Annotated in this window: 92 protein-coding genes, 3 tRNA genes and 7 pseudogenes (2 of these 102 cut by a window edge); 33 read left to right on the top strand and 69 right to left on the bottom strand. The window is 49.4% G+C overall.

Going from position 1 to position 115,343, the window contains the following annotated elements:
* The 6 genes from IT774_RS06745 to IT774_RS06720 form a co-directional block, all read right to left on the bottom strand.
* Positions 1-767, bottom strand: partial view of a hypothetical protein gene (locus IT774_RS06745; RefSeq protein ID WP_195811896.1) — the start only. 1,135 nt of this gene lie to the left of the window's left edge; only the first 767 of its 1,902 coding nucleotides appear in the window; it begins with the start codon at positions 765-767; the stop codon falls past the left edge of the window.
* A 127-nt stretch (positions 768-894) separates the two neighbouring features.
* Positions 895-1,296, bottom strand: coding sequence for a hypothetical protein (locus IT774_RS06740; protein WP_195811895.1), 402 nt, complete (start codon positions 1,294-1,296; stop codon positions 895-897).
* Positions 1,297-2,006: 710 nt separating this feature from the next.
* Positions 2,007-2,846: a mechanosensitive ion channel family protein gene (locus tag IT774_RS06735; protein ID WP_195812227.1), complete on the bottom strand. Its 840-nt coding sequence runs from the start codon at positions 2,844-2,846 to the stop codon at positions 2,007-2,009.
* A 734-nt stretch (positions 2,847-3,580) separates the two neighbouring features.
* Positions 3,581-4,222 (bottom strand): NAD(P)H-dependent oxidoreductase, encoded by a 642-nt coding sequence (locus IT774_RS06730; protein WP_195811894.1) that lies wholly within the window; start codon positions 4,220-4,222, stop codon positions 3,581-3,583.
* Positions 4,223-4,348: 126 nt separating this feature from the next.
* Complete coding sequence (locus IT774_RS06725) at positions 4,349-5,323, bottom strand: PIN domain-containing protein (protein ID WP_195811893.1); 975 nt, start codon at positions 5,321-5,323, stop codon at positions 4,349-4,351.
* Positions 5,324-5,446: 123 nt separating this feature from the next.
* Positions 5,447-5,668 carry a hypothetical protein gene (locus IT774_RS06720; protein ID WP_195811892.1) on the bottom strand — a complete coding sequence of 74 codons (222 nt, stop codon included), beginning with the start codon at positions 5,666-5,668 and terminating at the stop codon, positions 5,447-5,449.
* A 559-nt stretch (positions 5,669-6,227) separates the two neighbouring features.
* Between IT774_RS06720 and IT774_RS06715 the strand changes: the two genes are divergently transcribed.
* Both IT774_RS06715 and IT774_RS06710 read left to right on the top strand, forming a co-directional pair.
* On the top strand, positions 6,228-8,645 hold the full coding sequence (locus IT774_RS06715) for a TIM-barrel domain-containing protein (protein WP_195811891.1): 2,418 nt from the start codon (positions 6,228-6,230) through the stop codon (positions 8,643-8,645).
* A 165-nt stretch (positions 8,646-8,810) separates the two neighbouring features.
* Positions 8,811-9,593, top strand: a complete 783-nt coding sequence (locus tag IT774_RS06710; RefSeq protein WP_195811890.1) for a carboxylesterase family protein — start codon at positions 8,811-8,813, stop codon at positions 9,591-9,593.
* Positions 9,594-10,094: 501 nt separating this feature from the next.
* Here the strand turns inward: IT774_RS06710 and IT774_RS06705 are convergent.
* Entirely contained in the window at positions 10,095-10,982 is an 888-nt protein-coding gene (locus IT774_RS06705; protein WP_195811889.1) for a LysR substrate-binding domain-containing protein, read from the bottom strand.
* Between the two features lie 165 nt (positions 10,983-11,147).
* Between IT774_RS06705 and IT774_RS06700 the strand changes: the two genes are divergently transcribed.
* On the top strand, positions 11,148-12,320 hold the full coding sequence (locus IT774_RS06700) for an MFS transporter (protein WP_195811888.1): 1,173 nt from the start codon (positions 11,148-11,150) through the stop codon (positions 12,318-12,320).
* A 182-nt stretch (positions 12,321-12,502) separates the two neighbouring features.
* On the opposite strand, the gene IT774_RS06695 is transcribed toward IT774_RS06700, so the two are convergent.
* Complete coding sequence (locus IT774_RS06695) at positions 12,503-13,183, bottom strand: MipA/OmpV family protein (protein ID WP_232365147.1); 681 nt, start codon at positions 13,181-13,183, stop codon at positions 12,503-12,505.
* A gap of 468 nt (positions 13,184-13,651) precedes the next feature.
* Here IT774_RS06695 and IT774_RS06690 point away from each other — a divergent pair, with 468 nt between their 5' ends.
* The gene (locus IT774_RS06690) at positions 13,652-14,230 is read left to right on the top strand and encodes an exopolysaccharide biosynthesis protein (protein ID WP_195811887.1); all 579 of its coding nucleotides are present in this window, start codon (positions 13,652-13,654) and stop codon (positions 14,228-14,230) included.
* A 14-nt stretch (positions 14,231-14,244) separates the two neighbouring features.
* Here the strand turns inward: IT774_RS06690 and IT774_RS06685 are convergent, their stop codons facing one another.
* Together IT774_RS06685 and IT774_RS06680 are read right to left on the bottom strand one after the other, a co-directional pair.
* Positions 14,245-14,544, bottom strand: a complete 300-nt coding sequence (locus IT774_RS06685; RefSeq protein WP_195811886.1) for a hypothetical protein — start codon at positions 14,542-14,544, stop codon at positions 14,245-14,247.
* A 21-nt stretch (positions 14,545-14,565) separates the two neighbouring features.
* On the bottom strand, positions 14,566-15,150 hold the full coding sequence (locus IT774_RS06680) for a nucleotidyltransferase family protein (RefSeq protein WP_195811885.1): 585 nt from the start codon (positions 15,148-15,150) through the stop codon (positions 14,566-14,568).
* 104 nt (positions 15,151-15,254) lie between these two features.
* Here IT774_RS06680 and IT774_RS06675 point away from each other — a divergent pair, with 104 nt between their 5' ends.
* Positions 15,255-16,013 carry a DNA/RNA non-specific endonuclease gene (locus IT774_RS06675; RefSeq protein WP_195811884.1) on the top strand — a complete coding sequence of 253 codons (759 nt, stop codon included), beginning with the start codon at positions 15,255-15,257 and terminating at the stop codon, positions 16,011-16,013.
* Between the two features lie 10 nt (positions 16,014-16,023).
* Here IT774_RS06675 and IT774_RS06670 read toward each other — a convergent pair whose 3' ends face one another.
* Positions 16,024-16,491, bottom strand: coding sequence for an EVE domain-containing protein (locus IT774_RS06670; protein ID WP_195812226.1), 468 nt, complete (start codon positions 16,489-16,491; stop codon positions 16,024-16,026).
* Between the two features lie 155 nt (positions 16,492-16,646).
* On the opposite strand from IT774_RS06670, the gene IT774_RS06665 reads away from it, so the two are divergent.
* The gene (locus IT774_RS06665) at positions 16,647-18,827 is read left to right on the top strand and encodes a YgiQ family radical SAM protein (protein WP_195811883.1); all 2,181 of its coding nucleotides are present in this window, start codon (positions 16,647-16,649) and stop codon (positions 18,825-18,827) included.
* 97 nt (positions 18,828-18,924) lie between these two features.
* Here IT774_RS06665 and IT774_RS06660 read toward each other — a convergent pair whose 3' ends face one another.
* From IT774_RS06660 to IT774_RS17370, 3 genes are all read right to left on the bottom strand, one after another.
* Positions 18,925-19,317 (bottom strand): DUF1294 domain-containing protein, encoded by a 393-nt coding sequence (locus IT774_RS06660; RefSeq protein WP_195811882.1) that lies wholly within the window; start codon positions 19,315-19,317, stop codon positions 18,925-18,927.
* A gap of 302 nt (positions 19,318-19,619) precedes the next feature.
* Complete coding sequence (locus tag IT774_RS17375) at positions 19,620-20,057, bottom strand: LysR substrate-binding domain-containing protein (protein ID WP_232365146.1); 438 nt, start codon at positions 20,055-20,057, stop codon at positions 19,620-19,622.
* Positions 20,058-20,086: 29 nt separating this feature from the next.
* Complete coding sequence (locus IT774_RS17370) at positions 20,087-20,365, bottom strand: helix-turn-helix domain-containing protein (protein ID WP_232365145.1); 279 nt, start codon at positions 20,363-20,365, stop codon at positions 20,087-20,089.
* Positions 20,366-20,469: 104 nt separating this feature from the next.
* Here IT774_RS17370 and IT774_RS06650 point away from each other — a divergent pair, with 104 nt between their 5' ends.
* Positions 20,470-21,444, top strand: a complete 975-nt coding sequence (locus IT774_RS06650) for an aldo/keto reductase (protein ID WP_195811881.1) — start codon at positions 20,470-20,472, stop codon at positions 21,442-21,444.
* Between the two features lie 157 nt (positions 21,445-21,601).
* Here IT774_RS06650 and IT774_RS06645 read toward each other — a convergent pair whose 3' ends face one another.
* The 7 genes and pseudogenes from IT774_RS06645 to ahpC all read right to left on the bottom strand — a co-directional run bounded on the left by IT774_RS06645 (position 21,602) and on the right by ahpC (position 30,134).
* Complete coding sequence (locus IT774_RS06645) at positions 21,602-21,817, bottom strand: hypothetical protein (RefSeq protein ID WP_195811880.1); 216 nt, start codon at positions 21,815-21,817, stop codon at positions 21,602-21,604.
* Positions 21,818-22,041: 224 nt separating this feature from the next.
* Positions 22,042-22,830, bottom strand: a complete 789-nt coding sequence (locus IT774_RS06640) for a hypothetical protein (protein WP_332308885.1) — start codon at positions 22,828-22,830, stop codon at positions 22,042-22,044.
* Positions 22,831-23,046: 216 nt separating this feature from the next.
* Positions 23,047-26,042 (bottom strand): annotated as a pseudogene (locus IT774_RS06635) (efflux RND transporter permease subunit).
* Positions 26,043-26,089: 47 nt separating this feature from the next.
* Complete coding sequence (locus IT774_RS06630; RefSeq protein ID WP_195811879.1) at positions 26,090-27,190, bottom strand: efflux RND transporter periplasmic adaptor subunit; 1,101 nt, start codon at positions 27,188-27,190, stop codon at positions 26,090-26,092.
* Entirely contained in the window at positions 27,180-27,743 is a 564-nt protein-coding gene (locus IT774_RS06625; RefSeq protein WP_195811878.1) for a TetR/AcrR family transcriptional regulator, read from the bottom strand. Before IT774_RS06625 ends, IT774_RS06630 begins: the two co-directional genes overlap by 11 nt.
* 170 nt (positions 27,744-27,913) lie before the next feature.
* The gene (gene ahpF / locus IT774_RS06620; RefSeq protein WP_195811877.1) at positions 27,914-29,494 is read right to left on the bottom strand and encodes an alkyl hydroperoxide reductase subunit F; all 1,581 of its coding nucleotides are present in this window, start codon (positions 29,492-29,494) and stop codon (positions 27,914-27,916) included.
* An 82-nt stretch (positions 29,495-29,576) separates the two neighbouring features.
* Positions 29,577-30,134 carry an alkyl hydroperoxide reductase subunit C gene (ahpC, locus tag IT774_RS06615; protein ID WP_456300156.1) on the bottom strand — a complete coding sequence of 186 codons (558 nt, stop codon included), beginning with the start codon at positions 30,132-30,134 and terminating at the stop codon, positions 29,577-29,579.
* A 283-nt stretch (positions 30,135-30,417) separates the two neighbouring features.
* Here ahpC and IT774_RS06610 point away from each other — a divergent pair, with 283 nt between their 5' ends.
* Positions 30,418-31,791 carry a DUF2252 family protein gene (locus tag IT774_RS06610; protein ID WP_195811875.1) on the top strand — a complete coding sequence of 458 codons (1,374 nt, stop codon included), beginning with the start codon at positions 30,418-30,420 and terminating at the stop codon, positions 31,789-31,791.
* Here IT774_RS06610 and IT774_RS06605 read toward each other — a convergent pair.
* Together IT774_RS06605 and IT774_RS06600 are read right to left on the bottom strand one after the other, a co-directional pair.
* Positions 31,731-33,437, bottom strand: coding sequence for a response regulator (locus IT774_RS06605; protein WP_195811874.1), 1,707 nt, complete (start codon positions 33,435-33,437; stop codon positions 31,731-31,733). The genes IT774_RS06610 and IT774_RS06605 overlap by 61 nt on opposite strands.
* A 141-nt stretch (positions 33,438-33,578) precedes the next feature.
* Positions 33,579-34,433, bottom strand: a complete 855-nt coding sequence (locus IT774_RS06600) for a GGDEF domain-containing response regulator (RefSeq protein ID WP_195811873.1) — start codon at positions 34,431-34,433, stop codon at positions 33,579-33,581.
* Positions 34,434-34,677: 244 nt separating this feature from the next.
* Between IT774_RS06600 and IT774_RS06595 the strand changes: the two genes are divergently transcribed.
* Positions 34,678-37,944: an ATP-binding protein gene (locus IT774_RS06595; protein ID WP_195811872.1), complete on the top strand. Its 3,267-nt coding sequence runs from the start codon at positions 34,678-34,680 to the stop codon at positions 37,942-37,944.
* A gap of 6 nt (positions 37,945-37,950) precedes the next feature.
* Here IT774_RS06595 and IT774_RS06590 read toward each other — a convergent pair whose 3' ends face one another.
* On the bottom strand, positions 37,951-38,616 hold the full coding sequence (locus IT774_RS06590) for a 2OG-Fe(II) oxygenase (protein WP_195811871.1): 666 nt from the start codon (positions 38,614-38,616) through the stop codon (positions 37,951-37,953).
* 201 nt (positions 38,617-38,817) lie between these two features.
* Between IT774_RS06590 and IT774_RS06585 the strand changes: the two genes are divergently transcribed.
* The 3 genes from IT774_RS06585 to IT774_RS06575 all read left to right on the top strand — a co-directional run bounded on the left by IT774_RS06585 (position 38,818) and on the right by IT774_RS06575 (position 42,660).
* Positions 38,818-40,374, top strand: coding sequence for a bifunctional GNAT family N-acetyltransferase/carbon-nitrogen hydrolase family protein (locus IT774_RS06585; RefSeq protein WP_195811870.1), 1,557 nt, complete (start codon positions 38,818-38,820; stop codon positions 40,372-40,374).
* Positions 40,375-40,668: 294 nt separating this feature from the next.
* Complete coding sequence (locus IT774_RS06580; protein WP_195811869.1) at positions 40,669-41,463, top strand: coiled-coil domain-containing protein; 795 nt, start codon at positions 40,669-40,671, stop codon at positions 41,461-41,463.
* Positions 41,464-41,754: 291 nt separating this feature from the next.
* Positions 41,755-42,660 carry a cation diffusion facilitator family transporter gene (locus IT774_RS06575; protein WP_195811868.1) on the top strand — a complete coding sequence of 302 codons (906 nt, stop codon included), beginning with the start codon at positions 41,755-41,757 and terminating at the stop codon, positions 42,658-42,660.
* 241 nt (positions 42,661-42,901) lie between these two features.
* On the opposite strand, the gene IT774_RS06570 is transcribed toward IT774_RS06575, so the two are convergent.
* The 14 genes and pseudogenes from IT774_RS06570 to IT774_RS06505 form a co-directional block, all read right to left on the bottom strand.
* Positions 42,902-43,054: a hypothetical protein gene (locus IT774_RS06570; RefSeq protein ID WP_195811867.1), complete on the bottom strand. Its 153-nt coding sequence runs from the start codon at positions 43,052-43,054 to the stop codon at positions 42,902-42,904.
* A gap of 1,433 nt (positions 43,055-44,487) precedes the next feature.
* Positions 44,488-44,688, bottom strand: coding sequence for a YceK/YidQ family lipoprotein (locus IT774_RS06565; protein ID WP_269749800.1), 201 nt, complete (start codon positions 44,686-44,688; stop codon positions 44,488-44,490).
* A gap of 256 nt (positions 44,689-44,944) precedes the next feature.
* The gene (gene rpsO / locus IT774_RS06560; RefSeq protein WP_195811865.1) at positions 44,945-45,214 is read right to left on the bottom strand and encodes a 30S ribosomal protein S15; all 270 of its coding nucleotides are present in this window, start codon (positions 45,212-45,214) and stop codon (positions 44,945-44,947) included.
* A 124-nt stretch (positions 45,215-45,338) separates the two neighbouring features.
* Complete coding sequence (gene truB, locus IT774_RS06555; RefSeq protein ID WP_195811864.1) at positions 45,339-46,316, bottom strand: tRNA pseudouridine(55) synthase TruB; 978 nt, start codon at positions 46,314-46,316, stop codon at positions 45,339-45,341.
* Positions 46,317-46,712: a 30S ribosome-binding factor RbfA gene (gene rbfA / locus IT774_RS06550; protein ID WP_195811863.1), complete on the bottom strand. Its 396-nt coding sequence runs from the start codon at positions 46,710-46,712 to the stop codon at positions 46,317-46,319.
* Positions 46,713-46,791: 79 nt separating this feature from the next.
* Positions 46,792-49,397 (bottom strand): annotated as a pseudogene (infB, locus tag IT774_RS06545) (translation initiation factor IF-2).
* A 24-nt stretch (positions 49,398-49,421) separates the two neighbouring features.
* On the bottom strand, positions 49,422-50,915 hold the full coding sequence (gene nusA, locus IT774_RS06540) for a transcription termination factor NusA (protein WP_195811862.1): 1,494 nt from the start codon (positions 50,913-50,915) through the stop codon (positions 49,422-49,424).
* Positions 50,916-50,961: 46 nt separating this feature from the next.
* Positions 50,962-51,420: a ribosome maturation factor RimP gene (rimP, locus tag IT774_RS06535; RefSeq protein WP_195811861.1), complete on the bottom strand. Its 459-nt coding sequence runs from the start codon at positions 51,418-51,420 to the stop codon at positions 50,962-50,964.
* Between the two features lie 297 nt (positions 51,421-51,717).
* Positions 51,718-52,710 (bottom strand): response regulator, encoded by a 993-nt coding sequence (locus tag IT774_RS06530; protein WP_195811860.1) that lies wholly within the window; start codon positions 52,708-52,710, stop codon positions 51,718-51,720.
* A complete protein-coding gene (locus tag IT774_RS06525) occupies positions 52,704-56,054 on the bottom strand; it encodes an MHYT domain-containing protein (RefSeq protein ID WP_195811859.1) in 3,351 nt (1,116 codons plus the stop codon). The genes IT774_RS06530 and IT774_RS06525 overlap by 7 nt, the downstream gene beginning before the upstream one ends.
* A 283-nt stretch (positions 56,055-56,337) precedes the next feature.
* Positions 56,338-56,414: transfer RNA gene (locus tag IT774_RS06520), tRNA-Met, on the bottom strand.
* Between the two features lie 31 nt (positions 56,415-56,445).
* A tRNA-Met gene (locus IT774_RS06515) sits at positions 56,446-56,522 on the bottom strand.
* 73 nt (positions 56,523-56,595) lie between these two features.
* Positions 56,596-56,672: transfer RNA gene (locus IT774_RS06510), tRNA-Met, on the bottom strand.
* A 179-nt stretch (positions 56,673-56,851) separates the two neighbouring features.
* Positions 56,852-57,145, bottom strand: coding sequence for a 4a-hydroxytetrahydrobiopterin dehydratase (locus tag IT774_RS06505; RefSeq protein ID WP_408641211.1), 294 nt, complete (start codon positions 57,143-57,145; stop codon positions 56,852-56,854).
* 335 nt (positions 57,146-57,480) lie between these two features.
* Here IT774_RS06505 and IT774_RS06500 point away from each other — a divergent pair, with 335 nt between their 5' ends.
* From IT774_RS06500 to IT774_RS06485, 4 genes are all read left to right on the top strand, one after another.
* The gene (locus tag IT774_RS06500) at positions 57,481-58,467 is read left to right on the top strand and encodes a mechanosensitive ion channel family protein (protein ID WP_195811857.1); all 987 of its coding nucleotides are present in this window, start codon (positions 57,481-57,483) and stop codon (positions 58,465-58,467) included.
* Positions 58,468-58,491: 24 nt separating this feature from the next.
* A complete protein-coding gene (locus tag IT774_RS06495) occupies positions 58,492-58,659 on the top strand; it encodes an entericidin A/B family lipoprotein (RefSeq protein WP_195811856.1) in 168 nt (55 codons plus the stop codon).
* 259 nt (positions 58,660-58,918) lie between these two features.
* Positions 58,919-59,839, top strand: coding sequence for a LysR family transcriptional regulator (locus IT774_RS06490; protein ID WP_195812225.1), 921 nt, complete (start codon positions 58,919-58,921; stop codon positions 59,837-59,839).
* 1,010 nt (positions 59,840-60,849) lie between these two features.
* Positions 60,850-61,245 (top strand): DUF3718 domain-containing protein, encoded by a 396-nt coding sequence (locus tag IT774_RS06485; RefSeq protein ID WP_195811855.1) that lies wholly within the window; start codon positions 60,850-60,852, stop codon positions 61,243-61,245.
* A 160-nt stretch (positions 61,246-61,405) separates the two neighbouring features.
* On the opposite strand, the gene IT774_RS06480 is transcribed toward IT774_RS06485, so the two are convergent.
* Both IT774_RS06480 and IT774_RS06475 read right to left on the bottom strand, forming a co-directional pair.
* Complete coding sequence (locus IT774_RS06480) at positions 61,406-62,896, bottom strand: S41 family peptidase (RefSeq protein ID WP_195811854.1); 1,491 nt, start codon at positions 62,894-62,896, stop codon at positions 61,406-61,408.
* Positions 62,897-63,087: 191 nt separating this feature from the next.
* The gene (locus IT774_RS06475; protein WP_195811853.1) at positions 63,088-64,881 is read right to left on the bottom strand and encodes an acyl-CoA dehydrogenase C-terminal domain-containing protein; all 1,794 of its coding nucleotides are present in this window, start codon (positions 64,879-64,881) and stop codon (positions 63,088-63,090) included.
* 253 nt (positions 64,882-65,134) lie between these two features.
* On the opposite strand from IT774_RS06475, the gene IT774_RS06470 reads away from it, so the two are divergent.
* A complete protein-coding gene (locus tag IT774_RS06470; RefSeq protein WP_195811852.1) occupies positions 65,135-65,902 on the top strand; it encodes an SDR family NAD(P)-dependent oxidoreductase in 768 nt (255 codons plus the stop codon).
* A gap of 112 nt (positions 65,903-66,014) precedes the next feature.
* On the opposite strand, the gene IT774_RS06465 is transcribed toward IT774_RS06470, so the two are convergent.
* The 12 genes and pseudogenes from IT774_RS06465 to moaB all read right to left on the bottom strand — a co-directional run bounded on the left by IT774_RS06465 (position 66,015) and on the right by moaB (position 75,179).
* Positions 66,015-66,989 (bottom strand): NADPH:quinone oxidoreductase family protein, encoded by a 975-nt coding sequence (locus tag IT774_RS06465; protein ID WP_195812224.1) that lies wholly within the window; start codon positions 66,987-66,989, stop codon positions 66,015-66,017.
* 10 nt (positions 66,990-66,999) lie between these two features.
* A pseudogene (locus IT774_RS06460) lies at positions 67,000-68,048 on the bottom strand (phosphotransferase family protein).
* A gap of 3 nt (positions 68,049-68,051) precedes the next feature.
* Positions 68,052-69,272, bottom strand: a complete 1,221-nt coding sequence (locus tag IT774_RS06455; protein ID WP_195811851.1) for an acyl-CoA dehydrogenase family protein — start codon at positions 69,270-69,272, stop codon at positions 68,052-68,054.
* 14 nt (positions 69,273-69,286) lie between these two features.
* The gene (locus IT774_RS06450) at positions 69,287-69,955 is read right to left on the bottom strand and encodes a histidine phosphatase family protein (RefSeq protein WP_195811850.1); all 669 of its coding nucleotides are present in this window, start codon (positions 69,953-69,955) and stop codon (positions 69,287-69,289) included.
* Positions 69,956-70,978: 1,023 nt separating this feature from the next.
* Complete coding sequence (locus IT774_RS17720; RefSeq protein WP_269749799.1) at positions 70,979-71,359, bottom strand: TOBE domain-containing protein; 381 nt, start codon at positions 71,357-71,359, stop codon at positions 70,979-70,981.
* 219 nt (positions 71,360-71,578) lie between these two features.
* Positions 71,579-71,893 (bottom strand): annotated as a pseudogene (locus IT774_RS17715) (ATP-binding cassette domain-containing protein); the annotation flags it as partial.
* Between the two features lie 100 nt (positions 71,894-71,993).
* Positions 71,994-72,674, bottom strand: coding sequence for a molybdate ABC transporter permease subunit (gene modB, locus IT774_RS06440; protein WP_195812223.1), 681 nt, complete (start codon positions 72,672-72,674; stop codon positions 71,994-71,996).
* Positions 72,671-73,405 carry a molybdate ABC transporter substrate-binding protein gene (gene modA, locus IT774_RS06435; RefSeq protein ID WP_195811848.1) on the bottom strand — a complete coding sequence of 245 codons (735 nt, stop codon included), beginning with the start codon at positions 73,403-73,405 and terminating at the stop codon, positions 72,671-72,673. The genes modB and modA overlap by 4 nt, the downstream gene beginning before the upstream one ends.
* Positions 73,406-73,473: 68 nt before the next feature.
* A complete protein-coding gene (locus IT774_RS06430) occupies positions 73,474-73,944 on the bottom strand; it encodes a molybdenum cofactor biosynthesis protein MoaE (RefSeq protein WP_195811847.1) in 471 nt (156 codons plus the stop codon).
* 1 nt (position 73,945) lies between these two features.
* The gene (locus tag IT774_RS06425) at positions 73,946-74,191 is read right to left on the bottom strand and encodes a MoaD/ThiS family protein (RefSeq protein WP_195811846.1); all 246 of its coding nucleotides are present in this window, start codon (positions 74,189-74,191) and stop codon (positions 73,946-73,948) included.
* Positions 74,188-74,670 carry a cyclic pyranopterin monophosphate synthase MoaC gene (moaC, locus tag IT774_RS06420; protein WP_195811845.1) on the bottom strand — a complete coding sequence of 161 codons (483 nt, stop codon included), beginning with the start codon at positions 74,668-74,670 and terminating at the stop codon, positions 74,188-74,190. Before moaC ends, IT774_RS06425 begins: the two co-directional genes overlap by 4 nt.
* Positions 74,670-75,179 (bottom strand): molybdenum cofactor biosynthesis protein B, encoded by a 510-nt coding sequence (gene moaB / locus IT774_RS06415; protein ID WP_195811844.1) that lies wholly within the window; start codon positions 75,177-75,179, stop codon positions 74,670-74,672. The genes moaC and moaB overlap by 1 nt, the downstream gene beginning before the upstream one ends.
* 104 nt (positions 75,180-75,283) lie before the next feature.
* On the opposite strand from moaB, the gene moeB reads away from it, so the two are divergent.
* Positions 75,284-76,039, top strand: a complete 756-nt coding sequence (gene moeB / locus IT774_RS06410) for a molybdopterin-synthase adenylyltransferase MoeB (protein ID WP_195811843.1) — start codon at positions 75,284-75,286, stop codon at positions 76,037-76,039.
* 80 nt (positions 76,040-76,119) lie between these two features.
* Positions 76,120-77,249 (top strand): annotated as a pseudogene (locus tag IT774_RS06405) (peptidase M14).
* A 39-nt stretch (positions 77,250-77,288) separates the two neighbouring features.
* Here the strand turns inward: IT774_RS06405 and IT774_RS17365 are convergent.
* The 7 genes and pseudogenes from IT774_RS17365 to recC all read right to left on the bottom strand — a co-directional run bounded on the left by IT774_RS17365 (position 77,289) and on the right by recC (position 88,455).
* Positions 77,289-79,672: pseudogene (locus tag IT774_RS17365) on the bottom strand (zinc-dependent metalloprotease).
* Between the two features lie 135 nt (positions 79,673-79,807).
* Positions 79,808-80,248, bottom strand: coding sequence for an ATP-dependent DNA helicase (locus IT774_RS06395; RefSeq protein ID WP_195811842.1), 441 nt, complete (start codon positions 80,246-80,248; stop codon positions 79,808-79,810).
* The gene (recD, locus tag IT774_RS06390; RefSeq protein WP_195811841.1) at positions 80,224-81,687 is read right to left on the bottom strand and encodes an exodeoxyribonuclease V subunit alpha; all 1,464 of its coding nucleotides are present in this window, start codon (positions 81,685-81,687) and stop codon (positions 80,224-80,226) included. The genes IT774_RS06395 and recD overlap by 25 nt, the downstream gene beginning before the upstream one ends.
* Positions 81,688-83,697, bottom strand: a complete 2,010-nt coding sequence (locus IT774_RS06385) for a 3'-5' exonuclease (protein WP_195811840.1) — start codon at positions 83,695-83,697, stop codon at positions 81,688-81,690. It lies immediately after the preceding gene.
* A gap of 287 nt (positions 83,698-83,984) precedes the next feature.
* Positions 83,985-84,194: pseudogene (locus tag IT774_RS17705) on the bottom strand (UvrD-helicase domain-containing protein); the annotation flags it as partial.
* Positions 84,194-85,270 (bottom strand): UvrD-helicase domain-containing protein, encoded by a 1,077-nt coding sequence (locus tag IT774_RS06380; RefSeq protein WP_195811839.1) that lies wholly within the window; start codon positions 85,268-85,270, stop codon positions 84,194-84,196. The gene IT774_RS06380 and the pseudogene IT774_RS17705, both read right to left, overlap by 1 nt.
* Positions 85,267-88,455, bottom strand: coding sequence for an exodeoxyribonuclease V subunit gamma (gene recC, locus IT774_RS06375; RefSeq protein ID WP_232365144.1), 3,189 nt, complete (start codon positions 88,453-88,455; stop codon positions 85,267-85,269). Before recC ends, IT774_RS06380 begins: the two co-directional genes overlap by 4 nt.
* Positions 88,456-88,749: 294 nt before the next feature.
* Here recC and IT774_RS06370 point away from each other — a divergent pair, with 294 nt between their 5' ends.
* Positions 88,750-89,403 carry a dUTP diphosphatase gene (locus tag IT774_RS06370; RefSeq protein WP_195811837.1) on the top strand — a complete coding sequence of 218 codons (654 nt, stop codon included), beginning with the start codon at positions 88,750-88,752 and terminating at the stop codon, positions 89,401-89,403.
* A gap of 472 nt (positions 89,404-89,875) precedes the next feature.
* Complete coding sequence (locus tag IT774_RS06365; protein WP_195811836.1) at positions 89,876-90,343, top strand: CreA family protein; 468 nt, start codon at positions 89,876-89,878, stop codon at positions 90,341-90,343.
* Here IT774_RS06365 and IT774_RS06360 read toward each other — a convergent pair.
* Together IT774_RS06360 and IT774_RS06355 are read right to left on the bottom strand one after the other, a co-directional pair.
* Positions 90,323-91,168 carry a transposase gene (locus IT774_RS06360; protein WP_408641202.1) on the bottom strand — a complete coding sequence of 282 codons (846 nt, stop codon included), beginning with the start codon at positions 91,166-91,168 and terminating at the stop codon, positions 90,323-90,325. The two genes, IT774_RS06365 and IT774_RS06360, sit on opposite strands and share 21 nt — an antisense overlap.
* Before the next feature lie 657 nt (positions 91,169-91,825).
* Complete coding sequence (locus tag IT774_RS06355; protein WP_195811834.1) at positions 91,826-93,496, bottom strand: AMP-binding protein; 1,671 nt, start codon at positions 93,494-93,496, stop codon at positions 91,826-91,828.
* Positions 93,497-94,205: 709 nt separating this feature from the next.
* Between IT774_RS06355 and IT774_RS06350 the strand changes: the two genes are divergently transcribed.
* Together IT774_RS06350 and IT774_RS06345 are read left to right on the top strand one after the other, a co-directional pair.
* A complete protein-coding gene (locus IT774_RS06350) occupies positions 94,206-94,664 on the top strand; it encodes a (2Fe-2S)-binding protein (RefSeq protein WP_195811833.1) in 459 nt (152 codons plus the stop codon).
* On the top strand, positions 94,661-96,907 hold the full coding sequence (locus IT774_RS06345; protein WP_195811832.1) for a xanthine dehydrogenase family protein molybdopterin-binding subunit: 2,247 nt from the start codon (positions 94,661-94,663) through the stop codon (positions 96,905-96,907). Before IT774_RS06350 ends, IT774_RS06345 begins: the two co-directional genes overlap by 4 nt.
* On the opposite strand, the gene IT774_RS06340 is transcribed toward IT774_RS06345, so the two are convergent.
* The 6 genes from IT774_RS06340 to IT774_RS06315 form a co-directional block, all read right to left on the bottom strand.
* Positions 96,894-101,186 carry an EAL domain-containing protein gene (locus tag IT774_RS06340; RefSeq protein WP_195811831.1) on the bottom strand — a complete coding sequence of 1,431 codons (4,293 nt, stop codon included), beginning with the start codon at positions 101,184-101,186 and terminating at the stop codon, positions 96,894-96,896. The genes IT774_RS06345 and IT774_RS06340 overlap by 14 nt on opposite strands.
* A 303-nt stretch (positions 101,187-101,489) precedes the next feature.
* Complete coding sequence (locus IT774_RS06335) at positions 101,490-102,803, bottom strand: ribonuclease J (protein WP_195811830.1); 1,314 nt, start codon at positions 102,801-102,803, stop codon at positions 101,490-101,492.
* A 940-nt stretch (positions 102,804-103,743) separates the two neighbouring features.
* On the bottom strand, positions 103,744-103,980 hold the full coding sequence (locus tag IT774_RS06330; protein ID WP_195811829.1) for a DUF2789 family protein: 237 nt from the start codon (positions 103,978-103,980) through the stop codon (positions 103,744-103,746).
* Between the two features lie 136 nt (positions 103,981-104,116).
* Positions 104,117-104,473, bottom strand: coding sequence for a DUF2750 domain-containing protein (locus IT774_RS06325; protein WP_195811828.1), 357 nt, complete (start codon positions 104,471-104,473; stop codon positions 104,117-104,119).
* 167 nt (positions 104,474-104,640) lie between these two features.
* Positions 104,641-105,474: a LysR family transcriptional regulator gene (locus IT774_RS06320; RefSeq protein WP_195811827.1), complete on the bottom strand. Its 834-nt coding sequence runs from the start codon at positions 105,472-105,474 to the stop codon at positions 104,641-104,643.
* 115 nt (positions 105,475-105,589) lie between these two features.
* The gene (locus IT774_RS06315; RefSeq protein WP_195811826.1) at positions 105,590-105,754 is read right to left on the bottom strand and encodes a hypothetical protein; all 165 of its coding nucleotides are present in this window, start codon (positions 105,752-105,754) and stop codon (positions 105,590-105,592) included.
* Positions 105,755-106,009: 255 nt separating this feature from the next.
* Between IT774_RS06315 and maoP the strand changes: the two genes are divergently transcribed.
* The 3 genes from maoP to IT774_RS06300 all read left to right on the top strand — a co-directional run bounded on the left by maoP (position 106,010) and on the right by IT774_RS06300 (position 108,641).
* Entirely contained in the window at positions 106,010-106,366 is a 357-nt protein-coding gene (maoP, locus tag IT774_RS06310) for a DUF413 domain-containing protein (protein WP_195811825.1), read from the top strand.
* 223 nt (positions 106,367-106,589) lie between these two features.
* Entirely contained in the window at positions 106,590-107,318 is a 729-nt protein-coding gene (locus IT774_RS06305) for a PRC-barrel domain containing protein (protein WP_195811824.1), read from the top strand.
* Positions 107,319-107,324: 6 nt separating this feature from the next.
* Positions 107,325-108,641: a class II fumarate hydratase gene (locus tag IT774_RS06300; protein ID WP_195811823.1), complete on the top strand. Its 1,317-nt coding sequence runs from the start codon at positions 107,325-107,327 to the stop codon at positions 108,639-108,641.
* On the opposite strand, the gene IT774_RS06295 is transcribed toward IT774_RS06300, so the two are convergent.
* Positions 108,638-108,967, bottom strand: a complete 330-nt coding sequence (locus tag IT774_RS06295) for an ArsR/SmtB family transcription factor (protein WP_195811822.1) — start codon at positions 108,965-108,967, stop codon at positions 108,638-108,640. The genes IT774_RS06300 and IT774_RS06295 overlap by 4 nt on opposite strands.
* A 183-nt stretch (positions 108,968-109,150) precedes the next feature.
* Here IT774_RS06295 and IT774_RS06290 point away from each other — a divergent pair, with 183 nt between their 5' ends.
* The 4 genes from IT774_RS06290 (at position 109,151) to IT774_RS06275 (ending at position 112,634) form a co-directional block, all read left to right on the top strand.
* A complete protein-coding gene (locus IT774_RS06290; RefSeq protein ID WP_195811821.1) occupies positions 109,151-109,507 on the top strand; it encodes a rhodanese-like domain-containing protein in 357 nt (118 codons plus the stop codon).
* An 83-nt stretch (positions 109,508-109,590) separates the two neighbouring features.
* Positions 109,591-110,511 carry a LysR family transcriptional regulator gene (locus IT774_RS06285; RefSeq protein ID WP_195811820.1) on the top strand — a complete coding sequence of 307 codons (921 nt, stop codon included), beginning with the start codon at positions 109,591-109,593 and terminating at the stop codon, positions 110,509-110,511.
* Positions 110,512-110,739: 228 nt separating this feature from the next.
* Positions 110,740-111,807 carry a GGDEF domain-containing protein gene (locus IT774_RS06280; protein WP_195811819.1) on the top strand — a complete coding sequence of 356 codons (1,068 nt, stop codon included), beginning with the start codon at positions 110,740-110,742 and terminating at the stop codon, positions 111,805-111,807.
* Entirely contained in the window at positions 111,753-112,634 is an 882-nt protein-coding gene (locus IT774_RS06275; RefSeq protein ID WP_195811818.1) for a putative bifunctional diguanylate cyclase/phosphodiesterase, read from the top strand. Before IT774_RS06280 ends, IT774_RS06275 begins: the two co-directional genes overlap by 55 nt.
* Here the strand turns inward: IT774_RS06275 and IT774_RS06270 are convergent.
* On the bottom strand, positions 112,597-113,202 hold the full coding sequence (locus tag IT774_RS06270; protein WP_195811817.1) for an exopolysaccharide biosynthesis protein: 606 nt from the start codon (positions 113,200-113,202) through the stop codon (positions 112,597-112,599). The genes IT774_RS06275 and IT774_RS06270 overlap by 38 nt on opposite strands.
* Positions 113,203-113,423: 221 nt before the next feature.
* On the opposite strand from IT774_RS06270, the gene IT774_RS06265 reads away from it, so the two are divergent.
* The 3 genes in view from IT774_RS06265 to IT774_RS06255 are tightly spaced (at most 14 nt apart) and all read left to right on the top strand, a layout consistent with a single transcriptional unit that may run on beyond the window.
* Entirely contained in the window at positions 113,424-114,761 is a 1,338-nt protein-coding gene (locus IT774_RS06265; protein WP_195811816.1) for a sigma-54-dependent transcriptional regulator, read from the top strand.
* 14 nt (positions 114,762-114,775) lie between these two features.
* Positions 114,776-115,003, top strand: coding sequence for a histidine kinase dimerization/phospho-acceptor domain-containing protein (locus tag IT774_RS06260; protein WP_195811815.1), 228 nt, complete (start codon positions 114,776-114,778; stop codon positions 115,001-115,003).
* A gap of 4 nt (positions 115,004-115,007) precedes the next feature.
* A protein-coding gene (locus tag IT774_RS06255) for a sensor histidine kinase (RefSeq protein WP_195811814.1) crosses the window boundary here: on the top strand, positions 115,008-115,343 show its start. It continues 1,179 nt past the right edge of the window; 336 of the gene's 1,515 nt are visible here — the first part of the coding sequence; its start codon is at positions 115,008-115,010; the stop codon falls past the right edge of the window.

Below are 115,343 nucleotides of genomic sequence, written 5' to 3'. Positions count from 1 at the left end.
TTTCCTTCTGCTACGATAGGGCTTTTATAATTATCTGAACTTGAATTAGGAACTAATGTCATTGAATAACGAAATAACACATCATCACTTGAGTTAGACAAAATTGCCGAACCAACAGAGTCTAAAACAGTTAAAACTTCGCTAGCTGGCGGATACAATTTTTGACCAGCAGATGAAAGAGATTTCAACATTGCTTTTTGTTGGTCAGATGGATCATCTAACTCAATGATTGTTATCTGAATAACTAAAGGGCCACCTTCGTACTTTATTGGCCCGTAAACTGGAAGATAAGAAAAGTTGAGGTATTGAAGTGCTTTAACACCGTTAGAGTAGAAAATGACACGCCCATTTTTGTCACTAGATGGCCCAAAGGACATAGAGCACCCAGCTTTACCTTGCTCACAAACGTTAGCAATTATTACGATCTCTGCGTTAGATCCTCTATTTCCAAAAAACTCTGAAGTATTTTTCCATTCGAACGCAGCTCCGTTAAATGCTTGCATTAGGTGGACTGAAATAGTGTCGCCAGTTTCTATTTGTGGCGCATCTGTGTATTTCCTGAATAGAGTTTCGTAACACTCTCGGGTTACCCCTGCGCGAACTAATTCAGACTGGTTGTAAAGTTCCTTATTACAAGTAGCTAAATTTCTCGCATCTAGTCCACTGTTCGCAATAGTTCTTACGTAATCGACTTCACCTTCTTCTATTATCTGACATCCTGATAGTAGTGTGAAAAAAATTAAAACTGAAGCTATTAACTTAATCATCCCTGCCTCCTTCCCTGAGAGTTTTGTGTAATATCTTTACGAAAACAAAATCTGGTTATTTTTTATACTACCAAATTAAATTAAAGTAAAGTTTGATAGAAACTAGAAAAGGGCTGCAACGCAGCCCTTAAAGTAAGTCGATCTGATCACTCCATTCATCAATGGCTTCCACCGAAAAATAACGTTTTTTCGATACGCCGAAAACGTTTTCAAACTCGAAATCATCCACTTCATTGGAGTTGATGAACTCGGAAATTTGTAGCTCAAAGAACAGAAACAACAAACATCGTTCTGAAGGAGTAAAGTATTTCTTTCTCAGTTCATCAGGAAGCTGCTGTACTAGCCCATCTGATAATACAAAGCCGTTAGTATTAAACTTCTCATCTTTGTGTTCATAGATATAGTCGAGTGTCTCTGGATTAAAATGCCAGCAAACTCGAAACTTATCAGGCCATTCCGTTCTCGTAGCGCGTTTGAATTGATGAATAAATGTGATTTGCAGATCACGTTTTGGTGTCTTTTTAGTCATAGTTAAGTCCAATTAGTAAACCTCATAACTAACTAGGTTTACGTATGGAGAATTATGGTAATGTAGCTACTAGAACAGATAAGGGGCTTAAACATGGATTGGAAATTCTTCGCAGTGTTCTTTGGATTGTATTTGGCATATGAATTATGCAGAGTGCTTTACGAATGTTGGAGAGATAAAATGACTTTTAGGCAATGGTGGAACGCGCCGTTGAAAAAAGAGAAGCCAACCAATTTTGAAGCATAAGGCCTAAGCCTAGCAGAAATCAAAAAACACAAATACTGCACAGACTTCCCTACAGGCCAATAAAATAGCGACTAAGACGCGGGTTCAAATCCCGCCAGCTCCACCACACAAAACAACCCTGTGCCGAAAGGCATGGGGTTTTTTTATGTGATGAATTTATGGTTTGAAGCCGCATGCGGGTTCACAAATTGTCAGAAACAATTTGTATCGCCGTCAGGTGCCCGTAGGGGCAGCGCCAGGGAGGGCGCTAAAACAATCCCGTCCTACGATATTTATGATTCAAAGAAATGCACTTTTCTTTCTGAACTGCCAAACATAGTCGAGAACAGTTACATATCATCCGTAACCATAGTGGGATTTTGGACTGACTGCCGATGGTAAACAGTGACTGTCCTATGTGCGCTGATAAGCCAATTTAAAGTAGTAGCGGAGATAGCTTACAAAGCTATCTCCGCATGGGGAGACTAATCGTCATTCGTTTTATAGATATGCACATCTCGTTGCGGATAAGGAATGCTAATTCCTTCTTCATCAAAAGCTTTTTTTACCTTTTCCTGCATATCCCAGTAGTAAGGCCACAAATCATCAGTGGCCACCCAGGGGCGAAACATCAGATCGACTGAGTTGTCGCCTAACCCACCCACACAGATCCTAGGTGCAGGGTCGGACAATGAGCGCTCATCCTCTTCAAACAGACGCTGCAACACCTCCTTTGCTTTGTCGATATCGTCATCATAGCCTATACCAAACGTCATGTCGCAGCGGCGCTTATCGTATACGCTGACGTTAGTCAACGTGGCATTAGACAGACTACCGTTGGGGATGACAATACGCTTATTGTCGAAGGTGTTAACTACGGTATAAAGAATTTGTATCTCTTCCACGGAACCCAAGTGACCTTCTGCTTCAATGGTGTCACCTACTTTGAATGGTTTGAAAATCAGTATTAGCACACCGCCAGCAAAATTTGCCAGGCTGCCTTGCAACGCCAAACCGATGGCCAAACCAGCTGCACCAACTACGGCGATAAATGAGGTTGTTTCAATACCGATCATAGAGGCGACAGAAATAAACAACATTAATTTTAAAACGACACTAATAAGCCCGCATAGAAACTTATTTAAAGTGGGGTCCTTTCTTCCAAGCCGGTGGTCTAATAAACTCACAAAGCGATTCACCAACCACAGACCCACCACCAAAGTAAGAATAGCCAATAACAATTTGGGGGTATAAGTCATCACCAGTGATATGGCTTTTTCGGTCAATTCCGATAAATCGATATTAGTTCCGAAGAAATTTTCCATAAGTACCTCTTTCATTGATTAATCTTATTGGTTACGTTGAAGAAAAATGTTAGATCGTATTGATTCTACCGGAGTGGAAGTGGACCATTTACCCCACCAAATAACGCTTGTTACAGTATGCAGCTGCTGGCTTTTGTGCTTCTGATTGACGACAAACTGAGACTCAATTGAAAAGGTCCGCTATACGGACACCACAGTCTCTCGAATTTTATATCACTCAGCTATAGAACATATAAAGTCAACTAGATATCAATCCAGTAAAGTGGTGCCTGGCCTTCTCCGTAATTCAGCCACACCACAATAGTGAACAGGACAGTCACTTGTCATCCGCAAGTAAAGTTCGATTCTAACTAACTTGCGAGGTAAAAAGTAGCTGTCCAATGTATGCTTGGTTAGGACTCACTTGGTAAAGAACTTATTCAGAACCTCGCCAGATGAAACATCTAACTCGACTTCGAAGCCAGAAAAATTACCCAACTTAAGTGGCGTCTCCCCGAGAAATTGACGTAGACATCTTTGCCGGCATTACCAATATCCTCCGCTCGCCAAACGAGCTCACCACCTTGACCGTAGGCAAACACGTTACGTGCAGGTGTGCCCTGCGGAAACGCCATATAGTCATAAATAACAACGATTTTGCCGTCGATTAACCGAGCTTCCAGCACTGGATGGTAAGCATAAAGCTCGCCGCCCGGATAAATAACTTAGTTTTTTTGTCCCTGTTAATGCACTTGTTAGGTATTCGACAGCTCTAAACTATCCGCAAGAACTTTTTCAAGCAAATGCTTATGATAACTTGCAAGTATTTGCTGTCGTTCCTCGTTAGTTTTTTGTTGTACACCATGAGCTATAAAAGCGGGCAAAATTTCCCAGCCCATGAAGCCAAATATATCTTGATACAACCCATCAATTTTAGTTTGATAATAAGCTAATTCTTCTTTTGAATTAGCGCCGCCCGTTGTGATTGAATACATAACTTTTTTAGGCTTTAGTTTTGCATCTTTGCCATAAGCAAAGCCTGAAGATAAAACCCTATCTACCCAGCCTTTCAGCATGCTCGGAAACGACCACCACCATAAAGGGAACTGAAAAATTAATAAATCAGATGAAAGCAATTTGTTTTGTTCATCAGCGATAGTTTTAATAAATGTATTATTAGCTAATGCAAACCGTTGGGCTCTGGCTAATTGAAAATATTCATCGCTTGGGAATGACGTTGTATCGTCTTTGCCAGCAACAGGATTAAAGTTTTGCTCGTATAAATCTGAAACGTTTACTTTGAATTTTTCTTTTCTGAATGTATCTAGAGCGACCTTATGTAACGCTAAATTAAAAGAGTGCTGCTCTGGATGAGCTACAACAAGATGAACTTCCAATGTACTTCCTTAGAATACCTAACGCTTCAATAACGGGCGCAGGCACGTAGGGCATAATGGCGAAGCCGCCCTACGTGTATGCGTCCCAGCGAACGAAGTGAGTGCGTTAATTGACTTGTTAAGCACCTAATCCTCTCCGTTAGTCTCACACTGGATTATCTCCGCTTGAAGTTTTTCAACTAATTCATCTTCAATGTCATGACCATGATTATTTAGAAGTGATTTGTAAAAAGAAAAAACATCATCATCACAGAAAATCCAGTTTATCTGGCTATTTGAAAGACCAACCTGCGCAAGTTCGTTAGACTGTGACTTGTTGAATTCAGCATACTTTTGAAGTTTAGCTATTGCAGAGTGAGTTGAGGCAAAATTACTGCTATTAACCAGCTCATTTATAGCAAGCTCTTTTTCAAGTTCAGCAGCCAACTTGATATCAGGATAGTGCTCTTTAAAAAATTGGGAAAGTCTTCTGTAGAATCTAACATCTGACTTGTTGTTAGAAGTCCATTCATCTATTAGAAAGTCTTTGAGAGCATTTTCATCCAATACCGAATAATAGTCCTTATCATCAGCAACTAGATGTAAGTCTTCGCCCATAGGAATGTGAAGCAATAGGCTTTCCCAATTTATAGCATCACCTAGAGAACCATCCTTACCGGGAGGGTTCCCAACTTCCATTCTGAGCTTTGCCTTCAAAATCAGTTCAGCATCAGGGTTTATCAGTGATGCTTTTTCAAATAACTCAGATATTTTCTCATCAGCTTTTAAGCTTCTCTCGGCTATATCATCAGTAACTTTTTTTATAAGAGAGGATAATTTCTTTTCATACTGCTTTTGGTGCTCTCTAATCTCTTCGTACTCAGGATAATCCTTACAAATTTGAGGGAATTGAGGTTTCTTTTGCTGTTCCTTTAGCTTTTTTAAAGCGTCAGCTATTTTATTTTCTCTGTTACGTTGAAATTCATCCTTTACTTGGTTCGGAAGCCACAGTTTTATGTCCCCTTTACCAAGTAATACAGCTAACTTATGTATTTCCTCTAAGTCATCATTTGAAAGGTGGTAAAAAGAAAGAAATACGTTGGTGTCAATAAATAGATTCAAATGATACTCCTACCTGTCCATGGTGCTTAACTTTAAGCTTTGGGGCGCAGGCACGGGGCTAAAATCGCGAAGCGGACCCGTGTTTGCGTCCCAGCGAACGAAGAGAGCGACAATAGCGTATTGTTAGGTTTGTTGCTCATTAGATTCTTTGAATTGTCGTTTTAGAAACTTAAGGCTAGCATTGAGCTCTTTTACTTCTAGTCGAGACTCCCTTGCTATATCCCGCATTTCTTTGACCCGTTTAGATATCAGAAAAATAAAAACGGGGACCAAAATCCATAAGATGATAAGAGCAAGGTAAAATGCAGCACCTATTGCCCCAAAACCTCCGAAAGCACCTTCCATAGTTTAACCTCGTTTGAAAACCTAACAACTTATTATGTAGACTTCACAGTAACACGCAGTCTGTTGTATACGCTCTATCTACACATCCTTGATTAATATCAGTAGCTTAACGCCAAACACTCATCATTTTCCATTAAATATATTGGGGGTTACTGAGATTTCTTCGTAATAACGCGGCTTTAGAGCTATCTACTTCCATTAAATCAATAGGTTAGTTATTTCAGGTGCCAAATTGCGTCGTTACTAAGACTTCTCAGTAATACAATCTCAATTCAGCAGCCAATAAGACCGTCATTTGTTACATGGGTAGTGGACAGGACAGTCACTTGTCACCCGGTGCTCCTCGATGCCAGTACCCAGCAACCGGTGCATGTGTTTTGCCGGGGACGGCACATGGTTGAAAACAGTCAGGCGATGGTGTGTGGCCGATTTGAGTAAACCAACACAGGTGGTTTTGATGAATACGTATGCAAATGCAGCGTTAGACTTTTTTAATAGATTGTTAACCGCTATCTTGCTCGATGAACTATTACCTGTTTGATATTAAGAGCCTGATGTCATGACCCTTTTTCGCGCCTTTATCACCGGCAGACCTGCGTTTGCTGGTAGCTTGTTGTTACTTATTTGTTCCTTTGCACAAGCCGCTGAACTGGTTCGCCACCAGCGGCTGGATAACGGCGTTGTGCTGCATCGCGATGATGGCGTGACGGTCACTGTATCAGCGCTCACTACTGGCAGTGTTGAAGTGCTCTACCGTCCGGCTGATGAACAGCCTCTGCCTTCGCTGGCAGTGCCCGATAAAAACCGCCCGGAGCACGCAAAGATAGAAATTAGCCAGGCTGCTGACGGCCTGAATATTCTTCTGCCCGGCATCAGTGTTGAGGTACAGGCGCAGCCGTTCAAACTGACGTTTGCGCAGGATGGCCGCGCCCTGATAGAAGAAGCTGCTGGCGGCTTTTTTTATCAGACGGTGCGCGGCGTGCAATTTGCCCTAACCGCGGATGAAAAACTGTACGGCGGTGGCCAGCGGGTGCTGGGCATGGATCGTCGCGGCAGCCGCATGCCGCTGTATAACCGCGCCTCTTACGGTTACTCAGAGGGTCCGGTAGACCAGATGTATTTTGGCCTGCCAGCAGTGATGTCTTCACGTAACTATGCCATTTTATTTGATAATGCCGCTTCCGGTCATTTGGATATGGGCCATACCTCGCCCAACCGGTTGCAGTTTGATGCGGTAGGCGGCCGCTTAAGTTATATTGTGGTGGCTGCCCCTGCCCTGCCACAGCTGGTGCAGCAAGTGGTAAGCCTGACCGGACGCCAGCCGCTGCCGCCGCGCTGGGCGCTGGGCAATTTTGCTTCACGCTTTGGGTATCGCACCGAGCAGGAAACCCGTGATGTAGTCGCCATGTTCAATAAGCAAGGGATCCCGCTGGATGCCGTGGTGCTGGATTTGTATTGGTTCGGTCCGGATATTCAGGGCCACATGGGTAACCTTGACTGGGACAAAAACGCCTTCCCTACCCCACAAGCCATGATTCGGGATTTTGCCGAACAAGACATTCACACTGTGGTGATCACCGAGCCCTTTGTTTTAACCTCTTCGTCACAATATCAAAGTGCCAAAACAAATCAGGCACTGGCGAAAGGTCTGGACGGCAACCCACACACTTTTGATTTTTATTTTGGTAACACCGGACTGGTGGATGTGTTTAACGACAAGGGCCGCGACTGGTTCTGGCATTACTACCGGCGCTTGCTGGATCAGGGCATCGCGGGCTGGTGGGGCGATTTGGGTGAGCCAGAAGTGCACCCGTACGACGCCCTGCATTCCTGGGATGGCACTACTGTAACCGCCGATGAAATACACAATGGGTTTGGTCATCAGTGGGCCAAAATGGTGTATGAGCGTACACTGCACGCACAGCCAGAGCAGCGTCCGTTTGTACTGATGCGCTCTGGCTTTCTGGGTAGCCAGCGCTATGGCATGATGCCTTGGACCGGGGATGTGTCGCGCACCTGGGGTGGCTTTAAAGCCCAGGTGGAACTGGCCCTGCAGATGAGTGTGTTTGGCCTGGCCTATACCCACTCAGATCTGGGCGGCTTTGCCGGCGGCGACACCTTTAATGCCCAGCTTTATACCCGCTGGCTGCAAGCCGGTACCTTCTTCCCGGTATACCGCCCGCACGCCCACGAAGGCATCCCGCCGGAGCCGGTATTTCATGATGATCCGACCAAACAAATTGTCAGCCGCTTTATCCAGCTGCGTTATGACATGTTGCCGTACAATTACTCACTCAGCTACACCAACAGCCTCACCGGCATGCCCTTGATGCGGCCCATGTCTTTTGCCAACAGTGCACGATTTTTTGAAGAAGGCGACCAGTTTTTGTGGGGCGATGCCTTTTTGGTGAAGCCGATAACAGCGCCAGATCTGAAACACACCACCGTGGCTCTGCCAGCCGGCACCTGGTTTGATTTTTTCAGCGGTAAAAAATACCACAGTAAAAGCGGCAGCAATGTAGAACATGCTCTGACACTGGAGACCATGCCGGTGTACGTCAAAGCCGGGAGCTTCGTACCCATGCAGCCTGGCCTGATGCGCACAGCGGATTACAGCGCTGAACATCTGGCAGTGCACTACTGGGCCGACGCTTCAGTCAGCCAGGCTGCATACCGAATGTATGAAGACCAGGGCCAGTCCCCACAATCTCTGGCTGAAAAGGCCTACCTTACGCTGGATTTCAGCGCGACACATAACCCCGACAAACTACGCCTGAACGTTTCGCCCAAAGGCAGTTATGCCGGTTTGCCCGACCAGCGCAAGCTCACCTGGAAAATCCATGGCTTGACTGAAAAACCAACACAGATAAGGCAGTTGGCTGACAAAAAATGGCACTGGGAGGCCAAAACCGGGGTGCTGACCGTGACTCAGTTAATCAGCCATGCTACTGACAGCTCGCTGCATATTGAGCTGTAATTGCCCTCCGGGGTAATCGTTCAAGCAAAAATTTTTCAACGGCTTTTAGTTAAGATTTAAGCTAGTGTTTTGCTATTGCGTGCTTTTTCATAAAGGTAGATGCGCTCTGGCGTCATCGCTCTAATAATGCCAAGGTGTCCTTAGCTAATTTTTACAGGGGTTAATATGCGCATTTTGGTCATGACTGTTCTATGGATGGCGGTAGCGTCAGTGTTTGCTGCCACACCGGTTCAATCCACTTTTTTGGCGCGGAGTTTTGATGGCCCGTCAGGTGAGCTCAAATACCGGTTGTTGCTGCCTGAAAATTTTGACCCTATGCAAAAATATCCGCTCGTGTTGTTTTTGCACGGAGCCGGTGAACGCGGGGATGACAATAAAGCTCAGCTTACCCACGGGGCTGAACTGTTTTTAGCAAAACGCCAACAGTTTCCAGCGGTAGTGTTGTTCCCCCAGGCGCCCGAAAATGATTATTGGGCGGTGGTGGAAGCCGGCCGCAGTTCATTACCATTTAGCTTTTCTTTTCCGTATACCAGCAGCAATAATGTGCCGCCGACAAACGCGATGAATAATGTCATGGCGCTGACCAGTCACATGATGAGCAAACCGTTTATTTATACCGACAGAATGTATGGCATCGGTCTGTCGATGGGCGGCATGGGTACGCTGGAGTTACTGGCCAGACAGCCAGACTGGTTTAGCGCGGCCATTGCCATTTGTCCGGGCGCCAACCCGGCAATCAGCGAGCAGTACTCGTCTGACCTGGCACTGCGTATTTACCATGGGGCTGAGGATCAAATTGTGGTACCGGAATTATCAGAGCAGGTAGCCGAAAAAGCCAAAAACCATATCGCCCTACTCGAACGAAAAGTCTATCCCGGTACCGACCATAATTCCTGGGACAAGGCATTTGCAGAACCCGATTTTTTGGCCTGGCTAATGGCGCAGTGATGCTTTTGGTTATCAGGTTAGCGTTGGCTAAATAACAAGGCGTTGTTTAGCGTGGATCAGCCAAACGACGACTGCAACAAAGATCCCCCATAGCTAGCAAAGCTGAAAGAGAACATGTAACCCACACCAGCGCTATTAAAGCATCGTTAGGCCAAGGCGCCTTCGGCCATACTGCGGGGGGTAAATTAAGTATAGCGCCGGGGTTTTATTCGGCTCTTACATGTCAGCAAAAGACGCAAAGCTTTTTTATAAAGCTTTTGAAAACAAATAGCTTTGCGCGTGTGCCCACATTTATAGCGTCACCTGGGCTTTTTCTGAATTGCAGAAAGCGATACCTTGCTCACATAGTCAAAGATTGCTAACTCACCAGCCAATAGTGGCACCCATGCCCGTCCCGGGTGTCTTCTTTGAATGCAGGCGGTGATTGCCTGCAACTTAAGTAGTCACCCGAACCCCTGCTGTGGTTAACCAACTTATGACAGTAGCCACGGGCGTTGGTTATTACAGGGTTAACCTGGGCTGGATAAAATCAAGAAACGCCGAAATCCGGGAAGAGACGGCACTGTTTTTATAATACACCGCCTGTACGGCCTCACGTCGGTTTGGGGACATAATTTCATCGGCAAATATCGGCACCAGCGCTCCGGTAGCAATATCTTTGTGCACCATAAAGTTAGACAGCAATGCTATGCCTTGTCCGGCCAGACAAAATTGTCTGACGGTTTCGCCGCTTGAGGCAGACAACGAGTAGTTCAATGACACCTCCCGGGTCAGTGGCCATTTATTCAGGACTGGCGCGTCACTAAACCCAATTAGCTTATGCTCAGCCAGGGTGCTGACATCGCCCTGAATCGGGTGATGTTCAAGGTAATCAGGGCTGGCAACAATATGCAGTCTGCTGGTACCCAGGCGGCGGGCATGCAGGTTTGAATCACTCAAATCGCCGATACGTATCGCCACATCTGTTTTGTGTTCCAACAGGTTGATAATACTGTCATGGCTGGTTACCTCCAGCCTGATGGCAGGATAAGCCTGACTGAACTGTCCGATTAACGGGGCAAGCTGATGAAAAACAAACGGGCTTGCCGCGTCCACCCGCAGCTTTCCGGCAGGGGCATGCGTTAATAACCGCAGGGCTTCTTCGCCCTGCTCAAGCCGGATCAGACCGTCTCTTGCGAATTGCAAAAACAGGCTACCTTCTTCGGTCAGTTCAAGTCTGCGAGTGGTTCTGGTTAGCAGGGTCACATGCAGTGTTTTTTCTAAACGGGTAACCGCTCTGCTGATTTTAGCCACCTGCTGATCAAGCAAGTTAGCGGTGCTGGAAAAGCTTCCGGCATCCACCACGGTGACAAACGCTTCCAGATCTTCGGTTTTGGCATTTACCGGCATCACACGCTCTATTATTGCAGATTCAACAAATGTATTTTGTCATTAATGCTGTTTTTTGCAAGTAAGAAGCACGCAATACTTCCCGGCACTTAATCACCATTTACGCTGTTAGTGTCCGCCTACAACTAAACCGGGCACTACCTCCAACTATTGAGGATGAAAATAATGCCGATTGCCCTATTTGCATTAACCCTGAGTGCGTTTGCCATTGGCACCACTGAGTTTGTTATTGTGGGTCTGGTACCCACTATCGCCGCCGATCTTGGTGTGTCATTACCCAGTGCCGGCTTACTGGTAAGCTTGTATGCTGTGGGTGTGGCCATTGGTGCGCCGGTATTAACCGCGCTCACCGGTCGCTGGAACCGTAAGCATGTTTTGCTTAGCCTGATGGCGTTGTTTGTGGCCGGAAATTTACTGGCCTGGCAGGCTCCAGGTTATGAAAGCCTGATTATAGCCCGCGTTCTGACCGGGCTTGCTCACGGGGTGTTCTTTTCGATAGGCTCTACTATTGCTACCGGACTGGTGGCCAGAGAAAAAGAAGCCAGCGCCATCGCCATTATGTTTACCGGGCTCACCGTGGCGCTTGTTACCGGCGTCCCCCTAGGGACCTGGATTGGCCAAAATTTTGGATGGCGGGCCACGTTTTTGGTGGTGTCCTGCCTGGGAACCCTGGCGTTAATTGGCAGCGCTTTATTAGTGCCCAATAACCTGAAGCAGAGCAAAGCGGCAAGTCTGAATGAGCAGATTAAGGTTTTGGTACAGCCTCGTTTGCTGCTGGTTTATATAATGACCATCCTGGGTTACGGCGGAACGTTTACTGCTTTTACCTACCTGGCCCCGATTTTACAGGAAGAAACCGGTTTTGCCCCCTCGGCCATAAGTCTGATTATGCTGGTCTACGGCGTATCTGTAGCGGTGGGAAATATCTATGGCGGCAAACTGGCTGACAAAAAAGGCCCGGTTCGCGCCCTTAGCTTGATATTTGTGGGTCTTAGCATCATTCTTTTAGCTCTTACATTTACTATGGAAAGTAAGATTGCTGCTGTGATTACGGTGCTGGTATGGGGTGCGTTTGCCTTCGGTAGCGTGCCCGGCTTACAGGTATATATTGTGCAGCTGGCAGAAAAATTTGCCCCCAATGCTGTAGATGTAGCCTCGGGTCTTAATATTGCAGCCTTCAACATTGGTATTGCCTTAGGATCTATTATCGGCGGGACAATTGTAGAGGATTTACAGCTTGCAGATACGGCCTGGATTGGGGCGCTGATCACGTTAGCAGCTTTGATAGCCACCCGTTACAGCGGCCACCTGGACAAGCATTCGCTGGCCACATCTTAATACGGGTAAGTATTTGTTTGACCCAACATCATACTAAACCGAAATAAGCGTTCGCAGAACACTCACTGGCGCGCAAAGGATGTGTGCGCCTGTCTTACTTAAATCACCTGTTTAATCTAATTGGGTGAGCGCCTCACAGCAAAAGGGCCGTCTCAGGCAATAAAGCCTATCGTTTTGTCGGTTCAAAATACGTATATAAATCCTACCCCTACTTCTGCTTCATAGTTTTTGCGGGCAATGGGGCTATCCTGTATTTCACTACCGTAATGTTCGTAGACTATTTCGCCAAAAAACTGCCAGTTTTGATTGATATAATTACGATAATTATAATTAAAACCAACTGAGCGAAATCCCCCACTCAGCTGAATTTCAACAAGCCCCGATGCCGCCGCCTGGGCTGCGTCTATGCCAAAATCGTGGTTAGCATAATCACTGTCATGAAACACCACAGCAATCGCAATTTCAGACCCCGTGCCGTTACGCTGCTTGCCAAAACGATACCCCATCCCGAATAGGCCTAAATTGCCGTCTTCGCCGGTTATAATGCGTGCATCCAGCCAATAGCGCCAATCATCGTTGAAGGCGCGACGTACCTGCAGCACAACTTCAAACCCCTCCTCAGCATCGCCCAAACCGTTCAGGTGAGCCTCATCGGAGTCACTTTCTTCACGGCCCTCATCAAAAGCCAGCGCCGCATCGAATAGCCAGTTAGCAGAACGCAGTCCACGCCACCCTAAAGCTTCTCCGGCCCAATAAAATATATCGTTGCCACGACGCCATTGCACCGCACCCGCAGGGTCAACTTCAACGCCAAATTCATCGGCCCCTTCGTAGGCCGCTTCGTATTCAACCCCCAGACCCAATCCAGCGGCCCACCCATCATTACCTTATGTGAAGTCAGCAACCGAAGGCAGGGGTACTAAAGTCGAGCCGGTGTTTTGCGCCCAGACCGGCGTCATTAAGAAAAAGGGGATGCACAACGCCAGAAGTAAGCTTTTCATAAGGTTTCGCTGGTAGTAGATAAATAAAAGCGCCACCTTAAAGCCTAGTAAAGATGTCTGAAAAAACACTTTTTATTCCGGTGACTATACGGATTTGCCCAAGACCTTCGCGTAACCCGCGATGCCTGCCCCCCTGAGCCGGGTATCACCCGAGGTCCATGTGCTATCCTTCCCTGTACTCAAAGAATTTAGGCTGTCGATGGCAGCTTGCTACACCATCGTCTTTTCGTGGGTATCCCCAAAGTAAAGCTGCTGCTATTCATCAAAAAGAACCATTTACCAGTGTCAAATGTATTTAAGGAATAGATTCAACAGGCAGGCTATTTGAATATGACAAGCAGTACTATCATGGACTTGCTGGATAAGCTGGTCGAAGACACTCAGGAAACGGTTACCGTAGAAGATGTGGTATCGTCCTTTGAGGAGCGTGGCTTCGGGCCATTATTACTGATTCCGTCGCTGCTGGTGATTTTGCCTACCGGGGCGATCCCGGGCGTGCCCTCTATCTGTGGTATCACCTTATTTATGGTATGTATTCAATTAGCAGCAGGACGCGATCATCCCTGGTTGCCTAAAGCATTACGAGAGCGCTCCATTTCCCATGATAAACTTGAAAAGGCGACCGAAAAATCACGGCCGTATATTTGCAAAATCGAAAACTTATTTACCTCACGCTTTACGGTAATATCCAATAAAGCCATGCGCACCTTTATCGCCGCTCTTAGTGCAATTGTCGCGCTGAGTATGATCCCGCTGGAGGTAATGCCTTTTGCTGCGTCTTTGCCTGCCTTGGCCTTAACCCTAACGGCGGTGGGGATCACATACCGTGATGGTGTAGTCATTGCCATTGGTTTGTTATTGCAAGCGTCAACCGGTATCTTGCTGTACCAGGTAATGGGGATGCTATAACAGCATAATCTGAGTTAACGACGCCGCTTTATGGCCGGTTCCTCAAAATAACGTTCGGGGTCGTTTTCTTTCATTTTGGCAAAGTACGCCTGGCGACTGTGACGCTGTGCCCGGGTTTGCCCGAAAACCTGCTGGTGCAAGGCCTCGACCATGTCGCGTATCTGACTGTCGCTGACCGCTTGTAACGCCACCCCCGCCTGCAAAAAGCCGTCTACCGTAGCTTTATCTGCAGCACTGGCTCTGCCCTCTTTCTGCAGACGATACAGTTTTAAAACCCGCTGCTCGCACAGCGCTAAAAACTCATTGGATTTCACCGTAATCCCTCACCGTATGACTTATTGTATGTCCAGCTTTGGCCATCGCTGATGCCAGCCCTTGGCTTCAATACGCTGTTTATAGACTACCGTATCATCAAATGCCGGATTTTGTCGTACCCGTCCGGCCCAGTTGTCGGCCAACCCCAGTGGTGCGCTAATACAGTAGGTTTGGTCAGGCGCTTGTCGTATCCCCACACAGGTGGCGGTTTCTACCCAGAAACTTAATGCTTCAGTAGTCGTACAATACGGAGCATGCTGCTTATGCACATGCATTCTGGCCTGATTTCGAACCTGCCAAACCACCCCAGGCATCAGATGCCTAAGCCGGGCCTCGTATTTTTGTTCAGCTTCTTTAGTGATATCCGCACGGTGATGATAGACCACATCCACATCGTTCAAAGGGCTGGGCGAAGTGAAGCCATGGATATCATCCCAAATTAAATTCCGTAAAAAACCGGCACCAATAAAGTAATCAGGCAGATTCAGCAGCGCCACCGTTTGCAAACAGGCCCGATGAAATTCACTTTGCGCCACAAGCCGCGCGGTTCTTGTTACCTGGTCCATGCCCACCGCCTGGTTCAAACAGTAATGTCGCCTACCCATGTTTTTTTATCCTGATCCTGGCCTGTCATATGACTGTCACTTTTAACCTGTACTTTCGGTCAGGTAATGCTTACATTAACCAACTGAAAACCAAGGAATGTTTTATGAGATATAGTTTGTTTTTTCTGCTGTTCTGGCTATCTTTTAATGCTGTCGCAGCTAATTGCCTGCATGGGTGTCCAAGCGGTATTAATGGTACCCAGGTTACCCGCTCTGTTTATACCCTGCATAATAACAATTCAACCAAATTTGCCAACTGGGTGGCTTATCATGTAACGCCCTCCACCATAGATGGTCCCAGTCGCAGCCGGTACTGGAAAGCGGATCCTGCGTTGCCCGAAACCGCCACCCTGGAGCCTGACGATTATAAAGATGCCCACGCCCTGCTGGGCACCGACAGAGGCCACCAGGTGCCGCTGGCCTCCTTCAGCAATAGTTCTGATTGGCGGGAGCTGAATTACCTGTCTAATATCACTCCGCAAGACTCCGACCTGAATCAGGGTCCCTGGGTCCGATTAGAAAGCAAGGTCAGAGAATTGGTGCGCACCGGCCAACCGGTCTATGTGGTCACCGGGCCGTTATTTGAAAGCTACTTTGGCACCCTGCCCCAAGCCGATGAAGAGCATATTATCCCCAGTGGCTTTTTTAAAGTAGTGATGACTGAGCAAAACGGCTGGATTGAAGCCTCCGCGTTTGTGTTGGAGCAAAGCGCCTCACGAAGTGATAACTTTTGTGCAGCTGAAGTGGCGATTGATCAGGTTGAACAGCGCAGTGGTCTGAACATCATGCCCGCTTTACCTGCCTATAAAGAGCCATCAGTGGAAGGCCAGATAGGCGGACTGACCACAGAACTGGGCTGCTGATAAGCCTGTATCAGGTGGCTTTGGCCGCCTGATACAGCTGTCGCCATTCGTTGTCGGGCACCGGCATAATCGAAAGTCGCTGGCCTTTTTTCACCACCCCGGTTTCAGTGATCTGCGCCATGGCTTTTATGTCTTTTAATGACAGAACCTGCGCGAAGGCTTCTTCAAATTGCACATCAACCCGATACCACCGCGGGTTTTCCGGGGTCGCTCTGGGATCATAATAAGCGCTCTCGGGATCAAACTGGGTCGCATCCGGATACCCTGCTTTCACGACTACGGCCACCCCGGCAATGCCAACATTTTTGCAGCTTGAGTGATAAATAAAAACCTTATCGCCTGTCTCAACCGCATCACGTAAAAAGTTGCGGGCCTGATAATTTCGTACCCCGTCCCAGGGTTCGGTCTGGTCAGGACGCTTGCGTAAATCATCAATGCCAAACACATCGGGTTCGGTTTTAAATAGCCAGTAAGCCATACGGTTCCCAAAATATTCATCTAAAGCATCAGCATAGCACAGCCCAATGGCGTGGTGGGTCAGCCAAACCGGTTGCATTAAACTTTTCCCGCCAATAGCGTGAAACTTATAAAGTGGTGCTATAATACGCGCCGTTTTATTTTTAGTTGTTGATTATGCAAGCCACTATCAAGGCTGAACGCAGCCTGTTCTCTTATCCCAAATATTGGGCCCACTGCTACGGTACCGCACCGTTTTTACCCACCACCCGTGCTGAGATGGATGAGCTGGGCTGGGACAGCTGCGATGTCATTCTGGTAACCGGCGATGCGTATGTTGATCACCCCAGTTTTGGCATGGCCGTGCTGGGACGGGTGCTCGAAGCCCATGGCTTTCGGGTGGGCATTATTGCCCAGCCCGACTGGACCAGCAAAGAAGCATTTATGCAGCTAGGCCAGCCAAATCTGTATTTTGGGGTGACGGCCGGCAATATGGACTCGATGATCAACCGCTATACCGCTGACAAAAAGCTGCGCCATGATGATGCCTATACGCCGGGCAATGTGGGTGGTAAGCGTCCCGATCGCGCCGTGACCGTATATTCTCAGCGCTGTCGTGAAGCCTTTAAAGGGGTTCCGGTCATCATCGGTGGTATTGAAGCCAGCTTACGCCGGATTGCCCATTATGATTACTGGTCAGAAAAAGTACGCCGCTCGGTGTTATTCGATGCCAAAGCCGACATGCTGATGTTTGGAAATGCCGAACGGCCGCTGATTGAGCTGACCCATCGGTTAGCCGCCGGTGAAAACATTGCCGACATTACCGATTTACGCGGTACTGCCATCATTGTCAAACAGCCCTTGCCCGGCTGGCAGGGGGTAGACTCTACCTCATTGGACAAACCCGGCAAAATTGATCCCATACCCAGTCCCTATCAGGAAATTCCTGACTGCGATAAGGCCGACACCAATAAAGACGCCGGCGCGGATAAAGCCCAGCCGATTGTGATTCAACCACCGGAGCGTCGCAAGCCCTGGGAAAATGTCTACGTTAAAATGCCGGCCTTTGAAACCGTGCGCGACAATAAGACCCTGTATGCCCATACGTCGCGTATTTTGCATCAGGAGGTCAACCCGGGCTGCGCACGGGCATTATTGCAACGTCACGGCGACCGTCATATCTGGATAAATCCACCGGCGATGCCACTGGAAACCGAAGAGATGGATGCGGTGTTTGACTTACCGTATCAGCGGGTCCCTCACCCCAGCTATGGCGATGCTAAGATACCCGCCTACGATATGATTCGCTTTAGCATTAACATTATGCGTGGTTGTTATGGCGGCTGTACCTTTTGTTCGATTACCGAACACGAAGGCCGGATCATTCAAAGTCGTTCTGAAGACTCGATTATTCGCGAAATTGAAACCATTCGTGACTCGGTGCCCGGTTTCACCGGGGTAATATCGGATTTGGGCGGGCCTACCGCCAACATGTACCGTTTACGCTGTAAAAGCGCCAAAGCTGAGGCTACGTGTCGGCGACCGTCGTGTGTGTACCCGAGCATTTGTGCGCACATGGACACCAATCATGCGCCGACCATCAGCCTGTACAAACGGGCCCGTACCTTACCTGGTATCAAAAAAGTACTGATTGCCTCGGGGGTGCGTTACGACCTTGCGGTAGAAGATCCGGAATACGTGAAAGAACTGGCGCTGCATCATACCGGTGGCTACTTAAAAATAGCCCCCGAGCATACCGAAGACGGGCCGTTGTCAAAGATGATGAAGCCCGGTATGAGTTCGTATTATCGCTTCAAGGAGCTGTTTGATAAATACTCGGCCGAGGCCGGTAAGAAGCAATACCTGATCCCCTATTTTATTGCCTCGCATCCGGGTACCACCGACGAAGATATGCTGGAATTGGCGATTTGGTTGAAAGAAAACCGCTTTAAGCTGGATCAGGTACAAAACTTTTACCCGTCGCCCATGGCCACCGCCACCACCATGTACCATACCGAGGTCAATAGCCTGCGTAAGGTCAAAAAAGACAGTGAGCATGTGCCGTCTGCAAAAGGCGAAATTCATCGCCGGTTGCACAAAGCCATGTTGCGTTACCATGATCCGAAAAACTTTGCGCAGATTCGCAAAGCTCTGATTGCTATGGACCGCGAAGATCTGATTGGTCGCGGATCGCAGCATCTGGTTCCGCCAGAGTCTAAGGAAGAAAAACGTCAGCAGGCAGCCCGACCCAAGCGCGGTGAACGGGCGTTAACTAAGCATACTGGTCTGCCGCCTAAAGGCTTTAAACATAAGCGGAAGCCGGTGGTTAAGGGCAAACCAGGAACCCGCCAGGGTTAGGGTTGGTTTGCACCGGGGCGTATCATCCTCTGCCCCGGTGCTTCATTTATCGCACTTAATTTCATATTACTGCTACTGCTGATATTCCGTAGCGAGCTTAAAGCGCGAATAGCGTGGTGCTGAACAGCAGATAACTGATGAGCGCAATATTAGCCCCGCAGGTAAACACAAATACCACCCGAAAGGTACGTTTCTGGGTTTTGTGTCTGAATACCTGCTGAGCAACACAGGCGCCCGGCCAGCCGCCTAACAATGCCATCATATGCAGGGTAAGCTCGGGCACCCGCCATTTCTCGCCTATCGAGGCGCGTTTGTCACGCCAGTACCAGATAAACGTGATCAGGCTCATTACGCTGTACAGCAAGGCCACTAGCGTCAATCCCGGATCCCACTGAGCTCCCACCCACAAAGCCGCCACAAACAGTAACGCGACCACCGTAAAGCCGGTTAGCGAACGTCGTCGGGCGGGTGTTGATTTTGTATTAGCCATTGTCTCAATCCTGTTGTTTGGTTGTTTCTTGTATAAGCGCTGTATTAGGTTCAAACCACATTGTGCGTTGTTACCTGAGAGTAAGCACCGCGACCATTGACCCGGCCTCTGCTTGCGTCCGTCTGACAATGAGGTAACCAAAGCCTGAAGTTAATCCGTTTTACGGCTAAAGCACGCTTAGGTGTCAAAATAGGCCCGCACAAACCGGCTGAAATGCTGTAGTTTTTGTGACGGGTACACCAACTGCGGATAAAACAGCACCAGGTTATTGGTGCGCTGGCTATACGGCGTTAGCACCTCGGTTAAGCGGCCCGCGGCGATATCTTTTTGTACATAATAACTGGCAATACGAATAATCCCTCGCCTTCCAGCGCCTGTTGACGAAGTAAATGGTTTTCATTGGTAATAAGACTCCCGGTAACGGCAATGCTGTCGTCGCCAAGCGGCCAGGTACGCAGGTGCTGGGTCAGCAGACAGTTGTGCTGCAATAACTCTGTAGCCGTTACTGGCGTGCCGTGGTTGGCAAGATAATCGGGGGCCGCCACCAATACATGCCGGTAGGTAAAAAGCGTATGCACCACCATGTCTTGCGGCGGTGTATTGGTGGCCCTGAAGGCCAGGTCAATATTTTGCTGGTGTAGATTAAAAGTGGTGTAACTGCAGTTTATGTCGAAGATCATGCCCGGATGCTGCTGGCGAAATGCCTTACACAGCCCGAACAAATACCTTTCTGCAAACATTTTTGGCGCGGTTATTTTTAAAGTTCCGCTTAACGCAGTATGCTGCTCGCCCACGCTGCGCTCAAGCTGAAATACCTGATTGCGGATCGCCAGGCCCTGTTCAAGCGCACGCTCGCCTTCGGGGTCAGCCGCACACTACGGGTGGTGCGCAGCAATAGCGGGCATTGCAGTTCGTTTTCCAGTGTCTTGATTTGCTCTGACAAATAGCCTTTCGAGATCCCTAAGGCCTGCGCCGCCCGGGTATAATTAAGTTGTTGCGCCAGCTCTACAAACAACATGAGCCGTTCCATTCGTTTATGTTCTAGCATAACCGCCCGCTGTTTTTTTAGGTGAACAAAGAATTCGCCTACAGCTTATTTTGTTTATTATAAAAAACAATATTATGTTGGTTTTTGTTGTTACGGAGTTGGTTATGTCATCATCATTGGCCTTGCAGCAGCACCTGCCAAAGGTTAGCCGAATTGCTTACGGGTGCATGGGTCTGGGCGGCGGCTGGAATAACAATCCGGTAAGCCAGCAGGATATTACCCAGGCACGTGAAATTATCGATACCGCGCTGGAAGCTGGCATTACCTTGTTTGACCATGCAGATATTTACACATTTGCCAAAGCCGAGGAGGCGTTTGGGCAGGTACTGAAACACACCCCGTCGCTGCGTGAGCAAATGTACCTGCAATCAAAGTGCGGCATTCGTTTTGAAGATGAGCATGGCGCCGGTCGTTACGACTTTTCCCAGCAGTGGATACAACACTCGGTAGAGCAGAGTCTGCAACGACTGCACTGTGAACAGTTAGATGTGCTGCTATTACACCGCCCCGACCCACTCATGCAGTTAGATGAGCTGGCTGAGACCGTCAATGGCTTACACCAACAAGGCAAAATTGCGCAGCTGGGGGTGTCGAATATGAACACGGCGCAAATTGCGTTTTTGCAAAGTGCGTTGTCGATGCCGATTGTGGCCAATCAGATAGAAATGAGTCTGGCGAAAACCGACTGGCTGGATGACGGTATCGCAGTGAATACTCCGGCCTCTGCCAACGCCGGCTTTAATACCGGGCTACTTGAATATTGTCAGTTGCACAACATTCAGCTGCAGGCCTGGGGCTGCCTGGCTCAGGGTGCATTTTCTGATGCCGGGCTTAATTCTGAGCAGCAGAATATACGCCAGACAACGGAGTATGTTATGCAACTCGCCAGCGACTACGAGGTATCAGCCGAAGCGATTGTGCTGGCCTTCTTGTTGCGCCACCCCGCTGCTATTCAGCCGGTAATCGGTACCACCAATATCGAACGCATCAGAGACTGCGTACAGGCCACCCACCTTACCCTGACCCGGGAACAGTGGTATAATCTGTATGTGTTGTCACGGGGAGAAGCACTGCCCTGAAAACACCGGCAGCACGGTTACCTGCGGCGTCCGGCAGCTATGTTTTTTGCAACTATAATGCGGCTATGGCCGTTTGCCATCAGTTACTTTTACCCTCTGTTACAAACCTCAGACTGGCATAACAGTCTGAGGCTGCTTCAAAGATCCTGGGTATGAATTAAGGACGGGTGGGCGTTTCGTCTATCAGCTTGGCAATTTCCGGATTGTCGCTGGTATTGGCAAGATCGATAAGATAGCTTTTTTGCAGCTCACCCAGCATTTCAGTGGCCAGATACTGTTTTACCCGATCGGTCTCGCCATTGGCAATGGCCGACTCCAGCCCTTTCATGCCGGCAATACTACGATCGCCCTGTTTTTCATTGTCATTCACCATAGTCGCTCCTGTTTTCAAAACCTGAAAGATTAGTTTGGTTGTGTCTCTATTGTTTCGTCTAATCTTTCTATTTGGTTTACCCGGCGGGTCAAATTTGTCGATAACACCGTTCTTAGCACGGCTGTGCGTAGCCGCCACACACAAAAAAAGGTGCATTGAAATCAATACACCTTTTTCATTTACATCACCCCTTAAGGGTGTGGGAAGCGCGTTAGCGGGCAGGCTTATTTGCCATCGTCGCGCTTAAACAAATCGCCTAATTTATCAGACGCTTTATCCATCAGTTTTTGTTTTTCTTCGTCCAGCTTTTCCCGGGCACGCTCTTTTTCAGCATCGATTTTTTCCATGGCGCGCGCTTTTTCTGCTTCAATTTTTTCAGCAACTTTTGCTTTTACGCGTTCACGGGCTTCGGTTTTGGCTTGCTTAATCACATTATCAAGCATGGCCTTCATGACCGCGGCGCCTACCTGATCGGCAGGAAGACCATCTGGCTTACCGATTGGGCCGGCATTAAAAGTCGGCAAGGTGACCTCGTAGGACTTCTTATCAATCTCTAGCTGGGCCGTTTGTAACTGCTCAAAGTTAAGACGAAGTCTGGTGTCGCTTACCGTTACATTTTCAACGATAACCCGGGGCATGTTTTGCTCTGATTCGCTTTGCTCTGGATCCTGGGATTGTTCAGGTAAATTTGCTTCGATGTTATCTTTTAATACCAGCAGGTTGCTGTCACCTGAGGCATTAACTTCATAAAGAATATCCGGTGCCGAGATGCTTATAGTTTGAATCACATAAGGCTCAGACGTGGCACCACCTAAATCCAGTGACATCTCACCCAGGGCAATGGCATTATCGTCCGAGAACGTCTCAGGGTTTTGGATATTAGTGCCAACAATGGATAAGCGGCCCTCGCTGTAGGCCAGATCAACATTTTCCACGGTGACCGGTGTACCAAGATAACGGGTACCCTGCTTTTCAATCTGGGTATGAATGAAATTGCCTGCTTCACTCAGCATATACCAGATCCCCCAATAATAAGCAGCACCACTATCAATAAAATGGTTAAGACCTTTTTCATTTTCATTCCTTTTTTGTTGGTTCAGTCTTCTCAAATACCACATTAACTCTATTAAGATCAAAATGGTAGCAGGCTGTTTAAATTATCGCCACCGTCTTTATCATAGTACCAACAAAACCGGCGCAAAGCGGCTTTGTTGGGTAATTTTCAGCGCCTACCTGGTGTGCATATCTTTTTCGCTGAAAAACAACGAATACAATACCGGCACCGCGACCAGAGTCAGTAAGGTGGCGAAGGTTAATCCCCCCATAATCGTGACCGCCATACTGGCAAAAAAAGCATCCCACAATAGTGGCAGCATGCCCAGTACGGTAGTCAGTACCGCCAGCATTACCGGCCGGACCCGGCTGATGCTGGCGCCGGTAATAGCCTGATGCAGATTATCGGCACTTTGGCGACGCAGATCCGCTTCATCCACCAATACAATGGCATTTTTAATCAGCATCCCAGACAGACTCAACAGCCCCAATAAGGCCGTAAAGCTGAACGGCAGGCCGGTGATAAGTAACCCCGCGGTAACCCCGCAAATACACATGGGCACAATAATCCAGATAAGCGCCGCCTGTCGTAACGCATTAAACAGCAAAATGGTGATCAGAATCATGGCCAGAAAGCTGATGGGCAGCTTGGTTGCCAGGCTGGCCTGAGCATTTCGCGAGCTTTCAAACTCGCCGCCCCATTCCAGCTGATAGCCTTGTGGCAGTGCTATATTTTCCACTGCCTCAACAATGGTCGCCCGGGCGGTGGCGGCGGTGACATTGCCCCGGGGCTCAGCCTGTACGGTTAGCGTGCGAACCCGGTTACGCCGGTGAATAAGGCCGTTTTCTGATTGCAGTTCAAAGTCTTTTACCACCTGGGTTACGGGAATAAAGCTTTGTTCTGACTCGCTGTATATCAAACGATCTTCAAGCCACGACATACTTCGGCGCTCTTCGGCCGGGGCCGGATCACCACCGGTATCTGGCGGTCTTCTTCGCGGTACACCCCAACCTGGTTACCGACACTGGCAAACTCCAGCGCATCGGCAATCTGGGTACGGGACAAACCGGCAATACGGGCCTTTTCATCATCAATAACCGGTTTGACGACCAGTTCGCGCTGCCGCCAGTTCTGGCGAATATCGGTGACCAATGACGACTGCGACATCAGTCGCGAGGCTTCGGCGCCCAGCTTGCGCAATACTTCAGGATCATTACCCATAAAGCGTGCTTCGATTTTTGCCCCTTCTGCCGGCCCAAAGAATATCCGTTTCGAATAGATTTGCGCCTGGGGATGTTCTCTATTAATGGTGTTTTGAATGTAGTCCACCACTGCCGGTATCTGTTCACGCTGTGCGGTACGCACAATAAACTGGCCATAAGCCGGATTCGGCAGTTTAGGGGCATAGGTCAGCATAAACCGGCTGCCGCCCATGCCGATAACACTGGTGACTTTCACCACCTCTTCACGCTGCAGTATTTTCTTTTCTATCTCAATCATATCTGCTTCTGTAGCGCGTATATCGCTGCCTTGAGGCAAATAGTAATTCACATAAAAAATTGGGGTATTAGAGGGCGGGAAAAAGGATTGCTTCACCTGCCCAAAACCCACTACACACAAGGCAGTAGTGGCAAACAGAATCACCAGCGTCAGGCGGCGGTGTTTTAACGCCGCGCCCAATAAGCCTTGGTACATTCTGAAACCGCGGCCCTGGTAGATATCTTCGTGCTGAGGGTTAGCTTCGGTTTTGAATAAGTAATGGCCCAGTAACGGCGTGACTGTTACTGCCAGTACCCAGCTCAGCAGCAAGGAGATAAGAATAACGGCAAACAGCGAAAACATGAAATCGCCGGTGGTATCCTGCGACAAACCGATGCCGGCAAATGCCAGAATGCCGATAATGGTGGCTGCCAGTAACGGGAACTGGGTTTGCTGCGCTGCTTCCTCTGCTGCCTCTACCGAGCCTTTGCCTTTTTGCATATTCAATAGCATGGACTCGGCAATCACAATAGCATTATCGACCAGCATGCCCATCGCGATGATTAGCGCTCCCAGCGAGATCCGTTCCATCTGGATAGAAAAAATCCACATGAACAAAACGGTCCCCAGCACGGTTAGCAGCAAGGTTCCGCCGACCACCACGCCGACCCGCCAGCCCATCACCAGCAGCAGCACCGCGACCACAATACTGACCGAAGCCGCCAGGTTTACCAGAAAGTCGCTGATGGCTTCATCGACCACTTTATGCTGTTCGTAAATGGGATTTATCGCCACCCCCAGCGGCAGTTTCTCACGCAACATATCCAGATGCGTTTCGACTTTGGTACCGATATCTACAATATTTAAATCGCTGCGTCCGGCGATAGCCAGGGTAAAGGCCGACTGGCCGTTATGACGGGCAAGCTGACGCGGCGTTTCGGTTTCTGTGCGGTACACATCGGCAATATCACCAATGTTGAGCTGCTCCGTGGTACCGGGCACCCCAAAGCTCAGGTTGCGTATCGTCGCAGCGGAGTCGTCACCGGCTGGCACCACCAACCGAATCCGCCGATCTTCTACCCGTACACTACCCGCATCGGCAATGGCGCTTTCAGTTTGAAACACACTGGCGATCTGTTGCATGGATATCCCCAGGCTCGCCAGTTTTTGCTGACTCACCTCGACATAAATGGTTTCTTCGGGGACCCCGGCCAGTTGCGCCCGGGTCACGCCCGGCACGGTCAGTACCTCGCGACGAAGTTGTGAGGCCAGCTCGCGTTTTTGCCGGTTTGAAAATCCCTCAGCGGTCACCGCATAATACATTCCGTAAACATCGCCAAAGTCATCGTTAACAATGGGGGCGCCGGCGCCCCGAGGTAATGAACGCTGGGCAGCATCAACTTTACGGCGCAGTTCATCCCAGGCCTGAGGCAGGTTATCGCCGCTAAAATCGTCCCGCAGTTCTACAGTCACCTGTGACTGTCCCGGGAGGGAGCGCGAGGTAATATCCCCCAGTTGCGATAACTGTTGCACTGATGACTCGATGGGTTCGGTAACTTCCAGCTCCACCTCTTTGGCCGTAGCGCCCGGGTAATAGGTAGTCACAATGGCGGTTTTAATCGCGAAGGCCGGGTCTTCAAGCTTGCCAATCTGAATAATGGCGTTAATGCCGCCCACCAGAAAGATCACCATCAATAGCCAGATAGTGAGCTGATTTTTTATTGAGTAGGTGGCAATTCTCATAACACTGGCTGCTCACTATCGAATGGACGCACCTTCATATCATTTTGCAGTTCACGAATTCCTGCGGCCACAATCACCTGTCCGGCCTCCACGCCACTGATAATCTGTGCGTTTTCATCGCGAATGATACCCAACTCCACCGGCTGGTAGGTCACTGTGTCAGAGGCGGTGTTATACACCCACACGGCGAACTCATTGGAGCCCGAGGTATCGATGGCGCTCATGGGCACCCACCAGCCTGAATGGCTGGCGTTGCTTCGGTCAATTTCGATACGGGCGGTAAGCACCATGCCAGGTAGCAGCTCAACACCGTCCAGGCGCGGCAATTTAAACGTGACCTGATAGGTTTGGGTGGCGCTGTTCACCTCGGTTTTATGCTCCAGATAGCTCAGCTCAACCGGCTCACCGGCTTTATTGAGAATTTTTTCACCCTGCTTGTTTTCCAGAAACACCTGATAATGGGGTGCTTCTTCCACCGCCAGACGCATCAGCTGTTCCGGGATATTCACATGCACCCGCAGATAGTTAATATTTTGCACCCGCAGTACCGGCTGGTTCGGCTGTACATACGAGAATTTTTCTACCAGCCGGTTGGTGATCAGCGCATCGAACGGCGCATGCAGCTCGGTGTATTCCACATTCAGCTGGGCATTTTCCACCGCCAGTTCGGCATTGTCATAGCTGGTTTGCAGTGAATCAAACTCTGACTCACTGATGTAGTTATCCTGTTTTAACTGTTTGGCCCGCTCAAAATCAGATTTGGCTTTACGCATACTCGACTGAGCCTGGCGCAGCGCCAGTTCATAGTCTTTCGGATCCAACGCCGCCAGTAACTTACCTTCAGGGATGACCACCCCCTGTCGATCGGCCAGTTTATTGATACGACCGGCTACCTGAAACGACATATCCACCGTGCTCAGAGCATCCACCCGGGCCACAAAATGTCTGACTGTTGGCTGCACATCTTTGCCCACCTCGTACAGCTGCACCAATGGAGCCGGCTTTGCTGTTACTTCTTCGTTCTGCCCTGAACAACCAGTGAGAACCAGCAGACTGGTCAGCAGCAGTACAAATGTTTGTGAATAATTAATTTTCACCGGTGTTTTCTCCTAATGATTCAGCCATGCTGATCAATTTGTTGCGTATGTTTTGGCGTTGGTTTTCACTAAAAGGGCTGACCGACAATAATTCCTGAAAGCTTAGTCCATCTATGGCAAGCCAAAGCAGCAGACTATCGAAGTAACGCTCAGGATCCTGTTGCAGCTCCTGCTCAAAGTCAGCCAGATGTTGTTTAAAATTATTTAGCAGTGCAGGGTTCTCGGTGGCCGCCACCAGCAAGATGCGAGCGTAATCCAGGTTCACATGATCATGTACCTGTTCCCGGGTGCGCAGCATGCGGGTGATGGGCAACAACGCGCTATGCTCTTTGCATATTGAGTCTTCGTAGCCTTTGGCGGTCTCCATCAGATTATCCAGCAGCGCCTCCAGCAGCATTTCTTTGTTTTTGAAATGATGCATAACACCGCCTTTGCTCATCCCGCACTTTGCAGCAACTTTGTCCAGGGTGAGGGTTTTCGGGCCCTGGTTAATAGCAATAGCGATAGCAGCATCAACAATACGCTGCCGTGATGAAACCTTGTTCTGCGACATAGTCTACCCGATAACAAACCAACTGGTCGGTTTTTATATTATACAAAAAAATTCCAGTGGTGATGATAAAAATTGCCCCTTATTACCCATGCCGCCCCAAATTGGATGATTTCAGACATAAAAAAACCGGTCATAAGACCGGTTTTCTCAATATTATAGTGGAGCAGCCATTAAGCGGCTTCAACTTCTTCATCGGTTTCGTGGGTTAGCAGATATTCAAAGGCTGCCAGTGAGGCTTTTGCCCCTTCCCCCATCGACACCACGATTTGCTTATAAGGCACGGTCGTGACATCCCCTGCGGCATAAATGCCCGGTTCAGAGGTATTGCACTTCTCGTCAATGTCTACTTCACCATGTTTGGTCAGCTCGATGACCCCTTCCAGGAACTGGCTGTTAGGCACCAGGCCAATCTGCACAAAGACACCCGCTAACTCAAGCGTATGCACCTGCTCGGTGGCCCGATCCTGGTATTCGATAGCGCTGACCTTACCGTTATCAGCTACAATCTGACGGGTCGCCGCATTACGAATAATATTAATATTATCGCGCTTTTGCGCCTGATTAACCAACACCTGGTCAGCCTTCAATTCAGGCATAAACTCGAATACGGTGACCGATTTTACAATGCCGGCTAAATCCAGTGCTGCTTCAATACCTGAGTTGCCACCACCGATCACCGCCACATCTTTACCTTTAAAGAATGGCCCGTCGCAATGCGGACAATAGGCAACGCCGTTACCTACGTTTTCACGTTCACCGGGTACTCCCAGCTCTCTCCAGCGGGCACCCGTGGCCACGATGACAGAGCGGGTCGCGATTTGCTCGCCCGACGATAGGTTGATGGTTTTCACATGACCTTTATCAATGCTATCGACCCGCACGTGCTCTTTAAGGGTAATATCGTAATCTTTCATGTGTTCCATAAGATTACCCACCAGCTCAGGGCCAGTCGTTTTGGACACTGAAATAAGGTTTTCAATCCCCATGGTATCTTTAACCTGGCCACCAAAGCGGTCTGCAATCAGAGTTACATTCAGGCCTTTACGGGCACTGTAAATTGCCGCACTTACGCCAGCCGGACCACCGCCAATCACGGTCACATCCTGTAGCGGCAAAGACTGACCTTTGTTAGCTTCAGTAAGCGACGGATCGCGTTCAATCAGTTTTTCGATTAACGTACCGGCTTCAACTTTGCCGTTGGCGAACAGCTCACCGTTCAGGTATACCGACGGCACACCCTGGATATCGCGTTCGGCCACCAGATTTGGATACAAACCACCATCAATCATTTCAGTCTTGATGTGCGGGTTGATCAGCGCGAACTGGTTCAATGCCTGGACCACGTCCGGACAGTTATGACAGCTCAAGCTGATAAATACTTCAAAGTTCAGGTCTTCTTTAACCCCTTTGATAATGCTTTGCAGACTATCGTCTACTTTTAGTGCTGTGCCTGAGGCATGCAGCATGGCCAGTACCAATGAGTTAAACTCATGCCCGGCGGGAATTCCTGAAAAACGAATTCCGGTATCTTCGCCATCAGCTTCAATTAAGAAACTCAGGGCGCTGCGTAAAACACCTGCAGTGTCACGCTGTTCAAATTGAATGTTGTCACTCACCCCAGCGATATCAGACAGAAACGTCACGAGTTCGTCACGCTTGCTGTGTTCGCCAGTCTGGAGCACGAACGTTACTTCTTTTTGCATGGATTCAGCATAGCCTTTCAGGGCTTGCAAAATTTCTTTGGTCAACACGTCGAATCTGCCTCTTTCGTTGATTGGGTGAAAAAAGCGGGCCGTAGCCCGCCTTTTAATCGATAGCTAAACTACCAAGGATTTAGATTTTGCCAACCAGGTCTAATGAAGGTGCCAGTGTTTCTTCACCTTCTTTCCATTTCGCTGGGCAAACTTCACCTGGGTGAGAAGCAACATACTGTGCTGCTTTAACTTTGCGTACCAGGTCGTCGGCGTCACGGCCAATACCTTCAGAGGTAATTTCCATTGCCTGCACGATACCTTCTGGGTCAACTACAAATGTTGCACGGTCAGCCAGACCCATGTTTTCACGCATGCAATCGAAGTTGCGGGTGATTTCGCCAGTTGGGTCGCCGATCATCGCAAACTTAATTTTGTTAATGGTGTCTGACGACTGGTGCCATGCAGCGTGAGTAAAGTGAGTATCGGTAGATACAGAGAAAACCTCTACACCACGAGACTGCAGCTCTTCGTACTTATCAGCAACATCGCCAAGCTCAGTTGGGCATACAAAAGTAAAGTCTGCTGGATAGAATACAAATACAGACCACTTGCCTTTGATGTCTTCGCTGCTAACTTCTACAAATTCACCATCTTTAAACGCGTTTGCTTTAAATGGTTTAATAGCAGTATTAATCAATGCCATGTTTAATCTCCTTGAGAGTTAATTTAGTTTGTGAGCTTTTACGCAAAAGAGTAAAAAGTCACAAAGTGTACGAATTAATGAAATTGTCGGTTTGCTTTAATCCGCGCCCCGTTCGACTGGTTATAAGAATAGCGAACGACGAATCACAATGATAATTGGTAATGTTGAACAATTAAATCAGTTTTTGCGATTAAAAAAATTTTTTGCTGCGGATTTATTGAATAAGCAAGCCTGCCAAATTTTATCTCAAGTTGCAAGACTAAGGAATAAATCATCCATGAACACAACGTGTGAGAACGCCACCGCCGACCCCAGAGAAAGTTTTGTGGCCCAGCAAATTAACAGGATTGACGGCTGTCCTCCTGACCCGCTGCTGGGTAAGCACGCAAAAATGGCCGACAACCCCTTTGCCTTTTACCGCGGTACGGCGCAGCTCTTTTATGCCGATTTAAATGCTGGCTATCAGCGCCTGCCCGACTGTCTGACATCGCTACCTTTAACCTGTGTAATTGGCGATTGCCATTTATCAAACTTTGGTTTTATTACTGAAGAAGGGTCTCATGGCGATACCGTAATTTTCGCCCCCAATGATTTTGATGATGCCTGTGTAGGCTTTGCCGGCTGGGACATTATGCGGTTTTTAAGCTCCCTGGTGCTGGCCGGTCGCTACGCACAAGGCATCAAGGCAGGCCGTTTTTTGCATGATAAAACCGGTACTACCAAGCCCGTGGTCAGCGACGAAGATATTACCGAGGCTATGCAAGGCTTTGTGCAACAGTATGTGGCCTCTTGCCAGCAACTGTTCGAAGATCCCTTAAAAATTAATACCGCCATCGAAAGTATCGGCCCGGGGACCCGCCTTACCAAACATTATGACAAAGCCTGTCGACGGGCGGCGGGCGGCCGTGAATTCACCAGCAAAAGCGCGCTGGCCAAGGCGATTTATATGAGCGAAGAGGGTTTGCGCTTTCTGTGTAAAACCGAAAAATTTACGCCGCTGGCCAGCCATTATTATCAGGAACTGGAAACCGCGTTTGCCCCGTATATGGATGATGAAATTCTTGATATTGTGCAGCGCAATAACGCCGGTACCGGCTCGGTAAATATGGATCGCTATTACTTTTTGGTGGGGCCGCCCAAACCACATACCCCTTCCAGCTTTTCCCGCTGTCATATTGTTGAGGTAAAACAGCAGCGAGAAGCCGCACCGTTGGCGTATTTTGAACAGTTGTCACCGGTAAACCGCCTGAACCCGGCGCACCTGACCGCCCGCTGTCAGCGTAAAATGCAGCGTAAACCGGACTTGTTACTCGATGAGGTATACTGGCAAAAACAGCACTACCTTATTCGCTCACGTCATCATGCCCGGGTGGGCATTGATCCTGAAGATGTAACCATTGGCAATAAAAGTGTCAAAGGCGGCTTTAGCGATTATGCTCAGTGGTGTGGCCAGGCATTGGCACTGGCGCATGCCCGGGGCGACCGCCGCTCTACCAGATTCGAACAGGCGGTACTTGAACATGTTAGTGGTCAGCAGGATATCCTGGTCCCCAGCGCCTGGGAGTATGCGGCGCAGGTTACCCGTGATTATCAGGCGTTTGTCAGAGCATTAAGCGCACCCGCCGCTAAGCCTTCAGCGTCATCGAGCTGATGTTCAAGCGCCGCGGTATCCACCTGTAATAGCGCAAAGTATTCATCCCGCTTTTCTACCTGACTGGCGGGAAGATGCTCTTGCCATAGTAACCGGCTGGCCCGGTCCAGCGCTTGCGTCTGGGCGTCATTTAAAGGCTCTTTTTTTCGCAACTGTACCAACACTTTCAACAGGCTAAAGGCAATCTGTCGATTTTCAGGAGACAGGGTCAGGGCCTGTTGCAGATTGTTAAAAGCTGGCAGCATACGATTTTCTTTGTAATTCACCGCTGCCATCTCTTTAAGCTCTTTGGTGGTAAAACTGATTTCCCGGCGCTCAATTTCTTCCTGCTTAAGATATTCATCAACCACCTGACTGGAAAAAGTATCCCCTTCAATTTTTGCACGTAATTTATCGAGCAGCGCCAAACAGTGTTCTTTCATGCCCAGCTCGTGAAAGGCTTTCATTTTATCCAGGTTATCTTCCATCGACTCGCCGACCAGCTCCGGCTTTTTTTGTTTCATGATGGCTTCTGCACCCTGTTTATTTTTTTGCAGACACAACATGCGGGCGCGGATCACGGATAACGGCGCTTCCAGCTGACTTTCCAAAGTGGCATTACGGCCTAACCGTTCAAGCTCCTGGTCTACTTTTAGCAACCACTTGTCTGCTTCTGGCTGACTAAGACCACAGGCCAAATCCAGCGTCGCCCTGATGACATTTAACGTCAGCTCCGGTGAATCATGAATAGAATTACGGGCATAACGGGCCATATTCTGCACCGCGCTAAGCTGACCAGTTTTATCATGATTGAGGCGGGCCAAATCCCATAACCGTTTGTTGCGTTCGATATTACGGGGCGCCAGCAAACTGGCTTGCTTTACGTGTTCGTAAGCCTGTTCATACTGTTCTTTTTCCAGGTGATACTGCGCCAGCAGGTCCAGCGTCTGAAACTGAGTATCGCGCCGGCCAAGCAAATCTTCAATAAGTGGCTCCGCGGTCTCCAGATTGTTTTGTTTTAACAGCGCCTTAACCAGCCCGACATGCATCCAGGGGTGATCAGACTGTTTAAGCAAATTGAGATAATACGCTTCAGCTTCACTATACTCGCGCAGCTGCATCAAACACTCACCGATTATCCGCCGCAACCGCGGGTGAAATTCCAACACGTTGGGATCGTTGAGCTGTCGTTGCGCATAATAAATTGCGGTAGAGTAATCGTGATGATGCAGGCAATGCAGTAGCTTATGCAGTTTGCTACGAATGGCGATGAGGTGAATCAGACGATCTTCGATATGCTTCCGGTTTAAAGGCTTAACCCAAAAGTCGTCAGGCTGCATTTCCATTATGCAATTCACCAGCTCCGGACTGGTTTCTGCGCTTAAAAAAATCACTGTGGTTTGTTCGGATATGAACTGGTGGTGTTTCAGCTCTTCGAACAGATGAAAGCCGTCTTTATCATGACTGATATTGAATGCGATAAGCACAAAGTCGTAAACCGACTTTTCGCATAACCGTAAGGCATGGTATGCATTTAAAGCATTACTGATCCGGGTTATCCCTACTTCCTTGAAGGCTGACGATACCTGATCGTGAACCAAGCCCTGATTATCAATAATTAATACGCTAAGCTCGTTGACTGGCTTTGGCGGAGGAAATTTTTCCATTAAAAACACTTCACTGTGAGATTATATTACAGGCCAATTCAATACCGGCGGGCGTTCAGGTGCAACACAACAAGCTGAATTTTTGCTGGGCTGCAACCAATGTTGCCACGGTAAAAAGTGAAAGCCAAGCGGCAGCGCAGGCTAACCCTGGTCTTCTGGCCATATACTACATGCGTACCGGTTTCGCCCGTTGCGTTTCGCCCGATACAAGGCGGCATCCGCGCAATCCACCAGAATACGTTCATCTGGCATGTAATCGGTAATTTGACTAAATGCTGTAGTGACGATGCCGATACTGACGGTTAAATAGTTATGCTGCGACGCATAATCATGCACATAGCGTTGTTTGTTGAATATTTCCAGAATCTGGGTGGCAACGGCTTGTGCCCCGCTTTGATCGGTACCGGTTAAGATAATACCAAACTCTTCGCCTCCCAGTCGGCTTACCAAATCGGTCGCGCGGCGCACGCAAGCTTCAAGGTTGCGGGCCACATGAACCAGACAGTCATCCCCTTTGCCGTGGCCATAGCCGTCGTTATATGCTTTGAAATCATCAATATCGATAATCAGCAATGACAGGCAGGCTTGCTCACGATGACAATGATCAATTTCTGAGAGCATGGTTTCATCAAACCGCCGACGGTTCGCCAACCCCGTGAGCGGGTCGGTGGCCGCTAAGGATTCAAGCTGCAAGGTTTGTTGATACAAACGGGTATGCGTTTGGACTCTGGCCTTTAAAATTGCTTCTTCAATGGGTTTGGTTATGTAATCTACCGCCCCCAGTTCAAACCCTTCGGTTTGCTGATTGACGGTATCCTGCGCGGTGACAAATATAATGGGGATCGGCTGGGTGTGGTCATTTTGTTTTAATTGTCGACAGACATCAAAGCCGCTGAGACCCGGCATCACCACATCCAGCAATATCAGTTCAGGACTGAGTGCCTGTGCCTGTTCCAACCCTTGTTGCCCGGTGGTACTGACAAATACATCATACATGGGGATAAAGCTTCAGCGACCCGCTGAACCGACATCACATCATCATCAATAATTAATACTTTCGCTCTGGCCCGAGACGACATATAGCATCCTACTAATATTAGACTAAAGTATGCACAATCCTGATTTTCGATCTATTCTTGATACAAACAAGTTCATTGCAGATTGCCCGCTATGGCGTCATTTGCTATACCCCCACCTCGACTACAATCGATGCCTGGCCATCTGAGCAACAGGAGCACCAATGAGTGAGGCACTGGTTTCAATAGATTTTCTCGTAGTGCTGACGTACTTTAGTATTTCCTTGCTAATTAATTACTTACGCAATCAGGTTGATGCGAAGCAACACCAGTTTATCCTACTTATTGCTATTATTGTGGTAACGGCTGCAGGTCTGGAACGCCTGAATCAGGTAACCAACGAATGGCTGCTTCCCGAGTCTATTATTTTGTTGACACTGGTATCCTGTGCTATCGCAGCGGCGTATACCGTGTATACAGTTTATAGATGCAAACCGGCCATGACGCAATCTTCAACACCTATTTTTGATCCGTCAGTAGCTTACCGTGCGCCGGACCTCCCTCTTGACCGGGGCGCCATACCGCTGTCTTCTGGTTCAGCTGACAGTCTGCTTTATCAGACCTTACCGGTCTGGCTAATCGCCTATAGCGAAGAAAAGTTTACCTCCTGCTGGCAGAGCACACCCACCACCAGACTATTCGCTGATTATCCCGACTGGTACTGGATTAATCCGGCTGACCAGGCCCTGGTGTTTCAGACCACCCTGCACCACTTTTTGCAACAATGCGCACAAAGTACCAAAACTGAGCATGTTTTCACTCTGTCCGCCGCGGTAACCATCTCGGTGCGTCGGGTATCAGGCCATCACTTGTTGCTGCACTTTCATAGCGTGACACTTACGCCGCAAAGTGGGCCATGCGATATTGAATATGGTGCATTAAAACAGGCATTTAATGCTTCTATAGCCGGCGTATTTGTTTTTGACGCAGTGCACCAGCAGCCTTTTTTTATTAATGACCGGTTCGAAAAAATTACCGGTTACAGCAATCTTTCAGCGATGCAAAAGGGACCGTTGGCATTATGGCGCCTGGTGCACAAAGAAGACCGTAAAAAAGTAATGCGCCACTTCCGGCTTTTGATGCTGCACCCTGGCAGCGAGATTACTCACAGCCCGATTCAATTCAGATTTTTTCACGCAAAACAAAAATGGGTTTGGCTAATGGGGCAGTATTCGATTCTTAGCTTTACCCCGGAACAAACTATACAGCACATCATGGGAAGTCACCTGGATATTACTCATCTGCACCGCTTGCAGAATAACCTGGTACGGGCCAAAGAAGAGGCCGAACAGGCTAATCAAACCAAAACCGAATTTCTGGCCAATATGAGTCACGAGATCAGAACGCCTATGAATGCCGTTCTGGCGCTTACCGACATGGTATTGCAGATGGAGCTGGGCACCACACAACGAGAATATTTGTCAAAAGTGCAGCAGTCTTCACAATCGCTTCTGGGCATTTTGAACGATATTCTGGACTATTCAAAACTGGAGGCGGGAAAACTTAGGATCACCTTTGAAACCTTCGATCTTTATACTCTGCTGTCTGAGGTTCTGCACCTTTTTAGCGTCAGTGCCGGCGAAAAAAAACTGCAGCTACTTTGCGATCTTAAGCCAGACTGTCCACGATGGGTAGTCAGTGATGCCATGCGCATAAAGCAAATCATTTCCAACCTTGTAGGCAATGCCATCAAGTTTACCGAATCCGGAAGCGTATGCCTGCAGGTGCATTGTCAAAAAGAGCAACAAGGCCAAAGTTTGCAATTTAAGGTTATCGATACCGGCATCGGTATGGAGAAAGAGCAGCTAGCTACCTTATTTGCTGCGTTTTCCCAGGCAGATAACTCTATTTGCCGGCGCTATGGTGGCAGCGGACTAGGATTATCTATTTCCAGAAAACTTGCGGAACTGTTAAATGGACAGTTAAACAGCATCAGCACGCCGGCTTCTGGCAGCCGGTTTTGCTTTTCATTGCCATTACGCCTACCCGAGCATTCTGTGCCCCCCAGCGGAGTCAGTAAATTACAAACCGGCATTGTGACCAAGGCGTCTTCCTATGGTCGTACCTATCATTATTGCGAAATGCTGAACACAGAAATTGTGTTTCAGCAAAGCCTGAGCGATTTTTTCCACGCTAAAGCACCTGAATGTGACATATTGCTTGTCGATCTAAGTAGCTCTACGCCTGCCGAACAACGCACTATCATGCACCAGTTGCTCACCCACGGCTCGGTAATGTCCATTCGCTCGGGCCTGGTGTTAATTGGCTCGTCTGAATATGCGCATAGCACTGCCACCGACATTATTTTAAACCAGCCTTCCGTATGGGTGTTCCCTCCTTATCTGCCCAGCGACCTAGAATCTGCCATGGTGTCGCTGGTTTCAAAACTCGGTGCGCAGCGACAAATAGATCCCCCTCAGGAACAAGTCCAATTCGCCGGATGCCGGGCGTTGGTGGTGGAAGACAACCTCACCAACCAATATGTGGCACAGCAATTACTTAGCCATCTTGGCTTTACGGTAAAACTGGCGAGCAATGGTGAGCAGGCACTTAGCTGCGTGGAAGAACAGACCTTTGATGTAATTTTTATGGACTTGCAAATGCCCGGCATGGATGGCTATTCAACTACATTGGCCATGAAGCAACGTCCGGCACTGGCCAATATACCGATTATTGCGATGTCTGCAGCGGTATTGGATCAAGACAAACAACGGGTAATCAACACCGGCATGGATGCCCATATACCCAAGCCAGTGGACCGGCAGGTGCTGTTGGAAACTTTAAAGAAATATTTAAAACCCAAGGCTCAGGCTCCCACTCAATCAGCCCCAGCGGTAGCTCCATCCTTTTGCGAAACTCAGAGCAAAACTACCAGCAAACAACTTTGTTTGTTATTGCCGGGTTTTAATATCGCCGGGGTGCTTCGGCGTCTGGGTGGCGATACCGGCCACTATCGGCAATTATTGGTGAATTTCAACTATGAATTTGGCGAAAAAACCCATGTCGCCGACCTTCACTCTAAACCAGAGCATCAGCGTTACATGCATTCACTTAAAGGTCTGGCCGCGACCATCGGCGCTGAGCGTTTGTCGCAACTGGCCGCCGACGCTGAAAAACAACTGGCGGCGGGTCGGCCCGGTAACATTCATATCGTAGCCGATGAGCTCGGTGTGGTGCTTAAAACCCTTCGACATTGTCTGGCGAATTTGCCCGAAGAAACGACCGATTATGTATTGCGACCTTTGGATGACTTAGACGAATTACGGGCACGCCTGGAAAAGCGAAGTTATTTACGCCAGAGTGATATCGCGCGGTATCGAGCATGTCTGGAGCGACATTTCGGCCAGCAAAAAGCGCAGCAGATATGTCAGGCAATGGCCCGGTTGGACTACAGCAGGGCTATCCAGCTGTTATCAGCATCGCCGACTTAATCCGGCTTATTTTGGTGGGTCAATCTTATTGCCGATACTGGTGTTAACCCGATACCAGCCAGCAATAGAAAATCGGTTTTTGCACGCCGGTCGAACCTCGTGGGGAAACTCTTCACTTAAAAACAAGACTACCGTGCCCAGTGCCGGCGTCACCCGTATTCCGGTGGTATCTTCGTCATTTTGATACAGAACCAGTTCGCCGCCATGCTCCGGGTCCCAGTCCGGATTCAGATACGTCACCATCGACAACACGCGATTAGAAGCGCCTTTAAAGGCATCATAATGGCGTTTGTAAAAGTCACCTGGCCGGTAATAGGCAAAATGACTTTCAAATGAAAACAGCCCCATAAATAGCCGCCGGTTAAGATAGGTTTTTAAGTCATTACACCAGTTTAACCACTGAGAACCCGTCTCGCTGGATCCATCAATCCAGCAAACCTTGTCGGTTCGAATGCTCTCGTTTTTATGAAACTTCTGTTTGCGTCCTATCCCGGCTTCTGCAAAATAATCCTGGCCTAAGGCACATTGATACTGATAAAGCGCGTCTGCCATAACCGGCGATAAGGCATTTGGCTGTATGCTGTAACCCTGCTGTTGAAGCTGGACGGCGATGCGCTCAAACAATGCGTGATCGTTAGTGGATGCCGCGTCAGACATACTACTGTGAGGCATTTAGGGTATCCTGCAAATGAGTCAATACAAAACGCCAGTTTATACGTCATCCGTTGGTTTATGGCAATGACTTTACAGCGCTTTTTTATTCACACTGAAGACACTAAAACCTAATCCAAATACCTGCGCGCAGGGTATAAGATATCTTATGTAAGTGGTTCATTGTTACGGCATTATTAGCTGTAATTGTAGAGGCAGTATATGAGTCAGGATCAAACCTCGGTGGAAGATACCGAACATCATCTGGAGCTTAGAAATTTAAGGCTGGATGACTATAATGATGTAAGAGAGTTAATGGACAGGGTGTACGCCAAAGTGGGCGGTGCCTGGCCCTACCGTAATTTTAAAGCCCAGGTAACCACCTTTCCCGATGGCCAGATTTGTATCGAAGACAAGGGCAAAGTGGTTGCGTTTGCTATCTCTGTCATTGTCGATTATGACCAGTTTGGCGATAAGCACAGCTATGATGAAATTACCGGTGATGCCTACCTGACCACGCATGATCCAAACGGCGATGTGCTTTACGGGGTCGAAGTTATTGTATGTCCAAATTACCGGGGTCTGCGTTTAGGTCGACGGTTGTACGAGGCACGCAAAGATTTGTGTCGAAATCTCAACCTAAAGTCAATTATGGCCGGTGGGCGGATCCCCAATTACACCAATTATTCTTCGTTGATGACACCCTATGAATATATCGAGCAAGTCAAATCAAAAGATATATACGATCCTATCTTAACCTTTCAGCTCGCCAACGGCTTTGAGGTGAAGCAGGTGATGACCGCCTATTTGCCGCAGGATGAAGACTCTAAGGGTTATGCCACCCTCTTGCAGTGGCATAACATTTATTACGAGCCAAACACACCGCTGCTTATTAGCGCCAAAAAGTCGAATGCCCGTATAGGCTTAATTCAATGGCAGATGCGCTACTTCAATAATGTTGAAGAACTGCTTCAGCAAGTTGAATATTTTGTCGATGCATTGTCAGATTATGGCTGTGATGTGGCCCTGTTCCCAGAGTTTTTTAATGCACCACTGATGGGATTGAGCCCGGACCCATCGTCAATTGATGCAATTTGGCATCTAGCCACCTACACCGACGAAATTCTGACCGCGGTTTCGCACTTGGCGGTGTCGTACAACATTACTATCATCGCAGGCTCTATGCCGGTAATTGAAGAAGATGAGTTGTACAATGTCGCCTATGTGTGCAAGCGAGACGGCACCATAGAGAGCCAGTACAAATTGCACCCCACGCCGCATGAGAAAAAAGACTGGATCATGAAAGGTGGCGACAGCTTGAAAACCTTTGATACCGACTTTGGACGCATTGGGGTACTGATTTGCTACGATGTTGAATTTCCGGAACTGTCGCGTATTCTGGCCGAACAGGAAATGCAAATTTTGTTCGTGCCGTTTTGGACCGATACAAAAAATGGTTTCTTACGGGTACAACGCTGTGCACAGGCCCGCGCCATCGAAAACGAATGCTATGTCGCCATTGCCGGTAGCGTAGGTAACTTGCCTAAAGTGGACAATGTCGATATTCAGTATGGTCAGTCGGCGGTTTATTCCCCATCCGATTTTGCTTTTCCGCATGATGCAATTGTGTCGGAAACCACCCCAAATACGGAAATGACGTTGATTGTCGATTTGGATTTGGACAAACTCACCCGTTTACAAAACGAAGGGTCGGTACGAAATTATCTTGACCGCCGTCGCGACTTGTACCGGGTTGAATGGATTGGTAATCGTTCCTAATCAGGTTCGCACTCACACAAGGGGCCTTCGGCCCCTTTTTTCATGCACGAGCCGTGCATATAAAAACTCATAGCCTACTGCGCACAATTTTTGCTTATAACTTTATCCATACCCCAAAGCCGCTGTCGGTATGCCGAGCGGGAAGGACAAATGGTGGGTGCTTTATTGCGACTATCGTCTTGCGGTTAAACCTGCAGGAACACCGCTGAAACTATGGTATTAGCACAGAAATCACGCTAACATGCTTTTCTCATAGTGTTAATTTCGCCAAATATATCAGAAGTAAAGAGAGTTATGGCAAACGATTCAAGAAACGATGATTTCCCTACTATTCGACTGGATGAAGAAGATCGTCGCGATTACGAAAAAAAACGGCATACTGCTGCACATACCATAAAGCCCGATGAGCCGGCTCCGGCCTCCTCTGACCCAGGTTCTCCTGAGCCAAAGAGTAAGGGCGGTGCCAGTACTATTCTGGTAGTGCTGGTATTGTTGCTGGCACTGGCTGGTTTGGGTGGGTGTTACTATTTGTACACACTGCTGCAGCAACAGCAAGCCGTCGCCCTGCAGGCAGAAGATCGTATCGCCGAGCTGGAACGCAAGCTTTCGGCTACCGATGAAGAAATGGGCGAGTCTACTGTGGCCTTACAAGTAAAGGTTAATGAGCTGGCGGAAAAATCAAAAGAATTATGGGAGCAAATGGACAAGCTCTGGGCGTCGGCCTGGCGTCGAAACCAAAAAGAAATTACGGATTTGGGCGCAAAAGTTAATAGCATGCAAAAAGATCTTAACGGCTCCATTAGCAGCGTGGCAGATGATGTGAAGACACATCAAAGCCGGTTAACCTCGATGAAAAATCAGCAAGCGTCCCTGGCTGATGAAATCCTGGCTCTGAACGTGGCTTTAGACCAGGTAAATAATGATAAAAGTCAGACGCGGCAGAATGTTCAAAATGTGAATGACAAACTGAGCGTGTTGGAAAAACGTAACAATACCCTGGCGAATCGTATCAGCTCAATGGAAAACGAAATTCGTAGTATTGCGACCAAGGTCATCAGTTCTCCGGGTGGCCAGGCGCCATCAAATTAACAGTATAGTTCAGATGCTTTAGCATCAGCACTTTATAAAAACCGCCGGCGACCCCGGCGGTTTTTTTATAAATGCGCGGTGCTGGCACCTCAGCGGCAAGTTCCCGAACCACCTGCACGTAAGCCGTTGACGCCGGGCTTATGTATGCTTCCAAAAGCTCGTAGAACGGTAATTTAACCCACAAATTCCATCCCGCAGCCCTTCGCAAACTAAGCTACAATAAAGCCATATGGTAGGCAAGCCATGCGGAAACTTAAGTTCCGGCAGCTTTGAGGCAGTAAGGATATTTCGATGTCACACCAGCATGCACACCATCACTTTCATCACGATGATCATAGCTCAGAAAAAATTGGCTGGGCATTTTTTCTTAATTTTGGCTTTACGATTGTGGAGTTTATCGGCGGCTGGCTCACCAACAGTACGGCCATAATGGCTGATGCTGTGCATGATTTGGGCGACACCATTTCGATTGGCAGCGCCTGGGTATTGAATAAACTCGGCCATAAAAAAGCAAACCACCAATTTACCTATGGCTATAAACGTCTTAGTTTATCTGGGGCGCTGATCAACACCCTGGTGCTGACTATCGGTTCGATGTGGGTGCTCAGTGAGGCCATCCCCCGCTTACTGGCTCCCCAGATGCCCCAAACAGAAGGAATGATGGTGCTGGCAGTGTTAGGGATTGCGGTAAATGGCTTTGCCGCTTACAAACTACACGGGGGCCATACACTCAACGAAAAAGTATTGAACTGGCATCTATTGGAAGATGTGCTGGGTTGGGTGGCGGTCATGATTGTCGCTATTATTATGCAATTTGTAGCCTGGCCTATTTTAGATCCTTTGTTGTCTGTGGCATTTACGCTGTTTATCATGGTAAACGTAATCAGACACGGGGCTCAAACCCTAAAACTGTTTTTTCAAGCCTCCCCCACCTCGCCAGCGGTTGAAGAGGTAGAACAACAACTTTTGAATATCCCTCAGGTACAGGAAATTCATCAGTTGCATATCTGGTCGTTAGATGGCGAGCATCATGTGGTGAGCGCGCATGTGATAAGTCACTGTTCTTCACTGGAGGACTACAACAACCTGAAAAAACAGGTTGCAGATGCCTTACAGCCGTTCGGCTTTGCCAATACCACTATAGAGGTGGAGCTGGCCGAGGAAGAGTGTCGGGATAACGTAACCAGTCTGGTCTAGCAGGCCTCTAAAAAAGCGTTAGCAAGGCCAGTTAACGGAATCGACGCTATCGCAGCGCAACGTCAACGGCGCGCGCTTTATCGCGGTAGCGAGATAGCAGGAGGGATATAAAGCGGGTTGAGATCGAAGCCAGGTAGCGAAGCTTCGTAATACAGGCATACCACGGCTCAGCCAACTCAGAGCAAATAGTATAAGCCAGGCGCCTCAACCTTAAAGAGTTGGCGGATCATTCTCTTCGTTGTTAGGGTTTCTTAGCGCTACCTCTATCTGATTTTTCCACTCTTTTCTTTTTCTTTCGTTCGTTCTTGTCGGTTACGATTTTAATCGCCTCATCCTTGGTCAGATTCGGGTGTTTTTCGACCAGTTCTTTAACCCTGTCATCAAATTTTGCCATCGTTAAGTCTCGTGTATTGAATGTTGGAATATAATAGCAATTTTTAGCTTCTAACGGGGACAGATTGACCGCTCCTTGAAAAAATAACGCTACGAACATGCGTCGTAACAAGGCAGTTAAACATCGCCAGGTCACAAATCTTATTCTTCGAGCCACATGCGAGCATTCACGGGGAATTGTTCGTGTTACCCCTGACAACGATAACGATAAGAAATAATGATAATCGCCGGATTGCCGGGCGGTGTGAGACCAGGTGATAAGTGCTGTTCATTGGGCAACAGCAATAGCCACAAAGGATTTCCTTAAAACTCCCGGCTTTCTGATGCTTTCAGGCAGCCGGCACTGGATATTGATAGCTCGCTTGTGGATATTGTCGACCTCAGGCCATCTGGTTTTGAAAATTTACTATGCGTTGTAAGCCACTTGATATAGCTAACCCAGAAAGTCACAGCCTGAATTACCTTGCGACGAATTATGACAGAAATGCGAGCGCAGCTGCGTTGGCCTGCATAAGTCTATTCGTGTTCTTTTTTTGCTTTGCTCTTAAGAATACCTTTTACCATGACGTAGATATTGTGAATGGTCAAAAACAAGCAGGTCAGAGCAACAATCAAAAAGGGTAGAAAAATCTGCAACAGCTCGCCATAGCTAACGTAAGCCAGGATACCGCAGACAATACATATAGAAAATTCAACGAATGTGGCCTCGAATACGGTTTTTATATTGGTGATAATTGGCTGGGGAAGTATGTGAATTTGTATCCCATCGTGTTTCCTTATCAATGAGTCGTCGCTGCCAGGCTATTGAGTATGACAAATCACAGACACCGACTACTCTCCGTTAAATGCCCTTTCGGCTTCGCTAATTTGTTTATGATATTCCTTTGAACTGATTAACCCGGCATTAAACTGCTTACTGACCTTTTGTTTTTTCAAAATAAACACGTATTCCATTGCTGCTAACAGGTAGCCATATTTTTGTTCTGAGAACTGGCCTGCCTTGAACTGTTGGTAGGCATTTTGGTTGTTCCAGCTTTGACCCTTTTGGGGCCTCGGCTAGCGTATAGTCATTTTTAAAATAGCCGAATTTGCTACCACGCGGCCGTTGTCTTGATGGCTTTTGGCACACAGATAAAGCAGATAATTGACCAAGTCCTGTGCACCGTACCAATGCCAGTCAAAGTTCGCAGAACACGCCCCAATGACCTGCCCCTGTGGATTTAAGATATCAATTTTACCTTTTGCACAGCCAGATAATAAACAAGCTGCTATCACTAGTAAAAAAATCTTCCGGGAACACGCTTTCATTAATCAATATTCCGTATGACAATGACTGGAAAAATACTAAGAGCACCTCAGGTGAGAACACAAAAATAGCAGCGAACCTTTTTGACGAAGTTACTGCTATTATTTAACTAATTAGTATTATAATTTTCAATTGACCTTGATGTTGCCTTTACGGGCCTGCTGCGTAGCCGTATAGGGAATGATTATCGTGTCCGCTGCGAATGACAATGCGGTATCCACCAAAATATAGGTCACTGCACTGGGCCGGGCATTTGAATTCACATATTGTCCGGGCTCGCCATAAAACATACAAAAGTTATACAGCACGCCGCTGTAGACTCTCGGAATTTCTTTTCAATAACTTTTATTGCCAGCGTAGCTATGGGAACCCGATCGTATTTAGGATCAACAGTCAATATGGCTGCACAACCGCTACATAGTAATGCGGGTAGTATCACTCACGCCTGTTTCATCCGTGAGTTTCTGATAATTGATTACCGAATGACCATACCTAGGTGCGGAAAATAAGTCGACAGCTTTTCAAGCACTAATCTTCAGGCACAAAAAAAGCGCTCCGAGGAGCGCTTTTTCAGCAAATCTTATCTTAGCGACGGATGCCCAGACGCTTGATCAGATCCAGATAACCCTGGGCATTTTTGCCTTTCAGGTAATCAAGAAGCTTACGACGCTGGCTAACCATGCGCAGCAGACCACGACGAGAATGGTGATCTTGTTTGTGTGCAGCAAAGTGAGACTGAAGTTTACCGATGTTGTGAGTCAACAGCGCGATTTGAACTTCTGGTGAACCGGTATCACCTTCTTTTACGCCGTAATCGGCTACGATGTCCGCAGTTTCTTTTTTAGTTAGTGACATAGTGTTCTCCTAATAAGGATGTGAAAGTTGGCCGATCACTAATTCAGCCAACTTATGAAGAGCGCGTATTATAATGACACAGCGCAGTGACGCAAGGGTAAATTGCCTTACCGTGGGTTTTTAACTAAAAAACCACCCGTCGTTTGGGGCTGACAAATATTTTGTCGGTGCCGCGAAACGCAGGTTGGTCCATTGGCGTCTTCACCCCTTCGCCTACCCCCAGAAACAGCGCGTCATCGTTACTGGTATCGTACACCTGGTAAAATTCATGTTCCTGAATTTCAGGCCCGGACGGGTCAGTAACACTCTGACCATTGTCAAAACGCTGACGCTGAGCCGCATCAATATGGATTGCCGGTAACCGGCAAACCGCACTCTGCATTGGCACCAGTAAAGCATCCAGCGCCTCGAAGTCGGGCTGTTGTTCATCATCTCCACGCAGCGCTTCCAGTTGCTCGATGGTCACCATATTGGCGGTGGGGTAATCGGCGACTTCGGTGCGATGCAGGCGAGTTACGTAGGCACCACAGCCAAGCTGTTGACCAATATCGTCCACCAGGGAGCGGATATACGTACCTTTGCTACATTTTACGCGTAGCTCAACCTCAGGCAATGCAATACGCTTGATCTCCAACTCAAAGATTTCAATATCGCGGGGTTCCCGAGGCACCTCGATACCCTGACGGGCATAATGATACAACGGCTTGCCCTGATATTTGAGCGCAGAAAACATGGACGGGATCTGTTTACTTTTACCCAGAAAGCTCAGGCACGTCTGGGTGACCTGAGCGTCCGTAACATTAACGGGGTTTTCTTCAACAATCTCGCCATCGGCATCTGAAGTAGTAGTTCGCACACCCAGCCTGGCCGTTACCTCATAGGTTTTTTCCGCTTCGAGTAAAAACTGAGAAAACTTGGTGGCTTCGCCAAGGCAAATGGGCAGCATACCACTGGCCAACGGGTCCAGTGCGCCGGTATGTCCGGCCTTTTGCGCCTGATACAGCCAGCGCACTTTTTGTAACAGCTGATTTGACGAGCCGCCCACCGGTTTGTCTAATAAGACAATTCCATTGATGGCACGGCCCTTACGACGTTTTGCCATTTACTCCTGCTCTTCACCTGAGTCTTGTTGACGGGCCTTATCTTTGGCCACAACTTCTGAGACCAGCGAAGACATACGAATACCTTCAGTAATCGAGGTGTCTTCAAAGAAATGCAGATTAGGAACGGAACGCATTCGCAAACGTTTGGCCAGCAGACTACGCATGAAGCCTTTGTTGTCTTCCAGCTGTTTAACCTGCGCTTTATGATCGACCTCTTCACCATAAATCGTCACAAAGACTTTAGCGTGAGCAAGATCCCGCGACACTTCTACATCAGAAACGGTAATGAGGGGCATATCACCAATACGATGTTTGTACTCGTTTTGAATGATACTGGCGACTTCTTTATGTACCTGCTGACCTACACGGTCAGTACGGGAAAATTCGCGTGCCATGATAAAAACTCCTATATATATTACACAGACAAAAACGGGGGCGCCTGGCCCCCGCTTTATCTAATGTGCTTGCCGCAGATTAAATCTCGCGGGCAACCTCAATCACCTGGAACACCTCGATTTGGTCTCCGACCTTAACATCGTTGTAGTTCTTAACGCCGATACCACACTCCATACCGTTACGTACATCCTGTACGTCGTCTTTGAAGCGGCGCAGTGACTCAAGCTCACCTTCATAGATTACAACGTTTTCACGCAGAACCCGGATCGGTGCACTACGTTTAATCACGCCTTCAGTAACCATACAGCCGGCAATCGCACCCAGCTTCGGCGACTTAAAGACATCACGTACTTGAGCCAGACCAATGATTTCCTGTTTGAATTCTGGTGCCAGCATACCACTCATGGCCGCTTTCACTTCATCAATCAGATTATAAATAACGCTGTAATAGCGCAGGTCAATTTCTTCGCTTTCCAGTACGCGACGCGCTGAGGCATCAGCACGGACATTAAAGCCAACTACGATAGCGCCAGAAGCGGCTGCCAGCGTGGCGTCGGTTTCTGTAATACCACCAACACCACTACCCACGATGTTGACCTTAACTTCGCTGGTCGACAGCTTCGCCAGTGACTCGGCGATGGCTTCTACGGAACCTTGTACATCCGCTTTAAGGACGATGTTCAGCTCGCTGACTTCACCTGAGGCCATGTTTGAGAACATGTTTTCAAGTTTAGCTTTCTGCTGACGGGCCAGTTTAATCTCGCGTTTTTTCTGATGGCGCTTAGAAGCAACTTCACGGGCCTTACGCTCGTCGTTCACTACTGCGGCGTCTTCACCAGCAACCGGTACACCCGATAAGCCCAGCACTTCTACCGGAGTAGAGGGCCAGCCACTTTAATCTCAATGCCGTTTTCATCGCGCATCGCACGAACACGGCCATATTCTTCACCACACAACAGGATATCGCCAGCGCGTAGCTCGCCTTCCTGAATCAGTACCGAAGCAACTGGTCCACGCCCTTTATCCAGACGAGACTCAATAACAATACCGCGACCCGGGCCTTTTTCAACGGCTTTAAGGTCTAGCAGTTCCGCCTGCAGGTTGATGGCTTCCAGCAGCTGGTCAACGCCCATACCGGTTTTGGCAGAAACATTCACAAACTGGTGCTCACCGCCCCACTCTTCAGAGATAACTTCAAGCTGAGACAGCTCAGTTTTAACCCGCTCTGGGTCAGCTGATTCTTTGTCCATCTTGTTAACCGCAACAATCAGTGGCACACCCGCAGCGCGGCTGTGTTGTACTGCTTCTTTGGTTTGCGGCATTACGCCATCGTCGGCGGCCACGACCAGAATAACGATATCGGTGGCGGTCGCACCACGTGCACGCATGGCGGTAAACGCGGCGTGTCCTGGTGTATCCAGGAAGGTGACATCGCCATTATCTGACTGAACCTTATAAGCACCAATGTGCTGGGTAATACCACCGGCTTCGCCTGCAGCAACTTTCGCGCGGCGAATGTAATCCAGTAATGAGGTTTTACCATGGTCAACGTGACCCATGATGGTTACCACCGGCGCTCGCGGTACAATTTCACCGTCGGTGCCTTCGGCTAACAATTCTTCTTCAAGTGCATTGTCATTAACCAGTTCATATTTGTGACCCATTTCTTCAACCACCAATACGGCAGTTTCCTGGTCGAGAACCTGGTTAATGGTTGCCATCTCGCCCATTTTCATCATGGTCTTGATAACAGTATTAGACTTGACCGCCAGTCGACTGGCAAGTTCGCCAACCGTAATGGTTGCGCCTATTTTCACAACACGTTCTACGGGTTGTGCTGGTTTATTAAAGCTTTGCTTCAAATGTTCTCCTGCGTTTTTCTTCGACTTCTTACGACGTCGTGGGGTGCGCTCAACCTGCTGATCCTGTTCATCTTCAGCCTGTTGCGCATAACGATTAGAATGCAAGTGTACTTCTTCGGCTTCCTGACGTTTGCGGCGCTCTTCTTCTTCTTTCCAGCGACGCTCATTTTCTTCAGCCAGTTTACGAGCTTCTTCAGCTGCACGCTTTGCTTCTTCTTCGTATTTCTTCTGTGCTTCAGACTCCTGAGCCTGGCGAAGACGCTCTTCTTCTTTACGGGCAGCTTCGGCTTCGGCTTTTTCTTCAGCACTCATCTCGGCTTCAGGCTTGCCGGCAGGTTGCTCTGCTGATGCTTCTTTCTGAGCTTCACGTTTTGCTTTTGCCGCTTCATCAGCCGCTTTTTTCGCTTCGGCTTCCTGACGGGCCTTTTCCTGGGCAATACGTTTTGCTTCTGCCGCTTCGGCAGCCGCTTTTTCTTCTGCTTCCTGTTGCAGACGAGCTTCTTCTTCCTGACGCTTCTGCTCTTCAATGTCGCTACGTTTAACGTAGGTACGCTTCTTACGTACTTCAACCTTGACTGACTTTGATTTGCCTACACTCAGCGTACTGGTGGTTTTACGTTGCAGTGTCATGCGGCTTGGCTCGCTAATGCCACCGGTACTGCCGTGTTGCTTGCTCAGATGATCAAGAAGCTGTCGTTTCTCGTCTTCGGTCACCTGTTCATTTGCATCTTTAGTGATGCCTGCATCTTTAAACTGAGTAACCAGACGGTCAACGGTCGTTCCGATGTCACTGGCGAGCTTTTCTACAGATACTTCTGCCATTACGTGTTTATCCCCTTGTTGACCTTATTCTTCATTAAACCAGACGATATTACGGGCAGCCATGATAAGTTTACCGGCGCTCTCTTCGTCTAGTTCATCAATATCGCTTATATCGTCTGTGCCCTGCTCTGCCAACTCTTCTAAGTCGGTGATGCCGCGGCTGGCCAGTAGATATGCGACATGTTTGCTCATGCCTTCTAAATTCAGCAAGGCTTCAGTTGGCTCGGCACCTTCCAGTGATTCTTCACTGGCCAGCGCCTTAGTGGTCAATACTGCACGGGCACGATTACGCAGCTCTTCGACCATATCTTCATCCAGCCCTTCAATGGCCAGCAGTTCGCTTACAGGCACATAGGCCACTTCTTCCAGCGTACTGAATCCTTCGTCCACCAGCACACCGGCAAAATCTTCATCAATGTCCAGATATTCTGTGAACAGCTTCAACACTTTTGAGTTTTCTTCTTCGTGCTTCGCATTGAGATCATCAATGGTCATCACGTTTAGCTCCCAACCGGTCAACTGACTGGCCAGACGCACATTTTGTCCGCTACGGCCAATGGCCTGTGCCAGGTTGTCGGCTTCTACCGCCACATCCATGGTGTTATTGTCTTCATCAACCACGATAGAGGCAACTTCGGCCGGGGCCATAGCATTGATAACAAACTGCGCCGGATTTTCATCCCACAGCACAATATCAACCCGCTCACCGCCAAGTTCACCCGAAACCGCCTGTACACGTGAACCACGCATACCCACACACGCCCCAACCGGATCAAGACGTTTGTCGTTGGTTTTAACCGCGATTTTTGCCCGCGAACCCGGATCCCGCGCTGCCGATTTAATTTCCAGAGTTTCTTCTGCAATTTCCGGCACTTCTAAGCGGAACAGCTCAACCAGCATGTCTGGATGAGTCCGGCTGATAAACAACTGCGCGCCACGTGCTTCGGGGCGAATAACATACAGTAATCCGCGCACCCGGTCGCCTGGACGGAAGGTTTCGCGCGGCAACATATCATCACGATAGATAACGCCTTCGGCGTTGTTGCCTAAATCAACAATGATGTTGTCACGATTTACTTTCTTAATTGTACCGGTAACCAGTTCGCCAACCTTGTCTTCGTACTCGGCAATCATTTGTGCCCGTTCGGCTTCACGAACCTTTTGCACGATAACCTGTTTGGCGGTCTGAGTAGTTATGCGGTCGAATTTAATTGATTCAATCTGTTCTTCAACATAATCGCCCAGTTGCAGATCGGGTTCGTCGACCTGCGCTGCAGAAATCGTAATTTCTGCATACGGGTTGGTTTGTTCCTGATCATCTTCAATCACTAACCAGCGACGAAATGTATCAAAATCGCCGGTACGCTGATCAATACTGACCCGTACTTCTATGTCGCCTTCGTTCTTTTTCTTAGTCGCACTGGCAATAGCAAATTCCAATGCTTCAAAAATCTTTTCCCGGGGCACTTGTTTTTCATTTGAAACGGCTTCCGCCACTAACAAAATTTCTTTATTCATGTTCGCCTCACTAATGCTTCCTGATATGAAAGCGCGTACTGTTCCGTTAGTCGAATGTGGGAACAACGTTAGCTTTATCGATATTCGCCACAGCTAACTGGAACTGCTGGCCATCCACTTCAATACTTACCGTGCCGTTTTCACAGGCAAGTAATGGTCCTTTAAAGTTGCGTCTGTTATCCATGGGCATTGTCAGACGAATCTGTACGATTTCACCGACCGCGTCTGCAAAGTGTTTTTCTTTGAACAGCGGCCGTTCCATACCGGGGGAAGAAACTTCCAGATTATATTCATTGCTAATGGGATCTTCGACGTCCAGGATTGCGCTAACTTGATTACTGACGTCCGCACAATCATCTACGGTGATGCCATTCTCATGCTCAATATACACTCGCAAAATTGAGTGCTTACCAGCACGAACATACTCGACACCCACAAGTTCGAAGCCCAACGCCTCTACCGCCGGCTCCAGCATTTCGGTCAGCTTATCTTCAAGCTTTGCCAATCCTAACCTCCAAAAACAAAAAAAGGGCCTAAAGCCCAACTGATAATTAACACCCTGTCTGAGCAGCTACGGCTCAAAGTCGATACAACAAAAAGCCCCGGACCAGCGGGGCTTTTTGGAAAAAAACTGAACCCAGACTACCAGACTGGCAGTTGCACACATTTTTTGTTGTTGCCATGTTAATGCCTAACAACAAAAAACGGCTGGAAAAACATAAGTACGCATAGCTAATGCTTACTCCAGCTGGTTATGTGCGCATAGTATACTGGCTCTGAAGTAACTTAGCAACCGCGCGGCTCAGTCATCTTCAAACTGCGCTTTGATAGTCAGAATTTCATCCAGGTTCTGCTCCAGTAGGTCCACCAGCCTGGGTTCAAAATGCCGGCCTTTCTGGGCGCGCATTTCGGCCAGCGTCTGTTCCAGTGTCCAGGCACCTTTATAGGGACGCTTACTGGTTAGTGCATCAAACACATCCGCTACTGCCACTATACGGCCCTCAATGGGAATTTGTTCACCCTTTAGACCATTTGGATAGCCCGTGCCATCCCATTTTTCGTGATGGGTTAATGCCACCGACTTGGCAATTTGCAATAATTTAGAGTTCGCATCCCCAAGAATTTCTGCGCCGATGAGCGGATGGGTTTTCATGATTTCGTACTCCTCATCCGTCAGTCTGTCCGGCTTTTGCAAAATAGCATCGGGAATGCCAATTTTGCCAATGTCGTGCATCGGTGCCGCATGCAACAAAATATCGGCCTGATCCGCTGAAAACCCCCAGGCCAGCGCCAATACTTTTGAAAAGTGACTCATTCGCAGCACGTGCATGCCGGTTTCGTTGTCTTTGTATTCGGCCGCCCGGCCCAATCGCTGGATGACCTGCAAACGGGTGCGTTTAAGCTCGTCTGCCTGCATCAGGGACAAATGGGTTTTGACCCTGGCCTGAACCACTGAGGGTGAAATTGGTTTGGTCACATAATCCACCCCTCCGACTTCAAAGCCACGGGCCTCATCATGTTCCTCACTCAAGGCGGTAACAAAAATTATCGGGATTGCCCGGGTTTCGGTTCTGAGTTTCAGCGACTGACAAACTTCAAAGCCGGTCATGCCCGGCATCATCACATCCAGTAAAATCAGATCAGGCAATTGCGAGGTAGCCAGACGTATGGCTTCCTCACCATTTTTTGCAAATACCAGATTATAGTGCGCACCGAGTAGCTGCTTTAGTACCCTTAAGTTAACCGGCTCATCATCCACCAGTAACAACGTTGCGGTACGTTGTGTATTTAGCATGGTTGTTCCTCATGTGCTACTTCCTGCAACTTCCCTAGCAAGACTGTCAATTTATTTGCGGCGTGTTCAAATTCAAAATCATCAATGTCGGTCAGCACACTTTGAAGTTGCGAGGCAAACTCCCCCGCAGGCATGGCTTGTAGTGCTTCAAGGTGCACTTCATTCACCTGGTTTTGGATGACGCTGGTGTGCAGTATTTGCAAGGCCTCGTACAACGTCTCTGCATCAAACTGCCCGTCCCGACCTGCTGGTTGAGCTGGTTTAATAAGCGCAGGCTCATTGTGAAGGTACTTCACCTGAATGGCTGCCATATCCAACAAATCCTGGGCTTTACCAGAGTGTGAGGCACTTTGCTCTAATTGCCTGAAACTGGTCATCAGCATATTCAACCCAAGATTACCGGTCACTCCTTTTAATGAGTGGCTTATCGATTTTATGGCCTGGGTATCTCCGGTCGCCACCGCATTTTGCAAACTTGAAAAGGCCATATCAAAACCGTTTAAAAAACGACGTATTTCTTCAACATGGGCCCCTTGGTTGCCCCATAACAGCTCGCCTTTAGCCCAGTCTACCATTTGCATATCGGTATCGTTTTGCGGCTGTTCAGTTGGTGACAGCGGAAGGTCTTCAATCAGTCCCAGCACCCGGGCCATTTCCCGATTTAACTGCTCATAATCAATCGGCTTGTTAGCAAAGCCTTCCATACCGGCATTCATCGCCGCGTTTTTATCCTGCACCAGAACGCTGGCGGTAAGCGCAATAAAAGGCAATTGTGGCAGCTGGTTCTGACGTTCATATTCTCGGCGTTGACGTGCTGCGCTAAGGCCATCGAGTACCGGCATCTGTAAATCCATTAACACCAAATCGAAATCGCGGCAGGCCATTAAGTCCAGCGCTTCCTGACCATTTCGGGCTACTTCGGTCGAATGGCCGTGGCGCTTGAGTAACAGGCATATCAGATCGATGTTCTGGCGGATGTCATCGACTACCAAAATGTGCTGGGCCGGAACCTCCAGCTCACTATCACTGATGCAGCGCTCATCAGCATTGGCCGCAGCCAGCGGCAACTCAAAATAAAACTCACTGCCGTGGCCTGGTTCACTTTTAGCTGAAATCCTGCCGCCCATCAGCTCTACCAGTTGTTTACTGATGGTGGTGCCTAAGCCGGTTCCGCCAAATTTGCGGCTCATGGTAGCATCGGCCTGGGCAAAGGCATCAAAAACCCGTGCCAGTTGTTCTTTGCTCATTCCTATCCCCGTATCGCGAATAGTAAACCCGATAAACCCAGATTTAGCCGGACCAACCTTTAACGTAATACTGCCTTGTTCGGTAAATTTAACCGCATTATTGATAAGGTTACCCAGCACCTGACGTATTCTTTCAGGCGCGCCGTTGTACACCGGTTCCAAGCCGTCTTCCATAACAATTTCAAGCTCCAGCGACTTTCGCTTGGCTTCCAGCCAGAACGTACTGACGACCGTATCGACTTCTTCAGTTAAGACAAAATTACGAAGATCCAGATCCAACTTGCCTTTATCCAGTTTGGCGCTGTCCAGAATATCGTTTAACAGGTGCAACAACGAACGGGCAGAGCGGTTGATTGTTACCACATGCTTGTGCTGTTCTTTGTTTAGGGCTTCATGCAACATCAGGTCACTAAAGCCAATAATCGCATTCATCGGCGTTCTGATTTCATGGCTCATATTGGCTAAAAACGAGGAACGCGCAGACGCTGCTTGCTCGGCGGCGACCTTCGCCTGAACCAATTCATTTTCCATGGTACGGCGCTCAGTGATATCAAAGATGAACCCATCAAGCCATCGCACATTTTCTTCTTCACTTTGCACCGCGACGCCCTGCTCCCGAAACCAGCGAATCGAGCCATCTCGATGTATTATGCGATACTCAAGAACAAATGTTTTTTTGTTGCCGTTAGCTTTAGCAATGGTCGGCAAGTCATCCGGATGATACAAATCTAAAAAGCTACGGCGAGGATTGGGTAACACAAAGTCACTGGCCGGATAACCGGTCATGGCTTTAATAGCATCAGTAACAAATAACATCGGCCCACCGGGTTCATCCAGGCACCGGTAAGCCAGACCGGGGACATTATCAAAAAAGGACCGAAACTTTGCTTCGTTACTGCGTAGCTGTTTTTCCATACTGATGCGTTCACGGATGTCGCTTAAAAACGCTACATAATAATCCTTGTCAGCCACTTTGGTGTGTCCAACGCCAACTCGAATAGGCACCAGGTGGCCGTTTTTATGCAAGGCCTGACGATCCTGGTTGCCATTCATAATTTTACTTTTCAGGCTATTGAGCTTATTAGCGTCAAGTGCCGGATCGTAGATACGACGCCGGTTTTCGGGAATCAACAAACGGACATTCTGGTTTAGCAGTTCTTCGCGACTGTAACCGGTAATCTCGCACACAGCCGGGTTGGCATTCAGTATTTTACCGCGACCATCAAATGTAAGGATGCCATCTACCGCGGTATCCATCATTGCTAACAGGGTACGCTGACTTTGCTTGGCTTCTTTTGAAGCATTTCGGTATTTAACCAGGACACTGACGCCCAGCACCACGGCAATAAAAACCACGATCAAAAAAGCCACCATAGCGGCCAGTAACACAGAAATATGTCCCTGCTGCTGAGGCAAATCAACCCCGGCTGGGGCGACAAAACGCGCGGCTGACATGCCGGTATAATGCATGGCACCGATGGCCAGGCCCATGACCACACTGGCAGCACCAATCACCCGATAATGCGCTCCGGAAAGTCGCTGCACCCGGGCCAGACCGAACCGGATCCAGATGGCCAGCATCGCCAGCACCACGGCAACAATGATAGAAAGACCAAACACAGTGGCGTTGTATTTTAGTAATGGGGCCATCTCCATCGCCGCCATACCGGTATAATGCATAGAGCCGATGCCCGCGCCGGTTAAAAACCCGCCCATTAATATTTGTCGCAGATGAATGGTTTTACTGGTTAACAGGCTTAACGCGACCCATGCAGCCAACCAGCCGGGAATGAAGGACAAAAAAGTATTTCGCAAGTCATATTGTACCGGGGTAGATAAATCAAAGGCCAGCATGCCAACAAAATGCATGCCCCAGATCCCCACCCCTAAAGCCATACTCCCCACTAATAACAGCAGTTGCTTTTGCAAACGACTGGCGGCGGTTGCAGCCTGATGCGCCACGGTAAACGCCATAAAGGAAGCAAAGATAGCGATGGTAAGAGACAGGCCAATTAACGAGGCCGAATAGGAGCCTGTGAGGACTAACGCGTTTGGCGAAACCTGAAAAAAGTTCACTACCCAATCGACAAATTGCATATTGTCTGAACATCCTTTTAGATAAGACTGATGAGCACTTTGAAACTCAACGCTGATTGCTGTCCCCGCTTAAGGCAACCGGCATCGTTTCAAAGATAGATCAATAATCACATAAGCACATTGAATCAATGCTGCCACTGTATCAACTGTGAGGCACAACTGAGGTATGAAGATTTGCTAAAGCGTGTGCAGACCAATACCCATTGGTACTTTTAAGGCCAAGGGCTGGTAAAATAAAACACCAGATACAAAAAAAGCCACTCAAATTGAGTGGCTTCAAATGTGGTTGCGGGAGCTGGATTCGAACCAACGACCTTCGGGTTATGAGCCCGACGAGCTACCAGACTGCTCCATCCCGCGTCTGAACTGGTTAATTTCTGGATTATGAAAATGGTTGCGGGAGCTGGATTCGAACCAACGACCTTCGGGTTATGAGCCCGACGAGCTACCAGACTGCTCCATCCCGCGCCAGAAACTTTTTACAACATAATGTTGCTAGATACTACTACGACTGAACCTGTATTTTGTTCAATCAGATGTTTGGTTGCGGGAGCTGGATTTGAACCAACGACCTTCGGGTTATGAGCCCGACGAGCTACCAGACTGCTCCATCCCGCGTCCGAACTATCATTTGAACGTGTGGTCCTGGTGACCTGCTCCGCTCAAGTGGTGCGTATTATACATAGGGACTAATGCTTGGCAAGCCCCTGATTGGTTTATTTAGTTAGTTTTTTACTAACCGCAGAATAATTGCTCAGATTGATTACTAATCCCGCGGTTTTAATCAGCATTGTGCTTTAACGGCCAAATTTTTCCATTTTTTCTGCCAGTTTAAAGTCGAGTTCGCTCAACCCTTCGACATCGTGAGTGGTAAGGGTGACGTCGACTTTGTTATACACATTGAACCATTCAGGGTGGTGACGCAGTTTTTCTGCCCAGATAGCAATTTGCGACATCCAGCCAAACGCCCGGATAAAACTTTTAAACACAAAGGTTTTTTTGATGGTGTCGCCCTCACGTACCCAACGGGTGTCATCACTAATTTGATTATTTAATTGTTCAAGCGCACCGTTGATTTGTTCTTCTGTCATTTTTTGAGACACAACCTTATTCTCCCGCTTTGTACTTAGGCTTTATCTTTTGTAGCAAATCTGTGCTTTGGATGCGACTTCCTGACCGTCGAGGCCATGACCTTTTTTACTCACGCCGCTCATTTATCTTTACATCCTCGTTTATAAGACCGTTAGCAGGCTAAATCTTCCCCCACAGGATGATTTTCTCGTTTGGATAAAACTTTTGGGGAAATAATGCGTAGCTACTATTCAAATTAGTCCTCATAAACAGAAACTTAGTAAAAACTCACAGGCAGGAACTATTATTGAACCATGGCTGCGCAGGCCAGCAAAGGTAACCATTGAGGAGTCCCATGGATATTCCACGAATAAACGAAGTATATTCGCTGATCAACGGCAAGCTGGAAACCTGGCTTAAAGAAGGCATCAAGCACTTGCCCAATATTGTCGTGGCAATTTTTATCGCTGTGTTCTTTGGCATCCTGGCCAAGGTCGCAGGTAATGTCATTCAAAAAATTCTTCGGCGCACCTTCGAGTCCAGACAAATCGCCGACCTCATTACCGCCATCGCTAAAGTTGTGATTTTGGCCGCCGGGGTCTTTATTGCCCTGGACTTTGTGGGTTTACAAGGGACGGTGACTTCGTTGCTGGCGGGCGCCGGGATTGTAGGCCTGGCGATTGGCTTTGCCTTTCAGGATCTGACTGAAAACTTTATTGCCGGTATCGCCATGGGCATTCGCAAGCCCTTCGAAATTGGCGACGTGATCAGCGCCGAGGGTGTATTTGGTAATGTGGAGTCCATCAATTTAAGAAATACTTTGGTGCAGACGTTTCATGGTCAACGGGAAATCATTCCGAATAAAATACTGTTTCGCAACATCATGACCAACTACTCGGTATTGGGTGTTCGCCGGATAGAAATTCCGGTAGGTATTTCCTATGCTGATGATCCTGCACGGGCCAGAGACATATTAACAGAAGCACTAAATGCAAAAGATTACGTAATAAAGAAAGACGAAACCACGGTTTATGCCGAAGGATTTGGTGATTCCAGTATTAATCTGCTGGTGTGGTTCTGGATTACTTACCCGGGTGAAACCGGGTTTATGGAGGCACGTCACGATGCCATTGTGACGATTCAACGGACCCTGAATGAAGCTGACATTTTGATCCCCTTCCCCATTCGGACACTGGATTTTGATGCCAAACGGGGCGAAAAACTGAATACGATGCTGAGTTCCAGAAAGTCTGAAACTCACTCAGATAACGGTACCACCGCAACCAGGGGTACCAGTAGTAACCCGTCTGATGATGCGGATAATGCTGAAGCAGACAATTAAAATCACTCTAGAAGGAAATAAATCATGAAATCACTGCAAAACACCAAAATGCTAAATGCCCGTTATTTTGTCGTGCTGGCGGCATTCCTATCTTCGTTGCTGACGGGTTGTGCCACAATGGAAGGCGCTGGTGAAGACATCGAATCAGCGGGCGAGGAAATTTCTGAAACTGCCGACGATGCATCAAACTAAGTACTTCAGTATTTGACTCAGGCGAGCACCCCAGGTGGTGCTCGCCTATTTTTTTGCTTTTCTTGTATTATTCTATTTCTTTTCCTTCGGCGCTTTAGCGCGCTACCTTTTTTAAAAACGCCTCAACAATTTTCTGATTTAACCCGCCTACGCCCCTGTTAGACCGAAATGTGTTATCAGGCTGTTGAATGTTCAGGCCTTTTATTAATAAAATACAGTGATTAATAAAACTAACCAGGGATATAGGGCAGTGGAAAAAATGCGTTCTGCGTTACCGGTAAACTTAAACCGGATAGATCTGAATCTGTTTGCGGTATTTGACGCCATTTACACCGCCGGAAGTCTGACGAAAGCCGCCGATGTTCTGTGTATCACTCAGCCGGCGGTGAGTAATTCACTGTCCCGGCTGCGGGATATGCTTAACGATCCACTGTTTGTGCGAACTGGCCATAGCATGACACCCACGCCGGTGGCACAAAATATCATTGTGCCGGCCCGAGAAGCCTTGAAGCTATTGCGCACCAGTGTGCAGGAAAGCCATGTGTTTAATCCACTGACCTCCGAAAAGGCTTTCAACTTTGCCAGCCGGGATTTACTGGAAGTCAGTATCATGCCGCGATTAATGGCACAGTTACAGGATGTGGCGCCTGGGATCAGCCTGACAAACTATGATGTAAGCCGGGCTAATATTGTCTCTGCGATGGCCAGCGGCAGTCTCGATTTTTTCGCCGACGCCTCCACTTTTGCCGATCCGCACCTGTGTAAACAAAAAATTGCTGATGACAACCTTGTGGTATTGGCGCGTAAAAATCATCCAGCGCTGGCCGACGGCTTAAGCCTGGAAACCTTTTTAAAACTCGGCCATATCAATGTCTCCCAACGTAAAACCGGGCCGGGACCAATTGATGTGGCATTAGATAAACTCGGCAAACGCAGACGTATTGTGATGCGGGGGCAACACTTTCTCACGGTTCCAAGTACGGTGGTGAAAACCGATTTAATTACCTGTATGCCCTATCATTTAGCAAAACACTATGATTTAGCTATTTATGATATGCCGTTCGAGCTGCCTCCTATTGAGTATTTTCTATATTGGCATGTCAGTGCCGATCATGACCAGGCCCATATCTGGATGCGCGAGCAGATTATGGATGTGGCCCGTGCCTATCAGCCCCACTAGAGCGGCCTGTCTACCGCAGCTGCTGCGCCTACCCTGTACGGGCTACGTGCAAGCCTTAATTTTATGGTGCGGTGCCGTCGCCGTTTTTATTGCCATTTCAGTTTCCGTTTCAGTAAAACACCTGGCCGGGTTAACCAGTACACCAGCGGAGGACGTATATCAGAACCGTCGGAGCACCGTTAGCTCATGTTAGGCATTGTGAGTGAATGACTGATGCTTGCGGTAGCAGCAGGACGCTTGTTGGCAGGCAACGCCGGTACGTCCAAAGGGTGGCGTTAACAGCCGCGCGCGAATGGTTATCCCGGCCCGTGGCGGCGTCTGCAAAACCTTGCAGCACCAATAGATTCGCCTCTCACATTGCCCGCATTACTCTACCGGCTGCTTATACCGGGCTTTCTATACCGGGCTTCCTACACCAGCTTTTCTATACCAGGGCTGCCGGGCGCGGGTCTGCCACGGTGCCCCCTAAAATGCTCGAACCACTAGCTGGAAAGGTAAGCCTGGAAAAAACAAGATACCGGAGGCAATGCGGGTCACGAACACTGTCTCACCATGTCCTGTAACTGGCCCGGCCCTACGGGCAGGGTTTACTGCCAAGACCCACCCAAACCGCCGCCCACGCCAACAGGTCTCATTTATTTGCCCCCTTGCAAACAATCTTTTGATGGCTATGGGTATCTCTTAAGCGTCCCGCCAGGGTGTGAAGATCTATACTGGTAAGGCCGGTCTGTGCGTGCGCGCAATCCAAGGAAAGATATAATTAGCACTTTATTATTTGAAATAGGATAGATAATACAAAATAACCAAAACATGCTACCATTTACGTATACTACATATCTCTTATTTTTCAATTGTTTACATTTTAACCTTAATGAAATTGGGCCTTTACGTTATCATCCTGCATACCTTAGTATCGCCGTTGCTGTTTTTCTGAACGATAAGATCGCTTCTAATAGCTCCCGAACAAACACACCGTCTTCGGAACGAACTTTCTCACAAAGGATGTAACCATGTTGAAAATTGTTAAAGCATCTCTATCTATCGCTGCAGCGTCACTATTGTTCTGCGGCACGGCCAACGCCAGCATCGAAAATGCTCTGGCTAATATCTGCACTATCGTAGAAGCAGATGATAAAGGCGAACTGCGCAAAAAAATGCGTGCGGTACAATCAGATTACCGTCTGAAGCTACACGATTATTATTCTGGAATTTCGTGCAATGGCCAAAGCCTGATTCGCACGGCGATTCAAAGCAACTCAGTTGAGGTTGGTACACTGCTGGTTAAGAAAATGCCTTCACGTGAGCTACAAAATCCTGAGTCAGATGGTAAAACACTACAGGCATGGATTGCGGAAAATGGTTTTCAGACCAGCCCTATCGCCAGCGAAATTCAACAACGCATCTAGGCTTGCGCCAGGATGTTGCACCATGTAATCATTTCAACATGGTAGCGGGTTCGCCCGCACTCCGCGGCCCCTCCGGGGCCGCATCCCGTTATAGCACCCTTATTTGTACATGTTGTCCCACAAACCGTAAGGCGCTCATCCTCGATACCGCCTGAATAAACTACTGCAACGGTTCAACCCCTTCCTCAAACAGCCATTGTTTTAACCTGTCAGCGTTGCCAATATCACCAGGATAAAAATGCGTTGGTACATAGCTTTCATTGTGCTTTCGCGGCCGGTCCCGGTATACCTTTTGCGCCAGGGAATAGCGCCCCAGGCCACTGGGCAGTTGCCCCGGACGAACATCCGTATACACAGTATCGGCGCTGGTTTCGTGCCCAACATGTACCACATTAGGTAATCCCAGCATTAAATCTACAAAGTCAAGACAGGCACTGCCACATCTGGAGTCGGTAACAAACAAAATTTTCGCCTGGGTGGCGGCAGCCGGTAACGTGGACGACGCCTCGGCTGACGATTTGATAGACGCAGATTGCACTGAAGACGTTTCGCCTCCTTGCCGGATTAATTTATCTCCCTGCTCAAGTGTCCTTTTCATATTAGCCACCAGCGCGGTAAAGGCAGTGTATGCCTCACTGGCTTTACCAAATTGCTCTTCTATCCCCGGTAAAGCATTGTGCAGGTATTGGATATTGTCATTACTCACCCGCCACAACGCATAGCTTTCATCAGAATGTGCTTGCTGATATTTTTCAATAAAAGCGTCACCATACAATGCTTTCGCTGCCTCCACCCCCCATTGAGAATTACCGCCACCATTGCCTCTCACATCCACTACAAAATGACTGGCAGTGGTGCGCACCGCGGCGATCTTCTTAAAAATGCTGCGCAATGTGTCCTTCTCGTTATTATCCGGAGAAAAGCCCGGCAGGGTAATCCAATACTTGTCTCGCGCTACAATGGTAAAACTGTAGTCAGGCGGGGTAAATGGCGAGGTGGTCTTTTGAGTGTAGTCACTGACTAAAACGGTCTTCCATTCAAGTGTGTAGTCGCGGTTTTTTTCATTGTGTTCAAAGCGGCAGTGACTGAAGTACGTGCGCTGTCCCAGACCGTCATCGGCCAGAAGCATTGGCGCGTATCGTACTTTGGCTGAGTTCAGGTCAGGGGCATTGAAGCGAGCCTTGAGTACCTCATTGTTCATGATGTCTTCAGCCAGCTGACCATCACACGAAACCAGCCTTGCCCGGTGTGCAGGCATTGATGCAGAAAATGAACTGTCGGTGTAATCAACCCGGTAGTCGTAACCAAAACGTCGTATTTGAATGCCTGCCCATTTTATCGTTTTTGGTTGGTAGTTCAGATGCAAAAAAAAGTGACCATCGGCAAAACCGGCAACATAGGTGCTAATGAGGGTCATCGCATCATTAAGCGATTCAGCGGCCTCAGCATTTTTTAATCCTTGCTGGTATCCCTGTTCAAGCCACTGCCTGAAATAGTCATTTTGTGTATCAACATACTCAGGGTGGTTATCTTTAACAGTGGTGTAAATATGCGTAAGGTCGTGTTGTATCACCGGCGTCCAGACGCTGTCGGCAAACGTCTGAAACGATCCCAGGGTGGTTGCCGCTAAGAATAACCCTTTAATACTCATTATATCTTTAACCTCAAAACCGTGAAATATATTATTAGCATCAATCCGGGTATTAACCGAGGTTGGTTTGCGGTATCACCCGTTACAACCGCTCAAATGCACCCTACCGTGCCAGACGCACACAAAAACGGGGCCGTGATGGCCCCGTTTTAAGCATACTTGCTCTAACCAGCTAGACTACCGACCGGTAATCAGGCTTTAAACATGCTTTCCCCGATAGACATCAGGCTGGCTGCTCCCGCCTTAACTCCGGCCGCATGAGACTGACTGCGTGGCAGCAGGCGCTCAAAGAAAAACCGGGCTGTTTCTATTTTGCCCTGATAAAAATCGGTCTCAGTGGCCCCTTCAGCCAATTTGGTACTGGCAGTAGTGGCCATTCTCAGCCAGTAGTAGGCAAACGTCACGTAACCGGAATACATCAGATAGTCCACCGACGCGGCGCCAAGCTCATCAGGGTTGGTAGCAGCCTGGCTGCCCACATGGTGCGTCAGTTCCTGCCATTGCTGCATATAGCCCTGCAGGGTATCGCACCAGTGCTGCTGAGGCACATCACCATTGAAAGCCTCACAATAATCACTGATTTCTTTAATATACACACTGAGCAGCTCGCCGTTTGAACCCAGTACCTTGCGGCCCAGTAAATCTAACGCCTGAATACCGGTGGTACCTTCATATAAGGTGCTGATGCGGGTATCCCGGGCCAGCTGCTCCATCCCCCACTCCCTGACATACCCATGCCCGCCAAACACCTGAATACCATAACTGGTGGCTTCCTGAGCGGTCTCGGTCAAAAAGGCTTTTACAATAGGGGTCAACAGCGCCAGCCGGGCTTCAGCCAGTTGCTGTTTTTCAGCGGACTCACTGTGCTGGGAGACATCCACTTGCTGCATGCAGTAGTAAGCCAGCGCGCGTCCGCCTTCGGCAAAAGCCTTCTGGGTTAACAACATGCGGCGTACATCCGGATGCACAATAATTTCATCGGCCGGAGCGGTACCATCGCGTTGGGTCGGCGAGCGGAACTGAACCCGGTCCTGGGCGTAGCGTAAAGCACCCTGTAATGCTGCTTCACTGGCGGCCATGCCCTCCAGACCGGTACCAATTCGCGCCACATTCATAAAGGTAAACATACAGTTGAGACCACGGTTTTCTGCGCCAATCAGAAAGCCTTTGGCGTTATCAAAGTTGATGACACAGGTGGCACTGCCATTGATACCCATTTTATGCTCGATGCTGCCGCAGGTGACCTGATTTCTATCCGCTACCTCGCCATCTTCAGTAACATTGAATTTTGGCACAATAAACAGCGAAATACCTTTGGTGCCGGCGGGGGCATCGGGCAGGCGTGCCAGCACCACGTGTACAATATTATCGGCAAGGTCGTGTTCGCCAGCAGAGATGAAAATTTTGGTGCCGGTCAGTGAATACGAGCCATCCTCATTGGGTTTTGCCTTACAACGCAACAAACCCAGATCCGAACCACAATGGGCTTCGGTCAGACACATGGTCCCGGCCCACTGACCCTCGATGAGTTTTGGTAAAAACCGGGCTTTTTGTTCCTCGGTGCCGTGGCTCAAAATGGTCGAAATACAGCCTTGCGACAAACCCGGGTACATCGCCCAGGCATGGTTAGCACCGGAAAAGTACTCGGCAATTGAGGTTGACAGCGAATAAGGCAGACCCTGGCCGCCCCACTTTTCTGGATGCGACATACTCGGCCAGCCACCTTCCACATATTGCTGGTACGCTTCTTTAAACCCCTTAGGGGTGGTCACGGTGCCTTCATCAAAGGTACACCCTTGCTGATCCCCTATCTGATTGATCGGCGCCAAAATATTGTCTGCAAACTTAGCGGCTTCGGTATGGATCGCTTTCACCAGATCCTGAGACGCTTCGGAAAAACCTAAGCGGTCATAATGACTCTGAAAGTCGAAAAGTTCATAGGCGACAAACTGTGCGTCGCGCTGGGGAGATTGATAATTTTCCATGAATAGCCTGCCTTGAAGATAACTGGTCTGACAACATTTTCTGTTGGTTACCGATACTAAGTAAGCTGGTTCAATCAGCCAAGTTGATTGGGCTGATAGGCATCTATCACTAGATTGAATACAAGGGTACAACCCCGGTGAAGCGGCGGTGCCTCACTGCCTATGCAGAATGTCTGAGGCGACACAACATTTGACAATTACCCTTCAGCACGTAATAACAGGGCTAGACATCATTTTTTAAGGAATAAAGTTCATGGATCCACTGCTAAATTTTCAGGGCCAGGTCGCCCTTATCACTGGTGCCGCTGACGGCTTTGGCCGGTTACTGGCCGATGCCCTGGCCTATCGGGGCTGCAAGCTGGTGTTATCCGACATCAATGAAGAAAAACTGGCACAAACCGTCAAAGATTTACGCGAAGCCAGTGCCGACGTGGTGAGCATGGCTGGCGATATTGCTAAAGAAAGCACCAGTGAAGCCCTGGTCAGACTGGCCCTTGAAAGTTATGGCCAGCTTGATATTGCGGTGAACAATGCCGGTATTGCACACGAACCGGGCGCGTTGCATACCATGGATGAAGCCACCATCGACTTGCAGCTGGGGGTGAACCTCAAAGGCGTATTGTTTGGCATGAAGCACCAGATTCCGGCGATGATCGCCAATGGCAAAGGACATGTACTGAATGTAAGTTCCATGGCAGGTTTAGGCGGCGCCCCCAAAGCAGCGCCCTATGCGGCGGCCAAACATGGTGTCACCGGCATTACTAAAACCGCGGCAGTGGAATATGGCCGTAAAAATGTCAGAGTTAATGCCATCTGTCCGTTTTTCAGCCCCACCAACCTGTTAAATCTGGGCGGGTTTACTTCAGAAGAAAGCCGTGCACAATTGGCCATCGGCAGCCCTATGAAACGCATGGCCGATCCTCAGGAAGTGGTTAACACCATGGTGTTGATGTTGTCGCCGGGCAACAGCTTTATGAATGGCCAGGCGATAGCCCTGGATGGTGGTATGAGCGCCTGGTAACACAGTGTCCTTCTTGCCTCAGAATTTGACGTAGAAGAAATCGGCGGATAAAAACAAAAAACAGGACCTCAGGTCCTGTTTTTTATAAACATATAATGGTTTAAGTACACCGTTACGGCAATAACACCAGTTTTCCTTTTACCGCTCTGTCGGTCAGCTTTTGCAGCGCATTACTCACTTCATTCAGCGAATAGGTGCTGTCAATAATCACTTTCACTTTGTGTTGCTGATACCAACCCAGCAGTTCCTGCATATTCTGCATAAAAACCTCTGGGGATTTTTGGGTAAAAACACCCCAGAAGACCCCGACCAACGCATAGCCTTTTACCAACGCTAAATTTACCGGCAATTTGGGGATGGTGCCACTGGCAAAGCCTACCACCAGCAGCCGTCCTGCCCACGCCATACTGCGACTTAAGGTATCGAAGGTAGCGCCACCGACACATTCATAGACCACGTCTGCGCCCTTGCCGTTAGTCAGACGCTTCAACTCTTCTTTAAAGTCATTCTGGCTATAATTGATGCCCTCATCGGCGCCGTTTTCTCTGGCCAGCGCTAACTTAGCCTCATCTGAACACACCGCGATAACCCGGGCCCCCATAGCCTTCCCTATTTGCACCGCCGCCAGCCCGGTACCGCCTGCCGCTCCGGTGACTACCAGGGTCTCACCTGGCTGTAAATCAGCCCGCTGCTTCAATGCGTGATGCGCCGTCGCGTGCGCCGTAATTAACGCCGCGGCTTCTTTCATATCAATAAAGTCAGGAACGGGCAGCACCTGCTGAGCAGGGACAACGACATATTCGGCAAACCCGCCCAGCTGGCATACCGCGGCCACTTTCTGGCCTACCGAAAAATGTTTAACCTGGTCACCGATAGCACTGACGGTGCCTGCTACTTCACACCCCGGCGTAAACGGAAAATCCGGGGTTAACTGATATTTGCCCTGGACCATCAGCGCGTCAGGAAAGTTCACCCCGCAGGCATGTGTCTGTATACGTATCTCGTGGGGACCGGGTTGTGGCAGGGAAATCGACTCTACGGTTAAATCACTGACCGGTCCAAACTGATGACATTGCACTGCTTGCATGGTTGATATTTTAGAATTGGACATTAGGCTGCTCCTTGTTTACCACATCCATCGCCATCGTTGCCAGCGGCGCGACCATACGATCCATTTCGGCGGCTTTATCGCTTGATGCGTTACCATCACGGGCTCGCTTAACTACGCCCTGGATAATGGCGGCGAGTCTGAAAAAGCTGAAAGCCAGATAAAACGGCCAGTTTTCAATCCCGTCGATATTTCGTCGCTGGCAATAGCTTTGCACATACTCACGCTCGGTCGGAATTCCAAGGTCAGCGCGAGCCAATCCGCCCAGGCCAGGGGCCTGCGGTAAATTGGCAGGCAGGCGTAATTGCATACACTGATACGCCAGGTCGGCAAATGGATGGCCTAATGTGGATAGTTCCCAGTCCAGCACCGCCAGAATCTTATCCGGCTGCTCATTGCTAAATATCATGTTATCCAGACGAAAGTCGCCATGTACCAATGCCACCTGCCCGTCATCGGCGGGAATATTGTGGTTCAGGTACGTAATCAGCGCTTCCATGGGCTCGAGATCCTGGGTTTGCGAGGCACGATACTGAGTCGTCCAGCGATCGACCTGACGAGCAAAGTAGTTGCCCGGCTTACCAAAGTTTTCAAGACCAATGCTGGCCGGGTTTATGTCATGCAAGGCTGCCAGGGTTTGATTCATGGCATCATACATCTGTCCCCGGGCAGTATTGTCATCGACTTTACTCAGCGCTGCTTCCCAGTAAATGGTTCCTTCTACAAACTCCATGATAAAAAACAGGCTGCCAATCACCGTACTGTCCTGACACAGATGCAGCATTTGTGGCACAGGCACCCTGGTGTTGCCCAGCGCCTGCATCACTGTATATTCACGGTCTACCGCATGGGCGGACTTTAACAGCGCCCCGGGGGCTGGCGACGCAGAACATATCGACCGTTGGTGGTGGACAACAAAAAGGTTGGGTTTGACTGACCGCCACTGAATTTTTCATACCCGGTGATCTCGCCAAGTTCAGGAACTTCGGCTTTTAAGTACCGGTTAAGCGCCACAACATCGAGCTGACTTACTTTCATTGGTTACTTATCTCCCTGCCTTTTTTCTATCAGGCTTTTACCCAATTGCATCATATGCACCTGATCCGGACCGTCCGCCAGGCGTATGGTCCTGGCATAGGCATACATCGCTGCCAATGGCGTGTCCTGACTGGTGCCCATGCCGCCAAACATCTGAATGGCCTCATCGATAACCCGGCAGGCCATTTTAGGCGCCACAATTTTGATCGCCGCAATAATATCTTTGGCCACTTTATTACCATGACGATCCATCTGGTCGGCGGCTTTCATGGTCAGTAAGCGGGCCTGCTCTATATCACAGTGCATCTGTGCAATAGACTCGCGTACTGACTGTTGTTTGGCAAGCGGTTTGCCAAAGGCCACACGTTGATTCACCCGCTCACATGCCATCTCCAGGGCCCGCTGGGCGCAGCCTATCAAGCGCATACAATGATGAATTCGGCCCGGCCCCAACCGCCCCTGGGCAATTTCAAACCCTCGACCTTCGCCCAAAATAATATTCTGTGCAGGTACCCTGACATTGTCGAACACAATTTCCGCATGGCCGATTGGCTCATCCAGCATATTCATGGCCGACATGGGCCGCACAATATTGACGCCGGGGGTATCCATGGGCACCAGTATCTGCGACTGCTGTTGATGTCGAGGCGCATTTGGATCGGTTTTACCCATGACAATCAGTATTTTGCAGTTATCGTTCATCGCCCCGCTGGTATACCATTTACGGCCATTGATGACATAGTTATCGCCGTCGCGGCGGATAGATGTTTCAATATTGGTGGCATCACACGAGGCCACATCCGGCTCGGTCATGGCAAAGGCAGAACGAATCTGGCCTTCTAACAGCGGCGTGAGCCAGGCTTGTTGCTGTGCTGAACTGCCGTACTTGGCCAGCACTTCCATATTGCCGGTATCCGGCGCACTGCAATTAAATATTTCCGAGCTGAACAATACCCGCCCCATAATTTCACACAGCGGGGCGTATTCCAGGTTGGTCAGGCCAGCGCCATAAGGCTGATACTCTTCTGGCAAAAATAAATTCCATAAGCCTTCGGCGCGGGCTTTTTGTTTAAGCTCATCCATTACTTCCGGAGTACGCCATTGATGGTGAGGCTCACTGAACAAGGTGCTGTATTCCTGTTCTATGGGATACACATGCTGGTCCATAAAGGCGGTCAGCTGCTCTGCGAGCCGGGTGGTTTTTTCATTGTATTCGAAGTGCATTGTGTCTCCTTCACTTACGCATAAGTGATGTGTTGTGCCCGTTCTGGTGAGCTTAGATGAGGAACCGTATTAAAACTGTGCAACGCCCAACTTTGAGGTTTGGCGATAAGCCGGGTAATACTGGTATTTTGGATCTGCAGATTCAGCTTAATGATATCCTGCGCACATAATCCCAGAGCCAGGCCTACAGCACCGGCAATAACACCGCCACTGGTAGTGACCACCACACGCTCGTGCTGCTCACTCATCACCTGATTGAGCCCGTCTCGCACCCGCCCCAGAAACTCTGGCCAGGTTTCGGCATGTTCACCTACGCTAAGCTCGCCACTGGACCACGCCTGCATACTTTTTCGCAAAGTTTTGAACCAAAACCGGCGATCGGGTTGTTGATGATTTTGGTCAGGATTCTGCTTTAAAAATGCATTAACCACCTGCATAAAATCGAATTCGTTAAATTGCGGCAGACACTCTGTTGCCGGCTGTTGCAAAGCGTCGGTAAGCGCATGCAGAGTATGTTGCTGTCGCATCAGGGTGCCACTGTAAAAATGGTCAAATTGCAGCCCCGCTGCAGACATCCACTCTCCCAGCCAGCGCGCCTGTTTATGCCCTAATTCACTCAGTACATCATAATTTTCATGGCCAAATGAAGCCTGACCATGGCGCACCAGATAAATGTCTGTCATAACCACTGCGTATTGTGTTTTTTTCCATACTAGGGGAAGCCGGGTGATAAGTTTAATTAATATTCTGAATAAAGCGCCATTCACCCTTGTTATCTGGTTATTACCGTTTGATTGAGCCAGCTCAATCAACAGCAGTTCGTGACGCGCTGTGGTAGTGGCTGCTGTGTTCTTTTGTCACAAGAAGATTCTTTCTGCCCGCCACTTTATTCCTCCTTTATCAGTGTCCCTATCGCAACAAGACCCATAGCCCGCTCTTTACCTCCACTCACACTCCGGGTGAATACCAATATTTTGAAAGTGTGGATGTGTGCTGCACCACATGCATAGTGCAGGAGCATTCAGAGCTGCCACTGTACCGTGCTGCTGAGCGGGCCGCAGGCTGTTAGCTCAGAAGTGATTAAGAAGAGTAATTGTGGACAGTCACTCCCTATCATCACATCGCTGTAGTGAAGCAAACACCGACTCATGGGGTGTCGATGTACCTGGATATCAAGCGTGGACAGTCACTTCTTATCAATCTTGGACAATCATCCCCCATCATTACATCTTGGCATTGCCCCCCCTCATGGGCTGTCGATGCACCTGGAGGGGATAATGTTCGTTATGCGACTACCCTCAACGATCATCGCGCATTGCGACATGCCGTAAGATGCGAAGGTTCAGGTAACCCGATGCCAGTGATTGTGGACAGTCACTTCTTATCACTGTAACTCCTTATCAATTGTGGACAGTCACTCCCTATCATCACATCGCTGTAGTGAAGCAAACACCGACTCATGGGCTGTCGATGTACCTGGACGGGATAATGTTCGTTATGCGGTTACCCTCAACGATCATCGCGCTTTGCGACATGCCGTAAGATGCAAAGGTTCAGGTAACCAGATGGCCTGGGGCGTTTAGTTACGGGCGGGCAAACTCACGGCCGGTTTGCAAGATGGGAAAGTTGTCTAACTGGAACGAACTCTTGTGCTCTGATGCCGACCAGGCCTGACCAATATTGCCCGGGCTCAGGTGGTCACGGATTCAAGTCGCATCAAAGGAATGAGTGGCAAAACGGGCAGCCACCTGCTCGCCCGTTTGTAAATTCAGCTGCGTGTAGGCGATGGCGTTGAGCCGTGCATAGAGTCGGGTTTGGCCACAGCCCAGCGCCACCAGAAAGTGGCCATTTTCCTCAGGCTTCACCGCCAGCACCACACACACAAAACAGTTGGTAGCACTGCTGGCCGCGTTCAATTCCCGGTCAATGGTGACCGCCCCGGCAGCAATCGACAATGCCACCTGCTCATTATGAATAAAAGGGTATTCGGCAAACAAGCTCTGGCCCTCACAGCAAAACTCCACCAGCCCATGTGGATGCGTCTCGACAACCGGGCCCTGTAATAACCCAAAACGCGTGGTGGCCATAGATTTTGAATGTTGGTACACCTCATCCAGCACCTTTTGAGTCTGATCATAGAAGACACAGCGACCCGCCTCAATGTACACCAGCGACGGACAATACACTGACAAATCAGATAAGTCGTGACTGACCAGTAATATTGGCAAGCCACCGGCGGCCAGGGTGCGTAAATAACTCAGGATGGCATGACGGGTATGGGTATCGAGAGCGCTCACCGGCTCATCCAATAGCAAGATATCCGGCGAATTGAGAATCGCCCGCGCCAGGGCCACCCGCTGAGCTTCACCGCCGGACAAGCTGGCAGGCATGCGCTGCAGCAGATGGTTACACTGGCAGCCTAACACCACTTCATCAAACCAATGGGTTTGCTTCCGGGCAAAATCGTTGGACAGTAACAGATTTTGCCCCACTGACAGATGCGGAAACAGGAGCGAATCCTGAAATACCAACCCGACCCTTGCCTTATTCCATTCAACAGACTGCCAGTTGCCTGACACGGTGGCGTGTTCTTCAAGTCCGGCCAGACAACGCAACAAAGTACTTTTACCCGCCCAGAAGGCCCTGTGAGTCCCAAAAACCCCTCCTGGCGGTTACCGGGTATTTGAATATCAAGACTAAAGTCGGCGGCGGGGGTAAAGCTTACCGAAAATTCCACTGCCGGCCTCCTCCGCGGTTAAACCGGTATAACAGACTAAGAAGCGCAAAAGAAAACACCAACAGTCCGAATGCCAGTGTATGGGCACTGCGATAATCACCCGCCTCCACATGGTCATACAAAGCAATCGACACCACCTGGGTATGCTGCGGAATATTGCCGCCAATCATCAGCACCACCCCAAATTCACCGATGGTATGGGCAAAGCTCAGCCCGAAGGCGATAATAAAATACGACTGGCACAGAGGCATGACAATGCGCCGAAAACAGGCATAGCGGCTCATTCCCAGGGTGTGTGCGACCTCCAGATAGCGTTTATCCAGTCCGGTAAAGCCGGTATACAGCGGCTGCACCGCAAAGGGCAGCGAATAAATCAGCGACCCCAGCACCAATCCGCTAAAAGAAAAAGCTAGCTGAGTGCCGGTCAGGCCTTGCCAAACCTGCCCCAGCCAGGCATCAGGAGCAAAGGCAATAAGCAAATAAAATCCCAGCACGGTGGGCGGCAATATCAAAGGCAGCGCTATTACGGCTAACACCCAGTGTTTGAAGCGATGCTGCCAACGCGCCAGCCACCATGCCAGAGGCGTAGCAATAACTAACAATAACACGCTGGTGATCCCTGCCAGTTTCAGGGTGAGCCAAATCACTGACCAGTCACCAGTCATTGACATACGTCCCGGACACACAAATAGCCCCACTGGGTCAGCTGCCGCTGCACCGCATCAGAGAGCAAAAAGCCAATAAACTTGCGGGCGCTGCCCGGTTCCGTGGCGCTCACGGGGATCACCAGTTGCTGAATAATAGGTTTATATAAACTGGCAGGCACCACAAACTGCTGGTATTCCCCTTGTGGCTGTTGTGAAGCGGCCACCAGGGCGTGCGCCACGGTGTTCAGCCGAAAATACTGCACGGCCTGCAATACATTTTTGCCCAGCACCGGCACCAGCTTCTGCCCTTCCCAAAGTTGCAGAGCCTGCAAGGTCTGTTTCGCGGCCAGCCCATAGGGTGCCAACCGGGGATTTGCCATGGCCAGCCGACTGTCACTTTGCCGTAATTGCCGGCTTAGCTGGGAAGTCGTACGTGGCGCAGGACCGCGGGTTAGATACACCAGCTGCCCCCGGGCATAAGAATGCAGAGAGTCAGCATGTGCCTGTTGCTGCGCTACCAGCTGGCGGGGGCGCCGGGCATCGGCCGACAAAAACACATCAAATGGCGCCCCATGGGTAATTTGAACATACAGGGTACCGCTGGAGGCTACGGTGATGCGGGTGGGAATATGGTACGTATCGGTAAATTGCCGGGCTATCAGACGCGCTGGCTCGGCAAAGTTGGCTGCTACTGCAATATGCAAAGGCTGAGGGGCTGCCTGAACCGCACCACACCACAATATCATCATCCCTGTCAGGAAAAGGCTCCCGCGCCGCAGAAGACCAAAACCGAATACCCCCATTATTTTATCCCTGGTTATTTATCTGTGAAGGAGCCCAGCCAGGCCATAGCAGCCTGTTCATCACTGGCCTTCGGTGCCACCCACCGGGCCTGGCCCTGCTGATATTCTTGTTTCCATATCGGCACCGCCTGTTTTAGGGTATCCATGACAAAACTGGCGGCATCGAAGGCATCCTGGCGATGCGCAGCACTGCAACCAACCCAGACAATTTGCTCAAAGTTTGCCAGCTTGCCCACCCGGTGTACCGCCCCTGCCCCGGCCAGGCCAAACCGCTGGCTGGCCTGCTCCAACAGGCTGAGCATGGCTTTTTCTGTCATCCCCGGATAATGCTCCAGGCTCATGCCGTCAATAGCGCCACTGGCGTTAAAGTCACGCACCAGGCCGGTAAATGTCACTATCGCCCCGGGCATCGGGTGTGACTGCGCCAATAAGGCATCATATAAAGCTTGCTGGTTGAAGTCTTGCGTGCAGATATGGGCAAACATATTAACCGCCGGTTACCGGTGGAAAAAAAGCCACCTCGTCGTTATCGTTCAGTGGTTGCCCGGTGCTACAAATGGTCTGATTTACCGCTGTAAGCACCTTTCCGGAGAACGCTTGCGACCACGCGGGGTCCTGATTAACCAGCTGCGTCATCAGGCTGCTGACGGTCATATCCGGCTGCCAGAGTGCAGTCGTTTCTGCACAGCCACTGAGCTCGCGTACCTGGGCAAAGGTTTTAATAGTGATCATACGGTGTCACGTCTCCAGTGGCCGGTTTTCCCGCCTTGCTTATCGGTTACCCCAACATCATCGATTCGCATTCCCGGGTCAAGCGCCTTACACATATCAAACAGTGTCAACAAGGCAATGTTAACGCCGGTCAGTGCTTCCATTTCTACGCCGGTCTGACCATTTAGCTTACACCAGCACACCACTTTTATGCGGTTTTGGGCGGTATCAATCTCAAACTGAACATCAACCTTAGACAGCGCCAGGGGATGACACAGCGGAATTAAATCACTGCAGCGTTTGGCGCCCTGGATACCAGCGATACGCGCCACCGCAAATACATCACCTTTAGCAATACGCGCGTCACTGATCGCTTCGATCACCTCCTGACTGACCACTAAGAAGCCCTGGGCTGTGGCTTCCCGGGTGGTGACGGGTTTGTCCGACACATCCACCATATTGGCTTCACCCTGCTGATTCAGATGACTAAGCTGGCTCATTAGAGGACTCCGGTCAGGTGGCCGACAAAGTTACACGGCCGAAACTGCGCGTCGAGCTGGCTGCGGATAATCTTTTGCCAGCCCGTACGGCAGGCGCCGGTTGAACCTGGCAGGCAAAAAATGACCGTCGAATTTGCAAAACCCGCCAACGCCCGTGATTGAATCGTGGCGGTGCCTATTTCTGCATAGCTTAACTGACGAAATAGCTCGCCAAAGCCATCTACGGTTTTATCGAACAGCACACTTAATGCTTCAGGAGTAGAATCACGCCCGGTAAAGCCGGTGCCGCCTGTGCTGATCACCGCCTGCACGTCGTCCCGGGCAATCCAGTCAGAGACGACGGCTCGCTGCTGGTAGATATCGTCTTTCACAATGGCGCGGTCCACCAGTACATGACCCGCTTCCTTTAGCGCATCAACCAGATACTGACCGGATTTATCATCAGCGACGGTGCGGGTATCAGACACCGTTAGTACAGCTATATTAAGCGAAACAGCAGCTTGCGACATAATTTTCTTAACAGACAAAAAGAAACGAATAAGGTAATGTTATCGTACCAGTAACCAGTGTGGCTATAACGTGGCCGGTAAATTTCTGAAATTCCCTCATTTGTATGTCTGATAGTCTTAATAAAATCCAGGCAATGCGTTACAACCGCCAAATCGTGCTGCCACAGATTGATCTGGACGGCCAGGAGCGCTTGTTAAATGCCAGGGTGCTGGTAATGGGTGTCGGGGGACTGGGCTGTCATGCGGCCCAGTCCCTGGTCGCCAGCGGTGTGGGTCAGATCACCCTGGTGGATGACGATACGGTCAGTGCCACTAACCTGCCCCGGCAGATCCTGTTTACCGATGCCAGTGTGGGCCAGTCAAAGGTAACCGCTGCCAGGCAGCGGTTGCAGCAACTTAACCCTGACTGCCAGATAAACTGCCGTGACTACCGGCCTGATCCGCAGCAGCTGGATGCGCTGGCCCGCCAACACGATGTGGTACTGGATTGCACCGACCATAAAACTGCCCGGGAACAAATCAATCACAGCTGTGTTAATGCGTTGACGCCGCTGGTAAGTGGCGCCGCCATTCGCTTTGAAGGCCAGTTGTTTGTGAGCCGGTTTGAGCCGGATATGCCCTGTTACCACTGTCTGGGCAACCTGTTTACGGACCCGGTATCAAGCTGTACCGAGTCGGGCATTTTTTCGCCAGTGGTCGCCATCATCGGCCTGCAACAGGCCCTGATTGCCATGCAGCTGCTGGCACAATTTGGCCAGCCGCCCTTAGGTAAGCTGGTTTTGTTTGATGCGCTTTGTCATCAGTGGCAAACTTTCACGGTGCCAAAGTCAGCCGCTTGCAGCGTGTGTGGAAGTCCCTGACAAGCCTTGCGCTGAGTGCTGGTAAACCAGGATTTCCTGCCGCAACGCCATTTTTTTTCTGTTTTCTCCAAGGGGATGATATGTCCGTTACCGTAACCAAATCGCATTTGGTGGTGGCTCAAAATGCTTCGGGTCGCAATATGAATGTCCCGGTTTACCGGCTGACCGCCGGGCGGCCTGGCCCCAAAGTGTATATTCAAAGCTCTATCCACGGCGCCGAAGTTCAGGGCAATGTGGTTATTTTTCATTTATTGCAAAAGCTAAAAAAGCTGGCGGTTCAGGGGAAGTGATACTGGTGCCCAACTGCAATCCTATCGGTACCAACATTAAAGCAGGTGAGTACACCCTGGGCCGCTTCGATCCGGTGAATGGGACCAACTGGAACCGGGGTTACTTTTATGATGAGTCGCGGGTACTCGAGTTTGCCGCGACGGTAGCATCCGGTACTCCCGTGAGCCAAATCAAACAACGCTTTCGCGCTTACTGGCAAGAGGCTATCGAAGACAAGCTGGCGTCGCCCTGGGGCCTGGGACTGGCCCAACAACTCAACTTGCAATTGCAGCGGCTGGCGGTTGATGCTGATTATGTGCTGGATTTACATAACGGCCCGGTCTCGGCGCGGCATATCTATATCCCGCAGAATGCCCGCGCCGCGGCCTACTGCTTTAACATCGAGCACTGTATATTTATTCCTAATGTTTTTGCCGGGGCCCTGGACGAAGCCACCTTTTGCCCGTGGTGGACGTTGCAATCCGCACTGGCTGAACGCTTCGGCGAGACGCCGGATTTTGGCATCGAAGCGATGACCCTGGAGATGGGGTCTCAGGAAGTGGTTCATTTTGATGACGGTGAACAGGACGCCATCAGCATTCTTACTTATCTGAATCAGCGCGGGGTATTGAATGAAACACGCTTTCAACCCAAAGCAATGCGTCGGGTAGGTGTGGAGCTGGCAAATTATAAAACCCTGTACACCGATTTTGGCGGCATGGTGGAATACTGCGCGCGCCCGGGCAGCCCGGTCAGTAAAGGCGAGCCACTGGCCCGGGTGCTGAATATCGATGAGCTGGATAATGAAAACGCAACGTTTACTCTAACCGCGCCGTGCGACCTCATTCCTATTTTGCACTTCCCGTCCGCGTCGGTACTAAGCGGTACGCAGTTGTACAAGGTCTTTACCCAGTATTACACCTTAACCGAAAGCGAGTAGACGAACCCGCCCGGGTCCGTCTGCCTGCAACGGGGTATTTCAGATGGGGGAGCCTGGGGGCAACGCCGGCACCTCAAAGCCTGCCTGCCACTGGCCGGTCTGCCAGTAATGGGTCATCTGCTGATGCAGCACCCCGGCTTCCATCAGGCCACTGTCTTGTTTAAGCCAGTCAGTGAATTTATACAATACCGACTGCATTTCCAGTCTGACCTCCGGCGCCAGCTCCGGGTTTTGCACCGCTTGCATTACGGCATTGAGTGCGACCATACGCAAACGCTTCTGCAAGCCGTAGTCGGCGCTTTTGTTGTTATACCAGTGCTGCTCAAAAATGCGTAATGTGAGGGCATGCACGCCCGGCAGTCCGCGCGCCTGACTCGCCTGCCAGGCCAACCGGTTAAGCCGCTGCGGGGTGAGCAGCAGTCCCAGACTGTAGTTTGCTGCCGAGGCGGCAGCAGATACCGGATCCAGGGGCAGCCCCATACGTCCGTTGAAATGTTCACGGGTAATATCATCGCCATAGGCAGTCGGCGGGATCAGCTTGATAAGTGACTCGGGTAACCGCAAAAATTCCGCGGTGGTGGTATCCAAAACGGCTTTTATTGCCTGTTTCTGAATTGCTGCTGCCACCGGTTGTTGTCCCTTCGGCTTCGCATAATCCCCTTTTTGCTCGTATTCATAAACCAGTCCGCCCACCTGTTTAGCGGCGGCGACCACCGCAAACCGATGCAGCAGATATACCGGCACCAGGGCATCTTCAAGGGCCGACAAACTGCGGTTGTCAGGTAAAGTAGCAAGGCCCATGTTCTGCAGTGCCAGTTCCCGGATCCGCACCATTTTGTTCAACTCTTGCAACGGATCGGCGCCGTTTTCCCACAGATGGCCGTTGGCCGACGCGCTGGCAGATGAACGGGTATCAAAGTCAGTTTTAAAGCTGAGTCCCGCCTCCCGGCTTTGTTTAATCTGCCGGGCAAGTCCGGCCTGCTCCTGGGCCTCCTCGGGGTAATCCTGATAACCATAGGCAATCGCATGCAGGTCCCACTGCCCCATGCCTTTATCGTAAGCATTGGCCAGGGAGATTTCGCCATTGTTTAGGGTAATTTGCGGGTGCGGATAATCCATCACCGATTCGCGGCCATCTTCGCTTGCCGCAAAGTTATGAGCGACCCCCAGAGTATGGCCTACCTCATGGGCTGACAACTGACGAATGCGATCCAATGCCATCTGCTGCTGCTCGTCGGTTTGTTTGGTATCAGCAAACGGACTGGTCAGCCCCAGGGCAATCAGATAATCCTGGCGGACCCGAAGCGATCCCAGGGTCACATGCCCTTTGATGATCTCGCCGGTGCGCGGATCAACAACCGAGCTACCATAGGACCAGCCTCGTGTGGCCCGGTGCACCCACTGAATCACATTGTAGCGCACGTCCATCGGGTCGGCGTCTGCGGGTAACACCTTCACCTGAAAGGCATTGGTATACCCAGCCGCCTCAAACGCCTGGTTCCACCAGCTGGCGCCATCTTTAAGCGCGCTCATCACCGGCTCGGGAATCCCCGGATCCAGGTAATACACAATAGGCTCAACCGGCTCTGATTGTTTCGCCCCGACATCTTTTTTGGCCAGGCGATGACGGGTAATGTAGCGCTGCTCTAATGGTTCACTGATACCGGTGGCATAATCAAAAAAGCTGGTTTTCCAGTAACCACTGTAGGGATGATAGGCCCGCGGCTCATAGCCGTCGTCGGGAAGCGCGATAAAGCTATGATGAAGATGCACGGTAATACTGGTGGGATCCGGGGTCACTGCCTGTACATATTTGCCCGGATTGCTGCCCCCGAAGGTCACCAGCGCTTCTAACTCGGTATTTTTCTCAAACGCTTTGGTGCGGGCAGGAACACGCCGCTACGACCAGCGTCGGCTTTATAGCTCCCCTGCCCGGTTTGTTCTAACCGCAGGGCGATACCGTGAACGTCGGTAAGCAAATAGGGAGTGTAATTAATAAGCACCGTATCGTCGGTGCCGGCCACCACTTTAAATCCGGCAATAACAGAGTCAGCAAAGGCTTCCTGTACACTGTCCTGTTCTGCCTGGTTATCGGTTTGGGCCCGAAACCGGGTGTTGAGCTGTTTCAACATGACCTTGTGGCCATAGCGTTCAAACTGCACCAGACGCGTGTCGCCTAACTGACCGCGATCCAGGCCGATATCGTTTGAGCCTACCCCATAAGGCAATGAACTTTGAAACAATAACGGTGCATCAAAGCGCGACAATTCCAGGTACACTTTGTCACTGGCCTTATCGTAATAAAACGGAATAAAACCCTCTTTATAAGACATATCCCGGGTGAATTCTTGTATCCCGGGTAATGCTGCCCAGACTACCGAGCAGTTCAGAATTAACGCTAACGCCCACCATTTACGCACCATTGTTCTCCCTGTTTTGAGTCAACATAAAGCTATAACTTTGGTTGCAGCACCTGCAACCGAATAAAAATCGATGTCCGGTAAAAACGAGCCGCGTCAGCTACGCTGAAGCGGTTACATCACATAGCCGCACCTGGCTCAGTCGGGCCTTGTAGCTGATTGCTGCGCGTGGTGTTCAAGTACTTCAGCCAACCCCGAAAAACGTAGCTGGCGTCGGCCCACCATCCCCTTAAAGCGCTCAGCCGTGCCTATAAGGGTACAGCCTTTTTTGGCCCTGGTAATGCCGGTGTACAACAGCTCCCGACTGCATAAACTGGCGATTTGCGCACTGCCTGTCTCTGGCAGTAACATCACCACCTGCTCAAATTCTGAACCCTGAGATTTGTGAACTGTCATCGCAAATACGGTTTCCACCGCAGGCAGCCGGGTAAGGCTAATCGAGCGCAGACCGATGTCGCTGGCAAACCAGGCTTTCAGCTGCTGGTTCTCATCCGGCCATATAATGCCAACATCACCATTGAATAGTTGCTGAGCATAGTTATTTTCGACCACCATCACCGGACGTCCGGCGTAGTGCATATACTGACCGGCCCCCGGTAAACCTTAAGTGCCTGTTCAATGCGCTGATTAAGGGTTTCCACCCCAAAGGGGCCCCGGCGCACCGGCGTAAGCCAACGACATCGATTCATCGCGATCAGCGCTTGTTGCGGCCCGAGGGTGGGATCCAGCTGCGCGCTAAAGCACGCACGGGCAAACCGGTCAAAGTGCTGTTCAAATGCCTCATCGTCAAGTGACTGTACCTGTTCATTCGCGTATATCTGGTCGCTGGCGGCACCACTACAGGTATGAATATGTTGCCACGCCTGGTCGCTATCGCCCTGACGGATAGCGGTGGCGACATTGGCCAGATGCCCGGCAAACCGCCGACTAACCTGCAGCCTCTGCACAAAATCACGGCTCTTACTGGTCGTTTCAGGTTCCGGAAGATGGGGGCACAGCCGGGTAAGATGGCTAGCCAGCCCCGTGCTTACCCCGGCAAAGGACTGCGGGCCGGTTAAAGCTTCCAGTACATTGCCTGACTCCACCGCCGGCAACTGGTCCGCATCGCCTACCAATACCAGCCTCGCCGTGTCAGGTAAGGCACGCACCAGGCGTGCCATCAACGCCATATCTATCATTGAGGCTTCATCAACAATCAACACATCGCAGTGCAACAGATTGCGCTGATGCCGGCGGGTATCAATGCCATACCGGTTAATCCCTAATAACCGGTGCAGGGTTACGGCATTGGTGGGGATCGCGGCGACCAATGTCTCATCAAGCTTCCCATCAAGCTGTTGCAGGCTGGCGGTGATGGACTCGTTCATCCGCTGCGCCGCTTTACCTGTGGGCGCTGCAAGTACTATGCGGACGGTCTGGCTGGCGATGGTTTGCAGCGCCAGCAATAAACGGGTCACGGTATAGGTTTTGCCGGTCCCTGGCCCGCCGCTGATGATGGTAAAACCTTGTTGCAGCGCGCTGGCCGTGGCCACCTGCTGCCAATCCTGAGTGTCACTTTTGTCAGTGTTAAACAATACCGGCCATACATTTTCAAGCGCCTGATATTGGGAGCTGTTTAAAGGCTGGCTGATAATTTTTGGGGCCAGCGCGGTGGCAATATCCTGTTCAAATTGCCAGTAACGACCACTATACAATCTGGTACCAATCAGCATTAACGCCGGCCCCACCTGCGGCAGGTTCACTCCCTCGGCGGCCACTGTTGCAAGCCGGTCCAGGTCCGGATACTGCCAGCCTGGTAACGACTGTTCCGCATCATCAAAAAAACGCTTTCCCGCCAACTGGCGTAAATCTGCACAGGTATGCCCCTGGCGTTGAAATACACTTAATCCCACCAGCAGCATAAACCAGTCTTGCTGTTGTTCATTTTCCTGCGGGGTAAACTGCCCGGCAAACCAATAGTCGATGGCTTCTATACCGGCCAACAATGCCAGGGTGTCGGCAAACATCTTGTGTTTCATTTAGCTTGCCTCTGCATGTTTAAAAATAGCATCTAACGCCAGCAACTGCTCATCTGTGGGCCGGGCATGATAAACCCCCTGATGCTCCTGATTATCCGGGTGCATGCCCCGCAGGTATAAATAATACACGCCACCAAAATGGCTGGAAGGATGATAACCGGGCAGTTTGGTTTGCAGATAACGATGCAGAGCCACCGCATAAATTAAGTACTGCAGATCGTATAAATGATGCTGATTGTTCTGGGTAAGCCGGGCTTGCTGGTAACCGGCATAACTGTCACCCAGATGAGTGGATTTGTAATCGGCCACAAAATAGCGTCCCTCGAATACAAAGATCAAATCAATAAACCCATGCATCAGACCTTCAAGCTTTTTGGTATCCAGATTTACCATAAACGGCCCCTGGCCGGCAGCCTGCTGGCGATAGCCTGCCAGAAACTGGTTAAGCTGAAACAGATTGACGGTATTCAATGGAAAATAAAACTCTGCTTCGCGCAGGGTTGCTGTCTCTGGCAATGAATCCAGCGTTAAACCGTCATTGTTGAGCGGCGCCGCCAGGACCTCATCAAGCCATTGAAAAAAGTTTGGCAACTGGTTGTGTTCAACGCCAAATCGTTGGGCCATATCCATGGCCCCGCTCTGCCAGTCAGGCTGAGTAAAATCACAATGTTCCAGAATATCGTGCAGCAAATTACCGGCGGCGGCACCTTTGGTAAATCGAAACCGAAATGGCAGGCTCGCCGTGTCGCTCTCGTTTGCCTCGTCAGCCAGCAGTCGGGCATTATCCAGCTCAGCTTCGCGGCGGGTACGGTTGACCACCATCTGCCGCCGGGCCAGCGCTGAAAACGAATACAAGCGCCAGCGCTCGGTGACCTCACCGGTAAAGGTATCGACACTGAGTGGGTGGTTTGGGGCCTCTTGTTGTTGTAAAGCGCGAACCGGCAGGCTAACCGGTACCGAAGTGCAGGCGGTATGCTCACCACCTTCAGCAATCACCCGATCAATGGCCTGTGACCAGTCCTGGGCCTCACCCAGGTCTAACGCCTGAGCCAGCGCGCTTTGCTGATGATTTTCAAACGGCGCCACTCCTAAGTAGCAGCGCTGCGCCGCGCGGGTTACCGCTACATACAACAACCGGGTAGACTCGGCGTTGCCTTCTCGCCGCACCCGTTCAATAGCACGGTCACTGCGCCCCAGCAATAATGTCAGCCCAGCGGTTTGTTCATCATAATAGCGATACATTGCCTGATACTGTTTGCCGACTTTTGCCGGGTCACGATAATCGCTGGCAAACGGCACAAACACGATGGGGTATTCCAGGCCTTTTGAGCCATGCTGGGTAACCAGCTGAATCAGTTGTGCATCACTTTCCAGGCGCTGGATTTGCTCCTGCGCCAATTGCGGCTCACTGATTTGGCGGTGCAACCAGATCAGCAGTTGCTGCGCATGCTCCTGCACAGCTGACTCGCGCTCCAGCACTTCGGCCAGATGCAAATAGTTTGTCAGACGCCGTTCCATACTGTCTTCAAAAGATGCAAAGTGCTCTTCCAGCAAATACAGAATCAGGGTCATACAACCACGTTGTTGCCACATCTGGCGCAGTAACAGCACCTCATCCATCATCGCTTCCCATGCATTATCGTCCTCGTGGTACAACAGATTGGTCAGCTGCGCATGGGACAAGCCAAACAGGGGACTGGATAAGGCGGCCGACAACCGGTGAGATTGCTGATAATGCCAGATGCCGTCCAACACCCGGTACAAATCCTGAGCTTCGTGCGAGGCAAACAAATTGGTACGGTTACTCAAAAACACCGAGGCCAGATTGACCCGGCGCAGGGCATTTTGCACCACGGCCGCCTCGGGGCCACTTCGAACCAGAATAGCGATATCCTGAGGCTGTAACGCGTCTTCGCCCAGGCGGGCGCCATTAAGCAGACGTACAATCTCATCGGCCACCCAGCGTGCCAATTGCTGTTGCAACTGGCCTTTGGCCGGTTTATCGCCCATTTCACTGGTATCCACGCAAGCGTAAGTGAGCGCAGCTCGCCCCGGCGCCTCGTCACACAATAATGCCTTGTTGGCTTTGGCGTGGGGGTGGCTTCCACCGGTTCGTAAGTAATACCAAATCCGAACACATCAGCAGGCGCACCGGTTAATGGCGCCCCATAGAATAACCGGTTGTAGCTGGCCACCATGGGCGCGGTGGAACGCCAGTTCGTATCCATTACCCAGCGGTGGTCGGCGCTTTGACCCGCCTCCAGGTAGGTAAAGATATCACCGCCACGAAACCCGTAAATGGCTTGCTTGGGATCCCCAATCATCAGCAATACCTGAGGACACTGGGGCTGATAAATATTCGATAGAATCTGGTACTGGCTGGCGTCAGTATCCTGAAATTCATCAATCAACGCTGCCGGATACTTCTGGCGTAGCTGGATGGCGAGCGGCGTATCCGGCGCATTTACCTGCTCGGCCAGTAACGCAATCAAATCATCAAAGTCCACTACCCCTGCTGGCGCTTTTGTCGGGCCACATGCTGGCGGATAAAGTCAAAGCCCTGTGCAATAATCTGCATGGTGGGCGCCTGCTCCAGCATCGTGTCCTGTTGTTTTTGTTGCTCGGCCAGCACCTTTTTAATGTTGTTGGCGAATTCACGCAGACGGGCGAAGACAGGTTTAAGTTCCGGGCACGACTTAAAGCGACTGTGGTGGGCAAATTTATTAAAGTCGGCAGGCAGAGGTTGTGCTTCTCTGACCGCCAGCCACTCAAGAATATCCTGCCACTGGGCATGCCTGACGGCCGGGTCTTTTACTGCAGCCACCAGGTTGGTTTCGATATCACTGAAATAAGGCGCAAGTTCGGTTTCCAGTGCCTGAAAATCTGACTGCAATTGCTCGCGGTATTGCTGTATTGCTTCGTGCGCCTGACTCTGAATTTGCTCCGGGCTCAAAAAGCGGGGCGTTAAGCCCGAGCGTATCGCGCTTTCAAAGGTGTTGAGCAAGGTTTCAGGCGTATGCCAGCCCTGTTGCATAAGCTGAAGATAGGCTTCGGCGTCTTTAGCCTGCTGGCGGATCCAGTCCTGCGCCGCCTGCAAATACAAGGCGCGGGTATCGGTAGAAAGTGACAATTGCATCGCTGCGGCGCTGGTAAACGCCAGTTCTGATAAAATACGGTGGCAAAAACCATGTATGGTGAACACCGCAGCTTCATCCAGCTCCAGCAAGGCCGCTTCAATAATACTTTGATGAACAGGCTCATGAAATTCAGCGTACAGCGCGCAAAAAACCGGATCGGCGGTGTCGGGCAACTGCCCCTGTTCGGCTCCCGTGCGCCACAGCATCGCCGCCTCGCGTAAGGTTTCGGCAATACGCCCGCGGATTTCCTCGGTAGCAGCATTGGTAAACGTCATTACCAGAATTTGCTGTACGGTAAGCTTTTTTTCTAACAGTAAACGCAAATACAGCCGGGTGATATTGAATGTTTTGCCGGTGCCGGCGCTCGCTTCAATCAGGTGCCGGCCCGATAACGGCATGCTCGTAACGTCTAACGGCCTGGCTGTGACGGGAATATGGCCACTCATAACTTTTTCTCCGAATACTGATTAAGCAATGGCCGAAATAGAGCTTCGTACTGTTGGAGCGGTAAGTCGGCGAGCGCCAGACCATGAGGAAAAAACCACTGCAGATAAGTATCTTCTTTTAAACCGGCACTCATGCTGTTGCCTTCCCAGATTTTTTGCCATTCAAACTGGGCGTCACTGCGTAAGCCCCACTCGTCAAGCGGCTGCTCTTTGGATTTTCGCAGTAAGGTCAGCGCCACATCCGCCAGCCAGGCCATGGGTTGCTGGTGCAGCGCCATAAACGCCTGTGCCAGTTTATTAAGTAAATGGTCGGCGGTTTCGGGGCTGCAGGGTTCAAACGTAGCCTTATGAAGCTCAGGCTCCCCTTTTTTCCATTTACAATAAAAACTTAACATACCCACATGCTCGCCCTGGGCATTTGCCATCAGCATACTGATGTATTGCTGTAGCAAGCGCGACGTATTTTGCGCACCGCTGTGCCAGGTAACCAAAAAGTGGGTGTCCAGGGTTTGCGGCGGATTTTGCTGAGTGTCCTGTTGCCACACCGTAGTGGTCAACTGACTTTGGCCGCAATACCAGCTGTAGGCTTTTTCAATAAGCCTTTGAGAGTGTACCTGCGCCATCATCAACTCAGAGGCGCGATCCCACTGTTCAAGTAGCTCTGTTGCCAGCGGGGTGGTGGGTAAGTCACCTGAAAGCTGGGTTTGATTGAGAATTTGTGCCGGGTCGCGTTGTTCGTGCCGGGCTTCATTCAATGCGCTTAAGGTCTGAAAACGGGTGAGATTATTAGCACTAAAAGGCTCTGCATCATTTAAGCCCGGCTGAGCGGCTTCTAAATACAACCCCAGTTGCTGATTGGCAAAATACTTAAACGGCTGGCACAACGCCCGGGCCATTTCAGCCGGGCTGATGCTGTCGGGCAGGCGCGGGTCAGGCAATGGACTGAACGTGCCTATCGGCTGCTCATGATAAACAGCAATGGCCTGCGCCAGGCGCAGCCAGCCTTTTTCGAAGCCCGGCTGCGAACGCTGAAACCCTGCTACGCTGAAGGGGTGCAAAGACAGTTGTTGAGGTTCGCCCGCGGCTGGGCTATAAGCCGTTAATACCTGTTGAAATTCCGCCAGAACCAAAGAGGGTTGGCGTTCACTGTTGTCCTGGGCGCTGTTTGCCTGATAGCTCAGATACAGATGAGTCCGGGCCGATATTAACGCTTCTAAAAACAGGTAACGATCTTCAAGACGCCTGGACCGATCACCAATCTTGCGGCTGCTGTTGGCCATCAGGTCAATGCTGATGGGCTGGGATTGCCGGGGAAACTCACCATCATTTAAGCCCAGAATGCACACGACCTTGAAGGGAATACTGCGCATGGGCAGCATGGAGCAAAAAGTTACCTGGCCGGTCAAAAAGTGATTACCTGCATCTGGTGATGAAAACCGCTTTACCAGAACTTCTTTTATTTGTCTGAGGGTAAGCAGTGCCTCGTAACCGGCTTCATCACAGTGGGCGGCAAGATCGGCGGTGGCCTTACTGATACTTTCCCATACATCCAGTTGGTCGTTATCCGGCTCAAAGCAGTCGGTGCGCATGGTCATTAAAAATTGATGCCAATCCTGGGCTGTACGCGCCTGGTTAAGCTCCCCGGCGTAGTGCTTAAGCTGGCTGACCAGGCTTATTAGCTTGCCCAGCACCACGCTGTTTTGCCCTTCTACATGGGGCACACTAAGCATGTTGTTATAGATGAGCGCGCTGTCGCCCAGAGCCATTCCGGTAAGTAAGCGTTCCAGCCCCCAGTACCAGCTAAATGCGTAGCTGTCGTCCACCTGCCGGGTGACCTGGCGTTTATGCTGACCATCCAGCCCCCAATGCACATGGGCCTGCTCTAACCAGTATTGCATAAGATCAAGATCTTCTGCGGCCAGGCCAAACTTTTTGCGCATGGCATCCAGACGCAAATAATCCATAATTTTGGAAACTTCGAAACGACTGTCAGGCAGGCTTAGTAAACTCAGAAAAGCCGCAATCAATGGTTCAGCATCCAGCGGCGAGCGATCGGCAATCGAACATACAATACGCGGAGGTGTGCTTTGCGCCGGGGCCGACGTGCCAACCCGATGAAAAACTGCATCGATTAATGGCGCATAGTCTTCAATGGCCGGGCACATCACCACAATATCACCAGGCGCCAGGTCCGGGCTTTGTTGCATTTGATACAACAGATAATCATGCAATGCCTGCACTTCGCGAAGCGGGCTGTGCGCTTTTATCAAAGTAATACTGTCGTCGCTAGCAACGGACTGACGGCCGGCATTGGCGGGCCGGGCGTGTAAGATATCCTGCTGAAGCTGATTCAACAAGGTGCTGGCACTGGCTGACGCCTCGGGAGCTTCAACATCAAACGCACTGACTTCAAAGGTATCGAGTTCGGTGAGCAAATTGAATAAATCACGACCCTGTTTACCCAGGTTGCCCAGCAGCGGATTGTCCTGGCTGGTCTCCTGCCACTGAGCGATGCCCTGTTCGCGCAATAAGCGGGCGCGCTCACGATCGCTCTTGGTTTCCCCCCAATAGGACACGCTGGGATTTAAGTGAAACAGATGAATGTCAGTATGCTGCGCCAGTGCATCAAAAAACTGCACCAATTGCGGGGCCATGGTGTTAATCGCAAAAACAATGATCCGTGCGGGCAACGCGTCGCAACCCTGTTCGTGCAAAGTAGTGACGGCTTGCTGATGCAAACGGGCCGGATGCAGCGGCGCCTCCTCTACCAGGCGCTGCCAGATTGCCGCCTGCCATCGTTCATCCTCGCTGTCAGACAGCACTGTGGTATTGGCTTCCCAGGCAAACAACCATTCAGGCCGGTATAGCTGGTATTGTTCAAACACATCGGCTAACGCCGTTGCAAACTGTAACCGTTGCACCGCCTGCTCGTCGGTATCTTCAATATGTTGCCAGTACCGGCACACCGGCTGCGCTTCGGGCAAGGCGCAAAACTCAGGCTCCTGAATAAGCTTTTCGATTCGCCACACCAATACTTCACGCCGGTACACCGATTGGCGCGGTACTTTATCCTCGCCCAGCACCTGTCGGGCAGTATTCCACATAAACCGGGTAGGCAAGGGAAAGGACAGATTCATCGCAATGCCCTGCTCTCGGGCCAGCTCCATGTTCAGCCAATGCTGCATTCCGGGACTTTCCACCAGGATGGTTTCGGCTTGCAACGGGGCCCGGGTTGTTGCTTGATCAGGGCGCCAAGCAAAAAGCTCAGATGTTCAAGTTTGTTTGAAGGGTAAAGTGCAAGCAAGGTAAGCCATTGTTATAAATTGTTTTGATCATAGTAAAAGATATTATCGGCGAACTCTAGCGCTCAACCTGAGTTTCTGCTGTGCCACCCGCGCCTGGCCAAATTGATATAGAGGATGCTTTTCAGTCGTTTGTCGCTTAGGTACAATTACATTTTTGCCCAAGGTTTTTCAAGAATGCTGACTCAACAACACATTGCCACCATGTTGTCTTTACAGGACAAGATGAATTCAAAGGTAAACCCTGAATGGCTCAATGCCGGCTATGGCTATTTACGCGCTGCAATGGTGGAGTCGGTGGAAGCCATTGAACACCACGGGTGGAAATGGTGGAAAGCGCAAACCAAAGATCTGGCGCAGCTGCAGATGGAGTTGGTGGATATCTGGCATTTTGCTCTGTCAGATTTTTTAATCCGGTATCATGGGGATATTGAGCAGGCTGCGACACAATTGTCCGAAGAACTTGCCGCGTCTTATGACAATCTCGATTTTGATGGCGCGACCTATTACTTTGCCGAACAACCCCTGCTGGACAATTTAGAACTGATGGCAGGACTGTGCGCCGCAAAGCGGTTTAATGTCTCGTTGTTTATGAAAATTGTGAATCAGTGCGAAATGTCCGCCGATGAATTATACCGCCAATATGTCGGCAAAAATGTGCTTAATTTTTTCCGTCAGGATAACGGCTACAAAGAAGGTTCCTATGTAAAAACCTGGAACGGCCGGGAAGACAATGAACATTTGGTAGAAGTGTTAGATGCCTTAGACATCAACGAAAAAACCTACAGCGAAATGGTTTACGAAGGCTTGCGCTTACGCTATCCCAGCTAGCTGCCGGGCAGGCTTGCGCCACCCATGTATATATCCGGGACAGCCACTTCCCACTAGAGTCTGGCCGCCTGGGCCCTGGACGCCTGGTTCCTGGACGCCTGGTTCCTGGACACTCACTTAGCTGCAAGTATCTAAATTTCGAAACACAGACGAAACATAGACAGTCACTTTTGTAGGGCTTTGTGTTCCCTGCGAGTGGCTGTCCAGCGGTGCTTTTTTCTAATTCTACTTTTCCCTAATTGTGGATGTCCTGAAACCTATTTTGAAATTCTTCATTGTGGATGCCCAAAGATCAGTCATTTTCTAGCTTAAGGAAACTGTTTCGAGCCGGTCGTTGTGTGCGTTGGGTTAGGTAATTTTGTCGAGAGTACCAGGCTAATATTGAGAAAAACTGACCCTAAACCACCGTCCTCACATAAAAAGCGATAGAATCGAGTTTTGTACACAAGATTATTAATAAGAAGGCATAACTATGTTACGAAATTTGTTGATGGTGGCGATAGCCGGAAGTCTTGTCGGTTGCGGTGATAGCGAGGTTGGAGATGTCTCATTGGGATTATTTACTACCAAAGATATTAAAATAGACTCTTTGAAGGACCCGGTGGTGACCGGCGTCACATGTCATATCTCTAGTGTGGAAGCCGATCTGGATTTTTCTGATCCTTCAGATAGTTCAATTGCCTGTCGTCAGACCGGAGATATTACCGCCCAGATGATTGAGGAAATTGACAAGTCGTCTTCAGGCGAGATTGTTTTCAAAAAATCTAAAAGTGTCTTTTTTAAGAATATGAAAGTACGTCGGATTTATGACAAGCAATCTCAAACATTGATGTACGTTTCATACTCCACCAAAGAGTCTTCCGGCAGCTACAAGCACAGTTTGTCGACCGTCCCATTGTGGAACAGTAAAGCCTATGGCTTAGTGAAGAGCGACGACTAAACCTACCACCCTTCGAGAGCGAGCAATGCCGATACTAATTTGGGTACTAAATCTCTGTTCGATAGCAGCCACCAGACTTTGCCAGTCCCCCGCTGAAAGGTGAAATTTCTTTAAGGCAGCTATTTCGATAGATTTACAGACCTCACTGCCAGCAATAAGCCGTTGATGAGTGAACCTCACCAGCCCTAGATAGTCGTTCAACGAGAAGGGCAGCCCTGCAGGAACTGATGCATCGGAAGCGATTTTAAAGTGACACAATCGAATAGGCTGTGATTTGTGTCTGGCTGCACTTAACCGTTTCTTGATGCTGGTATAGGCCGAAGAGTCGGGGCTTTTCGCAATATTTGCGCGCACTGGATTCAAATCCACATAAGTCATACATGCCAATAGCGCCGCTTCATCGAGTAACGCCTGGGACTTGAAGCGGCCCTCCCAAAAACGCCCTGTACACCCCTCTTCTTTATTAGCTTTGCGCGCGATGTACTCATTTAGTAGTCGCATAAACCAGCTTATATCAAACAAGCGATGTCTATACACTTCTACTGTAGCTTTGACTGAGTTAATCTGCAGCTTACTCATCGATTTACGCTTACTTTCGTTTACATATTGGCGAGTTAATAGCGTACCTTTATGCAATTTATGCCAACGCTTGAGAACTTCCAAATCTGTCCAATTCAGAGCAGCAGCCTTATTTACGAACAACACCAGGTGCGTATGGTTGCTCATCACAGCATAGGCACAAACATCAATAGAAAAAACCGAGCCTAGAAACAGAATCCTCTGTTCGACCCAATGACGACGGTGTTCAAAACTTTTACCGCTCAACCGGTCTTTACCACACAAATATGCTTTGCGGACACAGCGAGAAATACAGTGGTAATAGGGTGTGTCGTCTAAAGATATTAAACATTTTCGAGGACGTGGCATATGGGGCGGCCTTCAGCTTAGCAATGGAGCTAACTGTGCAGACTCTATAAAAAGATTGCTACTGTACTTCAGTACTTAAATCTCAATGTAGTACTCGAGCTTGCCAGGCTTTGAGGTTCCACCCTCTGACTACAATCACGGCGCCTTAAATTCACTCCCGAGGGAGGTGGGCTTCATAGTGGCTGTCTGGCGTACCTGGTTTGGCGTACCTGTGTGAATCGCCACTGACCTCTCAAAGCGCAGCCATCTAAACCAATGCTGCAACTATGGATGTGAGTGTCCATGGCCAGACTTCCAGGGTGAGTCTGAGAGTGGTTGTCTGAGACCTTGATGTTTGGGGCTTAAATGTGGGGTTTGGAAACCAGTAACCGCAGTGGGTGTCTATGATGAAATAGCCCATGAAAACCACTGCCAGCAAAACAGATTAAAACATATTCCCAACAGGGCCCGGTTAGATACGGGAAACCGGCTTTTTAAAATACAAGCAGGGGCGTAAATAGCGGAGATTTGAATGCGCTGTGCTGTCAGCAAATATCTGCTAACAGCACAGGTCTGTTACACAAATACAATCTTATCGTGATAGGAAGCGTGAATCATTTCATCATAATGCGCTTCCAGCACATGACGTTTGACTTTTAGTGTTGGCGTCAGCAGCCCGTTTTCAATGGTCCAGGGTTCATCTACCACTATTAAATGATCTAGCTTTTGATGACTTTCGAGCTTGCTGTTCACTTTATCGAAGGTTTTCTCCAGTTTTTGACTGATTTCCGCCTTACCGTATTGCTTAGCCGGCTCACTTAATACCAGCAACCCCACAGGTTGTGGCAAATTGGTTCCGGTCACACAAACCTGTTCTATTAATGAGTTGACCATTAGCGCAGCCTCAATAGGCGACGGCGTAACATACTTTCCTTTAGCTGTTTTGAATATATCTTTAAGCCGGCCGGTAATGCGGATATAGCCTTCGTCGTCCATTTCACCTTTGTCACCTGTTTTTAAAAATCCATCGGTGGTGAAGGCTTCAACCGTTTTCTCTGGTTCCAGATAATATTCCACCATATTGCAAGGTGACTTAACCTGGATTTCTCCCTCGGTGGATAAGCGAATGTCCACTCCCTGGTAGGCTTTGCCAATGCAGCCGATTTTATCTTCTCTGAATGGAACACTGGCACTGCCATACGCACTATTTTCAGTCATGCCCCAGCCTTCTGATATATCAATGCCGATTTTGTGAAACCAGCGAATGATCGAGGGCGCAAGCGGCGCCGAACCGCTTGCCCAGAACCGGGCTTTGTCCAGCCCCAGGCCCTGGCGTATCTTGCGAGAAATTATATTTTTTATGATGGGTATTCTTAGTAGAAAGTCGAGCTTTTTCTGAGGCATTTTGGCCAGCACGCCCATCTGAAACTTAGTCCATAAACGTGGCACAGATATAAACAATGTTGGCTGACAAGCATGTACATCACGTTGAAATGTATCGAGTGATTCAACGAAGAAAATTTGTGGTCCACCATAAAAGGAAGCCAGCTCCACCAGCACCCGTTCTGTGATATGAGCTAAAGGCAGGTAACTCAACAAACGATCTTTTGCGCTCATCGTTAAAGATGATAACGAATTTTGCGCCGCCCAGCAGGCAGTTTGGTAGGTGTGCACCACCCCTTTAGGCTGACCTGTGCTGCCTGAGGTGTAGATTATGGTCATCACAGTATCTACATGAGGCTCAGGATTATCCTCTAAAGGTTCGCAGTCGAGAAACTCTTGCCAGTCCTGTCCTTTCGAAATCCCCGGGTATGGGAAGCGCACGGTAGGGCAAGCGTCTGGAATTGCAGCAAGCTGTGCTTCCGAATTATCCAGTTTCCCGATAAACATCAGCTTTACGTCAGCATGTTTCACAACGTACTGAATCGTGCTTTCTCCGGCAGACCCAAATATCGGGACCGACACATAGCCAGCCAGCATGATGCCCAGGTCTGTGATAAACCACTCCGCACAATTTTTCGCAAAGATGGCGATACGACTACCGGGCTCTAAATCCATTTGTTGTAAACGAGTCGCCACCCGGCGAGCCTGGTTACCTACCTCAGCCCAGCTATAAGTTTGTAGCTTTCCTTCTCGCGGCTGGTGTAAAAACGGCTCGTCGGCACGCTCCTGTTCCCATTTGTACAACATACTCAGAGGCGTTTTTGTAACAGCCGATACCTCTGTGGCAGTAAAATCCAGCGGCATAGTTTCTTCCTTTGCGCTTCAGGTTTAACACATTGTTCACAAATATATAATAAGCCGGTTTTATGCTACAAGCATATTCGCATAATTACTTTTCATACAGCGCGATAAGCCACACGTATAGATGTGGCTGTCCAATAAGTTTTTAGTGTTTCACGTGGCCTTCTTTTATTGATTAAAGATAGCGTCTTACCGTACTCGCGCTGTCTTCAGATAGTTTTACACAGAAATTTTATTTATCTGTCGCCTGCATTTGTTTATGTTTTTCTGCTCATCCACCAGGCCATTTACTGCAGACCTCCTTATCGATCACCTCATGTGATACTTTATGGACAGCCACTTTCTTAACAAATTGGACACACACTCTATCAATACAGCCATTTCACTGTTAAGCATCTGCATTGGTCCAGGGCACGTAGCCGGATTCAACGGCTTTATGTTTGCGCGGCCCGGAGGGTGGGAATAAGAACTAATGCGTCGTTTGCCTGAATAAAACTTACCGCCCAAAGCTTACCGGAAGCAAAGCTTACCGGACACCCACCCGTTATCCGGCATATTTTAATCCCCCACCCTTCACCTGCCCTGGTGACTCATGGCGGCTATATATCCAGCTGTCGACACTAATGACAATACCGCCACTTGTGGTCTATTGTTGGTTGACTCGGCTATAAAAGCATGGTGCTCTAACCTAAACAATTGACGGAACTTCCCCATGATTACCCTGAAAATCAATAACCAAACTCATGAATTCGATGGTGACCCACAAATGCCGCTGCTGTGGTATTTGCGTGATGAGCTGGCCATGAAAGGTACTAAATACGGATGCGGTATGGCCTTGTGCGGCGCCTGCACTGTGCATGTAGATGGAAATGCCACCCGCTCCTGCCGCCTGCCTATGGCTGCGGTCAAAGACAAAACCGTCACCACCATAGAGGGTTTGGATAAAAATCATGAGCATCCGTTGCAAATTGCCTGGGCCGAGAACGATGTGCCTCAATGCGGCTACTGCCAAAGTGGTCAGATAATGCAGGCGGCGTCTTTACTCGCCTCTACGCCCACCCCTGATGATAAAGAAATAGACCAGGCGATGTCGGGCAATATTTGTCGTTGCGGTACTTATCCACGCATCAAAAAAGCCATCAAACAGGTTGCCGGGGGTGACAAAGCATGAATACTCCAAGCTTATCGCGTCGCGCGTTTTTAAAAAATGTTTCCCTTGGCGGTGGCTTTGCTCTGGGCGTAAGTCTGGCGCCTAAGAGCCTGGCGCTGGCCAATGAGCCTCAGCTGACCGAGCAACTTACCCCGAATGTTTTCGTGGCCATCGAAGCTGACGGCACCCTGGTAGTAACATGCCATCGTTCAGAAATGGGTCAGCAAATCAGAACCTCTATTACTCAGATCATCGCCGATGAGCTCAGTGCTGACTGGCACCGGGTGCGAACCGAACAAGCCCCCGGGGATGAGAAATATGGCGATCAAAATACCGATGGTTCTCGCAGTATCCGCCGTAATCTGGAACGCTTGCAACTGGCCGGCGCCACTGCGGCGCATATGCTGCGCCAGGCCGCGGCTAAAGGCTGGAAGGTAAAGCCGGAAGAATGTAGCTTAAAAGATCACAAGGTGGTGCATGCCGCATCGGGTAAACAAGTTGATTTTTCACAACTGGTGAGCGTGGCGGCCACCTTGCCCGTGCCAGAAGAAACGGCAGTCACCCCGAAAGCAAGAAGTGACTGGCAGTATGTCGGTAAGGGCGTGCGCAGTATTGATATGCACAAAATCATTAGCGGCGATACGGTGTTTGGCCAGGATGTAGACCTGAAGGATATGCTTATTGCGGTAATCCAGCGGCCGCCCGTGATGTTTACCGAACCAAAGAATATCGATGATAAAAAAACCCGCGCGATGAAGCAGGTAGTCGATGTTATTACCCTTAAAACAGCCAGTGCCCCGGCAAACTTCTTGCCACTGGGCGGGGTCGCGGTTCTGGCCACCAACACCTGGGCAGCGATGGAAGGGGTGAAAGCGCTGGATATAAAATGGTCTTCAAACGAACATAGTCAGTATCAGTCAAGCCAGGAAAAAGCAGAGTTGATGAAGACCGCCAAGGCTAAAGGCGAAGTGGTTCGTCAAAAAGGCGACGCGCCTAAAGCGCTGGAAACTGCCCATAAGCGCCTCTCTGCAACCTATTACGCCCCCCTGTTATCTCAGGCGCCAATGGAGCCACCTGCGGCCGCTGCCAGGGTTACCGATGATAAAGTGGAAGTGTGGACCAGTACCCAAAACCCTCAGGCTGCACAGGATTTGGTAGCCCAGGTATTGGGCGTGCCCAAAGAAAAAGTGATTATTCACGTAACCTTACTAGGAGGTGGGTTCGGACGTAAATCCAAGCCGGATTTTGCCGCAGAGGCAGCGTTGCTGGCCAAGCAGGCTGGACGCCCGGTCAAAGTTATCTGGCGTCGTGAAGATGATGTTCAGCACGGGTTTTATCATACCGTCAGTGCCCAGCATATCGAAGCCGGTCTGGATGAAAACGGCAAAACCATCGCCTGGCATCACAATACGGTTTTCCCTACCATCAGCTCAACTTTTGCCAAAGGAGCAAATACGCCCAGTGCCGGCGAGTTACGTCTTGGCTTTATCGATAACCCTTTCGATGTTCCCAATATACAGCTGGAAAAAGGCAAAGCCGATAACCATGTTCGAATAGGCTGGTTACGTTCGGTGGCCAATGTTTATCATGCCTATGCTATTCACACCTTTGCCGATGAACTGGCTTCGGCGGCCAATCAGGATCCGAAAGAACATCTGAAGCAGCTCATTGGTAAGCCAAGGCATATTGATTTGGCCGCAGAAGGCGCCGAATATGACAATTATGGGGATCCATTAGATAAATACCCTATAGACACCCAACGTTTACATGCGGTGATTGATAAGGTCACTGCAGCCGCCGATTGGGATAACCGGCACAAAGACAAACGCTTTTTGGGGTTAGCGGCGCATCGCTCTTTTTTGAGCTACGTGGCCACCATTGTTGAGGTCACCGTAGACGAGTCCGGAAAGTGGCGCATCCCCAAAGCTTATGTGTGTATTGATGCCGGTACCGTGGTTAATCCTGAGCATGTTAAAGCACAGTGCGAAGGCGGCTCCATTTATGGGCTAAGTTGCGCCATCGGAGAAATCACCGCCCAGGATGGAAAAATTGAGCAATCAAATTTCCACAACTATCAGGTGGCCAGAATTCAGCATGCGCCGGCGGAATTCGATATACAGATTATTCAAAGTGAAGCGGCGCCCGGCGGTGTCGGTGAGCCCCCCACTCCACCTTTCGCGCCAGCCCTGGCTAATGCCTTGTTTGCCGCTACCGGGCAGCGCTTTCATGAATTGCCCATCCCGCTAACCATCAAACCGGCTTAGCGCCTGTGGAGTCCGGCGATGAGAAGTGGCGCTCGAACAGCGTATCTATCTCATGCGCCGGCATGGCTTTCGCGTACAAATAGCCCTGCTGAATGTGGCAGCCCATCTGAGTCAGCCGTCCGGCCTGCCCCGGCTCTTCAACACCCTCTGCCACGCACTCCATATTAAACGTCTGTGCCAGTTTAATACTGGTTTCGACCAGCGCATCCGCCTGAGCATTTTGCCCCAGCGCCATGATAAAACTACGATCGATTTTTAGTACATCTAATGGAAACCGCCTGAGATAACTTAGCGAAGAGTACCCTGTGCCAAAATCATCTAAGGCCAGCTTGAACCCTGCATTTTGAAAGGTTTTAAGCTGTTCCACCACCCGGCTAGAGTCTTCCATCAACGCGCCTTCGGTAATTTCGAAACGCAGCGCTGAGCGGGGAAGCCCGCGGGCAGCCATGGCATCACACAACAGCTCAAGGTGTAAGTTGGCCCTGAATTGCAGCGCCGATATATTAATCGCGACATAGCCGGTAAAACCTGAAGCACGCCAACGCTGCGCATCATCCAGCGCCCGTGAAATCGCATGGCGGGTAACATCAACAATATATCTTAACTGCTCCAGTACCGGAATAAACTGGTCAGGGTACAGAGCCTCGTCGTCCATATTGCACCGCAGCAATAATTCCACGCCTTCAGGTTTACTGGTAAGGGCATCCATAATCGGCTGATAATGGTTTTCAAAAGCATTTTGCTGATAGGCGCGTTTTACCCGATTTTCAAGTTTAAGCTGCTCCCGGGCACGTTCGTTTAACTCACTGGTGTAGTAGGTAAAACGGTTAACCTTATCTTTTTTGGCACTGTACATCGCCACGTCGGCTTGCTTTAACAACTCCGAAGGGGCGCCGGCATCTTCAGGGTAAAATGCAATGCCCACACTGCAGGATGTGCTAATAATTTCTTCGCCTAGCGAGATTGGCGTCTCTACCGCCTCTATCAGTTTTCCAACAAACGAGTTGATATGCTGGGTTCTGCCGACATCTTCCAACACTATGACAAATTCGTCGCCACCCAGACGAGCCACCGTGTCATCTTTACTGGCCAGGTTTTGCATCCGCCCGGCGATTACTTTTAACAGTTTGTCACCGTAATCATGGCCCAGCGTATCGTTTATGCTCTTGAAGCGATCCAGGTCCACAAACAGTACCGCGACCTGCAATTGATGATTAGCCGCATGGGCCAGCGCGTGCTCCAGTCTGTCTAACAACAAACTGCGGTTTACCAGGCCGGTAAGATTGTCAAAGCTTGCCAGTTTTAATAACTTTCGTTCCGCCCGTTTTTGTTCAGAGATATCCGAAATAACCACCAGGAAATGGTCCACCTGCCCGGCCTGCTCTTCTGCTGTTACCGCAGTAATGTCGATTAACACATCAAATTGCTGACCGTTGACCCCGGCCAGTTGCGTTTCTTCTTTTAAAAACTCCCCAGGCTGCAAGGCCTTGAGCGGGGCCTGCAGTTTTTGAGGTAACTCAGGCCGTTTAAGCCGTAACTTCTCCCACTGATGATTTAACTTCGCTTTCGAATTCAGGCCAAAAATGGCACAAAAAGCAGGATTAGCTGCGATGGGCGATGAATCGGGGTCAAAGACCACCACCCAGTCCCGGGTTTGCCTGAACGCCTGACCCATTAGCCGTAACTGTCGCTCAGTACTGGCTTGCCGCCGAAGTTGCTGTTGCCGATGAGAAAAATACAAGAATAATAAAATAAGTGCGCCCATTGCATACATGGCGTAGGCAAAAGGAGAACGAAACGGTGGGTAAGCAATGGTAAAGGTGATAGAAGCCGGGGTGATATCATAGCTAAAATGAGCGGTTGCAGGTCTTACCTCAAAGCGATATTTGCCCGGCGCCAGAAAAGCAAAAGAAGCCACCCCGTTAGTGGTCACATCCTGACTGACGATATTCTGATCCCGGCTAAGGGTATACAGATAATTTTCCCGACCGGCCGAGTCTGACACCATTGACGAAAAGTTTATGACAATCCCAAAGTCATTATGTGCCATCTCCAGATGTCTGCCATTTAGATTATTTAACGGCAGGGTCAACGCGCGCGAGGACAATCCTACCCCGGTGATAGCCATGCTTTGTTTGATTCTGGGCTGGTCGTGATTGTTAATAAGCGACATAGGGTCAAAAATCACCACCCCGCGGGTTGAACCAAATGCAATTTTTCCGTCTTCGAGTAACACCGACGCCCCATCGTTGAACTCGGAAACCGTCAGCTCTTTACCGTAACTGTAGTTTTTGATGAGCTGATTACGGGGCGAAAACCGGTATACACCCTGATGCGAGCTAAACCAGATATTGTTAGCCTTATCAAGTGTTACCCCATACACCACATTGGTATTCAACACATTGTCACTATTAAAACGATGGGTAACTTCACGGCTTTGAAGATCGATGCCAATTAACCCAAAGCGCGGAAAGCCCAGCCATAGCGTATTGAAATCATCAATACCCCAGGACGAAATGGCTACCGAATTATTCTTTTCCAATGCCTGGTATTTATACAGAATCTGGCTCTGTAAACTGTGGGTGTCCAAAAGCCATAGAGCATCACTGGTGGCAAACAACATTTGATTGCCTAGCTTTTCCGAAAACCCTAAAAAGCCGATCGCTGTTTGGGTGGAAACCCCCTGCTCTGCAAATGGTAGCGGTTCAAGTTCATAACTTTTCGGGTTATAACGAAAAAAACTGTGACCCATAATGTACAGCCATCCATCAGGTCCCAGGCTCATGCTATAGGTCCCCGCTTTGACTACTGCGTCATCTTCGGCCCGGTTAGTGGGAAGAAAGCTTAAGGTATTGGCAGCAGGATCAAAAAGGCGAATACCTTCGAAAGTACGTAAAAACAATTTGCCATCGGGGGCGGGAACAATGTCAGTAATTTCACTTTCAATATTGCTATAACTATCGCCAGATTGCAGAAAAAAATCACTTTTCATGGTATCCAGCGCCAGGCGGGTCAGGCCATTGGCGGTGCCCACCCACAGGGTGTTTGCATCTGACTGATGAAAACTCCATACGGTGTTGTCGCTTAACACATCCGTTTCACGATTAAGATGATTTTGTATGGTGTTGATGGTTAAGGTTTCGGGCGACCAAAACAGGGCACCACCAAGTTCGGTGCCCAACCACAGATTTCCGCCTTTATCCTGGGCCAGCGTCCGTATGGTTTTCTTGGCCAGTTCTACATCACCGGCATCGGGCTGCAAAATATGAATCTTTTGCCAGGTCCCTGAGGCATTTTGTTTTAACGAATAAAGCCCTGAAGACGACGCCAGCCAGAAGCTGTCGTCTTCTTTTTGCACCACTTCCCAAACATTGAGGGTTTCATCCACAGCAGTAAATCGGGCCTGGGTATTTTTATCAAGGGCCGCCTCTAAATCTGGCAGGGGTATCGCGAATACGCCCTGCACGGTGGCCACCCAGAACCGCTGTTGCCTATCCAGCCACAAAAATTTACTGTTCAGATTGCTGATATTGCGCTCAGCCAAAGGTAAATACTCAATTGGCAATAAGGGGGCCTGGGGCATATCCCGGCGCTTTGCAAATAAGCCGCTGGAGCTGGCGATATACAGATACTTGTCTGTTAACCAGATATCGCGTATCAGGTTATCCTTATCGCGAAGAGGCTGTGGCAGCACCGCCAGAGTTTTTGGTTTGTTATCCCGGGCGCTAATAAAGACCACCTCATGGTCCAGCGCCACATAAATATTACTGTTGCTGTCTTCAATGAATGCGCGCCCCGTCTGACTCCACGAAGTCTCAGAACGGGCTTGTCGATCGATAATACGGTTTATGGCCTGAGTGTGGAGATCCAGTGTATATACACCCGATGACAGGGTACTGATCCAAAGTTTTTGAGCAGAGTCCAGGAACAGCTTTTCAATACTGGCGTTGACAAAAACATCATTGGGACCCTTGATGGTTAAAAAATTATAGCCATCCCACCGGCCAAGTCCGCCTTCAGTAGCAAACCAGACAAAGCCGTCGTTATCAATCAGGATATCCAGAATAGTGTCCTGAGTCAGGCCCTGATGCGTAGATAAACGTTTAAACTGAGGTTCAGAGAGTACGGGAGCGGCAATTGCGCCCGTCGACAGGTATAGACTAAATCCGAGCCAGATGAGAAGTAGGTTCTGGCTGGTTTTAGGGCCTCGCAAAGCACGTACTGCAACTTGCAAAAACCTGAAGAGGTCAAATACCGTTTTCACCGAGTAACTGTCCATTTATTATTCTAATCAGTCTATCGATTACTATACCAAAATAGTATCGCCTGACGAGTTGCTATCCCTTCCCCCGGTCTGATTTTTTATACCTTTGCGAACAATAAGCGCGCGTTCGCATATAAAAAGGTGGTTATAGCGACAGTAAACGGCTTATGAACTCAAATTAGTCACGGCGGGAAAGGTCCGATGCACTGCATTTTTCAAGGGTATATAACCACCAGCTTATACTCTTATTGAACATAAATACAGCAGAATCATAGGCTTGTAGCGTCTTTTTAGGTACTCTTTGTAACAGAGATAGGGTTACTCGCGTCTAAGCGCAATCCGACCGGTTTTAACCACTTGTCGACGAATACTGGGAAGTGGCGCTAAACGATAGAGATCTCCATTTAAGCCTACCTGACGCTTTCGTACACCGGTGGCTTTGGCTACCATTGCATGCGCCTCAAGATGTTCAGGCTCTCCATGCACCGGAATGGCAATTTGCGGTCGCACCCACTCATACATCAATGCCAGCTCTTCGGCGCACGGGTGACCACTGGCATGGATTGGCAAAGTACTATTTTCACTTAGCAGGGTAGTAACCCCCTGCGCTTCAAACTGACGCACCAGCCCGGTCACCGCCGTCTCATTCCCCGGAATAATAATGCTGGAAAAAATGACCATGTCACCTTTGTCCAACGTCAAATGCGGATGTGAGTCTTTGGCGATACGACCCAGCGCGGCCCTTGCTTCGCCCTGACTGCCGGTAGCCACGGCCAGCACCTCGTGAGGAGGCAAATAACCAAGATGTGAAGGCTCTACCAGAGATAAATCGTCAGGCCAGAGCCCCATTTTACGGGCGATACTGTACATATTAAGTAACGAGCGGCCGAACAACGCCATATAGCGATTGGTATTTTTCGCCACATAGGCAAGTGAAATTAAACGGGCGATGTTACTGCCAAAGCAACTGACCACTACCCGCCCAACCTGAGGACGTATGGTGGCCAACAGTCCGTCATAGCAGTTTCGCTCAGAAATAGAAAAGCCTGGTTTGGTGGCATTGGTGGAATCGCCCACCATCGCCAGAATGTTTTCTTCCTTCAAACGCCGGTAAAGCTTAGGGTCAAAGGGTTTGCCGGTAATGGGTTGCGCATCAATTTTCCAGTCTGCGGTATGCAGCACGACGCCAGCCGGCGTCGAGATTTTAAGCGCATAGGGTTCAGGTATTGAGTGTGTTACCGCAAGCCAGCTGACATCAAACGGACCAATTCGGCAGAGGCTGTGACTGTCCACTTCTATAATCGGTACTTTTCCTTCCAGGCCGGTTTCGGCTAGTTTTCGGCGTAACACTTCTGCGGTGAAGCGCGTGGTATAAACGGGGCACTTCAACCTCGGCCATAAATAAGGCAGAGCCCCTACATGGTCCTCATGGGCATGGGTGATAATGATACCGCAGAGATGTTCTTTTTGCGCCGTGATAAAGCCAGGATCGGCTGCCACAACCTGAATCTTTTCTCCGGCCTCAGCGGCGCTCTGACTTTCGCGATAAGGGGCAACTAATGGTTCATCGAAACTGACACCACAGTCCACCATAAGCCAGTGGCCATTATGTCCGTACAGATTCATGTTCATACCAATCTCACCGGTGCCGCCTAGCGGTAAGAACCAAAGATCGTCTTCACCCGGGGTTAATAATGAAATATCTGACTCCTTATACCGGCCACATCCGACCTGCAAAAAATTGAAGTAAACGGATTCAATTTACGAATCACCCTAACCATCACCCTATCAGGGTCGCCCACCATCTCACCGAGACCTAACACTTCCCGGCGTTTAATACGCTGTCTCTCAGATATGCTCTGGGGCCAGGCTACAAGGCGGTACGCGCACGTGGGTAAACATCTAACTCTTTAGCTCGGGAAATCCAGTTTCGCTATTTACCTTCCCTTATGTCTGTGGGTGGCCAAAGCCTCAGTAAAGAAGGTGGCAAAAGAAGGTGACTGTCCAGCACGCTAACTTTGTGGATCTCCAACCATATAGTGACTGTCCATAATCTTCTATTCGTGTTTCATCCGCTATGTTCTGAAAATGGTTTCCCCTGAGATGGACCTACCTGGGGCTGAGCCGGATAAATAAAGTGACTGTCCAGGTCTTAATAAAAGAAGGTGACTGTCCAACACGCAACATTGTGGGTGTCCGTAATCTGCTCTTCGTATTTCACCTGCTTTCTCCAGAAAATGATTTAGCCTGAGGTGGAACTACCTGAGGCTGAGCCGGATAAATAAAGTGACTGTCCAGGGTGCTCTCTTTAAAGTGACTGTCCAGGTTTCTACTCTGTCTTGGGCGTTCTCTATCCCCCCTGTCCAGCATCCCATTCAAGAGTCGGCGATAATTCGCGTTGGTCGTCGCATCACTTAATTGGCCGGCGCCAGTGTCTTATTCATGACCCCGGCTCCAACATTTTCAAACGGGACGATAGCATTATCCTTGGCCTCTTTTTACTGCCTGGCGATAGCATTATCCCTGGCCAGCATTTATATTCAGCGCCTCCCCCACATTTTACGAGCTAAGCTCATTCATGGTGAAGCTGGGCATTAAGATCATCAATAATCATTACCCACTCTGCATCTTCATCGAGGGCTTGTTGTAAAAACGCGCGCTGGGAGTCATTCCAAAATGGGGCTCTTTCAATATGGCGACTATCATTCATGCCATGATGCTTCTGGATAAATTCGTTGATTGATTTTTCATCCGAATCCAGCCCTAACTGCTGAAACAAATCTTCCATAGTAGGTTGTTCTGTATACATAATAAAACTCCTGAAGATGATTATCTGCAGTTTAAACGAGTTCTTAGATGGGCTAGATCAGCTTTTGGGTGGGATAATTGAAGCGGCCTGAGCGCGGTCTATGGCAGACAGTGGGTTAACTGTCTGCCGAATCACTCTACATAATTTTTTCGGCCAGGGCGTCCGGATCTATAACTTCACCGTCTTCACCCGGTACCGGGCACACGACGACCACCAGGTTGTCCTGCATCAGCCCTGGTGTCCACTTTTTCAACCAGTCTTTAAGGCTCACCGCCATAGGCTCACAATCGGCCCAGTCTTCGGTAGCCCATAACAATGCCATACCGGCATCTGGCCATACTGGTACACCATCCTCGTCGTCGGTGGTCAGCATTACGCAGCCATCACCGTCTTTTAGAATCCAGACTTCTTCATTGTCTTTTATGCTGGTAATGGTTTCGCTCATGCGAACATCAGCTCCGGCATTAAGAAGGGGGTGTTGATCTAAGGCCATAATATGATCCTATTTTGATGCCCTGCGACACCTTCGTTTACCGCTGTCAGGGCAGATAACTAATTTAACTCAGTTAATGGGCACGTTAAGCAATAAATACAAGGGGGCCGGCGGACAATTGCCCGGGAAAACCTGGTTTATCGCTAAAGTTTTGCCGGGCCAACTCATTAATTCATCGCGCCAAATAACGCGTCAATGACGGTATTAAGTGCAGGTCGTTTGATGGTCTTCAAATGATTTAAAAACACCGTGGTGGTCACCGGCTCGAAGTTGTGTAGTAGCGAAAGATTGAGCGTATTGGCAGGCCCCTGTCCCATATTTATGGGTAAAACCACAAAACCACCTTCATCATGCATTGAGGCCATCGCCAGACGTAATGAATTGGTTCGTAGCCGGGCATCTCGCAATTGCGGAAACTGCGCTGATAAGGCATCACGCGCTTTACTGCCCCAGTCCAGCGCCACAAAATCAGACGCGGTTGGCTCCTGTGGCGCGCCCGGACTTGCGAACAAGCCCAATGGCTGCTCAAACATAGGCACACTCACAACTTCTTCGGATTTTAACGGCTCAGAGGAGAAGGCTAAATCAATAACCCTTTCATGCAACTGGCGTGATAACCCTTCAAGGGTCAACACTTCGGCTTTCACCGACCAGTCGGGAAAGTGTTCATAAATCTGGGCCAGGGTTTGGGTGAGTTGTAACTCACTGGCAAGCTGGGTGGCGCCACACACCACAAACTCGCCCGACTCCAGCTGCAGCTCACGTTTGGCTTCTTTCAAGGTAGCATTTAACTGATGCGCAAAGGGCAACAGTTTTTCGCCGGCCGGGGTTAACTGAATACTGTTGCGATGTCGTATAAATAACGTGGTCTGAAAGTACTCTTCAAGTAATTTGATACGGGCGCTCACTGCAGACTGTGTTAAAAACAGATTCTCAGCGGCTTTTCCGAAATGACGGGTGTCGGCTACTTCGATAAAAGTAGAAAGAAAACGAATATCCATGAACAATAACTGTAGGCAATGTTATAGCGAACTTTGCACAGTTGTCAGGATTTGTAAACAAAAACAGGCTTACAGCCCTAACCGAATGGCAGGGCTGCTCTCACGCCTGAAAAAATTATGCGCCTTCAGAATGTAAACGGCGCTGCTTTTCCCGGCGCAATAAATCTCGTTGCTGCTTTGTCTTAACCTGGTGACGGCGATCGGCTTTTTTCTTGCCCTGAAACTCGCCCTCTTCTACCGAGTCCCATTCTTCGCGTTGGTAACGATAGTCTTTACTCATTGTCGTCTCTGTTGTAGATGCTTACCCTGTTATTATCTGTTTCCCTGTACAGATTTAAAACAAATTTTAATCATCGTAACGATGAAATAATTTTTTTGATCGTTTTGCTGGTTGTCACCTTTTGTATGCTTCGCCCAAGGCCTTGCTTCAGGCAGATTTTTTTATGGTTATGACGATTATTTTTTGTTTTGAGATTGCCGCATTTTGCCTTAAAAAGCCACTTGGTTATGGCCACTATTTTGCGAGTAATTACTTATGACAACCTTCTCTATTCGTGAACCAAACAAAGTTTTCACCGACCGGGCTAAATTTCCTTATGGATTTAAAAAGTCCGGGGATTTTAGTATTACTGAAGCCGATTTACTGGGGCGTTACGGCCATACCTTGATGGCGCTGGAACAAGGAAGTCTGTCCCCTGAAGGTGCCGATGAACATCAGTTCATGGCGGTCATCAAAGGGCAGACCCCTCCGGCTAATGCCCTGGAAAAGGCCTGGCTGAAATATGTACGGCTGGCCCGCCAATACCGGCCCTTTTTTACCCTCAATAGCGCCTCCAAAATTCAGTATTTCGATGATGCGGCTGAAAATGAAGACTATGATATTGCTGGCTAACCCGGTCAATGCCGGTTTTTATCCGGCGTTACCACTCAGGCACTTCTAGCACCCTTTCCCAAACTCTGTTTTTTTACATTGGCGGCGTTCCAGCCGCCATTTTTGCTGCACAAATTCACTAGTGCTACCCCGCTTTTATTGATCCATAGGCCCTAGCCTAACGAATTGAATATTAAATCGTCTTCACAGTTGAAGGCAGGACTTTCCAGGAGGATCGTAAAAGATGATTTCCCATAAACAAATGAAGCAGTATTCCATCCATGCAACCGACGGTGACATTGGTGGGTGCAAAGACATTCTTTTTGACGATCAGGATTTTGTGGCCCGCTATCTGGTAGCCGACACCAACAGCTGGCTTCCTTTAAGCCGCAAAGTGGTGATATCCCCTATCGCGGTTACCAAAGTGAATACGGAGGAGCAGTGGTTGTCGATAAATATGTCGTCCCAGTCTATTAAGGAAGGGCCGTCTATTGACGAACATAAACCGGTAAGCCGTGAATACGAAGAAACCTTATTTAAATATTTTGGTTACGGGTACTACTGGATAGGCCCGGGTGCCTGGGGTGACTTTTCACATCCTACCCAGCTGGTGGATCAGGATCTTGAACGTGAAGTCGAACAAGCTCCTGCGCAACCCACTAACCATCTGCGTTCATGCAATGAAGTTCATGGTTACGATGTGGAAACTCTGAATGATGATGTGGGTCATATTACCGACTTTATCTTTGATAACGATGGCTGGACCCTGCAGCTGTTTATTATTGATACGCATAACTGGTTGCCAGGTGGCAAGAAGCTGGCGGTGCGCCCCGCTGATGTAAAAAATATCGACTGGTCGAGTCACAAAGTGCAGGTAAATTTATCTCACGATGCACTGATGCAAAAGCCCGAAATTGACATGGATAGACTGGCAGATGCCGCTTATCTGGAAGCCATTTTAGCGAAGGCCTGATTTTTTATGGATAATACGCTTTATCAAAAACAAACCGAGCTGGCACTTGAGAACTTTGCCATTGGTAATGAGCCTTTTCCTGCTACATTTATCCATGCATTGGGTTATGTGAAAGCAGCCTGTGCTACGGCTAATTTTGAATTGGATAAACTCGACAAAGCACGCAGTGAAGCCATTTGCAATGCCGCGATGGAAGTGGCTGAAGGTAAACATGATGCGCAGTTCCCGGTGGATATTTATCAAACCGGTTCTGGCACCAGCACCAATATGAATGCGAACGAGGTGATTGCCACTCTGGCCAGTGAGCGGCTGGGAGAAACGGTACATCCCAATGATGATGTAAATATGGGCCAAAGCTCTAATGATGTTATCCCCACGACCATTCATGTTAGTTCGGTAATAGTTTTAAAACAATCACTTATACCTGCTCTTGAACATAGCCATAAAGTCTTGCATAAAAAAATGGAGGAACTAAACGGCATCATAAAAACCGGACGCACGCATTTGATGGATGCTATGCCGATCAAAATGAGCCAGGAGCTGTCCGGCTGGCAGGCGCAGCTAAAACAGTCCAAGCTTCGTATTGAAGATACCATGCAGCGCCTGACCAGGCTTGCCATTGGTGGCACGGCGGTAGGCACCGGCATCAATACCGATAAAAAATTCGGCGGCACCGTTTGTGAGGTACTGGGACGTTACCTGGATACTACCTTTAGTGTCGCGGATAATCATTTTGCAGCAATTTCAGCGCAGGACACAGCACTGGAGCTGGCCGGTCAGCTGAATACGCTTGCCGCAGCACTGATGAAAATAAGTAATGATATTCGCTGGATGAACAGCGGCCCACTGGCCGGTCTGGGAGAGATCAGCTTACCAAAACTTCAGGCAGGCAGCAGTATCATGCCAGGTAAGGTAAATCCGGTAATACCCGAAGCAGTGACCATGGCCTGTGCGCAGGTGATGGGGTATCACACGGCCACCACGGTAGCGGGTCAGTCAGGCAATTTTCAGCTGAATGTTATGTTGCCGCTGATCGGTCGGAATCTGATAAAGTCGTCGGAATTACTGGCTAACAGTATTATGCATCTTAGCGACAAAGCGATTGCCACTTTCGAGGTTAATCAGGACAAGCTGAATGAGGTGCTGGCCAAAAATCCGATTCTGGTGACTGCCCTGAACCAACGCATCGGCTACGAAAAAGGCACAGAAATCGCAAAACAGGCGTATGCCGACAAACGAGATATTCTGGATGTCGCGAAGGAGATGACCGACCTGGATGAAGCAGAGCTTAAAACCCTGCTTGACCCGGCAAAACTGGTTTAACTGTTAACAGACTCTGGGTAAAACGTGTGCATTAATCCCAGTACACGATTTACCCGTTCGTCGGTAAGCCGGTAATAAATGACCTGACCAGCCCGACGGGTGGCCACCATGTTGGCATCACGAAGCAGTGCCAGGTGTTGCGATAACACCGGTTGGGTGACATCGATTCGGGTAAGTAAGTCAGAAACCGAAAGCTCCTTGCCCATCAGCGACGTCAGCACCATCAACCGGGTTTTGTTAGCCAGTTGTTTCAGAAATTGCTCTGCTTCGTTCGCATGTTCCAGAATGACTTCGGTCGTGTTTGGTTCGTTGGTAGTGACAGACATTATACTAAAGTAGTAAGTGTTTCAGGATTCTATTGAAACGCGAAGTCCAGTGGTCAGACAAGGCTGTTGGTCGCACAAATAAGACAGTTAAAAGATAAACTATAGAAATGAGTTTGAGCCTTGATCATATTAGGGTTTTCTTATGATTTTCTTTTCATTTCGCTAACCACTATTGGAGGCTGCATGCTTAAATCGATTCAGGAAAGAATTCAGGCCCTACCCCAGGAGATCCGTAAGGTTTCGGCCGCCGAAGCCGCAGCAGAAATAGAGAATAACCAGGGCGTACTTATTGATGTGCGCGAACCTTCCGAGTCTGCTGAAAAAACCATTCAGCCAGCCTTTATTATTCCCCGGGGCATTTTAGAAATGAAAACCCTGGAAAAGTTTAAAGATCCCGATCGCCCCCTATATCTTCATTGCGCTTCTGGAGTCCGTGCCCAGCTCGGTGCTGAGCAACTTGTTGATATGGGCTATACCAATGTGACCGCTATTGTCAGTGACATTAAGGCAATACAGCAGGCGTTTAACCCCCAGGAGTGAATTTCTGCAATTCGGGTTACAGTGGGCAGGGCCCGGATTTCATGCGATACTTTTTGAAATCAAGCCTCTCGGTGTAACCAGCCATGCCAAAAGCCACACTTGAACAATGGCGAATGTTTAAAGCCGTCGTCGATGCCGGCGGTTTTAATCAGGCTGCTGAACAAGTTCATAAAAGCCAGTCATCGATTCATCATGCCGTACACAAACTTGAAGCCGCGCTGGGCCTTGGGTTATTTGAAAGCGCTGGCCGTAAGGTCAAGCTTACCCCCGCCGGGGAATTAATGTTACGCCGGGCCAGCCTGTTACTGGATGAGGCCTATAAGCTTGAGTCCGTTGCCGCCAGCTTGCAAAACGGCGTAGAGTCGCAATTGCGTATTGCCGTTGATATTGTGTTTCCAAGCCATATTTTATATTCAGTACTTAGTCAGGTTTCTGATAAATACCCGCTATTACATGTCGAAGTAATGGAAACCGTGCTCAACGGTGCCAATGACCTGTTGCAGCAAGGCAAGGCCGATCTTGCGATTTCACCCTTTGTGTACACTAATGGGTTTAGTGAAGACTTGTGTCATATTGAGTTTGTATTGGTAGCCCACCCAGAGCATCCATTACATGCTTTAGAGCGAAGTTTGTCACTGAATGATTTAAAAGCGCACCGGCAAATCGTGGTGCGCGACTCCTCCACGGAACGCAAAGCTGAATCCGGGTGGCTGGGAGCTGAACAGCGCTGGACCGTCAGTCATATCAAAACCTCTATCGATATCGTGGCCCAGGGGCTCGGTTATGCCTGGTTACCCAAAGCGATGATCGAATCTCAACTTAGCCAGCAGGCGCTGGTTCAGTTGCCCTTGCCAGGCAGTAACCTTCGCCAGGCCTCGTTAAACCTGAGTTTCGAAGACGGCGATAAACTTGGCCCTGCTACCCGCGAATTTATCGGTTTACTGCGGTTTGAAACCATGCAAAGTACCGGTTGTCGCGTGGCCAATGTCACAGATTCTGATTGAATCCAGGGGCATTTGACGTTATAAGTAACCCGCGAAAAACAATAATAAAAATAACTAATATGGACGATTTAACCCTTACCCGGACGCGCGTTAAGCATCATCCGGCATTGGTTATCTTTTGTTTTATTTCACAGACGCAGTTAGACGGTAATTACCTGGTATCGCCGGGAAGCGTATATTGTGACTATGTTTGATTTCGAACTTTATTAATCACAGGCCGAGACACTTATGCCCGATAATCTGGAACTGATCAAAAGCGACAGCAATCTGCGCAAACGGTTGCTGCTGGGGTCGGTATTATTGTCTTTGCTGGTGATTACTATATTTTGTTATGTGGGCTATAACCTTCTGCTCGAGATGGAAAAAGATCTCGAACGGCAAGCGTTTGAAGAACAATACGCTGATGTGAAAACCCTGCTTGCGCCGGTTATCAACGGCACCGAGGTAAATGAAGGGGTGTCGCTAGTCCCCCGGGATTTGTCTATTCTTGCCGAAGATATTTTGATCATTGAATTTGATCAAAAAGAGCTGTATCGCGATCCTCGTCTGGCCCCCCAAACCTTTTTACAGCCTTTGAAACAAACCGGCTTTTTTACGTCAGGTGAAGATGAATATTATGTTCATAGCGATATCCTGGCGGAAAATAAAAAACCGCTGACGGTTATCTGGAAGTCAGCCGATATGTCCACCATTTCAGAACATGTTATCAGCCGGCTTTCGGTGGCAGCCTTTCTGACATTCTGGTTGTCAATCTGGTCGGCACTGATCATGTCAGCCTTTATCGCCCGCCGCTTTGAAAGTGCCAACAAAAGTCTCGAAAAACTGGCGTTAATCGACAACCTTACGAAGCTATATAACCGCAACGCTCTGCTCTCCGGACTGGATATCAAAAATAAATCCGGGGCGCTGATGTTCCTGGATCTTGACCGGTTTCGTGATATCAACGATGCCCTGGGGCATGATATGGGCGATCGCATTTTAAAAGCCTTTGCCTTGCGTTTACGTCAGCTGATGCGCAGCCAGACAAAACTCTACCGGTATCGAAGCGACGAATTTGTGGTGTGGTTCCCCGACTTGAATTCCGATGATGTAATGAGTCGTGCGTTTAATCTGTTGTACGAATGCCGTGAGCCATTGATTATTGGTAAGAGCGAATTTGAAATTGGCTGTAGCATTGGCGTGGCCTGTGCCCCGAACACGGACATGATACTGAAACGCTGGTGCAAAATGCCGAAAATGCTATGTTACGGGCCAAGCGCATGCGGCTGGGCATTCAGGTCTACAACGACCGGTTAGCCCACAACAACACCGTGGAAGTGACCTTGCGTAGTCAGCTACGCACGGCCCTGCAACAAAATCAGTTTGAGTTGTATTATCAGCCCAAGGTGAGTCTTCACAATGGCAAGCTATGTGGGGCCGAAGCCATTGTACGCTGGAATCACCCTGACGAGGGCCTGCTGTCACCGGCCTACTTTATTGATCTGGTGGAACAAAGCGGAATCGTGCATGCCTTCACCCGCTACACCATCGAAAGTGCGGTGAAACAAATAAAACAGTGGGAAGACGATGAAACCCCGCTGCCGGTGGCAGTGAATCTGTCTGCCTACAATCTGATGGACACCGCGTTTGTGCCCTTTGTTGAAAAGACCCTCGCCACCAGTGGCATCGACCCCGCCCGGCTTGAATTTGAGCTTACTGAAAGCGCTACCATGGTGGATATCTCGGTCAGTAAACGGATGATTTCCGCTTTTAATTCGTTAGGTATCAGAACCTCCATTGATGATTTTGGGACGGGCATGAGCTCATTTGCCTATCTGCGGGAGCTCAATGTGCACACCATTAAACTTGACCGGGCATTTATTACCGATGTGGCCACCAACGCCAAAGACGAAAAAATCGTAGAGGCAATGATCGCCCTTTGTCATAACCTGGGCATTCAGGTGGTGGCAGAAGGCATCGAGCAGCAAGGGCAAGCCACCTTGTTAAAACAACTTGGCTGTGATGTCGGTCAGGGCTACTTTTTTGGGAAACCGGCCCCTCATACCGATATTGACGCGTTATTGTCTACCGCCCAGGATGTTAAAGCTAACCTAGCAAAGATACCATCTGCTGGCCGCCCATAAAAAAACCTAAACAGGCCAGCGAGAGTCCGAGTAATGCGACTGCACCATCATCAGTAGCCATGCCAATGGCCATCACAAATACGGCGGTGGCGGGGATAAGTCCCAGAAAGGGCACCAGCTCTAATGGCACCATCATCAGTCCGCATAGCCCGCAGCTTATGGCTATCAAACTTCGAAAAACCACATTGCGCATAAAAAACCAGCGGGGCATAAGCAGTCTGTCGACCCAGGTGACTGCGGGGCTGATTTTATCGATGCCTTTATTCAAAGAATCGCGCTCGATACCAATCTGAGTAATGGCGCCAGGCAGCCAGGGGTGAGATTTTGCCAGTAAAACTTGCAGCGATATAAGAAAAATAGTGATACCGGTAACGGTAGGAATACCCGGGATAGCGCCTACCGGTGTGGAGCAAATAAACGCCGGCACCGCCAGCATCGGTCCGAATCCCCGCTTTTCCATCATAGTCAGCAGTTCACCAAAGGTGATTTTTTCTTCCCTTCCGGCGCTTTGCATGCGTTCAAGCAGTTCATGCAAGCTCATTGAACGCACTGCCGCCAAATCTAACATGGTCGGTTTCCTATCGTCTGTATTGAGACATGTTGTTCAGGCTGATAGAGTTACAAAGCGAGAAACGTGCCAGCTGTATAGGAGATGGGTGTCTCGCTGCCATAATTTGTTCCTATTTCAGCAGGTTAAGCGTAAACTTAATCAAATCTCAGTGATCCATTCTGTCTTACAGACAGTAAAGGATTTATTGGCAAAATAACGAATAGTATAGGGAACAATCTGTGTTAACTGTTTTACTTGTTGACGACGATCCAGAATTTACTGATGTCGCTTGTACGATCATCGAGTTTTTGGGTCACGAGGTGTTAACCGCAGCAAACCTGGATGAAGCGCGCGATTGGCTGACTAAAGAAACCTTCGACCACATCCTGCTGGACTTTATGCTTCCCGATGGCAGCGGCGTGCATTTGTTTGATGAACTCGACGCCCTGCCCAAACGTCCCCGTGTGACCCTTATCACGGGGCACCCTTCTGTACGCGGTATCATTAAAGGCTTGTGTGGTCCCAATATTGACTATCTGGTCAAGCCTATCCAGCGGGAAGAAATTGAAGCGGTTCTCAGTGGTAAAAAAGATAAGAAAAATGAAGCCTCTGGAAAAGCCACAATCAAAAAATATTTTGGCCATTTGATTGGTGAGTCGGCTTCGATGAAGGAGCTGTACAAACTCATTGAACGGGTTAGCCGCACCAGTGCCAATGTCATGTTACTGGGTGAAAGTGGCGTGGGTAAAGAAGTAGTCGCCGAAGCGATTCATGCCGCTTCAGATGTGGAAGGCCCATATATCGCTACCAACTGCGGGGCGTTTTCGAAAGAGCTTATTGGCAGTGAATTGTTTGGTCATGAAAAAGGGGCTTTTACCGGCGCCGTCGGCCGTAAAGCCGGGGTTTTTGAACAGGCTGAAAACGGCACGCTGTTTTTAGACGAAATTACCGAAATGCCCATCGATATGCAGCCTAACCTGTTACGGGTGTTGGAAAACAAGGTGGTTATTCGCGTTGGCGGCACCAAAACGATTCCTATCAACTGCCGAGTCGTGTCTGCTACCAACCGCCAGATGGAAGAAATTGCTGAAAGCAAAGTCCTGCGTGAGGATATTTATTTTCGCCTGGCCGTATTCCCCATCACCATTCCGCCGTTGCGTGAACGCAAAGAAGACATCCCCTTGCTGGCCTCTTCGTTCATCGCTGAGCTGAATAAAGAAAACGACACCAACTTTGTATGGAAAGACACCCAGCTGGATACCCTCAAAGCCTATGACTGGCCCGGCAATGTCCGCGAATTGCGCCACTTTGTCCATCGTGCCGCCATTATGAGCGACCCCGTGAAACAGGATATTGAGTTGCCTAAGACTATCGAGTCGCCGTTTGCTAAAAAGCAATCGACCACCCCTGCACTCCAGGCGGGTCGTACCATTGAAGATGTGGAAAAAGAGCTGATTTACGCCACCCTCGAAAAGGTCAATGGTAACAAAACGCTGGCCGCAGAAATGTTGGGTATCAGTACCAAAACGCTGTACAACCGTTTGCACGCTTACGGCGATCTGAGTAAAGAAGACTAGCTATCGAGGTTTTTATGACGGAGCAAGAACTTGCCATGGTGGCGAAACAGGTCCACGACGCACGTAAACCATTGAACCGAATTTCAATGCAGGCTGAACTGATAAAAATGGCATTGGATGGCGATGTACCGCCTGAACGTGCCAAGCAGGCTTTGGATAAAATAATAACAAGTACTAAGGATTGCAGTGAGGCGCTGACCGAAATGATGGAAGCACTTAGCGATTCTCAGTCGGAATCATAAATATATGTTTAATAAGCTGTTCCAATCTTTCTACAGTTGGATTTTTCTCGTTGGTGTTATTGTTCTCATCATTACCGGTAACTCTTTTTATGTGGTAAATACCCTGGATAAACTGGCTACTTTGGAAGCTCGCTTATTCACCACCACCCGGGTTATTACCGCCATCAATTCCCTACATATGGCAGTGCTGCGCGCTGAGTCTGGTCAACGGGGTTACCTGTTGACCAAAGATGAAGCTTATCTGGAGGACTACACACTCACCCTTGAACGGCTTGAAGGTTTGCTTGAAGAGGTTGAACTTAGCGCCCAGGTATCCGACTTGCCCGAGCAGGATAAAAAA

This window comes from Salinimonas marina (assembly GCF_015644725.1).
Classification (GTDB): Bacteria; Pseudomonadota; Gammaproteobacteria; order Enterobacterales; family Alteromonadaceae; genus Alteromonas.
The sequence above is the reverse complement of the archived record's forward strand: the minus strand, read 5'-3'. Positions and strand labels throughout refer to the sequence as shown.

Coding starts and splice junctions, on each gene's coding strand:
- IT774_RS06740 (WP_195811895.1), bottom strand. CDS start 1,296: ATGACTAAAAAGACACCAAAACGTGATCTGCAAATCACATTTATTCAT.
- IT774_RS06735 (WP_195812227.1), bottom strand. CDS start 2,846: ATGGAAAATTTCTTCGGAACTAATATCGATTTATCGGAATTGACCGAA.
- IT774_RS06720 (WP_195811892.1), bottom strand. CDS start 5,668: ATGGAAGGTGCTTTCGGAGGTTTTGGGGCAATAGGTGCTGCATTTTAC.
- IT774_RS06715 (WP_195811891.1), top strand. CDS start 6,228: ATGACCCTTTTTCGCGCCTTTATCACCGGCAGACCTGCGTTTGCTGGT.
- IT774_RS06710 (WP_195811890.1), top strand. CDS start 8,811: ATGCGCATTTTGGTCATGACTGTTCTATGGATGGCGGTAGCGTCAGTG.
- IT774_RS06705 (WP_195811889.1), bottom strand. CDS start 10,982: ATGCCGGTAAATGCCAAAACCGAAGATCTGGAAGCGTTTGTCACCGTG.
- IT774_RS06700 (WP_195811888.1), top strand. CDS start 11,148: ATGCCGATTGCCCTATTTGCATTAACCCTGAGTGCGTTTGCCATTGGC.
- IT774_RS06690 (WP_195811887.1), top strand. CDS start 13,652: ATGACAAGCAGTACTATCATGGACTTGCTGGATAAGCTGGTCGAAGAC.
- IT774_RS06680 (WP_195811885.1), bottom strand. CDS start 15,150: ATGGGTAGGCGACATTACTGTTTGAACCAGGCGGTGGGCATGGACCAG.
- IT774_RS06675 (WP_195811884.1), top strand. CDS start 15,255: ATGAGATATAGTTTGTTTTTTCTGCTGTTCTGGCTATCTTTTAATGCT.
- IT774_RS06670 (WP_195812226.1), bottom strand. CDS start 16,491: ATGGCTTACTGGCTATTTAAAACCGAACCCGATGTGTTTGGCATTGAT.
- IT774_RS06665 (WP_195811883.1), top strand. CDS start 16,647: ATGCAAGCCACTATCAAGGCTGAACGCAGCCTGTTCTCTTATCCCAAA.
- IT774_RS06660 (WP_195811882.1), bottom strand. CDS start 19,317: ATGGCTAATACAAAATCAACACCCGCCCGACGACGTTCGCTAACCGGC.
- IT774_RS17375 (WP_232365146.1), bottom strand. CDS start 20,057: ATGTTTGCAGAAAGGTATTTGTTCGGGCTGTGTAAGGCATTTCGCCAG.
- IT774_RS17370 (WP_232365145.1), bottom strand. CDS start 20,365: ATGCTAGAACATAAACGAATGGAACGGCTCATGTTGTTTGTAGAGCTG.
- IT774_RS06650 (WP_195811881.1), top strand. CDS start 20,470: ATGTCATCATCATTGGCCTTGCAGCAGCACCTGCCAAAGGTTAGCCGA.
- IT774_RS06645 (WP_195811880.1), bottom strand. CDS start 21,817: ATGGTGAATGACAATGAAAAACAGGGCGATCGTAGTATTGCCGGCATG.
- IT774_RS06640 (WP_332308885.1), bottom strand. CDS start 22,830: ATGCTGAGTGAAGCAGGCAATTTCATTCATACCCAGATTGAAAAGCAG.
- IT774_RS06625 (WP_195811878.1), bottom strand. CDS start 27,743: ATGTCGCAGAACAAGGTTTCATCACGGCAGCGTATTGTTGATGCTGCT.
- IT774_RS06610 (WP_195811875.1), top strand. CDS start 30,418: ATGAACACAACGTGTGAGAACGCCACCGCCGACCCCAGAGAAAGTTTT.
- IT774_RS06605 (WP_195811874.1), bottom strand. CDS start 33,437: ATGGAAAAATTTCCTCCGCCAAAGCCAGTCAACGAGCTTAGCGTATTA.
- IT774_RS06600 (WP_195811873.1), bottom strand. CDS start 34,433: ATGTATGATGTATTTGTCAGTACCACCGGGCAACAAGGGTTGGAACAG.
- IT774_RS06595 (WP_195811872.1), top strand. CDS start 34,678: ATGAGTGAGGCACTGGTTTCAATAGATTTTCTCGTAGTGCTGACGTAC.
- IT774_RS06590 (WP_195811871.1), bottom strand. CDS start 38,616: ATGCCTCACAGTAGTATGTCTGACGCGGCATCCACTAACGATCACGCA.
- IT774_RS06585 (WP_195811870.1), top strand. CDS start 38,818: ATGAGTCAGGATCAAACCTCGGTGGAAGATACCGAACATCATCTGGAG.
- IT774_RS06580 (WP_195811869.1), top strand. CDS start 40,669: ATGGCAAACGATTCAAGAAACGATGATTTCCCTACTATTCGACTGGAT.
- IT774_RS06575 (WP_195811868.1), top strand. CDS start 41,755: ATGTCACACCAGCATGCACACCATCACTTTCATCACGATGATCATAGC.
- IT774_RS06570 (WP_195811867.1), bottom strand. CDS start 43,054: ATGGCAAAATTTGATGACAGGGTTAAAGAACTGGTCGAAAAACACCCG.
- rpsO (WP_195811865.1), bottom strand. CDS start 45,214: ATGTCACTAACTAAAAAAGAAACTGCGGACATCGTAGCCGATTACGGC.
- truB (WP_195811864.1), bottom strand. CDS start 46,316: ATGGCAAAACGTCGTAAGGGCCGTGCCATCAATGGAATTGTCTTATTA.
- rbfA (WP_195811863.1), bottom strand. CDS start 46,712: ATGGCACGCGAATTTTCCCGTACTGACCGTGTAGGTCAGCAGGTACAT.
- nusA (WP_195811862.1), bottom strand. CDS start 50,915: ATGAATAAAGAAATTTTGTTAGTGGCGGAAGCCGTTTCAAATGAAAAA.
- IT774_RS06530 (WP_195811860.1), bottom strand. CDS start 52,710: ATGCTAAATACACAACGTACCGCAACGTTGTTACTGGTGGATGATGAG.
- IT774_RS06525 (WP_195811859.1), bottom strand. CDS start 56,054: ATGCAATTTGTCGATTGGGTAGTGAACTTTTTTCAGGTTTCGCCAAAC.
- IT774_RS06505 (WP_408641211.1), bottom strand. CDS start 57,145: ATGACAGAAGAACAAATCAACGGTGCGCTTGAACAATTAAATAATCAA.
- IT774_RS06500 (WP_195811857.1), top strand. CDS start 57,481: ATGGATATTCCACGAATAAACGAAGTATATTCGCTGATCAACGGCAAG.
- IT774_RS06495 (WP_195811856.1), top strand. CDS start 58,492: ATGAAATCACTGCAAAACACCAAAATGCTAAATGCCCGTTATTTTGTC.
- IT774_RS06490 (WP_195812225.1), top strand. CDS start 58,919: ATGCGTTCTGCGTTACCGGTAAACTTAAACCGGATAGATCTGAATCTG.
- IT774_RS06485 (WP_195811855.1), top strand. CDS start 60,850: ATGTTGAAAATTGTTAAAGCATCTCTATCTATCGCTGCAGCGTCACTA.
- IT774_RS06480 (WP_195811854.1), bottom strand. CDS start 62,896: ATGAGTATTAAAGGGTTATTCTTAGCGGCAACCACCCTGGGATCGTTT.
- IT774_RS06475 (WP_195811853.1), bottom strand. CDS start 64,881: ATGGAAAATTATCAATCTCCCCAGCGCGACGCACAGTTTGTCGCCTAT.
- IT774_RS06470 (WP_195811852.1), top strand. CDS start 65,135: ATGGATCCACTGCTAAATTTTCAGGGCCAGGTCGCCCTTATCACTGGT.
- IT774_RS06465 (WP_195812224.1), bottom strand. CDS start 66,989: ATGCAAGCAGTGCAATGTCATCAGTTTGGACCGGTCAGTGATTTAACC.
- IT774_RS06455 (WP_195811851.1), bottom strand. CDS start 69,272: ATGCACTTCGAATACAATGAAAAAACCACCCGGCTCGCAGAGCAGCTG.
- IT774_RS06450 (WP_195811850.1), bottom strand. CDS start 69,955: ATGACAGACATTTATCTGGTGCGCCATGGTCAGGCTTCATTTGGCCAT.
- IT774_RS17720 (WP_269749799.1), bottom strand. CDS start 71,359: ATGGCCACCACGCGTTTTGGGTTATTACAGGGCCCGGTTGTCGAGACG.
- modB (WP_195812223.1), bottom strand. CDS start 72,674: ATGACTGGTGACTGGTCAGTGATTTGGCTCACCCTGAAACTGGCAGGG.
- modA (WP_195811848.1), bottom strand. CDS start 73,405: ATGATGATATTGTGGTGTGGTGCGGTTCAGGCAGCCCCTCAGCCTTTG.
- IT774_RS06430 (WP_195811847.1), bottom strand. CDS start 73,944: ATGTTTGCCCATATCTGCACGCAAGACTTCAACCAGCAAGCTTTATAT.
- IT774_RS06425 (WP_195811846.1), bottom strand. CDS start 74,191: ATGATCACTATTAAAACCTTTGCCCAGGTACGCGAGCTCAGTGGCTGT.
- moaC (WP_195811845.1), bottom strand. CDS start 74,670: ATGAGCCAGCTTAGTCATCTGAATCAGCAGGGTGAAGCCAATATGGTG.
- moaB (WP_195811844.1), bottom strand. CDS start 75,179: ATGTCGCAAGCTGCTGTTTCGCTTAATATAGCTGTACTAACGGTGTCT.
- moeB (WP_195811843.1), top strand. CDS start 75,284: ATGTCTGATAGTCTTAATAAAATCCAGGCAATGCGTTACAACCGCCAA.
- IT774_RS06395 (WP_195811842.1), bottom strand. CDS start 80,248: ATGCACTACGCCGGACGTCCGGTGATGGTGGTCGAAAATAACTATGCT.
- recD (WP_195811841.1), bottom strand. CDS start 81,687: ATGAAACACAAGATGTTTGCCGACACCCTGGCATTGTTGGCCGGTATA.
- IT774_RS06385 (WP_195811840.1), bottom strand. CDS start 83,697: ATGGGCGATAAACCGGCCAAAGGCCAGTTGCAACAGCAATTGGCACGC.
- IT774_RS06380 (WP_195811839.1), bottom strand. CDS start 85,270: ATGAGTGGCCATATTCCCGTCACAGCCAGGCCGTTAGACGTTACGAGC.
- recC (WP_232365144.1), bottom strand. CDS start 88,455: ATGCAGCATTGGCTGAACATGGAGCTGGCCCGAGAGCAGGGCATTGCG.
- IT774_RS06370 (WP_195811837.1), top strand. CDS start 88,750: ATGCTGACTCAACAACACATTGCCACCATGTTGTCTTTACAGGACAAG.
- IT774_RS06365 (WP_195811836.1), top strand. CDS start 89,876: ATGTTACGAAATTTGTTGATGGTGGCGATAGCCGGAAGTCTTGTCGGT.
- IT774_RS06355 (WP_195811834.1), bottom strand. CDS start 93,496: ATGCCGCTGGATTTTACTGCCACAGAGGTATCGGCTGTTACAAAAACG.
- IT774_RS06350 (WP_195811833.1), top strand. CDS start 94,206: ATGATTACCCTGAAAATCAATAACCAAACTCATGAATTCGATGGTGAC.
- IT774_RS06345 (WP_195811832.1), top strand. CDS start 94,661: ATGAATACTCCAAGCTTATCGCGTCGCGCGTTTTTAAAAAATGTTTCC.
- IT774_RS06340 (WP_195811831.1), bottom strand. CDS start 101,186: ATGGACAGTTACTCGGTGAAAACGGTATTTGACCTCTTCAGGTTTTTG.
- IT774_RS06335 (WP_195811830.1), bottom strand. CDS start 102,803: ATGAACATGAATCTGTACGGACATAATGGCCACTGGCTTATGGTGGAC.
- IT774_RS06330 (WP_195811829.1), bottom strand. CDS start 103,980: ATGTATACAGAACAACCTACTATGGAAGATTTGTTTCAGCAGTTAGGG.
- IT774_RS06325 (WP_195811828.1), bottom strand. CDS start 104,473: ATGGCCTTAGATCAACACCCCCTTCTTAATGCCGGAGCTGATGTTCGC.
- IT774_RS06320 (WP_195811827.1), bottom strand. CDS start 105,474: ATGGATATTCGTTTTCTTTCTACTTTTATCGAAGTAGCCGACACCCGT.
- IT774_RS06315 (WP_195811826.1), bottom strand. CDS start 105,754: ATGAGTAAAGACTATCGTTACCAACGCGAAGAATGGGACTCGGTAGAA.
- maoP (WP_195811825.1), top strand. CDS start 106,010: ATGACAACCTTCTCTATTCGTGAACCAAACAAAGTTTTCACCGACCGG.
- IT774_RS06305 (WP_195811824.1), top strand. CDS start 106,590: ATGATTTCCCATAAACAAATGAAGCAGTATTCCATCCATGCAACCGAC.
- IT774_RS06300 (WP_195811823.1), top strand. CDS start 107,325: ATGGATAATACGCTTTATCAAAAACAAACCGAGCTGGCACTTGAGAAC.
- IT774_RS06295 (WP_195811822.1), bottom strand. CDS start 108,967: ATGTCTGTCACTACCAACGAACCAAACACGACCGAAGTCATTCTGGAA.
- IT774_RS06290 (WP_195811821.1), top strand. CDS start 109,151: ATGCTTAAATCGATTCAGGAAAGAATTCAGGCCCTACCCCAGGAGATC.
- IT774_RS06285 (WP_195811820.1), top strand. CDS start 109,591: ATGCCAAAAGCCACACTTGAACAATGGCGAATGTTTAAAGCCGTCGTC.
- IT774_RS06280 (WP_195811819.1), top strand. CDS start 110,740: ATGCCCGATAATCTGGAACTGATCAAAAGCGACAGCAATCTGCGCAAA.
- IT774_RS06275 (WP_195811818.1), top strand. CDS start 111,753: ATGTTACGGGCCAAGCGCATGCGGCTGGGCATTCAGGTCTACAACGAC.
- IT774_RS06270 (WP_195811817.1), bottom strand. CDS start 113,202: ATGTTAGATTTGGCGGCAGTGCGTTCAATGAGCTTGCATGAACTGCTT.
- IT774_RS06260 (WP_195811815.1), top strand. CDS start 114,776: ATGACGGAGCAAGAACTTGCCATGGTGGCGAAACAGGTCCACGACGCA.